We start from the raw sequence: 115,343 nt of genomic DNA on the forward strand, positions 1-115,343 counted from the left end.
ACGCCTGTTGCGCGGGCGCAGCCCAGAGCAATCGGGCTGGTAGCAACCCAAGCAGGAAAAGGAGAATAACGCGATAGCGCATGGACGGTACAACCCCGAAGTCAAAACACACAGCCTAAGCGGTATCTTCCTTGCGCGACTGATGTGGCTCAATAAGAATTGTCGGATTGGCCGTAAATTTGTAAAGAAATATAAATCCCACGCATTAGTCCATGAGATGCGACGACTGCAAATAGTTCAACAATAGCACCGTTTTACCGTCACGGATCTCACCCGTTTTGATCATTTCCAGCGCCTGTGTAAACGGCAGTTCCAGAACTTCAATGTCTTCATCTTCCACACCGCCACCAGCGTTTGCTCGCTGGCTGTCACTGTATTGTGCAATGAAGAAGTGGATTATTTCCGTCACGCCGCCCGGCGACATGTATAACTCAAACAGTTTGCGCACTTCGCCCACTTCAAAGCCGGTCTCTTCAATGGCCTCTTTGCGAATGCACGCTTCCGGTTCGTCGTTATCCAACAGCCCGGCGCAGGTTTCAATCAGTTGACCATCTTCATTACCGTTGACCCAGGTGGCGACGCGGAACTGGCGAATTAAGACCACCGTTTTCTTCTCCGGGTTATACAGCAGGATTGTGGCACCGTTACCGCGATCGTAAACCTCGCGTTTATGACGAATCACCTCCCCAGTGCTACGGGTCAGGTCATAGGTGATATTGCGCAGGATGAAGTAGTTATCGGAGAGGACTTTATCTTTGATGAGGGTAATTTTTTGCGACATACCGGCTCCACAGCAAGAAGTGAGAAATAATACTACGCCGTGAAACCGGGTTTGTCTTGGAACAATGTAGGCCTGATAAGCAAAGCGCCATCAGGCATTCATGCGGCACATTGCCGGATAACAACGCTAACGCGTCTTATCCGGCCTGGACGCCGATTAGTGAGATTTGACTGATTTTACGCCCAGCCAGTCGACGATCCCCTGGGCGGCGTGCCGCCCCTCCGCCATGGCCGTCACCACCAGATCCGCACCGCGTACCGCGTCGCCACCGGCAAAGATTTTCGGGTTACTGGTTTGGTAACGGTATGCGCTTTCAACATCGGCGGCAATGCGCCCCCAGTTATCGACCTTAACGCCATGCGACTCCAGCCACGGCATGCCGTGTGGATGAAAACCAAACGCCATGATCACCGCATCTGCGGGCATCACAAACTCACTCCCGGCGATGGGAACCGGGCGACGACGCCCCTGCGCATCAGGTTCGCCAAGTTGGGTACGTAAGAAACGCACGCCGCTGACTCGCCCATCGGCATGCAACACCAGCTCAACCGGCTGGACGTTAAACTCGAAGTTTGCCCCCTCTTCCCGGGCGTTCTTCACCTCTTTTTTCGAACCCGGCATGTTGGCTTCATCACGACGATAGGCGCAGGTCACCTGGCTTGCACCGTGGCGCAGCGCGGTACGTACACAGTCCATGGCCGTATCGCCTCCGCCCAGAACCACCACGTTCAGTCCGGCGGTATCGATAAACGGTTCTTCAGGCAACTCATCCAGCCCCATCACCTGCTTGGTGTTGGCAATCAGGAACGGCAGCGCATCATATACGCCTGGCGCGTCTTCATTTGGCAGGTCCGCCTTCATGGAACGATAGGTTCCCACCCCCACGAACACGGCATCGTAATCCTCCAGCAACTTTTCAAGTGCGACGTCTTTACCCACTTCACAGTTAAGTTCGAAATGAATCCCCATAGCGCTGAAGATTTCACGGCGACGCGTCAGCAGCGATTTGTCCAGTTTGAAGGCCGGAATACCGAACGTCAGCAAACCGCCAATTTCAGGATGGCGATCGTAAACGGTGGCACTGATACCGCTACGCGCCAGCACATCCGCGCAGGCCAGACCCGCCGGACCCGCGCCGATAATGGCAACACGCTTGTCCACTTTCTGCACATGGCTTAAGTCCGGTCGCCATCCTTTACTCAGCGCCCGATCGGAGATGTAACGCTCAATATTACCGATAGTGACTGCGCCATGCTCACTACGCACCGTGCATGCCCCTTCGCAGAGTCGATCCTGCGGGCATACACGCCCGGTCACCTCCGGCAAGCAGTTGGTTTGATGTGAAAGCTCAACCGCGGCATCGATGTTTCCGGCTTTGACCAGCTCAATCCACTGCGGAATGTGGTTATGCAACGGACAGGTCCATTCACAAATACTGTGGTCGCCGCATTTCAGGCAGCGAGAGGCTTCCCGCTCCGCCTGCGCCGTACGAAACGGCAGATAGATCTCTTCAAAGCTGGTTTTCCGGGCATCAATCGCCAGTTTATCCGGTTCACCACGCGCAGGCGTTGCCTGCATTTGCTCACGTTTGGTGATGACATGTGGAACAAAATCGGTAGTGCTGGCGTGCCATGGCTGGCTTTCCAGACTTGCGGTACGCAGCCTGCGCGCTTTTGACAGACCGGTAAGCGAGTTTTCCGTCACCAACTGTAACGCCTGCGCCGGGCAGTTCTCTACGCAGGCGGGCCCCTGTTCACGCCCCTGGCACAGATCGCATTTGTGCGCGGTGGCTTTCACCTTCCCTTTGGCGACGGGAGTGAGTACGATCTGCATCGTGCCGAAAGGACAGGCAACGACGCACGATTTACAGCCAATGCACTTTTGCGGGTTCACCTGAACGCTGTCGTTATCATGGTTAATTGCCCCATTTGGGCAACTTCTGGCGCAGGGTGCATCTTCGCAGTGGTGACAGGTCACCGCGCTGCGCTGCTGCTGATGTTTAATGACGGTAATTCGGGGCTGAAAATGCCGTTGGCTCAGGACATGCTGTTCGCCATTGTGAGCCATGACGCAGGCGACCTCACAGGCATGGCATCCCAGGCACTGCTGGCTATTGACCATAATAAAACGATTCATGGCTTCCTTCTTTTTTGGTTGCAAAAACCTTATTCTTTATAAGAGTGTTATTAACCGACACGGAAGGAAGCGGCAATGTTCATTTGCCCAGGAAGCACAACTATTTATGCAGAACCTGTGGCAGATCAATTTATTTCATCGCATATGAAATTGTGTTTCAGTTACCATCCAGTTTCATGGCGTTTTATTAACCTTTATCAAATACACCGCATCGTTCACGCTGTTTTCAGGCGCGACGTGTATTGTGTGAGGATGCACAAGTGACGGTAAAGCGTCCGGTCTCGGCCAGTCTGGCTAAAGCTTTTTTCTACATAGTGCTGCTGTCAATTCTCTCAACAGGTATTGCGCTGCTCACGCTGACCAGCAGCTTGCGAGATGCCGAAGCCATCAACGTTGCTGGCTCATTGCGCATGCAAAGCTACCGTCTGGGTTACGATCTGCAAAGCCAGAGCCCGCAGCTTAACGCCCACCGCCAGCTTTTCCAGCAGGCGCTAAACGCACCGGCATTACAGAATCTGAATGCGTGGTATGTGCCACAAGCGGTAAAAAGCCGCTATGGACGTCTGCATGCTAACTGGCTGGAAATGAATGCCCGCCTGATCGACGGCGATTTAAAATGGTACCAGGCCAATATCAACAACTACGTCGATCAAATCGATCTCTTCGTGCTGGCGTTGCAACATTATGCCGAGCGTAAAGTCATGCTGGTATTTGGCATCTCGCTGGCGGGCGGGATCGGCATATTCACCCTCGTCTTCTTTACCCTGCGGCGCATTCGCCAGCAGGTGGTGCGTCCGCTGAATAAACTGGTGATGGCCAGTCAGCAAATTGAACACGGTCAGTTTAATATCCCACCGCTGGATACCGGTTTGCCCAATGAGCTGGGGTTGCTGGGCAAAACGTTTAGCCAGATGTCGAGTGAATTACACAAGCTGTATCGCTCGCTGGAAGCGTCTGTTGCCGAGAAAACTCACGATCTCCATGAAGCCAATCGCCGTCTGGAGGTGTTGTATCAGTGCTCCCAGGCGTTAAATACCAGCCAGATTGACGTGCACTGCTTCCGCCATATTTTACAGATCGTCCGCGAACATGACGCCGCGTATTTCCTTGAGCTCACCGTCGGTGATAACTGGCGGATTAGCGAAGGGACTAAAAGCCTGGAGCTGCCGATGCAGATCCTGCCGGTCACTATGCAGGAAACCGTCTACGGCGAACTGCACTGGCAAAGTCCAAACGTCAATGCTTCTATTCCACTGCTTAACAGCGTTTCCTCAATGCTGGGACGCGGGTTGTACTTCAACCAGGCACAAAAACATTTTCAGCAACTGTTGTTAATGGAGGAGCGAGCGACGATTGCACGCGAACTGCACGACTCGCTGGCACAGGTGCTCTCTTATTTACGCATTCAGTTGACGCTGCTGAAGCGGTCAATTCCGGAAGATAACGCCCCAGCGCAAAGCATCATGGCGGATTTCTCCCAGGCGCTGAACGATGCCTACCGTCAGCTACGCGAACTGCTCACCACCTTCCGTCTGACCTTACAACAGGCAGACTTACCCTCCGCCCTGCATGAAATGCTGGAAACGCTGCAAAATCAAACCTCAGCTAAACTCACACTCGACTGTCGGTTACCCACGCTGGCGTTGGATGCGCAAATGCAAGTGCACCTGTTGCAGATCATCCGCGAAGCGGTGCTGAACGCCATTAAGCATGCCAGTGCGAGCGAAATTGCCGTCAGTTGCGTAACGGCTCCGGACGGCAACCACACGGTTTATATCCGCGATAACGGCATCGGCATTGGCGAGCCGCATGAGCCTACAGGGCACTATGGACTAAATATTATGCGTGAGCGGGCGGAAAGACTAAGCGGCACGTTGACCTTCTCTCAACCTTCCGGAGGAGGAACATTGGTAAGCATCAGTTTCCGTTCGGCTGAATCAGACAGTGATCTAACGTAAAGAACCGCAAAGCGCCGTCGGATCTGGATCCAGGCCTGACGGCGTTGGCACGAAAGGTATGCTGTAAACGGGCATGATAATTTACATTATCTTCTTTTTTTCTCCACGTTTGACCCGTACCTTGCCGCTAAAGTGAAGCAAGCCATACCCATAACGATACGCAGAAACACGAGGTCCTCTTTTAATGGCGAATTTTTTCATCGATCGCCCCATTTTTGCCTGGGTGTTAGCTATCCTGTTGTGCCTGACAGGAGCCCTGGCTATTTTTTCACTGCCCGTTGAGCAATATCCCGATCTGGCGCCGCCAAACGTACGGGTCACCGCCAACTATCCTGGCGCCTCGGCTCAGACTCTGGAAAACACCGTCACCCAGGTGATCGAGCAGAACATGACCGGTCTCGATAACCTGATGTACATGTCGTCACAGAGCAGCGGGACAGGTCAGGCATCAGTTACGCTGAGCTTTGTCGCCGGAACCGATCCTGACGAGGCCGTCCAGCAGGTGCAAAACCAGCTGCAATCGGCAATGCGTAAACTGCCGCAGGCGGTACAGGATCAGGGGGTCACGGTGCGTAAGACCGGGGACACCAATATTCTGACAATCGCCTTTGTCTCCACCGATGGCTCAATGGATAAGCAGGACATCGCCGACTATGTCGCCAGTAACATTCAGGATCCGCTCAGCCGTATTAACGGCGTGGGGGATATTGACGCTTACGGCTCACAGTACTCCATGCGTATCTGGCTTGACCCGGCCAAACTGAACAGTTTCCAGATGACCGCTAAAGATGTGACCGACGCTATCGAGTCACAAAATGCGCAGATTGCGGTCGGACAACTTGGCGGTACGCCTTCGGTGGACAAGCAGGCGCTGAACGCGACGATCAACGCCCAGTCGCTACTGCAGACTCCGGATGAATTCCGCGCCATTACTCTACGCGTCAACCAGGATGGATCAGAAGTTAAACTGGGTGATGTGGCGACGGTCGAAATGGGGGCCGAGAAGTACGACTACCTCAGCCGGTTTAACGGCAACCCGGCTTCCGGTCTGGGCGTGAAACTGGCTTCAGGCGCCAATGAAATGGCGACGGCGGAACTGGTGCTCAACCGCCTTGACGAACTGTCACAGTATTTTCCACATGGGCTGGAATATAAGGTGGCATATGAAACCACCTCCTTTGTCAAAGCCTCAATCATTGACGTGGTAAAAACCCTGCTGGAAGCGATCGCGCTGGTATTCCTCGTGATGTACCTGTTCCTGCAAAACTTCCGCGCCACGCTGATTCCCACCATCGCCGTTCCCGTCGTCCTGATGGGTACCTTCTCCGTGCTTTACGCCTTTGGCTATAGCGTTAACACCTTGACGATGTTTGCGATGGTGCTGGCGATCGGCCTGCTGGTCGATGACGCCATTGTGGTAGTGGAAAACGTCGAGCGTATTATGAGTGAGGAAGGGCTCACACCGCGGGAAGCGACACGGAAATCGATGGGGCAAATCCAGGGCGCGCTGGTTGGTATTGCCATGGTGCTGTCGGCGGTGTTTATCCCGATGGCCTTCTTCGGCGGCACTACCGGAGCTATTTACCGCCAGTTCTCGATTACTATCGTCTCCGCAATGGTGCTGTCTGTTCTGGTGGCGATGATCCTCACTCCTGCTCTGTGCGCCACCCTGCTCAAACCGCTGCATAAGGGCGAGCATCACGGACAAACCGGTTTCTTCGGCTGGTTTAACCGAATGTTTAATCGCAACGCCGAGCGCTACGAAAAAGGCGTTGCCAGGATCCTGCACCGCAGCCTGCGCTGGATACTGATCTACGGCCTGCTGCTCGGCGGAATGGTTTTCCTGTTCCTGCGCCTGCCAACCTCCTTCCTGCCGCTGGAAGACCGCGGCATGTTTACCACCTCGGTACAGCTGCCCAGCGGCTCCACACAGCAGCAAACATTGAAAGTGGTTGAGGAAGTAGAGAAGTATTACTTCACCCATGAGAAAGACAACATTATGTCGGTCTTTTCCACGGTCGGTTCAGGCCCTGGCGGGAACGGTCAAAACGTGGCGCGTATGTTTGTCCGTTTAAAAGACTGGGATGAGCGCGACACCACTACCGGAACCTCTTTCGCCATCATTGAACGTGCGACCAAAGCCTTTAATAAGATTAAAGAAGCCCGCGTCTTCGCCAGTAGCCCTCCGGCTATCAGTGGCCTCGGAAGCTCTGCCGGTTTCGATATGGAGCTGCAGGATCACGCTGGTGCGGGGCATGACGCGTTAATGGCCGCGCGCGACAAGCTGATTGAGCTGGCCGGGAAGGATTCTTCCCTGACCCGCGTTCGTCATAACGGTCTGGACGACAGCCCGCAGTTGCAAATTGATATCGATCAGCGCAAAGCCCAGGCACTGGGCGTTTCCATCGACGACATCAACGATACATTGCAAACGGCCTGGGGTTCCAGCTACGTCAATGACTTTATGGACCGCGGTCGCGTGAAGAAGGTTTACGTGCAGGCGGCAGCAAAATATCGCATGCTCCCTGACGACATCAATTTGTGGTACGTCCGTAATAACAACGGCGGCATGGTGCCTTTCTCGGCCTTTGCCACGTCGCGCTGGGAAACCGGTTCACCGCGTCTGGAACGCTACAACGGCTACTCCGCGGTCGAGATTGTCGGAGAAGCCGCGCCTGGCGTCAGTACCGGTACAGCGATGGACATAATGGAATCGCTGGTGCGCCAGTTGCCGACCGGATTCGGCCTCGAATGGACTGCGATGTCTTATCAGGAACGGCTGTCGGGTTCTCAGGCCCCCGCCCTGTACGCCATTTCTCTGCTGGTGGTATTCCTGTGTCTGGCGGCCCTGTATGAAAGCTGGTCAGTTCCCTTCTCCGTCATGCTGGTTGTGCCGCTGGGGGTCATTGGTGCTCTGCTGGCGACCTGGATGCGCGGTCTGGAAAACGACGTGTACTTCCAGGTCGGGTTACTTACCGTTATCGGGCTATCGGCGAAGAACGCAATCTTGATTGTTGAATTCGCCAATGAGATGAACGAGAAAGGACACGATCTGCTCGATGCCACGCTCCACGCCTGTCGCCAGCGCTTGCGTCCGATTCTGATGACCTCGCTGGCGTTTATCTTTGGGGTTCTGCCGATGACCATCAGCAGTGGCGCAGGTTCTGGCGGTCAACATGCGGTGGGGACAGGCGTAATGGGTGGAATGATTTCAGCCACTATCCTGGCGATTTACTTCGTGCCCCTGTTCTTTGTGCTGGTACGCAGACGCTTCCCGTTGAAACCGCGCCCGGAATAATCGGGCACAAAAAAGGCGACTTACGTTGAGTCGCCTTTTTTTATCCTTTACAGGATATGAATTTCTTCCAGAAAATTATTTACGAAGCATCACTTCGATAAAGTCTTTCCAGTTCCCCAGTTCACGTTCAATCATAACAACCTCTCTTATTATTATGAGCATTCTACAAAATCATCATCATCAAAAGAAGAACATTTAACCGATGGTTGTGATTACATCCTCCCGTGTTTGGGGTTTATGTGATCACTATGCGCCATACCCATAAATTTTATGTGACTTACTGCAATATTTTGAAATATTCATACATCATCTACTACTTTTGCAATTCTGATGGAAAAACAGGCTGATGCAAACAGGCAGATTCTGATTTTTAGTTATACGGTATTTTTGGAGCTTTCAGGAATCATTATTCACTGTTGTTCAACAATGTTATATTTTTCTATAACGATTGAATGACAATATGTATTATTCATTGCCACATAATAAAAGAATAAATATTCAAATTACGTCAATAAGGATTCAAATGATCACCCTCTACGGCATTAAGAATTGCGACACGATTAAAAAAGCCAGACGCTGGTTGGAAGCACAAGGTATTGACTATCGCTTTCATGATTATCGCGTCGACGGTCTTGACAATACGCTATTACAGTCCTTTATCAGCGAATTAGGTTGGGAAGCGCTGCTCAATACACGTGGAACCACCTGGCGTAAACTCGATGAATCCACGCGCAGTCAAATCACCGATGCGGCTTCCGCCGCCGCATTGATGATTGAAATGCCAGCAATTATCAAACGCCCATTGCTCTGCGCGCCGGGTAAGCCTATGCTGCTTGGTTTCAGTGAATCCAGTTATACTCTGTTTTTTAATGAGGTGTAGTCTATGTCGTGCCCGGTTATTGAGCTGACACAGCAGCTTATTCGCCGTCCTTCCCTGAGCCCGGATGATGCCGGGTGCCAGGCGTTAATGATTGAACGCCTGCGCGCGGTAGGTTTTACCGTTGAGCGTATGGATTTTGGTGACACACAGAATTTTTGGGCATGGCGCGGTAAAGGTGAGACCCTGGCATTTGCCGGTCACACCGACGTAGTGCCCGCCGGCGATGTCGATCGTTGGATCAATCCACCGTTCGAACCGACCATTCGCGATGGCATGCTGTTCGGGCGTGGCGCTGCCGATATGAAAGGCTCACTGGCAGCGATGGTCGTGGCCGCAGAGCGTTTTGTCGCCCAGCATCCAAACCATCAGGGTCGTCTGGCATTTTTGATAACGTCCGACGAAGAAGCCAGCGCCAAAAACGGCACCGTAAAGGTGGTTGAAGCACTGATGGCGCGTAATGAGCGACTGGATTATTGTCTGGTTGGCGAGCCGTCCAGCACGGAAATCGTTGGCGACGTGGTCAAGAATGGACGTCGTGGTTCACTGACCTGCAACCTGACCATTCATGGCGTGCAGGGGCACGTAGCCTATCCGCATCTGGCCGATAACCCGGTACACCGCGCGGCGCCAATGCTCAACGAACTGGTGGCGATTGAGTGGGACCAGGGTAACGAGTTTTTCCCGGCGACCAGCATGCAGATTGCCAATATTCAGGCAGGTACCGGCAGCAACAACGTTATCCCCGGAGAACTGTTTATCCAGTTCAACTTCCGTTTCAGCACTGAGCTGACCGATGAGATGATTAAAGCACGGGTTCACGCGCTGCTGGAGAAACATCAGTTGCGCTATACCGTCGACTGGTGGCTTTCCGGTCAGCCGTTCCTGACTGAACGCGGTAAACTGGTGGATGCAGTAGTGAACGCCATTGAGCACTATAATGAAATTAAACCGCAGTTACTGACTACAGGCGGGACGTCCGACGGGCGCTTTATTGCCCGCATGGGGGCACAGGTAGTCGAACTTGGGCCGGTCAACGCCACTATTCATAAAATAAATGAATGTGTTAATGCCGCCGACCTGCAGCTGCTTGCCCGTATGTATCAACGTATCATGGAGCAACTCGTCGCCTGATGAGTGTTCCTGCAAGAGGAAAAATACATGGACTGGCTAGCAAAATATTGGTGGATTCTGGTGTTGGTGTTTCTGGTAGGCGTGCTGCTTAACGTTATCAAAGATCTCAAGCGCGTCGATCCAAAGAAATATCTGGCCAACAAACCGGAGCTTCCCCCGCATCGTGACTTTAACGATAAATGGGATGACGACGACGATTGGCCGAACAAGGATCAACCGAAGAAATAATTTCCAGGCCGATAAGTCACGTAGGCCCGGTAAGCGTTAGCGCCACCGGGCGTTAAGTGCCGGATGGCAACGCTTCGCGTTTTATCCGGCCTACGGTTATCAATCAGATCATCTCAATCACATCATCATCGTGAGGCTTACCACCGCTCAGCGCTTCATCAAAATAGTGCTTCGGTACGGTAAAACGCAGATGATCGAGCGCAAACTGCATGCTGCGTTCATCAATGGCGTGCCCCAGGTTTTCGACGATATCCAGCGTCACATCCCCACCCGCAGCAATTAATGCCTCCTGCGCGGCAACGGCATGGGAGAGCTCTATCACCCGGTCTTCACCACCGTGAATCAAATGCACCGTCGTTGCGGTAGTTGCAACCTCCGGTAAGGTGGCATAGCGACCATTGAAGGCAATGACCCGCGACGCCAGCCCCGGCTCGGCTTTGATGCTCTCAAGCGACATAATCGAACCCTGAGAAAAACCAATCAGCGCGGTGGCCTGCGGTGAAACGCCGCTTTGTTTCTGCCAGTAGCGCACGGTTTCGATAAACACCGGCATAATCGCGTCGATACGCGCCTGGCGGTTCTCTTCCGTTACGCCCTGTACCGAAAACCACTGACGTCCGGAAGTCGTACCGTAAGGCTCTGCCCCGCCAATGCTGACGATTAACGCATCGGGAAACAGCGGCGCAAACCAGGAGCCAATTTCACCCATGGCAACCGGGTTATCGCCGACGCCATGAAACAGCAGCAGTAGCTGTTGAGCGGGTTTATCGGGACTTTGAACAACAAAATGGTCATGTTTCATGGCGATCTCCTTAACTGATGAGAATCATTCTACGCCGCTTAACCGCAATGACCATGCCAGGAAATTGAAGATGTTAGTGAAAAAATTGCCATTGCATAATGCGATTATGTAGCCGCTGTTCACGTTCAGCATCCAGCTGATTTAACGCTTGTGCCGCTTCGGCGCGCTGAACGACCAGCAGCGCTTTACGACCTGAGATCTTCAGCTGTTGGCATAATTCGGCGTCGCTGCGTTTAGCCTGTATACGTCCGCGCAATGCCGGAAGAGGTAATTCACTGTGCTCAAGCAGACGATTCAGACAGCCTAGCGACGTCAATAATGGCCGATGCGCGAAGGCAAACCCAGCCAGCTCAGCCCAGTCATCCTCATTAAGCGTAGTCTCTTTCAGCGGGACCAGCGGAATGCTCTCACCGTTCCATCGCGCAAGGATTTCCGCGTCACGCCGCAAATGCTGGTGCTCCCGCTCGGCAAGGCGCTTTCCCGCTTCGCTGATCGGCAGCAACGCCATGGCGGTATAACAGCCGCTGCTGGCTTCCCGGTGATTCCCCATTCGCACCAGCACAAAACCGCAGCGCTGCCAGAAACGCCATAGTTCAGCCGTATACCCAAAACTGACCGACAGATAGTCACACGATGTGGAATAGTGGTGGGCCAGCACAATCAGCTGTTGCCCAATACCTTCTCTTTGGCGCGCAGGATGAACCGCAATTCGACTGACTCGTCTCCCGACGAGCGTCGCCGCCAACGGGTCACCACCGTGCGCCGCCAGCGACTGCGCAACCAAATTCCCCCTCGGTCGACGATATCCGGCCCAGACGGCCTGGCTTAATTCTGCGGATAGTCCCCCTTCATCGACCAGCCAGGCAGCACCCGCAACTGAGTCAGCGGTTGATGCCTGAAGAAAATGCTGACCAGGCGCGTCCATCATTCGCCGCAGGTCTAATGGCGAGGTGCGATAATGCGCTCCGGAAAGCAACTGGTATACCGCTAACGGCAGCGCCGGGCCAGCATCCCAGGACTGTTGCTCAAATGCCGAGAAGTGAAGCTCCCCCAATGGGGCATGCGTGAACGTTTCATCATCAAACACCAGCGCATCGCTGACAATTTGCTCCAGCGGACATCCCTGCGCCCAGCGCACGGGTTGTTGCAACTCATAGCGTCGAAGATTAGGGAAGCGGGCGCAGAATTTCAGCAAGAAGCCTCTACCCGTTCCCTCGTAGCCTTGTACTGTAGTGGTTAACAGCGTACGAGGAAAACGCGCCACCAGTTGGTGTAGCAGCGGCGCGGGGATCGCGGCGGCTTCATCCACAATCAGCCAGTCTGCGGTTTCAGAACTGCTTAATAGTGCATCCGGCGCCATAAAGCGGTAACGCTCTGCGGCAAATTGTGCCAGCACATCCGTTGCAGCTTTGGCAGGTGCGGTCACAACCGCAGTGCCGTTAATCCGCGCTATGAGTTGCCCTGCCAGAGCGGATTTGCCCCGACCTCGTGCGGCCGTCACCGCAACCACACCGGGAGGCATAGCCAGCAAATGATTTAATATCATCGCCTGTTCTGGTTGGGGTTCGCCAGTTGCCGCAAGCCAGGCTGCGCGAGCAGGAAAGTGCGGACAGGAAACCGGCTGATGCTGCTGCCAGTGCAGAGCCTGTCTATCGCGGGAAATCACCCGTTTGACGTGCTCAACAAAGTGCGGTGTGGGAATGGGCTCAGCACAATCGCTCCAGCGTAGTGAATCCACGTCCGGATGCGTGTGCCAGGAATGCCAGGGTGGGGTCAGCAAAACCAGCCAACTGCCGGCAAGCAGTGTACCGCTTAAGGCGGCAAACGCCGCAGCGTCAAATCCCTGCCCGGCGTCGAAAACTGCATGACGAAACTCGCGCCCCAGTAACGTTTGCAGCGCCTGTGGCGTACAGTTCGGTTCAGCAGGGGCATTCGCCCCTACCCACAACCAGTCGCCGGGTAATATGTCGCGTAGCGCTAACGCCTGCCCCTGACACCAGTTCTCCTCGCCGCTGATAATCAGCAAGCGACGGATCCCCTCACGAGCCATCTGTTCGGTTAACGCCCTCAGCGCCGTGTTATCGGACATCCCTGCCTCTGTATCTTAAATACCTTTACCAAAGGTATTACATTGTCCCGGATCGCCGCTATCAAAACCGCGTTTGAACCAGGTAAAACGCTGTTCAGAGGTTCCGTGAGTAAAGCTGTCCGGTACGACGCGTCCTTGTCCCTGCTGTTGCAGGCGATCGTCACCAATGGCCTGTGCGGCGTTTAGTGCCTCTTCCAGGTCACCAGACTCCAGCACGCCCTGCTGCTGCATGCTGTGGCCCCAGACACCGGCAAAGCAGTCCGCCTGCAGTTCCATACGAACGGAAAGACGGTTCACCTCAGCTTGTGAGGCGTTCTGCTGCATCTGGCGAACCTTCGGTTCAATACCCAGCAGTTTCTGCACGTGGTGACCCACTTCATGGGCGATAACATAGCCCTGCGCAAAATCACCATCAGCGCCCAGCTTGTTTTTCATGTCATCATAGAATGAAAGGTCGATATATACCGTACCATCTGCCGGACAATAAAACGGTCCCATCACGGACTGGCCCGCGCCGCAGCCGGTGCGCGTCGCACCCCGGTACATCACCAGCTTCGGCTGTTGGTAGGTGCGGCCCATTTTTTCAAACTGCTGTCCCCAGGTATCTTCTGTTGTAGCCAGAATCACCGAGGTAAATTTTGCCGCTTCATCATCGTTTGGGTTGATGGAGCGTGATGATTGTTGTTGGGAGACCGGCTGGCCGGTCATTAATCCGGTAAGATCCACGCCATAATAACCCGCCACCAGCACCACAATCAGCAGGATGATACCGCCTTTACCACTGGGCAGACGAAAACCAGGCCCACCCATAGAGGGGCCGCCGCCAGAGCTGTTTCGTCTGTCTTCCACGTTGTCACTTTCACGACGCCCTTGCCAGCGCATAATCACCTCAACTTTTTATTCATTATGATGATGATCGTAGGCGGTTCGGAACAGGATTACCATAAGAAATAGTAATCAAATCAGGTGGGGTTAATGAGCCGGAGAGCGATCGCCGGCTCAGGGAAAGATTAGTCTAACTTCACACCCAGGCGATGCGCGACGGCTTCATAGGCTTCGATCAGGCCGCCCAGACTCTGGCGGAAGCGATCTTTGTCCATTTTATCCAGCGTTTCTTTGTCCCACAGGCGGCTACCGTCCGGTGAGAATTCATCACCCAGGACGACTTCACCTTTATACAAACCAAACTCAAGTTTGAAGTCGACCAGAATCAGACCAGCATCATCAAACATCTTTTTCAGCACGTCGTTAGCTTTGTAGGTCAGCTCTTTCATACGTGCCAGATTCTCTTTGCTCACCCAACCAAAAGTTTCGCAATAGGAATCGTTAATCATTGGATCGTGCATAGCATCGTTTTTCAGGAACAGATCAAACAGCGGCGGATTCAGTTCAATACCTTCCTCAACGCCTAAACGCTTAACCAGAGAGCCTGCCGCGCGGTTACGTACCACACATTCAACCGGTACCATATCCAGCTTTTTCACCAGACATTCGGTATCAGAAAGCAGTCGCTCCATCTGGGTAGGAATACCCGCTTCTTGCAGTTTAGTCATAATGAAATGGTTGAATTTGTTGTTCACCATGCCTTTACGGTCAAACTGTTCAATGCGCGCGCCATCCCCTGCTGACGTATCATTGCGGAATTCGAGCACCAACAGGTCCGGGTTTTCCGTGCTGTATACGGTCTTCGCTTTACCACGATACAACTCAGCTTGCTTTTGCATCTTTATTACTCCTGGGTGTGAATTAACGATAAATATTGCGTTTTTCTGCCGACGCACACGTTTGCGTATCATATCAGAAAAAAAGGGCTGGAGTTATCCAGCCCTTTATTTTTACTTACTGAACGCTGCCTGGAAGACAGCGACCAGCGCGTCGTTCTGGCTTTGCGTCAGGGTATGCCCCTTCGGATCGATAAACTGCAAGCTACTGCGGTTGTCTAAATCACCGACCTGCAGTTTATAGTCGCCGGATACCAGACCTGGGTCACTTGCGCCCAGCTCCTGCCAGCTGCTATCAGACAGAGGTTTGTAGGTCACCGCGATGCTACCCTGAGAACGGGTGCTGTCGGTTACCTTCATCCCCACTTTCTCAAGCGCTGCTGGCAAACGCTGCCACACCACGTTGAACGGCCCGCGTACCACCAGCATTGGTAAACCGGTGTCATCGGCTGCGCTCTGAACATCCATGGTGGCTGCAGAGCGGTTCTGCGCGGCATTCGCGGCGTCGGTGGCGTTCTTATCCAGACCAGCAGAGATAACGTTCATCATCTCAGCGCTGTAACGCTGCATTGATGCCGCATCGGCTACGGGTTTACCCGCCTGCTCGAGGTTAATCAGTTTCACCGTTACCGCTTGCTGATAGCCCTGCGGTTTAACCGAGATTTGATAACGTCCACGGTACTGCTCGTCTTCATCCAGACGGTTCCAGTCAACCCAATCGGTGGTCAGCGTCTGGCTGGCATCATCACGTTTGGTGATCGTGTAGTTTTTAGACTGAATGACGCTCACGACCTGCGGCCACAGCGTGTTGCCACGACCATTTTCCACCAGCAACGTTGAGGTATCGCCTGCGATTTGCGTGCGAGCGCCAGTGACTAACGCTAACGGCTGAGCCGGTGGACGAATATCCAGCGCTTTACCCACGGCACCACTGCCGTTGGTTACCGGGATATTATAGTCGCCCGACATAACCGGCAAAATCATCCCAGCTGGAGCATGAAGCTCAGCAAGCGGTGCGGCCTCCAGATAGGATTCATCACCGCTCACCTGGCGCTTATAGCGCGAGTCAGAGCTACAGGCCGCGAGCAACATAACAAGCGAAACACCCGCAACCTTGGCCAGGCGCGACTTTTGTACTGAGTAAGCCATCAAATCTCCCTAAACTTTACAGCAAACCGGCATGCTTAAGTGCCGCTTTGACGATTTCACGAGCATTGTCCGTGATTGGCGTCATCGGCAGACGTAGCGTATCGGTCGCCACAAGTCCCAATTCCTTACACGCCCATTTCACGGGAATAGGATTGGGTTCGACAAATAGTTTGTTGTGTAACGGCATCAGACGCTGGTTAATCACCCGCGCCTCGGCAAATTGCCCGGCTGCCGTCAGTTTGCACATTTCAGCCATATCACGTGCCGCAACGTTAGACGTTACGGAAATCACGCCATGACCACCGAGCTGCATAAAATCCAGTCCGGTCGCGTCATCACCGCTGAGCAGAATAAAGTCGTCCGAAACCAGCTCTTTGATCTGGTGAACGCGACTTAAGTTCCCCGTGGCCTCTTTAATAGCGATAATATTTTTAACTTTCGCCAGACGACCAACGGTTTCCGGCAGCATATCGCAGCCAGTACGGGACGGCACATTATACAGAATTTGCGGCAGGTCAGTATGCTCAGCGATGGCTTTGAAATGCTGGAACAAACCTTCCTGGGTTGGGCGGTTGTAGTAAGGCGTCACCGTCAGGCAGCCAACAACACCGCTGTCGTTGAAACGCTGCGTCAGACTAATGGCTTCCGCGGTCGCATTGGCGCCGGTTCCGGCAATAACCGGAATACGCCCGTCAGCCAGCTCCAGCGTCATCATCACCACATCGCCATGTTCATCATGACTCAGGGTGGCGGACTCACCGGTGGTGCCAACAGAAACGATCGCCGAGGTGCCGCTGGCGACATGATAATCAATCAGTTTTTTCAGGCTCGACCGGCAGACTTTACCTTTCTCATCCATCGGCGTAACAAGCGCGACAATACTTCCCGTGAACATGGGCCATCCTCTGTGCAAACAAGTGTATCAATGGTACGTTTGGTACGACAATAAAAGCAAGCGACCAGAGCCGTTCTGATTGTTGTATGCATGTTTTTTTTATGCTTTCCTTATGATTACCTCACCGCTCAAAGGAAGAACAGGTTTGACATCGTCATCGCAACACTATCTGGTCATTACTGCGCTGGGTGCCGACCGCCCAGGAATTGTGAACACCATCACACGTCATGTCAGCAGTTGCGGCTGTAATATCGAAGACAGCCGACTGGCTATGCTGGGTGATGAGTTCACGTTTATCATGTTGCTGTCGGGCACCTGGAATGCCATCACCCTGATTGAATCAACCCTGCCATTAAAAGGCGCAGAGCTGGATTTACTCATTGTGATGAAGCGCACGACCGCGCGCCCTCGTCCGGCGATGCCTGCTACGGTATGGGTGCAGGTCGATGTCCCTGATTCTCCCCATTTGATTGAACGCTTCACCGCACTGTTTGACAGCCACCAAATGAATATTGCGGAACTGGTTTCACGCACGCAACCGGCTGAGAATGGAAAGGCGGCGCAGTTGTTTATTCAAATTACCGCACATAGTCCTGCGTCACATGATTCGGCAAATATTGAAGATGCGTTTAAAGCACTCTGTACAGAACTCAATGCGCAAGGCAGTATTAACGTCGTCAATTACTCACAGCATGATGAACAGGATGGAGTTAAGTAATGAACCCACTGAAAGCCGGTGATATCGCACCGAAATTTAGCTTGCCGGATCAAGACGGAGAACAAGTAAATTTAACCGACTTCCAGGGACAGCGTGTTCTGGTTTATTTTTACCCGAAAGCCATGACACCCGGCTGTACCGTACAGGCCTGCGGCTTGCGCGATAACATGGATGAGTTAAAAAAAGCTGGTGTTGAAGTGCTGGGGATCAGCACCGACAAACCAGAGAAGCTTTCCCGATTCGCGGAGAAAGAAGTCCTGAATTTCACGCTCCTGTCCGATGAAGATCATCAGGTTTGCGAGCAGTTCGGCGTCTGGGGTGAGAAGTCATTTATGGGCAAAACCTACGATGGCATCCACCGCATCAGCTTCCTGATTGATGCCGAAGGCAAAATTGAGCACGTGTTCGATGACTTCAAAACCAGCAATCACCACGACGTGGTACTGAACTGGCTGAAAGAGAACACCTGATTTACGTTTTGCTGGAAAAAGCCTGATGGCGCTTCGCTTATCAGGCCTACGCAGCTTATTAATATTGCGAAACTTGTAGGCCGGGTGAGGCGTAGCCGCCACCCGGCATAAACGTGAATCTGTACTTTTTCAGACTGACATCCGCATAAGCGTTTATTCAAACGTCCCTTTTACGCAGGCTTTCTTCTCTCTGACCACGGCTTTTCCCTTCGCCCAAAGGTGATTAACCTCCAACGCATCGTTAAGCACCAGAATGTCCGCATCGCATCCCACCGCCAGGCGCCCCTTATGTTCGAGCCCCAAAAATTCTGCGACCGTACGCGTCAGCGGACAGAGCGCCTGTTCCAGCGGTATGGCATGAACTTTCACCAACTGGCGCACCGTTTCAGCCAGTGATTCAAACCCCGCGACACCGATACCGGTGAGATTACCTAACTCATCAAATTCCGGCTGGCTGCCGTTGCCATCCGAGCTAAGGGTAATGCGCGACAGTGGCACGTTCTGTCGCAGCGCCGTAGCGATAGCCGTGGCGGGGTCGACGGGCTCATCAATGCTGCTGGTAATGTCGATATAACCGCCTTTACGGGCATACTCCAGCGCCGCCTGGAACAACGGTTCCGCACGGTTAACGTGTGTCGGCAACAGTTTAGTAATCGGCACATCGCAGCAGTTGAGGATCTGGTACAACGGTTCCAGCATGCGTGGGCTATCGCCCATATGGAATACACTGATCCCCGGTTTGCGTCCTAACAATCCACCGACGCGCGACTGCGCCGCCATGTTTGCCAGCACCGAGGTATCTGGGGCTGAGGAACGATGGTCCGAAATCGCACATTTTACGCCAATGATTTTATCGATCAGCGCCACGTCGCGATCGATGCTGCCGGTGATGGTCGGGGAAGGCAGAGAATACGCCCCAGTAAGCATCCATGCACTGATGCCTTCAAACTCCAGCGCGCGGGTTTTTGCCAGCAGCGATTCCGGGTGACGGGTAATGCCATCGGTACCCAGCAAACCGACTACCGAAGTTACACCAGCTTCAACCAGGCGTGACAAGCGTACTTCCGGCGTGCGGGTATGCGGCCCTGCTTCCCCGCCGCCGCCAATCAGATGGACGTGTTGATCGATAAATCCTGAGCACACAATCGCGCCGTCAAGATTGATACACTCGCAACCGGGAAAGTCTTCAGGAGAAATTGACGGGGCGATGGCAACAATTTTACTGCCGGAGACCAGTATATCCTGTCGCCCTAAATCTTCCGGTGCGTACACGTGTCCCTGCTGGAACAACGTCAAATTAAGAATTGAACAGTTCATAACCTTCCTTGTCAGGCAATTACCTGCATAACCCAAATAGAGAGCAGCGCATTAATGACGCATACCGCAATAATCAGCGGGTAGTAACGGGGATGGACCCCCGCAGTTCCCAGGCAGCGTCCCACATTTTGCACCGGATTGCCCATCAGGTAGATTGCCGGTAGCAATACAGTCGCATCATGTCCCGAAAGCGTACCAGCAACAACCAGACTGGCACAAACGCCGACGCCGCCTCCCATACTCATCACCGCCGCCAGCAGCACGGTGGCAGATTCCCCCGGTAGCCCCCACAACGCCATCACCGGTTCGCACACCCGCCCGACAATCTCGAGCAATCCCGTCACCTTCAGCGCCTGAATAATCACAAACGCCATCACCACGTTAGGTAACAGGCTGGTTGTAGCAATTGTAAACCCGCGCCGCGCGCCATCGATAAACATATCCATGACGTTTTTACGTACCTGCGTTGTCATCTCAGACCTCCTGCTGCAGACGGCGATTTTCCAGCTGCGCAATCCACAAACGCAGCAGGTTCGCTCCCACAAATTTGAAGACAAGGATCACCGCCAGCGGCGTAATCACCGGAACGGTAACCACCGTAAACAGCGCAGCGCCAGAGGAAAAATAGTTGGTAATACACGCGCTGCCGCTGGTTTGCCAGCAGGCAAAAATGGCACGCTCCTGTTCAGTAATAATGCCCTCTTCCGCCATCTCTTTGGTCATCCCGGCCGCGGCATCGGTATTTTGCAAATTCGCAATTAGCGCCAGCGAACAAACTCCCGGAATACCGAGTAACGGGCGCAGGACCGGCGTCATCAGCTGTTGTGCCGCACGTAACCCCCCCAATCCTTCGGTGACGGAAATAATCCCGAGTGAAAGAATGACGGAAGGTGCCAGCTCAAGCGCGAATAAGAAGCCGTCTTTGGCTCCCATCCCTCCAGAGCCGCGAAAAGAGACCGCCGTATCGCCTGTGGCATTAATCTGCCCAAACGCGCCGTTGAGGACGGTGAAGTCAAAGACCCGCCACCATTCGGTACTTTTCGCAAACATGCCGGAAAAAAGGATAATCGTAATAAAAAAAGCGAGATAACCGCCCCATCCCACCTTTTGCTGCGTGTGTGTGTTGTGACCCATTTTGTTCTCCTGTTGGTCTTATTCCTTGCGTGACAGAAAGACATCACGCAGGTCAAGTTAAAGACAAATGCGGAGAAAAACGACAGCAGAAGAGATTATTCAGAAAGTGTGGATAGAGGTCAGACAAGTTCGGATCCGGCGACATGATATCGCCGGATCTTGCAGATTAGGGTTCGTCAACGACCTGACCATCCGGCCAGGCGTGCATTACCGCTTTGATTAACGTCGCCAGAGGGATCGCAAAGAATACGCCCCAGAATCCCCACAGACCGCCGAAAATCACCACGGAGAGAATAATCACCAGTGGATGCAGATTGACCGCCTCGGAGAACAGTACGGGAACCAGCAGATTGCCGTCCAGCGCCTGGATAATCAGGTACACGGCAAAACAGCTCCAGAACTCGGTGCCAAGCCCGAACTGAAACAGCGCCACGCCAACTACCGGAATCGTCACCACAAAAGCGCCGATATACGGGATCAGCACAGAGAACCCTACCAGCACCGCCAGCAGCAGCGAATAGTTGAGACCAAACAGCAGGAAGCCGAGCCAGGTCGCCACACCGACCACCACCATTTCCAGCACCTTTCCGCGGATATAGTTGGTGATTTGCTGGTTCATCTCTTTCCACACCTGCCCCGCCAGCCCACGATTACGCGGCAGCACCCGGCGCACGGCGTTCAGCATCTGTCCTTTATCTTTGATCAGGAAGAACACCATCAATGGGACGAGAACCAGATAGACCGCCAGGGTCAGCAATCCAACCAGTGAGGCTAACGAATATTTCACCACCGAATCGCCCATGGTGAGCATTCGCGAGCGCATATTTTCCGCCATCGCATCAATGATGCCTGCATCCATCAGCGCCGGATAACGTCGTGGCAAGGTGGCGGCAAAATCAGACAATTTATTAAGCATGCCGGGCATGTCGCGGATCAGATAGATCCCCTGCTGCCATGCAACGGGCATCACCACAAACGCCATCAGCAGCAAAATACCGACAAACACCACCAGCACAATCGATGTCGCCCAACGCCGTGAACACCCAATATGTTCCAGCCGCACAGTTGGCCATTCAAGCAGGTACGCCAGCACTATGGCGACCAGTAGCGGCGCCAGAAGACCGCTAAAAAAGAACAGGATGCCAAAACCGGCAACCAGAATAATCAGCAGGGCGATGGCTTCGGGGTCGCTAAAGCGGCGACGATACCATTGCATCAACATTTCGAGCATAAAACCCTTCCATGAACCCAATAGCGGGATTGCGATCCCGAATTGTATCGAAATGTCACAAAAAAGACTTCGCTTTTTATGGCTGATTACGCAAAGTGAAAAGACATTTTTCCTGGGTGTTCATCGTCAGGTTTCGCAGTTACACTCCGTAAGCTTGCGGAGTGTGAACGATACTTCACAGCATTGGTCAAATGGCTATCTCAAAAAAGAATACAGGACAGAGGTTATGTTCAGGCAGTTGAAAAAAAACCTGGTTGCTACCCTCATTGCCGCACTGACTATCGGTCAGGTTGCGCCCGCATTTGCTGATACTGCGGACACCCTGCCTGATATGGGAACGTCGGCAGGCAGTACGCTTTCCATAGGACAGGAAATGCAGATGGGCGATTATTACGTACGCCAACTGCGCGGCAGTGCGCCATTAATTAATGATCCATTGCTCACCCAATACATTAATGCGCTGGGGATGCGTCTGGTCTCGCACGCCGACTCGGTAAAAACACCCTTCACATTCTTTTTGATTAACAACGATGAAATCAACGCCTTTGCTTTCTTTGGCGGCAACGTTGTCTTGCACTCCGCACTGTTCCGCTATTCCGACAACGAAAGCCAGTTAGCATCGGTCATGGCGCACGAAATCTCCCACGTCACTCAGCGCCACCTGGCGCGTGCAATGGAAGATCAGAAACGCAGCGCGCCGCTAACGTGGGTAGGTGCGTTAGGTTCAATTTTATTAGCGATGGCTAGCCCGCAGGCGGGTATGGCGGCGCTGACCGGTACGCTGGCGGGAACACGTCAGGGGATGATTAGCTTTACGCAACAAAACGAACAGGAAGCAGATCGCATCGGTATTCAGGTGCTGCAACGCTCGGGATTCGATCCCCAGGCCATGCCGACGTTCCTCGAAAAACTGCTCGATCAGGCCCGTTACTCTTCGCGTCCGCCGGAAATTTTGCTGACTCACCCCCTGCCTGAAAGCCGCCTGTCGGATGCCCGTAACCGCGCCAACCAGATGCGTCCGGTGGTCGTCCAGTCGTCAGAAGATTTTTATCTGGCTAAGGCACGAACCTTGGGCATGTACAACTCTGGTCGTAACCAGTTGACCGATGACCTGCTGAGTAACTGGTCGAAAGGCAACGTACGTGAGCAACGTGCGGCGCAATATGGTCGGGCATTGCAGGCGATGGAAGCCAGCAAATATGACGAGGCGCGTAAAGCGCTGCAACCGCTGCTGGCAGCAGACGCGAACAATGCCTGGTATCTCGACCTGGCAACGGATATCGATCTCGGCCAGAAGAAAACCAGTGATGCCATTAACCGCCTGAAAAACGCCCGTGACCTGCGTAACAATCCGGTACTGCAGCTTAACCTGGCGAATGCGTATCTACAGGGCGGGCAAGCCAAAGAGGCGGCAACCATCCTGAATCGCTATACGTTTAACCATAAGGACGACCCTAACGGCTGGGATCTGTTAGCGCAAACGGAAGCCAACCTGAACAACCGCGATCAAGAACTGGCGGCGCGGGCGGAGGGATATGCCCTCGCTGGACGTCTGGATCAGGCGATTTCGATGCTCAGCAGCGCAAGCTCTCAGGTGAAACTGGGTAGCCAGCAGCAGGCCAGATACGATGCTCGTATCGACCAGCTACGCCAGCTGCAAGAACGCTTTAAACCCTACACGAAGATGTAATTATCGAACCCTTGCCGGATGGCGACGCTGTAGCGTCTTATCCGGCCTACGTCAGACGCGATATGTAGGCCGGATAAGGTCTTTTGGCCGCCATCCGGCAGTATTGTTATGCAAGGAGAAGTCATGTCAGACGCGATTAAAATCTACCATAACCCACGCTGCTCCAAGAGCCGTGAAACGCTGGAATTACTGAAGTCCAATGGCGTGGACCCGGAAGTGGTGCTGTATCTGGAAACCCCGGCTGACGCCGCGACCCTGCGTGAACTTCTGCAGATGCTGGGTATGTCCAGCGCGCGTGAGCTGATGCGCCAGAAAGAGGATCTCTATAAATCGCTTAACCTGGCGGACAAAAATCTGAGTGAAGATGCGCTGATTCAGGCAATGGTGGAAAACCCAAAACTGATGGAGCGCCCGATCGTAGTTGCCAAAGGTCAGGCTCGAATTGGACGTCCGCCGGAGCAGGTACTGGAAATCGTCGGTTAACCGAAACCTGCCGCAGTTATTTGGCTGCGGCGCTTACAGCTTCAGAATTTCTTTTACGAACGGAATGGTCAGCTTACGCTGGGCGGTGATCGATGCGTGATCAAGCTGATCCAACGTCATAAACAGCGTACGCATTTCCCGATCCAGACGCTTAAGCAGAAAGCGGCCCACATCTTCCGGCAGTTCAAATCCGCGAAGTCTGGCGCGTAATTGCAACGCCTGCAGCTTATCTTCATCGGAAAGTGGTTGCAGCTTGTAGATTTGCCCCCAGTCCAGACGCGAAGCGAGATCCGGCAATCCCAGATTCAGCTGTCTTGGTGGACGATCGCCGGTGATCAGCAGGCGTGTTTTCCCCGACTCCAGGATACGGTTGTAGAGATCAAAGATCGCCATTTCCCACAGCGAATCACCGGCCACACATTCGATGTTATCGATGCATACCAGCGATAAATGCTCCATCCCGTCGAGCACCTCGGGGACGAACCAGGTGCGTTTGTCGAGCGGCACGTAGCCTACCGCATCGCCGCGCGCGGACAGTTCCGCACAGGCTGCATGCAGCAAATGACTACGGCCAGCGCCTTCACGCGACCAGAGATAAATATACCCGCTATGTTCCTGACGCAGCACGTTTTGCAGTGCAGCCAGTAAAGAGGAGTTATCCCCCGGCCAGAAACTTGCGAAAGTTTCGTCGTCAGGAAGATAAAGTGGCAAAGAGAGCTGTGCCGGTGTGTTCAGAGATACCTCAACCCAGGATTTCATAAAATCGCGTTGAGTTTAACACAGAAATGCGTCGCGATAGAACCGGGCAGCATCGCCACCCGGTCAAAGGTTTACTGTTGCTCAGTGTCGGCATCTTTGGCGTCGAGCACCACTTCTTCTGGACGCAGCAGGCTGATAACTTTGAAAATCAGGCTCAGACAGACACCCACAATGGTCGCCAGCGCCATGCCTTTCAGCTCAGCAGCACCGATGTGAACTTTCGCGCCGCTGACGCCAATGATCAAAATGACCGAGGTCAGGATCAGGTTCTGTGCTTTGTTGTAGTCAACTTTTGACTCGATCAGCACGCGAATACCGGAAGCGCCAATCACGCCGTACAACAGCAGAGATACACCGCCCATGACCGGCAGTGGAATAATTTGGATCGCCGCAGCCAGTTTACCCACGCAGGAGAGCAGAATGGCGAAAATCGCCGCACCGCCAATAACCCAGGTACTGTAAACGCGGGTAATCGCCATGACGCCGATGTTCTCGCCGTACGTGGTGTTCGGCGTAGAACCGAAGAAGCCGGAGATCACCGTCGACAGGCCGTTAGCAAACATAGAACGATGCAGGCCAGGATCGCGAATCAAATCTTTTTTCACGATATTCGCCGTTACCACCAGGTGGCCGACGTGTTCAGCAATAACCACCAGCGCCGCAGGCAGAATAGTCAGAATAGCGACCCATTCAAAGCGCGGTGTGTAGAACGTCGGCAGAGCAAACCAGTGAGCCTGCGCTATCGGCGTGGTGTCCACGACCCCCATCACGAAGGAGAGCGCGTACCCGGCCAGCACCCCAATCAAAATCGGGATAATCGCCATAAAGCCACGGAACAGCACGGAACCAAATACCGTCACCGCCAGCGTCACCATTGAGATGATGATGGTTGTTGAGTCTGGCGCTTGTCCTTCCGCAGGCAGCAATCCCGCCATACCCGCAGCGACACCCGCCAGCTCCAGACCGATAACGGCAACGATTGCGCCCATCGCCGCAGGCGGGAACATTACATCCAGCCAGCCAGTACCGGCTTTCTTAACGATGAACGAAACCAGGCAGAACAGGATGCCACACATAATGAAACCGCCCAGCGCCACTTCATACCCTAGCGGCAGCAGCAGCAGAACTGGGGAAATGAACGCAAAGCTTGAACCGAGGTAAGCCGGAATTTTACCTTTACAAATAAAGAGATACAGTAAAGTACCAATACCGTTAAACAGCAGAACGGTAGCTGGGTTGATATGAAACAGGACTGGCACCAGTACCGTTGCGCCAAACATGGCGAACAGGTGCTGTAAACTAAGCGGGATTGTCTGTAAAAGCGGCGGTCTTTCACTCACCCCGATAGCACGGCGCGTCATAGTGTTTTCCTCTGAGTGTTGTTTGTTATTAGCGATTGGGTTGTTTTATTCAAAAAAAAGCCGACTCTTAAAGTCGGCTTCTTTTCACTTATTCGTTTACTTGGTACCAAAAATCTTATCGCCGGCATCGCCGAGCCCCGGAATAATGTATCCGTGCTCGTTCAGTCCCTGATCGATGGAGGCAGTGTACAGCTCAACATCCGGGTGCGCTTTTTCCAGCGCCGCGATACCTTCCGGCGCTGCAACCAGCACCAGGACTTTAATGCTGCTGCAGCCTGCTTTTTTCAGCAGGTCGATGGTAGCGATAACGGAACCGCCGGTTGCCAGCATCGGGTCAACGATCAGCGCCATACGCTCATCAATGTTAGAAACCAGCTTCTGGAAGTACGGAACCGGCTCCAGCGTCTCTTCATTACGGTACATACCGACCACGCTGATACGCGCGCTCGGAACGTTTTCCAGAACGCCTTCCATCATGCCCAGGCCCGCACGCAGGATTGGCACAACGGTGATTTTTTTACCTTTGATTTGGTCAACTTCAACCGGACCGTTCCAGCCTTCAATGGTCACCTTTTCGGTTTCCAGACCGGCGGTTGCTTCATAAGTCAGCAGGCTGCCAACTTCCGAGGCGAGTTCACGAAAGCGTTTAGTGCTGATGTCGTTTTCACGCATCAGTCCCAGCTTGTGTTTGACGAGTGGGTGTTTGACTTCCACGATCTTCATACTCTTCTCCTTTCCTCAGACGAGTGGCAACCACAAAAAAAATCGCCGGATTATACCGCTTTTCGTCTCTGGCGCAATACTGCATACGCTTGATATGGATCAACCAAAATCGTTTGCGTCTGGATGATGAGTATAAAACAACCCCCACAATAAGTGCGGGGGTTGTTATCAATGCTATGAATTTTATAGATTTTCAGCATTACTCTGGATGACGTTTTGATACCATGAAAAAGATTTCTTCGGCGAGCGTGCTAATGTCCCACTCCCGTCATTATTTTTATCAACATAGATAAAGCCGTAGCGTTTTTTCATCTCCCCCGTCCCGGCCGAGACTAAATCAATACAGCCCCACGGGGTATAGCCCATCAGATCCACGCCATCTTCCACCACCGCTTTTTTCATTTCGCGGATATGCGCGGCCATATAGTCAATACGATAGGAATCATCCACCGAACCGTCGGCCTGCTGCACGTCAATCGCCCCAAAGCCGTTTTCTACAATAAACAGCGGCAACTGATAATGATCCCAGAACCAGTTCAGCGAATAGCGCAGACCGACGGGATCAATCTGCCAGCCCCAGTCCGACTTCTGCACGTACGGGTTAGAAACCAGGCTTTTCGACTCGTCGTAATCCAGCTGAGGGTTGTCCGCCGTTGCCTGGGTCGCGAAAGACATATAATAGCTAAAGCCGATGTAATCAACGCAGCCCTCGGTCAGCGCCTGACGGTCTTCCTCGGTGATATCCAGTTCAAAGCCACGACGGGCAAAGTAATTGAGAAGATGCTGCGGGTATTTGCCGCGCACATGGACGTCAGTAAACCAGTAACGCCGGTGCATAGCGTTCATCGCCATCATCATGTCGTTCGGCGCACAGGTCAGCGGATAAATTGGGCACATCGCAATCATGCAGCCAATTTGCAGCGCCGGGTTAATTTCACGCGCGACCTTCACCGACAGCGCGCTTGCCACCAGCTCGTAGTGCGCAGCCTGAAACATGACCGGCTCGCGGTCTTCGCCGGGCTGGTATTTCAGGCCAGAGTTAGTAAAGGGCGCGAAGTCTTCGTGATAATTTGCCTGATTGTTAATCTCATTAAACGTCATCCAGTACTTCACTTTGTACTGGTAACGAGTGAAAACCACCCGGGCAAAACGGACAAAAAAGTCGATAAGCTTACGGTTGCGCCAGCCGCCATATTCCGTCACCAGATGGTAGGGCATCTCGAAGTGCGACAACGTAATCACCGGTTCAATGCCATATTTCAGACATTCGTCGAACAGATCATCATAGAACTGCAGGCCAGCTTCATTGGGTTGCGCTTCGTCACCTAAAGGGAAAATCCGCGTCCAGGCAATAGAAGTGCGAAAACATTTAAACCCCATTTCGGCAAACAGCTTGATATCGTCTTTATAGCGATGATAAAAATCGATGGCATCGTGGTTAGGGTAGTTTTTACCGGCAATCACACCGTCAGTAATTTCACGCGCCACACCATGCGCCCCCGCCGTCATGACATCGGCAACGCTAATTCCTTTACCGCCCTCCTGCCAGCCACCTTCCAGTTGATGAGCGGCGACAGCGCCACCCCACATGAAATCTGCTTTAAATCCTGACATCCCCTTCCCCTATCGTGATGAGTCTGCGCAAAACGCTCCAAATGAGGCCCGCAACAAAAAACAGAAACCGGTTTCAGTACGATACTGTGCATTCGGCTGGCAGGTTTCAAGCACAAGGCTGTACCCGGTTTCATTTTCGTGGCGCAGTTCAAACAAATAGATAAATGATTGTAAAATGCTGAAAAAACCAGCAGATAAAACTTGATGCAGAGCAGGCTCGCAAACGTTTGCTTTCCCTGTTAGAATTGCGCCGAATTTAACTTTTACTGCAAGTAAACATGTGGGGAAGCAGGCAGTGACCGATAAAACCTCTCTTAGCTACAAAGATGCCGGTGTTGATATTGATGCAGGTAATGCTCTGGTTGATCGAATCAAAGGCGTAGTAAAGAAAACGCGTCGTCCGGAAGTTATGGGTGGTCTGGGTGGCTTCGGTGCGCTGTGCGCATTGCCGCAAAAATATCGTGAACCGGTACTGGTTTCCGGCACTGATGGCGTTGGTACAAAACTGCGTCTGGCGATGGATCTGAAACGCCACGACACTATCGGCATTGACCTCGTCGCAATGTGCGTCAACGACCTCGTGGTTCAGGGCGCTGAGCCGCTGTTCTTCCTCGACTACTATGCAACCGGCAAACTGGATGTGGACACCGCAGCCAGCGTCATTAACGGGATTGCCGAAGGCTGCCTGCAGTCTGGCTGTGCGCTGGTCGGTGGGGAAACAGCTGAAATGCCGGGGATGTACCACGGCGAAGATTACGACGTGGCAGGTTTCTGTGTTGGCGTCGTCGAAAAATCAGAGATTATCGACGGTTCTAAAGTGGCTGACGGCGACGTACTGATTGCGCTCGGCTCCAGCGGTCCGCACTCCAACGGTTACTCTCTGGTGCGTAAAATCGTTGAAGTCAGCGGTTGTGACCCGGAAACCACCGAGCTTGAAGGTAAATCGCTGGCCGACCACTTGCTGGCTCCGACCCGCATTTACGTAAAATCCATTCTGGAACTGATCGAGAAGGTTGATGTGCACGCCATTGCCCACCTGACCGGCGGCGGCTTCTGGGAAAATATTCCACGCGTTCTGCCAGACAACACGCAGGCCGTGATCGACGAGTCTTCCTGGCAGTGGCCAGCCGTCTTCAACTGGCTGCAAACGGCGGGTAACGTCAGCCAGCATGAGATGTATCGCACCTTTAACTGCGGCGTAGGTATGGTTATCGCCCTGCCAGCTCCGGAAGTGGACAAAGCCCTGGCTTTGCTCAATGAGAAAGGTGAAAACGCATGGAAAATCGGTATCATCAAAGCTTCTGATTCCGAACAGCGTGTGGTCATTGAATGAAAAACATTGTGGTGCTCATTTCCGGTAACGGAAGCAATTTGCAGGCGATAATAGACGCCTGTGAACAGAAAAAAATCAATGGCACCATACGTGCAGTATTCAGTAACAAGGCCGATGCGTTCGGCCTTGAGCGCGCACGCGAAGCGAATATTCCGGCACACTCGCTGGAAGCCGCCCAGTTTGCCAGTCGCGAAGCCTTCGACCGCCAACTGATGCAAGAAATTGACGCCTGGGCGCCGGATGTAGTGGTGCTGGCCGGTTATATGCGCATCCTCAGCCCGGCGTTTGTCGCGCACTATTCTGAACGATTGCTGAATATCCACCCGTCTTTATTGCCAAAGTATCCCGGCCTGCATACGCACCGCCAGGTACTGGAAAACGGCGATGAAGAGCATGGTACCTCCGTCCACTTCGTCACTGATGAACTGGACGGCGGACCGGTTATTCTCCAGGCCAAGGTTCCGGTATTTGAAGGCGACAGCGAAGATGATGTCACGGCACGGGTTCAGGCCCAGGAACATACCATTTACCCACTGGTGGTAAGCTGGTTTATTGATGGTCGCCTGAAGATGCGTGATAACGCTGCATGGCTGGATGGCATCCGCCTACCGCCACAAGGCTACGCCGCCGACGAATAATAAAATTCAACCTGTAAGCCGCATGTCACCATCCGGCTTACAGGCATAACTACCTTTTCCGGTTAATACCACCGGTATTCATCTACGCTCCCCCTTTCTCTTTGCTATCAGACGGTTTATTGTCATATTTTTCTGGCACAGTTGGACATCTGAGAGCAATGCTCGCCATAATAAATCGGTAGTGTCCCGTGAATGAAACGGAGTAAAAGTGGTAATGGGTCAGGAAAAGCTATACATCGAGAAAGAACTCAGTTGGTTAGCGTTCAACGAACGCGTACTCCAGGAAGCTGCTGATAAGTCAAACCCGTTGATCGAACGGATGCGTTTCTTAGGCATCTATTCCAATAACCTCGACGAGTTTTATAAGGTTCGTTTTGCCGAACTGAAGCGCCGAATCATTATTAGCGAAGAACAGGGTTCAAACTCTCACTCCCGCCATCTGTTAGGCAAAATCCAGGCCCGCGTATTAAAAGCCGATCAGGAATTTGACGGTCTGTACAACGAGTTGCTGCTGGAGATGGCGCGCAATCAGATTTTCTTAATCAACGAACGCCAGCTATCGGCCAATCAGCAGAGCTGGTTGCGTCATTACTTCAAGCAATATCTTCGCCAGCACATCACGCCGATCCTGATTAACCGCGAGACGGATTTAGTCCAGTTTTTGAAAGATGACTACACCTATCTGGCGGTAGAGATTATCCGCGGCGATACAATCCGCTACGCGCTGCTGGAAATCCCTTCTGACAAGGTTCCCCGTTTTGTGAATCTGCCGCCGGAAACTCCGCGGCGTCGCAAACCGATGATCCTGCTGGACAACATTTTACGTTATTGCCTTGACGATATTTTCAAAGGGTTCTTTGATTACGACGCACTTAACGCCTATTCGATGAAAATGACCCGTGACGCCGAATACGATTTGGTGCACGAGATGGAATCGAGCCTGATGGAGCTGATGTCCTCCAGCCTGAAACAGCGTCTGACCGCAGAGCCTGTGCGTTTCGTCTATCAGCGCGACATGCCCAATGCGTTGGTCGAGGTGCTACGTGAAAAACTGACGATTTCTCGCTACGACTCGATTGTTCCCGGCGGCCGTTACCATAACTTCAAAGACTTTATTAACTTCCCCAACGTTGGCAAAGCCAACCTGGTGAATAAGCCGCTGCCGCGTCTGCGCCACATCTGGTTCGACAATGAGAAATTCCGTAACGGATTTGATGCAATCCGCGAGCGCGATGTGCTGCTGTATTACCCGTATCACACCTTTGAGCACGTTCTTGAACTGTTGCGCCAGGCGTCTTTCGACCCGAGCGTACTGGCAATAAAGATCAACATTTACCGTGTGGCAAAAGACTCGCGCATCATCGACGCGATGATCCATGCCGCGCATAACAGTAAAAAAGTCACCGTGGTAGTGGAATTACAGGCGCGCTTTGATGAAGAAGCCAACATTCATTGGGCCAAGCGTCTGACCGAAGCGGGCGTTCACGTCATCTTCTCCGCGCCGGGTCTGAAAATTCACGCCAAACTGTTCCTTATCTCGCGTAAAGAAGGTGATGAAGTCGTGCGCTATGCGCATATCGGGACGGGCAACTTCAACGAAAAAACGGCGCGGCTGTACACCGACTACTCGTTGCTTACCGCTGATTCACGCATCACCAACGAGGTTCGTCGAGTGTTCAACTTCATCGAAAACCCGTATCGTCCGGTGACGTTCGATTATCTGCTGGTTTCTCCGCAGAACTCACGCCGTCTGCTGTACGCGATGATCGACAAAGAGATCGCCAATGCGCAGCAAGGCCAGCCTTCCGGTATCACGCTAAAACTGAACAACCTGGTCGATAAAGGCCTGGTTGATCGTCTCTATGCGGCTTCAAGCTCAGGCGTACCGGTTAATTTGTTGATTCGCGGTATGTGCTCTCTGATCCCGAACCTGGAAGGCATCAGCGATAATATTCGCGTGATAAGCATTGTCGACCGCTACCTTGAACACGACCGGGTTTATATTTTCGAAAACGGTGGCGATAAGCAGGTATACCTCTCCTCTGCAGACTGGATGACCCGCAATATCGACTATCGTATCGAGGTCGCCACTCCGCTGCTGGACCCGCGCCTTAAGCAGCGCGTGCTGGATATTATCGATATCCTGTTCAGCGACACGGTGAAGGCTCGCTTCATCGATAAAGAACTCAGTAATCGCTACGTACCACGCGGAAACCGCCGTAAAGTTCAGTCACAATTGGCGATTTACGACTACATCAAATCACTCGAGCAACCTGACTAACGCTATGCCAATACACGACAAGACTCCACGACCGCAGGAATTTGCTGCGGTCGACCTTGGTTCAAACAGTTTCCATATGGTCATTGCCCGCGTGGTAGATGGCGCAATGCAGATTATCGGGCGGCTGAAACAGCGCGTTCATCTGGCGGATGGTCTCGGCGAAGATAACAAGCTGAGCGAAGAGGCAATGGAACGCGGATTAAGCTGCCTGTCGCTGTTCGCCGAACGCCTGCAGGGCTTTCCCCCGTCAAGCGTATGCATCGTGGGAACCCATACTTTGCGTCAGGCGCTGAATGCGACCGATTTTCTCAAGCGAGCGGAAAAAGTCATCCCCTACCCGATTGAGATTATCTCCGGTAACGAAGAAGCCCGACTGATTTTTATGGGCGTGGAGCACACTCAGCCGGAAAAAGGCCGCAAGCTGGTTATCGATATCGGCGGTGGCTCAACAGAACTGGTGATCGGCGAAGATTTCGAACCCAAGCTGGTCGAAAGCCGCCGTATGGGCTGCGTCAGTTTTGCCCAGATGTATTTCCCGGGCGGTGTTATCAGCCGGGAAAACTTCCAGCGTGCCCGCATGGCGGCAGCGCAAAAGCTTGAAACCTTAACGTGGCAGTTTCGCATTCAGGGCTGGAACGTCGCAATGGGCGCGTCAGGCACGATTAAAGCGGCACACGAAGTGCTGCTGGAGATGGGTGAAAAAGACGGTTTTATCACCCCCGAACGCCTGGACAAACTGACATCTGAAGTGCTGAAGCATGCGTCATTTGATGCGCTCAGCTTGCCGGGATTGTCAGAAGAACGAAAAGCAGTGTTTGTACCCGGACTCGCGATTCTGTGCGGCGTTTTTGACGCGTTGGCTATCCGCGAACTTCGCCTTTCTGATGGCGCACTACGCGAAGGCGTACTGTACGAGATGGAAGGACGTTTTCGCCACCAGGACGTTCGCAGTCGTACCGCCAGCAGTCTGGCGAACCAGTACAACATTGACAGTGAACAGGCCCGGCGCGTACTGGAAACAACGATGCAAATGTACGACCAGTGGCATACGCAACAGCCCAAACTGGCCAATCCTCAACTGGAAGCATTACTGCGCTGGGCAGCGATGCTGCATGAGGTTGGGCTGAACATCAACCACAGCGGCTTACATCGCCACTCTGCTTATATCTTACAAAACAGCGATTTACCGGGGTTTAATCAGGAACAACAACTGATGATGGCAACATTAGTTCGTTATCATCGCAAAGCGGTGAAACTGGATGATTTGCCCCGCTTTACACTGTTCAAGAAAAAACAGTTTCTGCCATTAATTCAACTGTTACGCCTCGGCGTGCTGCTGAATAATCAGCGTCAGGCGACCACCACGCCGCCAACCCTGACTCTGATAACCGACGACAACCACTGGACCTTACGTTTCCCGCATGACTGGTTTAGCCAAAATGCGCTGGTGCTGCTCGATCTGGAAAAAGAGCAGCAATACTGGGAGGGCGTAACCGGCTGGCGTCTCAAAATTGAAGAAGAAACCTCACCCGATATCGCCGCATAAACTCAGAACAGGTGCCAGCGCGTCTGGCGCCTGTTCTTCCAGCGTTTCATGCAATGGCTGTGGTTTACCAATCAAGTACCCCTGCATGTAGTCAATCCCCAGCGAAATTACCGCACTGCGTATTTCTTCACTTTCGACGTACTCTGCAACCACCAGCATTCTTTTCATCCGAGCCAGATGGCAAATAGAGGCCACGATCTGGTAGTCGAGGCTATTCGAAACGATACTGCGAATAAAGCTGCCATCAATTTTCAGGATATCGGCACTCACATTCTTCAGCCGCGCATAGCTGGCGTAACCCGTACCAAAATCATCAATCGCAATCTGACAGCCCAGTGATTGCAGCTGCAGTAACGTTGCCTGTGCCTGTTCCGCATTGGTTAAGGCGTTGCTTTCCGTGACTTCAAAAATCAACTGCCACGCTTCAACCTTGTACTTAACCAGTAGCTGCTTGATGTCATGCGGAAGTCGGGCGCGACATATCGACGTGGGTGACAAGTTAATGGCAAACCGACGGGCGGGCATTTTTTCCCGATTCTGTGCCATAAACTTCAGCGTATTTTCAATCACCCACATATCGATGCTGGATGACAAGCCAAACTCATGCGCGACCGGCAAGAAGCAATCAGGCGGGATGGTTTCACCGTCATCTCCCTCAAGGCGCAGCAGGATTTCATGATAAACGTCGCCGCGTACGCCAAAAATCGGCTGCGCCATCAGGAAAAAACGATTGTGCTCCAACGCCAGCTGTAGACGATTCATCATCGCAACCTTATCTTTCAGGTCACGTTGCAAGTGCATGACGCCTCGGCGCTGCAAGTTCTCTGGTGAATTCGTCGCCAGAGAAAGCTCGGCAATGGTGCTTAACTCTCCCAGTAACAGATAGATATGGTTAACAGGAGAACGGACATAGCAAAAACTGATCCCCACCTGCGGCTGTAATGGCATGCCATCCCAAATAAAACGGAACTGCTTGATATGCCTGTCCAGGGCTTCAATGCGCTCCTGATACGACTCAGTGTTAAAACGCAAAACTAAGTCATTACCCGATAACTGATAGACATGCTCATCCTGTGCCAACAGTGGCGTTATCCACTGTGAGAGTTTTTGCTTGTACTGGATACGCAGCATAATGCCGTAATTTTTTACCAGTAGCTCCATGCCCGGAACACGCAAAAAGCAGAGCACTGACCATGGCGTTTTTTTCAAATCCCGGTTCAATGCGCGCAAATTTGGCAGATGCACCATCGGATCAAAGAATGCCAGACGATGGTTGCGCCGGGTAACAAAGCGTTGGCGCGTTGCCAGTACGGCAATGAAGTTCACGATGAAGGAGAAAACAAGATAACTCGATGAGGTAATGGCAAGCTGGGTATCGTAGCCAGAATACCAGGGCATATAGCGCTGGTAATAATGAATTGCGGTAATAAGTACGACAGACCATATCAGCGAAATAAATCTGTAACCGTAACGCATTGCTCCCCAGAGCATGACAGGTAGCAACAACGACAGAGTATAATTTGTGCTGAATATTGAGCTTTGTTCATTTAACGGCATACACAGCAATGCCATAAGTACAGCCAATATAATCAGCCAGACCGCAACCTCAGTTTTGGTAACTTTGGTATCAAACTGCTGCTTTAATTGAGAAAAATAGCCTCTGACATGCAAAGGGTTGCGGATCGTGCGAATAATAAAGTAGCACAAAGGAACCCCAATCAGATTCCCGACCAGCATAGCCTGATAGTTGATCAACGTGCCAGTATTAAAGGGCATAACCCCCACCATGCCGGATTTACTCTCATAAACGCCCACAAACGCGGCAAACTGGAAGAGGATCAGAAACAGCGTCGCCGGGCAAAAGACCTGCCAAAACATGCGCTGAAACATCAGGTGGGAGTCACCGTGAGACACGTTGTTCCGCCGGGGTGCAAATACTTTATACCCTCCCCAACTCAGCACTATCGTTACAATAAAGTGCGAAATTATTGAGAGCGTTTCAAATAACCCAACCTGCGGATATTTGTAGCAGATAATGGAAATGATAATTCCCGGCAATGCCGCCCAGCCAAAAAATAGCATCAGGCTAATCATCAACGCCAAAGGCATGTAGAAAAGAATTACGGTCCCAGTACTAATATGGGCATAGGTATTGGCAGTGCTCAATATAGGCAACAGCAAAGATGGTATGATGAGAGGTAACGCCCACCATCTATCTCTCATACAAATATATTTTTTATTGAGTTTCATAGATGCTCAGTAGAATCCCGCACATCCTGCAGGGGGTATTCAGACAGGCATCCCACCTGACTCTAAAACGATGAAGTTAAATACATTACTATGTCTCATCGATTTTAGTTATCAGTAAAGGGTGACGTTTGATATATATCAAAAAAAAAGCCCCTCATTAATCAATTATTACTATTTTCATCGTTTCTTATCGTTAATTCATTATTAATGCAAATAATAATATTAATTTTCATAACATATGAGGATAAAACAACTGAAGCAATTTTACATAACGAAAAATTGACCATTGCCTCACAGTATGCCTTAATGTGAGTATCGCCCTCAGTTGGGTACACTACAAGGAACCTTTTGTGAGCCAGGTTACCAGCCTACGCAAACGACACCGATTTAATAGTCGCATGATCCGGATCGTACTGCTTATCAGCTTTCTCTTCTTCTTCGGACGCTTCGTCTACTCCGCTATAGGTGCGTGGCACCACCACCAGAACAAAAAAGACTCTCAGCAGATCACCCAGCCGCAACAGGCATCTCCTGCTCAAACCGACGCGCGCTGATCGCTCGCGCCTGTAATATCTCAGCATTAAGATTCCTTACCGGATGGCTAATCGCCTGACATTTAACCATCCGGTAAGGGATTTGAGTGATGAAACAATACGCAGCCTTACCCACCACACGCACGGAGTTATCCGATAATAGACCGTGTTATTCGCACAAATTCACAATCTTTTAATCTCACTTCACTGCACCATTCGCGCTCATTTTTACGTTCCGATTTACTGGGTATAAAAAAACACACTGTGTTCAAATAGACGCCAATTAATATCACCAGAAAATATCACAGGTGAAAGCATTAATATTATGTATGAAATTAAATGCTTATTTGAATCATTACCATTTTAAATTCTACAGGGTAATACCATGAGTGGTTTTTCATTATTTCCGAAAATAAGCAGCGGTCTTGAATGGATCGCTGGACACAGCGATGCGGTTATTCAATTCGGCTGGAATATCGTTGCCGCCGTAATTTTACTGTTTGTCGGTAAATTTGTCTCTCGCCTGATCTCCAGTGGTCTGGAAAAATTACTGTTAAAACGTAAAGTTGACCGAACCATTATCCAGTTCTTCACCGCGCTGGTACGTTACATTACCCTCGCCTTTGCCGTTGTTGCCGCATTGGGTCGCGTCGGTATCGAAACATCCTCCATTATTGCCGTCATTGGTGCCGCTGGGTTGGCCATTGGACTCGCGCTACAAGGATCGCTTTCCAACTTTGCCGCTGGCGTACTATTGGTCTCCCTGCGTCCATTCCGCGCCGGAGAAGTGGTACAAATTGGGGCAGTCACCGGAACGGTGGAAAAGGTACATATTTTCTCCACCACCCTGCTCACCGCCGACAGCAAAGAAGTGGTCATTCCAAACGGTAAGATCATCGCTGACAATATCATTAACTATTCCCGCCACCCTTTCCGCCGTATCGATCTGGTGATTGGCGTCGGCTATCAGAGCCGGATAGCTGACGTTAAGCGCGTGATTAACCATATTATCGATCAGGATACCCGCATCGATAAGCAACGTGGGGTAACCGTTCGTCTGGGCGAACTGGGCGCTTCAGCATTGAATTTTTACGTCCGCGTATGGGTACCCAACATCGAATACTGGAATACCTATTACGATCTGCTGGAAAACATTAAAGAAGCCCTGGACGCCAACCATATCTCCCTGCCGTATCCGCAGATGGATATTCGCGTTGAGAACGTAGCCCCCCAATCTCAACCCCAGCTACAGTTGGTTGATTAATTCGCAGCGCTTCGGTATGAGAGCAATAAAAAACCCTCTATAAAAAGAGGGTTTTTTTACATATTACCGGTTCAGAAACCGCTAACAGAAAGGGCTATTATTCCCACTCAATGGTAGCCGGTGGCTTACCGCTGATATCATAAACGACGCGGGAAATGCCGTTCACTTCGTTAATGATGCGGTTAGAGACACGGCCTAAGAAATCATACGGCAGGTGCGCCCAGTGCGCGGTCATAAAGTCGATGGTTTCTACTGCACGCAGGGAAACAACCCAGTCGTACTTACGGCCATCGCCCATGACGCCAACGGAACGTACCGGCAGGAACACGGTGAACGCCTGGCTGACTTTGTTGTACAGGTCAGCTTTGTGCAGTTCTTCAATGAAGATAGCATCCGCGCGACGCAGCAGGTCGCAGTACTCTTTCTTCACTTCGCCAAGCACACGTACACCCAGCCCCGGTCCCGGGAACGGGTGACGGTACAGCATGTCGTACGGCAGGCCCAGCTCCAGACCGATTTTACGCACTTCGTCTTTGAACAGCTCACGCAGCGGCTCAACCAGCCCCATCTTCATCTCTTTCGGCAAACCGCCCACGTTGTGGTGAGATTTGATAACGTGCGCTTTACCGGTGGCAGATGCCGCGGATTCGATCACGTCCGGGTAGATAGTTCCCTGTGCCAGCCACTTAACGTCTTCCAGCTTCAGCGCTTCTTCGTCGAACACTTCAACGAATACGCGGCCGATGATCTTACGTTTGGCTTCCGGGTCGTTCTCGCCTTTCAGCGCGTCGAGGAAACGCTGTTCGCCTTCAACGTGAACGATGTTCAGGCCGAAATGGTCACCAAACATATCCATTACCTGCTGGGCTTCGTTCAGGCGCAGCAGACCGTTGTCGACGAACACGCAGGTCAGGTTTTTACCGATCGCACGGTGCAGTAGCATCGCAGTCACAGAGGAGTCAACGCCACCGGACAGACCGAGGATAACTTTGTCATTGCCAACCTGCTCACGAATGCGGGCAACGGCGTCATCGATAATTTTTGCCGGCGTCCACAGCGCTTCACACTGGCAGATATCGCGCACAAAACGCTCCAGCATGCGCATGCCCTGACGGGTGTGGGTAACTTCCGGGTGGAACTGCACGCCATAGAAGCGTTTTTCTTCGTGCGCCATGATAGCAAACGGGCAGCTGTCGGTGCTGGCAACAGTCACGAAACCTTCCGGAATGGCAGTCACTTTGTCGCCGTGGCTCATCCACACATCCAGCAACGGTTTGCCGTCTGCGGTCAGGGAGTCTTCAATACCGCGGACAAGCGCGCTGTCGGTCTGAACTTCAACCTGCGCATAGCCGAATTCACGTTCGTTAGAACCTTCAACATGACCACCGAGCTGCATTGCCATGGTCTGCATGCCGTAGCACACGCCGAACACCGGCACGCCCGCATTGAAAACGTATTCCGGCGCACGCGGGCTGTTTTCTTCAGTGGTACTTTCCGGGCCACCGGAAAGAATAATACCGCTTGGGTTGAATTCGCGAATTTGTGCTTCCGTAACATCCCATGCCCACAGTTCACAGTAGACGCCCAGTTCACGTACGCGACGTGCAACCAGCTGAGTGTACTGCGAGCCAAAATCGAGGATGAGAATGCGATGTTTATGAATATTGTCTGTCATTGACGCTAATTCCGAGGCAAGTGAAACAAATTCGCCCGGCATATAGCCGGGCGCGGAAACTTATCAGGAGCCCATGCGGTAGTTAGGGGACTCTTTGGTGATGGTCACATCGTGAACGTGACTTTCCTGAATACCCGCACCGCTGATGCGTACAAACTCTGCTTTCGTTCGCAGCGCGTCGATAGTACCACAGCCGGTCAGCCCCATACAGGAGCGCAGGCCGCCCATCTGCTGGTGAATGATCTCTTTCAGGCGGCCTTTATAGGCTACGCGGCCTTCGATACCTTCCGGGACCAGTTTGTCAGCGGCGTTATCGCTCTGGAAGTAACGGTCAGAAGACCCTTTGGACATCGCGCCCAGAGAACCCATACCGCGGTAAGATTTGTAAGAACGGCCCTGGTACAGTTCGATTTCGCCCGGGGATTCTTCAGTACCCGCCAGCATGGAACCAACCATCACTGCGGCAGCACCAGCAGCAATCGCTTTAGCGATGTCGCCGGAGAAACGAATACCGCCATCGGCGATAACCGGAATACCGGTGCCTTCCAGCGCTTCAACGGCATCAGAAACGGCGGTGATCTGCGGAACACCGACGCCGGTCACGATACGGGTAGTACAGATGGAGCCAGGGCCAATACCCACTTTAACAGCGCTGCAGCCAGCTTCAGCCAACGCGCGAGCACCTGCGCCAGTCGCAACGTTACCGCCGATAATCTGCAGATCAGGATATTTAGCGCGAGTTTCACGAATACGCTGCAGTACGCCTTCAGAGTGGCCGTGAGAGGAGTCAATCAGCAGTACGTCAACGCCCGCGGCAACCAGCGCGTCAACACGCTCTTCGTTACCTGCGCCCGCGCCAACCGCAGCGCCCACGCGTAGACGACCATGCTCGTCTTTACAGGCGTTAGGTTTACGTTCAGCTTTCTGGAAATCTTTAACGGTGATCATACCGAGCAGATGGAAGCTGTCATCAACAACCAGCGCTTTCTCAACGCGTTTTTCGTGCATTTTGGCGAAAACGACATCGCGCGCTTCGCCTTCACGAACGGTCACCAGACGCTCTTTTGGCGTCATATATACGCTAACCGGCTGGTTCAGGTCAGTCACAAAACGCACGTCACGGCCGGTGATGATACCGACCAGTTCGTTATCTTCAGTCACCACCGGGTAGCCTGCAAAGCCGTTACGCTCGGTCAGTTCTTTCACTTCGCGCAGAGTAGTGGTTGGCAGTACGGTCTGTGGGTCAGTTACCACGCCAGATTCGTGTTTCTTCACGCGGCGAACTTCTTCAGCCTGGCGCTCGATGGACATGTTTTTGTGGATAAAACCGATGCCGCCTTCCTGGGCCAGGGCAATTGCCAGGCGCGCTTCCGTCACGGTGTCCATTGCTGCGGAGAGCATAGGAATGTTCAGGCGAATGGTTTTCGTCAACTGGGTGCTGAGGTCAGCAGTATTCGGCAGAACGGTAGAATGAGCGGGAACGAGGAGGACGTCGTCAAACGTCAGGGCTTCTTTTGCGATACGTAGCATGGGCAATATCTCACCTGGGAGGTTATTAAATATTGCCGCGGCATTATACAGAGCGTAACCGATTGCATCCACACTTTTTTGCAAAAAAACCTTGCGCTCCTCTGTGAGCATGTTACTTTCGACTGAATAACCTGCTGATTTAGAATTTGATCCCGCTCACATGTTATCCTCTCAGACCACCTCAATTTTTACCGTAAGCCGCCTGAATCAGACGGTTCGTTTGCTGCTTGAGCAGGAAATGGGGCAAGTGTGGATCAGCGGTGAAATCTCCAATTTCACTCAGCCGTCCTCGGGTCATTGGTACTTCACGCTCAAAGATGACACCGCTCAGGTTCGCTGCGCGATGTTTCGCAACAGCAACCGCCGGGTAACGTTCCGCCCGCAGCACGGGCAACAGGTGCTGGTGCGCGCCAACATTACATTGTATGAGCCGCGTGGGGACTACCAGATAATTGTTGAGAGCATGCAGCCTGCGGGTGAAGGTCTGTTGCAACAGAAGTATGAGCAACTGAAGGCCAAACTGCAGGCTGAAGGGCTGTTCGATCAGCAGTTCAAAAAAACGCTGCCATCACCGGCCCACTGCGTCGGGGTAATAACCTCGAAAACCGGGGCAGCGCTACACGATATTCTCCACGTATTGAAACGCCGCGACCCTTCCCTGCCCGTTATTATCTATCCAACCGCTGTCCAGGGCGACGATGCGCCGGGGCAGATTGTGCGCGCAATTGAGCTGGCAAACGCCCGTGGCGAGTGTGACGTATTAATCGTCGGGCGCGGCGGCGGCTCGCTGGAAGATTTGTGGAGCTTTAACGACGAGCGCGTAGCACGGGCGATATTTGCCAGCCGCATTCCGGTGGTGAGTGCCGTCGGCCATGAAACCGATGTGACCATTGCCGATTTTGTCGGCGACCTGCGCGCGCCAACGCCGTCGGCGGCTGCAGAAATTGTCAGCCGCAATCAGCTCGAACTGCTGCGTCAAATTCAGCATGGTCAGCAACGTCTGGAAATGGCGATGGATTACTATCTCGCCAACCGAACTCGCCGATTTACCCAGCTTAATCACCGCTTGCAACAGCAGCATCCGCAGCTGCGTCTGGCCCGCCAGCAGACCGTGCTGGAACGACTGCGTCAGAGAATGAACTTCGCACTTGAGAATAAAATTAAACAGGCCAATCAGCGTCAGCAGCGCATGCTGCAGCGGCTGAACCAGCAGAATCCGCAGCCGCGCATTCATCGCGCGCAGTCACGGGTGCAGCAACTGGAATATCGACTGGCGGAAAATATCCGCGCGCGGCTAAGCGAGCAGCGCGAGCGTTTCGGCAACGCGGTCACCCATCTGGAAGCCGTCAGCCCGCTGGCAACATTAGCGCGCGGCTATAGCGTCTCCACCGCACAGAATGGAGAGGTGCTGAAAAAAGTAAAACAGGTGAAAGCGGGCGATCTACTGACCACCCGACTGGAGGACGGCTGGATTACCAGCGAAGTTCACAACATTACCCCAACTAAAAAGCCACGCCGTTCGCAATAACGTTCTTACTTGCCTCGTTCTATGTGAGCATTTACGGCACAATACAGGCCCCATAGCCTATCCCGCCCGAATTCGACCCCGTCGGGGTTGTTGGGCAATTTGTGATGCCCCCTTCATTTAACGAAACCTCGCAATAGTTATACGTCGAAGGTGTACGGCTCACATAACGCAGTACAGACACAGGCCATCCGTTAGCTGTTGCTATCTGTTCGTCTCTCATTTTCTCCAGTAAACTTTTTTCCGGGAAATAGGCCACCCCACCACAGTTATTGCTCATATCATAGCCAGTACCAGTATCTCGAGAATAGACACCGGCCCATGATTCATAATTATCCGTCCTCTGGTCCGTTGCTCCAGGGGATTCCCTATACAGCAGCGGCCGGTGTAGCGTTATGCTATCAACACTTAGAGTGTCCGGCATATGACCCCACATAGCGGCGCTGTTGCTGTCCGGGCTGGTTATTACGGTAAATATCACGTCAAGCGTTGAGGTGGTTGCTAGCAACACATCATTGGTCGCGGTAACCGTTAGCGCCGTTTTTAACCCCAGGCTCGCATCCTGGCGCACCGTAAAGGTTGCCGTACCGTCAGCCCCAGTTACACCGCTAAACACGACGCTGGTTGTCGTCATTGATGTCGTTGACAACGAAGGAGACAGCGCCTGCAATGTTAAATCGTCTGCGCCATTCACTGTGTATGCAGTACCGTTCCGACTTTCCGCATCAGATCGACTCAGGGTAAACGGCTCATTTGGCATTGGATTACCAGCGCGGTCTTTCACCGTCACCGTCAGCGGAATAACTTCGCCTTTCTTCACTACAGCTGCTGCTTTCGCCACATCCATCACCGTCGAGGTCAGCGTGATTAAGCCAGGGATATTACGCGCGTCAACCAGACAAGCCTGCATCTCTTTCGTTGAGGAATTCGTCTGCTTGGATACCTGACCAGTATTCAGGTTCAGAGTGTGATAGGCATTTCCTGACTTTAAATCAGCCGGCCACCAGAGCTGATCGGATTTCACCGGCCAGCCATACTGCGCTTCCAGCGTACCATGAGGATAACGCTGATACAGCGCCTGTTGGTCGCTCATCATCGGCGTAAACGCAATACCGCATACGGATTTATCCGTCGAAAGCACCTGCCCAGGCGTCGGCGCGGCCCATTTTTCGTTATTGTACAGGAGATAACCTACCCCCGACGGTGCTTCTGCCTGCAAGTGGGGACGCTGATAAACAACGTTATCCGGTCCCGGCACCGTCTCCGGCATATGCCCCCAGTAATCTGCTGACGCCACATCAGGGCTGGTAATGACGGTAAAGGTGGTGTCTTTGCTGGCCTTCACCAGGCTGTCACTTGCCAGGCTGGCGGTAATAGTCGTTTTCAGCCCGGTGGTATTGTCCTGATTTAATGTTAACTGCAACATACCATCCTCACCGGTCGCTTCATACAAGCTACTGTTGCCAGTGAAGTTGGTCAGTACCGTCCCCAATGGCGAAGTGGGGGTGAGCGTCATGGTTGCCGCACTGGTGGATACCGATGTATTGCTGCGGGAGGATGAAAAGCCGCGCATCACCCTCACAACCGTATTCGCCTGCGGCCTGCCGGCTGCGTCCGTCACGGTTACGGTTACCGGTATCGCCTCGCCTTTTTTCGCCACAAAAGCCTGTTTTTCTTCATTCCACGCGCTGGAGTCAAGGGAGATGAACGACTCATGCGCCGTGGTCAGACACAATTGTGCAACATTACTTACGGTCGATGCTGAGTTCGTGTTGATAACACCCGTCTTCAGACTCATATATTGATACGCCAGCGAGGTTTGACTTTTTATCGCCATATCGCCCGCCCACCATGATTTCGACGTTATCATCGGGAGGCCTAAATCTGTCGCTAACGCGCCATTCGGATGACCTTGAGACAATGAGGTCAAATCAGCGGCTCGCGGCATCCGGTTCATTGCGCAGGCGCCACGTCCTTTCTCGATGTTTTTCACCGTATACCACTTTTCATTATTCTCTATAACGGCAGTCGTATCAGTGGCTGAATCCAGCTCATCCATAAGTCTGGGACGCATAAATTCAGTGCCGTTGCTGGCGGTGAAGGTTTCCGGCATATGGCCCCACATATTGGCTTTATTGCTGTCCGGGCTGGTGATTGTCGTAAACACCGCAGGTAGCGACGCAGTAACCGTTGTGCTGTTATATAGACCGGCGGTCAGCACGTTTTTGACGCCTGGCCCACTACTCTCAGCCAAATCGACAGCCAGCGTACCGTCTGCGCCCGTCACGCCGTAGTATGTTCCGTTGAAACTCCAGCTCTGCGACGCCTGCCCGCTCTGCGTCAGTTGCATCGTTGGCGTACTCCAGGTGGTATAAGTAGTGGTACGGGCTGTTCCTTTGTCACGTTTAAGGGTAAATGGGATATTCCCCACCGGGTTGCCAGCGGCATCGGTGGTGGTGATCAGCAGTGGAATGGTATCGCCCGTTTTTACCTTCACCGCCTGCGCAGTGGCATCCTGCGTCAGCGTTGACGTGAGCGTAATCAATACCGCCTGCGCCGTCTGCGTATCCGAACAAATCTGGTACTGTCTCCCGTTAGCGTCCGTCGCGGATAATGTCTGATGGCTGCCATCGTCCAGGTCAACTGCCGAATAACGTGAGAACGTTTCAGTCGAGAACGAGCTACTGTAGGTGCCGCTCCAGTAAGAACGGTCAATAGGCCAGCCCTGAACTGTTTTGATACTTCTGTCAGGATATTTACTGTACAGAGAATCCAGCGAACTGACCGTGGGATAGTAGCCTTTGGCGCAACTGTCCGGATTGCTCTTACCGCTATCAGGCCCATAGAACCCGGCCCAAACCTCGTTATCTTCCGTATAACTCATCACATTGAGGGTATTACTCAGCTCCGCGTACAGCAGCGGCCGGTGGTAGCTCGTACCGTCTGCCGCCGTCAGCGTGTCCGTCATATGCCCCCACAGCATCGCCTTGTCCGAGTCGGGGCTGGTGACCACCGTAAAGATGGTGTCGAGGCTGGCACTCACGCTGGCATTGCCGTACAGCGCCGCCGTTATCGCCACTTTAGTGCCATGCGTATCCGGGCGGGTCACATTGATGATTTTGCTGCCGTCCACGCCCGTCAGGCCGCCGATTTTCGTCGCCGTGTCGTTAACAGATTCGCCGTCAATGACCACCGGCGACACAATACCATCACCGCTGCCAGCGGCATGTTTAACATTCTGTCGGGTAAAACCATCACCACGGCTCATGACAAAAGGCGCTTGCGGCACAGGGTTTCCATTGGCGTCTTTCACCGTGACCTTCAGTTGTAGCGTCTCGCCTTTCTTCACTCTTACCGCATGTACGCTATTAACGTTGTTGTCATACCACTGCGACGCATCCACCGGTTCAATGGTGATGGACGCCGCCGCCGGGTTATCGCTGGTCAGGCAACTGACGTAATCCGAAACATCGCCCCCCGCCGTCACCTCACCACCCGACAACGATATCTGCTGCCAGCTGGACTGGCTGGCGTACGTGACGGACCAGTAGTCCAGCCCCACAGGCCATCCGGCAACCGTATGTATCTCGCCGTCATTGTTGGCATTGTACAAAGTGGTAAGCTGGTCGATACGCGGCAGACGATTAAGTGCACATCCCCCGGCGGCGGTATTTCCCAGCGCATCGGCATGTGTGAGGCGAGCCCAGGTTTCATTCGCTTCATCCTGGGTTCGGGTTGCCCCTGACTCTGCCGCCAGTTTCGGGCGTTCAAACGTGAGATTATCCACGGTTATGACGTCCGCCATATGCCCCCACATATGGGCTTTTGGCGTATCCGGGCTTGTCGGAACGGTAAACTTCACGCTACGCGAGATAGGCGAGTTTAGCAGTGAATCAATCGGTACTACGCTTAGCTGTGTGATTAACCCCACGCCGCGTGGCTGCGCAAGAATAATTTGCGCGTCACCGTTCGCATCCGTCATCCCCTCATACGTCATTGAAGATGTACCCGCGCCATAGGCAACGCTGTCAAATAGCAATTCCCCCTGACTTGGGTCAGTAAAGCCGGTGGTCATCCCGCTGCGATTTTTGCCGAGCCCCATGGTGACTGAAAACTTCACATTCGCTATCGTTGCTCCGTTCAACGCATTTTGTGAATGGACGTTCATTTTGATTTGATCGCCTGTTTTGGCGACGGGCAGGCGTAACGAGACATCGTCATTGAAATAGACACTCAGTTGAGCCACCATTTCATTGGCTGAACAGGTCAGATAGTGGGCTGAGCCACCGACCCCCTTGCTACCATCGTCCAGATTAAAGTACGCCATCTGCGTGGCATCATCGGCCATATAAGCATCAGACGCCGTCGGCCAGCCGTGTTCTGTCAGGATTTTATTATCAGGATGTGCGCTGTAGAGCGTTTCAAGAGAACCCGTGTCGGGGACCTGACCTGCGCCGCACTGATTCGTGGCAGAGATCAGAGAATCGAAGGTGGCCCATTCTTCGCTATTTTCACTTTGCTGACCGGTTTTATGACTTGTTTCGGACGCCAATAGCGGACGCTTGTAGAGATTACCCTTCTCCACAATACCCCGTTGCATATGGCCATACATATTCGCCCCGTCAACGTCCGGGCTGGTTATCACCGTAAAAATCACATTAAAGGGGAACGTGATGCTTGCGCCTTCATCATCCGCCATCACAATGCGGATCGGCGTTTCTACCCCTACCCCACTGTCATGACTTAACGACAAATGTACCTGACCGTTCGCGTCCGTTACCCCGGTATAGTGTTCCGGGGACGATGCACGCATATCATCACTACGGACAACGACCCGCAGATTATCCCACTCATCTTTATGCTCCCCTTTACGGTTAGAGGCGGGGTCGACAAACAGTTCAAGATAGCGATAAGGCAACGGTTTATTGGTATTCCGGTCAACCACGCTGGCTATCACATCAATCGTCTCACCGACTTCCGCCTTGTATGGCGCATCGGGAGAAAGCGTGATTTGTGGATACGCTAAAGGCAGCGCTTTATCCACGCAGCTCACCAGTAAAGCCGTACTGTTGCTTTCTCGTATCACCGCCCCGCTCCCCATACTGGTGGCGTAGTGATAAATATCGAGCTGATCTTTCGTGGACGACCAGTAGGTATCAATTGGCCAACCGGGATAGGCCGCCGCGGTGCTGTGGGCGGCCCGCAGCGCTACCAGCTGTTCGGCATCCGGCAAAATGGCACAGTGGTTATCCGCGCTATCCCAGGTAAACTGCGCCCAGCTTTCATTGCTGACAGCAAAAGTAGCACTAGTGCCACTGGTTTCCGCTGTCAGTTTTGGACGCGTGAAGGTATAGGTGACGCCATCGACGTTTGCCGTAGCGCTTTCTTCCATATGCCCCCACATCGCCGCTTTGTCGCTGTCCGGGCTGGTCAGGGTGGTGAAAATGACATCGACGCTGTCTTTTAGCGCCGTATTGTTTGCCTGCATCACCGTCAGGGTAGTTTTTACGCCGGGACCGTTTGCCTGGGTGACGGTCACTGTCGCTTTGCCGTCAGCGCCCGTAACACCGTGGTATTCCGTCGCCGTGGTGGTCAGTTCCGTATCACCAACGTGTACCGGTGCATTATTGTTGACGATGTTCTGGCGGTTAAGCGCATCGCTGCGGGTAATAATAAATGCGGTATTGCCCACCACGTTACCGGCGCAATCGCGGGTGGTAACGGTCAGCGTGATACTTTCCCCTGCTTTGACCTTGGCTGCTTTTAACGTGTCGTCCATCGGCACGGCGCTGAGTGACAGTGGCTCGCCCACGGCGGTAGCTACGTCAATCGCCACTTTTTGTTCGGTTAAAGCAACCGTATTGCTGTTCGGTGTTCCCGTCGACGTAATGAGGTAAAGCGCGGGTAGCGCACTGCTATCTTCCAGCTGCGGCCAGACCACGTAATGCCCGCCGGCCATATTCTGCGCACAGAACGTTTTATTGGCGACCGGCTGCGGGTTAAGCGGTTCATCCGGTGTGGCGGCATCTGCCCAGACTAAACTGATAGCGGGCGTCTGTTCGCTTTCCCAGCGCAGCGGCGGTATGGCGAACAGATCGCCCTCGGTATCGAGCGGATTAGCCAACTGCAGTGCGCTGGCTGAATCGTCAACGCTGAAGTCGCGGGGCATCGCGCTGAAGGCCACAGCGTGCGCTTCACCGGGAGAGAGCACAACGCTGCCCTGATAAACCGGAACGAACGCGCTGTCCGCCGTCGGCGGGGTGCCGTTTATCGCATCCGTAGCTGTGCGCAACTCCTGCCATGCCCCACTTTTTAGTGCAGAAAGTACCGGCACTGCACCCATTAACAGAGCTAACGCCAGTAAAGAGCGATAAACTTTATTCACCTGCCAGATCCCCCATCCTTGAGCAGTCACTACCCATTTATTCTGTGTTCGCGTTTCAACACACTTTGCTTAACCCCGAGCTAAACAAAGGGCGCGGAAAAACCGCTCCCTAAGGAAGCGGTCTTGCACGGTTTTATTTACGTTGGTAGTCGATAGACAAGCCATATCCCTGGACGCCATCGTTGCCGAGGGTAACGCCATCGGCATAATCGAAGGCAGCCTTCGCTTCGGCGTTGGTAAGCGGAATAACCAGATCGCTATTGTTGTAGGTAGCGTTGACAATCCCACCCACAGTACCCAACTGCAGACTGTTACCGGTGAATTTCCAGCGGTAGTTGTAATCACTGGTAACTTCTTCACCTGCATCGTAAGAGCGACTGGCGTTTTTATCTTTCCACAGCAGCACTTTATAGGTGGTGTTGGTTTTAAGTTTGGTGCTCGTGCCCAACAGATTGGTTGTTGTACCCGCCTCGTAGATGACGACGTGGACATTTTCATCGACCACCGGACCTTCCGGAATGTCATCATCGTCAGAACCACCGCCAGCGTTGGTCGACAGATCGTTTAGCAGCAATTCTGTGGCAACATTCGGATCGCCGGTAGTTGTGGTAGGCGTAATTTTAATACCGATGTAGCGATCGGCATCCGCAGCCTGAATTTCATAGGTGTCGCTGCCTTTTGTACCTATCTCTTGTGCATCGCCGCCATTCTGATCGCTATAGCTCATCCACTGCACAGTCGCTTTGGTCGCCGTGTTATCCGCATCCAGGTCACCTTCCGTATCGCCGATAGCCCAGTTGACCTTCACTTTGTCGCCAGCGTGAAACTGCCGGTCACCTTCAGTTGCCACGGTTCGACTACCACGGTCAATCGTCACCGTGACATGTGCTTTATCCGTTTCCGCCGTTTTATCTGCAGCCCGTGTAATCCACGGGATAGTCCCTTGAATAGTACCGGTACTTTCTGTCGCGCTTTGCCACTGACCGGCTTTCAGATTCCCATTAGCCGCGACTGCAGGCACAGCACAATACCCTGCCACAGCCAACGCCAGTGCGACCTTCGTCAGCCGCCGTTTTAATACTAATTGCATCAAGACTCTCCTTTTTCTTCAACATTCAGCGACTGGCTGGTCAGCCACTACGCTGACACTATTTCTGGCTATACACCACGCGTATGCCATAGCCCTGAATACCATCCTGCTCATGAGCAGCGAATTTTTGCGCAGCCTCTCTATTTGTTGCTGGCAACACCAGATCTTCATTGCGGGTATTGGCTTGTGCTCCGGTATTTCCCGTCACGCTTTGCCCGGTAAATTCCCATTGATAGTCATAAAGCGCCATTTCATCTTCTGCCAGTTGTTCTGACATCTGGAAAACGCCGTCTTTATTGGCATCACGCCACAGTACAAATCGATAGGTATTATTAACGACAGGATGCCTATCTTGTTTGCCGCTCAAATTAACGGGAGAAGATGTTTTCATTTGATAAATGAGCGCATTCAACGCATCAAACGCATCACCGGTAAACGTCACGTCAACATAGTTACTGTCGCCGTAGGCGTCTTCCTTCGCTTTCCAGCGAAACGTACCAGGAAGCGTACTGGAGAGCGTGACGGTTCCCGCCTTTTTGTCACGGCTGGCAATGAAGACGCAGGGCAATTCGGCGGTACAAGCGGTGGAAGAAAGCGACACCTTTTTGTCATTGCTGTCATAGAGTTCAGGCGCCATAGCCTCATCCACCAGCACTTTACCGTTACGATCGGTCGTATCCCCAAATGAATCGGTCAGCACCAGGTCCATCACAACACCATCGACGCCATCCGCCAAAGCGCTGGCCTCATGGCTATGATCGGTACGATCGGCGTCAGCGACGTTATCGACAATCAATTCGATTTTACGATCCTGCTGGACGGTAATTTCCACAGCACCCGAGTTTTGCTTATTCCCCTTTTCATCTTCCAGGGTCATGCGCACTTTCCAGGTATTTAACTCTGTACGCTGTGCTTCTGTATCCGCGTTGACCCACGCAGGGAGGACCAGATTCCAGCGATTATTATTCCCTTCAGTGAGGGCATCAGCTTTTACCACTGGCATCACTAATGTGCGATTGGCATTATTTTTTGCCTGCCAGGAGGCGGAGATGATTTTGTAGTGATGAGAGACAAGCGCATTGATCGTCCACTTACATTTCTCCAGTCCCACCGCAGACTCAGGCGTGTCTTCAATTACGCATTCAGGATGGACATTGGTCGCATCGGCTTTGAGCCATAATGCAACATCAAGGGGATCCTTTTCACGGTATTCAAGAACGATAAAATTATTACGCTCGACAAAATCGGTACGACTGCCCATTAAAGAGCGCTGAATTTTTACGTTTTCCGGATCAAGCTGAGCCGCCAGGGGCGTACCTAACTGATAAGTGACGGTTGCGTTGATGCTAAGGTCGGCATTATCTCCGGTACCGGCTTTGTAATCTGCACCTAACGTGACCATCGGCACAGGCATGTAATTGAGACCAACGGTTACCGCATGGGGATTTTTTTGTAAATTGTCGGTACCAAATAATGCCACTTCATCGCCATAGTACTGCTCGTAGACTAATTTCCCACCGATCTGTGGATAAAATGACAGCCAGCTTTCAGCCCGAATATCCCATCCCCGGGCAGGGCGCTCTTCATAAAACTCGAAATCCTCAGACTCTTTCCAGTCAGAAAGTGGATGGTAATAGTTGCCAGAGAGCTTCAGATAATCTGTCCATGCCTCAGTGCCCAAACCTAAGCGACGGTGCCCACGGCTAAAATCGTAGTCATAAAAAGCGTTGCCGCCGAGTAACCAATCCCCCACATTTTGACGCAAGCCAAAACCGATATTTCCAATGGTCCGGTCCTCTTTACGCTGCGCGGAGATTTGGGTAAAAATCAATGTATATTGGTTGTCGTATAAGGGAACAAAATAGTCGAGAGAGCTACCATCAAGATCGCCCCCTTCGCCAACAGATAAACTGGTCCGTACTTTTCCGTACGGTGACATTAACCCTTCTATATACGATTGCGTGGAGGAGGTAATTTGATTTTGCAAATAGCTTTGCGCCTGTGATTTCAACGCGTCAGGCGTCAGGTTTTCAAAGCCTTGTGTCGCAGAGTTAATAAAATAGTCGACACCTTTCTCTTTAATGGATTGATCTTCGTTATTATGCTGTTCTTTTAGTACCGACTCACTGCCGAGATCGGGCAACGTAGACTCACTTATGTTATTGGTTGCTGCAGGCGCAACAATATTGTCCCCGGCAATAACTGCGCCAGAAACGAATAGAACAAGCAAGATAACAAAGCGCGCCCTTCGGGCCATAACATGTTCCTGTATTAACAAAGTTGCTGTACAGCAGGAACATTATATTTATGATTCACGCTAATGAATGCCTTTATAACCTAAATATAATCCTAAAAAATCAGCCAGATTATCAAAGCAAAATAAAATATTTGTAATAATAATGATTAAAGCTGATTAGCATTCATAATAAATATTAATCAGCAAAAATTATTCATAATATAATTTATATTATGACATTATATTCCACGCGTTTCTTCGAAATAAGGCCATGGCCGTTCTGACAGAAATAATCCACCGCTCCGCAGGCTTTTAATACTTGCAGTGGCAGATGGCATTCCGGACAACGCGCTTCCAGTTGAATATCTTTGTGACAATGCTCGCAGTGCGCCACACCATTTTGCGGCTCCAGCTCTGCATGACAATCCGGGCAGGTAATCGACATATCGTGTCCTTATACAGAAAATGTATTGCTGCTTTTATTTTAACACCATGCGCTTAATGTGGCCCACGTAACTGCTGCTGCAATGTTAACAGGCACTCCACTTCTTCCAGCCTGCGCAGTGTCGTTTGGCTCACCTCCTGCGGACAACGTTCAAACAAACTTTGCGCTCCCAGAATTTGCTCAGCGAGACAATGGGCGTAAATCGTACCAGTAATGCTCCAGCGTTGTACCACCTCGCCGTCAATCACTTCCAGTACATCTTCTGTACCGCGTCGGTCATGGCTGATAATACGTCCGTCATGCAGATAAAGCCGCAGACCTTTTTGCCCACCAGCTGGCCCTGCATATTTGTTGAGCCAGATATCCAGTGGAATGCCGCTAATCTGCCCCTGAAGATGCGCCTCGCCTTCTGCCGTGGTCAGGTCACTCTGGGGGATATCACGTCCCAGACGGTCTTTAGCACTCACTAACCGCAGCACCATCTCATTATTCCCTCCCAGATACCGTACCGTTTCCCGCAGCATTGCTAACACGTGCGTACCGATATCCAGAATCACGCCATCCGGGTGGCGAAGTTCACGCGTGTCCGGTTCACCGGTGGCAAAGTTAAGCGCTATCGGCTCCCCTGCAGCGTTAAATCCACTTGGCTCCTGCAAAAAACCTTCGATTTTCACAATCTCGGCAAAAGTGCTGACCAACCCTCGTTTCACCGTTTCGATGCGCGCCATCCAGTGGTCGAGTGCCAGTACACGATCGGCGGCTCCTGGTTGAGCCAGCAGCATTTTCAGTTTTTCAATTTGGGAGAGCGTGGCGACAATAGGTTTTTCAACCACGATACGTGCGATGGGAGAGGCCAGGGCCTGTTCAAGCACCTCAAGGTGATGCAAGGATGCGGTCGTGATGAACAGGGTATCAAGAGGCTGAGTAAGCAGCTCTTCGAGCGACGTACAACGCGTCACGCCTGCTGGCTGTTTTGTGGGTTGAACATCAAACCCCACACAGCGTAATGAATCACCGAAGAGGCTACGTAATGCGGGCAAGTATGCCGTTTCAACGACTGCGCCCAGCCCAACAAACCCTAACAGCATGTTCTCACCTCAAAAGTTGAATTACCGGGGCATAACGTCTGCCCCGGCATCATCGAGGTGCTATCAGGCGCTAGTTGCCGGTTTAGTCTGTGTATTCTCCAGCATGCGACGAATCGGAACAATGAGAACGATCAGTACCGCGGCGCAGATAAGCAGCGCAATCGAGCAGCGCGCAAAGAGATCTGGCAGCATATCAAGCTGGTCGGCCTTCACATGACCACCAATCAGACCCGCGGCCAGGTTACCCAGCGCACTGGCGCAGAACCACAGACCCATCATCTGTCCACGCATTCTTTCCGGTGCCAACAGCGTCATGGTCGCCAGACCAATTGGGCTCAGACACAGCTCGCCGAGCGTAAGCATCAGGATACTGCCTACCAGCCAGAATGGAGAAACACCCGCGCCGCCATTTGCCAGCACGTCTTGCGCCGCGAGCATCATCACGCCAAAGCCCGCCGCTGCGCAGAGAATGCCGATGACAAACTTGGTGATACTGCTTGGGCGAATATTCATGCTCGCCAGTTTTGGCCACGCCCAGCTGAATACCGGGGCCAGCAGAATGATGAACAAAGCGTTAATCGACTGGAACCATACTGCCGGGATTTCAAAATCGCCGATCATACGGTTAGTGTAGTCGTTGGCGAACAGGTTGAACGAGGTAGGTTTCTGCTCAAAGGCAGACCAGAAGAACGCAGCGGAAACCAGCAGGATAAAGCAAACCAGCAGCCTGGCACGTTCTTTACGGTTCAGCCCCGCAAAGACGAACAGATAGATAAAGTAAAGCGCAACTGACGCGGCAATCACGTACACCAGCATGCTGGCAACCGCGACCGGGTTAATCACAATCACTCCCTGCGCAATCAGGGTAACAACAATTGCTACACCAACTGCCAGCGCCAGCAGCCACGCGCCCACACCATTACGTTTCACAACCGGGCTGTTCCAGGTCGAGTCCAGGCCCACTTCGCTATCGTAGCGTTTCATCGCCGGAACGGCAAAGATACGGAAGATGAGCAATGCCACCAACATTCCGATACCACCGATACCAAAACCCCAGTGCCAGCCGTGAGTTTTAATCAGCCAGCCGGAGATCAATGGCGCGATGAAGGAACCCAGGTTGATACCCATGTAGAACAGCGAGAAACCGCCGTCACGGCGCGCATCGCCTTTTTTATACAGCGTACCCACCATCACCGAGATACAGGTTTTGAACAGGCCAGAACCGAGCACAATGAACATCAGGCCAATAAAAAACAGGTTGTCACCCATGATGGCCGAGAGTGCAATCGACAGGTGACCAAGTGCTATCAGGATGGAGCCATACCATACCGCTTTTTGTTGACCAAGCCAGTTATCCGCCAGCCAGCCACCTGGCAGCGCAGCAAGATACATGGTACCGGCAAAGATACCGACAATCGCCGAGGCATTTTCACGCGCCAGTCCCATGCCGCCGTCATAAACGGTAGCCGCCATAAACAGGATCAGTAACGGACGAATGCCATAAAACGAAAAACGCTCCCACATCTCAGTAAAGAACAATGAGCCGAGCGGATAAGGATGACCGAAGAAAGTTCGGCTTTCTTTTTGATTAACAGAGGATTGCATAATTCTCCCGAAAGTTATGTCGTCGTGCGTGTAAACACCGCGATGTACGCCGACCAGTTACGTAGCTGGTCGATTTTTTACATGCGGCGAAGATTTATTTAACCATTTGATAACCTGGCAGTAGTTTTGTCTAGTACCAACCGGGGGACTTTAAGATGAAAACTCGACAATTGTCTACTTTCTTAGATTTAAACTTGGTAAAAAACGAATAGTGATTGACATTGCGCGGGCTGAGGTTGACGTTGGAATAACGAAAAAAAACCCGCGACAAGCGCGGGTTTTCATCTGCATCAGCAACGATTACTTGCTTTTTTTAATGTGTTTAATCAAACGCTTACGTTTACGCATTTGAGTCGGAGTCAGCGTATTGCGTTTGTTTGCAAACGGGTTTTCCCCTTCTTTGAACTGAATACGGATCGGCGTCCCCATTACGTCCAGAGATTTGCGGAAATAGTTCATCAGATAACGCTTGTAGGAATCCGGCAGGTCTTTGACCTGGTTGCCGTGAATCACCACGATTGGCGGGTTATAACCGCCCGCGTGGGCGTATTTCAGCTTCACACGACGACCACGCACCAGTGGCGGCTGATGATCTTCTACTGCCATGGTCATGATGCGCGTCAGCATCGCGGTGCTCACGCGACGGGTGGAGCTGTCATACGCTTCACGGACCGATTCAAACAGATTACCCACACCGCTGCCGTGCAGCGCAGAGATAAAGTGTACGCGTGCAAAATCAATAAAGCCCAGACGGAAGTCCAGCGTCTCTTTGACCTGCTCTTTTACTTCCTGCGTCAGACCATCCCACTTGTTCACAACGATAACAAGTGAGCGCCCACTGTTGAGGATAAAGCCCAGCAGCGACAGGTCCTGATCGGAAATCCCTTCGCGCGCGTCAATCACCAACATCACCACGTTGGCATCTTCAATCGCCTGCAGCGTTTTGATAACTGAGAATTTTTCTACCGCTTCGGTAATTTTGCCGCGCTTACGCACGCCCGCGGTATCGATAAGCACATATTCGCGCTCATCGCGCTGCATCGGAATATAAATACTGTCACGCGTGGTCCCTGGCATGTCGTAAACCACCACACGATCTTCGCCAAGAATACGGTTAGTAAGTGTGGACTTACCTACGTTCGGGCGACCCACGATCGCCAGTTTGATCGGCAAATCCTGCGGATTAAAATCATCTTCAGGCTCTTCTTCGCCATTTTCTTTGGCTTCCAGCTGCGCCCAGTATTCCGCGTCTTCGTCCACTTCTTCCTGCGGAGCAACGTCATCCATCCACGGCAGCAGAACATGCTCCAGCAGACTGAGAACGCCACGACCATGGGACGCCGCGATCGGATAAATTTCACCCAGACCCAGAGAGTAGAAATCAACAACCGCCTGGTCAGGATCGAGTCCGTCAGTTTTGTTGGCTACCAGGAACGTCGGTTTCTGGCGCGAGCGCAGATGTTTCGCAATAGCTGTATCCGCTGGCATCAGGCCAGCACGCGCGTCCACCATGAACAGCACAACGTCCGCTTCTTCGATAGCCAACAGCGACTGTTCCGCCATACGAGTTTCAACACCGTCTTCGGTGCCATCAATACCGCCGGTATCAATACAGATAAACTCGCGGCCTTCAATTTCCGCACGACCGTACTTACGGTCACGAGTCAGACCCGGGAAATCCGCAACCAGCGCATCTCGGGTGCGAGTTAGACGGTTAAATAACGTGGATTTGCCAACGTTAGGGCGCCCGACAAGCGCGACCACAGGTACCATGTTTAAAGCCTCATTTAAAAAATCATCAGACAACGGGCACATTTTTGCTCCGTTGTTAAAAACAGTAAAACGGCCCCTGCACCAGGAGCCGTTTTTCAAAGCGAGCGGCCGCGACGATTAACGCGTAATAGAGTACAGCGTACCGTCTTTCGCCTGGATCAGCAGTTTACCATCAGCAGAGACCGGCTCGGTCAGGAAACCTGAGCTGTCAACTTTCTGCTGGGCAACAAAACGGCCATCGTCAACGTTAATCCAGTGCAGGTAGCCTTCGCTATCACCGACGACCAGATTGCCGTTATACAATACCGGGGACGTCAGCAGACGGTGCAGCAGATCGCTTTGCGTCCACAGCGTCACGCCGCCATCGGTGGTCAGTGCCAGCACGCGGTCGTTCTGATCAACCAGGTAGATACGGTTACCGTCGACGATGAAATCATTCACCGAGCCCAGTTCGCGTTTCCACATGATCTGACCACTGCGCAGATCCAACGCCGTCAGGTTACCATTATAAGCCAGCGCGTAAACAACGCCATTGACGATAACCGGCGTGGTATCAACGTCGCTCAGACGATCGATTTCCGTTGGGCCTGTCGCCTGAGAGATACGCTGCTGCCAAATCATCTGGCCCTGCTGCATCAGCACAGCGCTTACGCGACCGTTATCACCGCCAACAATAGCTGCGCCAAAGGCGGTTGCCGGAGCGGATTCGCCACGTAGAGACAGAGAAGGCATGTCGAGGTTAACGGTCCATTTGATGGCGCCGTCGGCTTCGTTTAAGGCCTGCAACTGACCGTTGCTGGTGTGGATCAATACCACGCCATCGCTCACAACAGGACGAGACAGCGCTTCACCAGCGACTTTCGTCTGCCATGCGGTAGTACCGTCACTGGTGTTCAGCGCATAAACCTGTGCTTTTTCACTGCCGATATAAACATGACCGCCGGCCACGGTTACACCGCCAGAAAGCTGTGCAGATGCACGGGAGAACCAGCCATCTTTCTCACCCAGATTCACAGACCAGACTTCTTTGCCGTCGCCTGCGTTCAACGCTTTAACTACACCAGCGCGAGAGGCAGCATAGACAACGTTATCCGCCAGCGCAGGATGAAGATTGGAATAGAAATCACCAATACCGTTTCCTACAGAGGTGCTCCATTCCGTAGACGGAGTAAACTGGTTTTCAACCACCGGTAATGGGGACATCTTAACGACATCTTCTTCGCCACTAAACAGTGAACAGCCGCTCAATAGGGTAACGGAAAGCAGCCCTGGCAGAAGTAATTTACGCAATTGCATCGGGTCCCTCTCAGATGGACAAATTATTGATTTTCATCTGCATCATTTCGCTCAGAGCAGGAGAGGCATCGCTTTTCACACCCGCTTCCCATGCGCTACGCGCACCTTGTTTATCGCCTTTACTCAACAACGCTTCACCACGCAGATCGGCAACAATGGCCGCCCACCCTTCACCTTTAATGGTTTCGAGTGTTTTCAGCGCGATATCAGCCTGTTTAAGCTGAACCTGAACACGAGCCAGACGCAGGTTTATCACTGCTTTGAGATTTTCATCGCTGGTCGCAGCCAAGCCTTGTTGCAGTTGGCTTGCGGCTTTCTCAAGTTCATTTTGGTCAACAAACTGCTGCGCCAGTTCCAGTGAAGCCAGCGCGCCATAGGTATTTTTATTCTCTGCAGCAAATTTCTCAGCGGCAGGAATGCTGTCCGGTTTACCCGCGCTAACCGCAGTCACCGTATTTTGATACGCCAGAGAAGCAGAGCGTGCGGACTCCGTCTGATGGCTGGTCCAGTAACGCCAACCAACCAGCGCGCCAACCCCTAAAATGATCCCAACAGCCAGCGCCTTGCCGTTTTCAGCAAAGAAGCGTTTTACCGCATCAACCTGGTCGTGTTCGTTCTCGTAAATTTCCACGCTGTCCTTCTCCTTAGCCCAGTAAAGTGCGCAAATGCGCGGCAACGCTATCCTGCGCTACTGCCGTTTGCTCACCAGAGCGCAAATCCTTCACTACAACAGTACCGTCAGCCACTTCGGACTCGCCCAGTACCAGTGCAACGCGGGCGCCCCACTTATCGGCACGGGCAAACTGTTTCTTAAAGTTGCCGCCACCGTGGTTTGTCATCAGTTTCACACCAGGAACTTCATCGCGCAGACGTTCTGCAAGCGTCATTGCTGCCGACTGCGTGTCCGCCCCTGAAGCGACCAGGTATATATCGACAACAGGATCTGCGTTAAATTCCGGATTAACTGCCTGAACTAACAAAACAAGTCGTTCCAGACCCATAGCAAAGCCCACGGCAGGCGTTGCACGACCGCCAAGTTGCTCTACCAGACCGTCGTAACGACCACCGGCACACACGGTACCCTGAGAGCCCAGGCTGCTGGTGACCCACTCAAATACGGTGCGGTTGTAGTAATCAAGACCACGAACCAGACGCTGATTGACGGTGTAGGCAATGCCTGCGGACTCCAGCAGTTTGCACAAACCCGCGAAGTGCTCGCGCGAGTCGTCATCCAGATAGTCGCCCAGTGCAGGCGCGTCGTTGAGCAGCGCCTGTACTTCCGGGTTTTTGGAGTCGAGAACGCGCAGCGGGTTGGTGTACATACGGCGCTTGCAGTCTTCGTCCAGTTTCTCTTTGTGCAGTTCCAGGTAGGCAACCAGCGCATCACGGTAGTTAGCGCGGGCTTCAAGCGAACCGATCGAGTTCAGCTCCAGGCTGACATGCTGAGAAATACCCAGCGCGCGCCACCAGCGAGCGGTCAGCATAATCAGTTCTGCATCGATGTCCGGGCCTTGCAGGCCAAACACTTCGACACCCAGCTGATGGAATTGACGATAGCGTCCTTTCTGCGGACGTTCGTGGCGGAACATCGGCCCGATATACCACAGACGCTGTTCCTGATTGTACAGGAGACCATGTTCGATGCCGGCGCGTACGCAGCCCGCAGTCCCTTCAGGACGCAACGTCAGGCTGTCGCCATTACGGTCCTCAAAGGTATACATCTCTTTTTCAACCACGTCGGTGACTTCACCGATCGCGCGTTTGAATAACGGGGTCTGCTCTACAATCGGCAAGCGGATTTCACTGTAACCGTAGCTGCCGAGCACGTTTTTAAGAGTGCCTTCAATGCGCTGCCAGATGGCGGTTTCGCCAGGCAGATAATCGTTCATGCCGCGAATGGCTTGAATGTTTTTTGCCACGTTTATTCTCTTTATGAATATAAAAATGAACCCTCAGCGCTAACCCGAACAATGCGGGCGCCATGCGGGTTCAATCATACACGGGAAGCATGCCGCTTCCCATCACGTTGTTATTTTTCAAGCTGCTGCACGTCGATACGACGCGCTTCGTCCAGAATACTTGCTTTGGCACGAATGCGGGCTTCAAGCTGCGTAATCATGTCGTCGTTATCGAGTCTGTCCTTACGCACGCCGTCTTCATACAGGCCGCTTTTCTTGTTACCGCCCGTCACGCCCAGCGTAGAAACCAGCGCTTCACCAGGGCCGTTTACTACGCAGCCGATGATCGAAACGTCCATTGGCGTAATGATATCCTCCAGGCGTTGCTCCAGCGCGTTAACCGTACCGATAACGTCAAACTCCTGACGCGAACAGGTTGGGCAAGCGATGAAGTTGATCCCGCGCGCGCGAATGCGCAGCGATTTCAGGATATCGAAACCAACTTTGATCTCTTCCACCGGATCGGCCGCCAGAGAAACACGCAGCGTATCGCCGATCCCTTCAGATAACAGCAGGCCAAGGCCGATCGCGGACTTCACCGAACCACTACGCAGGCCACCAGCTTCGGTGATCCCCAGATGCAACGGTTGATCGATCTGTTTCGCCAGCAGGCGATAGGATTCTACGGCGAGGAAAACGTCAGACGCTTTAACACTAACTTTGAATTGATCGAAGTTCAGACGATCGAGGTGATCCACGTGGCGCATCGCGGATTCCAGCAGCGCCTGAGGCGTCGGTTCACCGTATTTTTCCTGCAGATCTTTTTCCAGCGATCCGGCGTTGACACCGATACGGATAGGAATATTTTTATCACGAGCGCAATCCACCACCATGCGAATACGCTCTTCACTGCCGATATTACCTGGGTTAATACGCAGGCAATCAACGCCGTATTCCGCCACCTTCAGTGCGATACGATAGTCGAAGTGTATATCGGCAACCAGCGGGACGTTAACCTGCTGTTTGATAAGCCTGAACGCTTCTGCGGCATCCATTGTCGGTACAGAGACACGAACAATGTCTGCGCCTACGCGTTCCAGCGCTTTAATCTGATTAACCGTCGCTTCCACGTCCGTGGTACGCGTATTAGTCATAGACTGTACGGCGATGGGCGCACCATCGCCGATCGGCACGTTCCCAACGTAAATGCGTGTCGATTTTCTACGTTGAATTGGAGCCTGGTTATGCATTAAAAAATCTCCCGCATTGCCGTCTGTTACTGAGCCGGTGATTGTTCGGCATTAACGGTCAGACGCGCAACCTGGTTAGTTCTGATAAAACGACTCAGATCGACAGGTTTACCCTGGAACTGAATCTGCACTGCCGCCGGAGCACCAATCTTCAGTTTGTACGGTGCCTGACCGGTCAAATTCAGATTGCCATCTTTACGCTGCATCCCGCTGAACAGTTTTTTACCGGTCGCATCGGTGACTTCCAGCCAGCAATCGGCGGTAAAGTTCATCACCAGCGCGTTAGGATCGGCTGCAGGTGTAGTCACACCTGCCTGATCGGTCGGCAGCGGTGCCGCGGTAGCTGGCGCTGTGGTTGCAGTATCGACGTTAGCCTGAGAAGGGGCAACGACGGCGTTTTGTTGCGCATCAGCAGCCGGGGCCTGAGCCGCTGCGGTATCTTGTTGCGCTGGCGCTGAATCCGTTACCGCGCCATTTTCAGCAGCCGACGTGGTATCCTGGCTTGCTGCAGCGCTGGTATCTAACGGTACATTCTGCGCACCCTCTTTACCGGCATTCAACTCAGCGGAGGATTGATCGGCCATGGTGGTGATCTCTTCCTGCTGCGCTTTATGGTTCTGCCACCACCAGGCGCCAGTCAGTCCGACAACGACAAACAGTACCAGCCAGGTAAAGGTCATTAACCAGCCGTCGCGTTTCTTACGACGCTTACCGAGCGAGAAGCTCTGCATCGGTGCGACTTTGGCAGGACGAATCGGAGCCTGTTTTTCCAGCCCTGGCAACAGTTCTTCTTCAGGAATATGCACCAGACGCGCATAAGAACGGATATACCCGCGCAGGAATGTTGAAGCAAGATCGGCTGGTGCCTTATCTTCTTCAATATCGCGTACCGTGGAGACCTTCAGGCAAAGTCGCTCCGCGACTGCCTGCTGGCTGAATCCGAGTTGTTCACGGGCATTGCGCAGACGAATGCCGGTGGATAGTGTTTCATTTTTGTCGTGCGTGGCTTCAGTATTCATTCGCTACAGCTGCGTAATATTTGGGTTCTGATGCCGGCGAGCCACAATGCTCACCCACACCGCGAAACATCTGGTCAGTTAACCTTCGTCAGACAGTATAAAACGGTCAGACTATCAATGACAAAACGGCGTAAACCTGAGGGCTAAACACTTGTTACGCCGTTACATACTGCCTTAAAGTCGACAAAAACGCACCGTTATTATTGACCTGACGACGACAACAAAAAACCTCATATGGCTTACGTTGCACTACGGTACAAGAATTATACCGTAGTGCGCCAACATCAAACGGTCTTAATGTCGATAGCGTCGCCCTGCATACGCTTACGCAAAGTACGCTTGGTACGGTCGATAACGTCGCCCGCCAACTGACCACAGGCTGCATCGATGTCATCGCCACGTGTTTTACGCACAATGGTGGTGAAACCATAGCTCATCAACACTTTGGAGAAACGATCGATACGGCTGTTAGAACTACGGCCATACGGCGCGCCCGGGAACGGGTTCCACGGGATCAGGTTGATCTTACACGGCGTATCTTTCAGCAGTTCTGCCAGCTGATGCGCGTGTTCGGTGCCATCATTGATGTGATCTAACATCACATACTCAATGGTCACACGGCCCTGGTTAGCGTTGGATTTCTCCAGATAACGACGAACCGCGCCAAGGAATGTTTCGATATTGTACTTTTTGTTGATCGGTACAATTTCGTCACGAATTTCATCGTTCGGCGCATGCAGAGAAATCGCCAGCGCGACGTCAATCATATCACCCAGCTTATCCAGCGCAGGGACAACGCCCGAGGTGGAGAGCGTGACGCGACGCTTGGACAACCCAAAACCGAAGTCATCCAGCATGATTTCCATCGCCGGCACTACGTTGGTCAGGTTGAGCAGCGGCTCACCCATCCCCATCATCACCACGTTGGTGATAGGACGCACGCCCGTTGCTTTGACCGCGCCGACGATTTTCGCCGCGCGCCAGACCTGGCCAATGATCTCCGATACCCGCAGGTTACGGTTAAAGCCCTGTTGCGCCGTAGAGCAGAATTTACACTCTAATGCGCAACCGACCTGTGAAGAAACACACAGGGTCGCACGATCGTCTTCCGGGATATACACCGTTTCAACGCGCTGATCGCCAACAGCGATAGCCCATTTGATCGTACCGTCAGAAGAACGCTGCTCTTCCACCACTTCCGGGGCGCGAATTTCAGCCACTTCTTTCAGCTTGTTACGCAGCACCTTATTGATGTCAGTCATGTCATCAAAGTTGTCGCTGCAATAGTGGTACATCCACTTCATGACCTGATCGGCACGAAACGGTTTTTCGCCCATCTCTTTGAAGAATTCGCGCATTTGCTGACGGTTCAGATCCAGCAGGTTAATTTTTCCATTTTTATTTGGAACCGCAGGAATGACGACTTCAGAGGTGTTAACTAGTTCAGACATAATTTTTTCCGGCCTCGTTGTTACACGTTGTGGCCCGTGGAGGGTTAAAAAGAAACGCCCCGGCAAGCGATCTGCTCTTCCGGGGCGTTGCATTGTACAAAGTCTGGCGCAGGGATGCCACGTTTGCACGAAGCATTAGCGAAAATAATATGTAAATCGCTAATTCATCTCCAAAGGATTTCGCGTCGCAGGAAGGCGGCAAGTTCGAGCATCCCCGGGAGCATAGAAAACTATGTGACCGGGGTAAACGAATGCAGCCAACGCATCTGCGACGTGAAAGACGCAGGAGATTAGCGAGTGCGCGGGCAAACCTCACCTTCACCAAAGAAATAGGCGATTTCGCGCGCCGCTGACTCAACGGAGTCGGAACCGTGAGTACCGTTCTCGGTGAAGCTGTCAGCATAGTCTGCACGCAGAGTACCGGCCAGCGCATTCGCTGGGTTGGTTGCGCCCAGCAGATCGCGATGACGCTGTACGGCATTTTCGCTTTCCAGAACAGAAACAACGATCGGACCAGAGGTCATGAATTCAACCAGACCGTCAAAGAACGGTTTGCCATCGTGCTCAGCATAGAAACCACGCGCCTGCTCAACGGTCAGGTGCAGCATTTTAGTCCCGACGATTTTGAACCCTGCTGCTTCAAAGCGCGCAAAGATGCTCCCAATAACGTTTTTTGCCACCGCGTTTGGTTTGATGATGGAAAAAGTACGTTCAATAGCCATGATAACCTCTGTAATGTGTTCTGTTGTTGTCTATATAGATGTACGACCTGGCGCGGATTATAAAGAGCATCCCGGCAATTGACTATTGATGAAGGTAACATTTCTTTAAAATAAGATGAATTTTAGCAACAAACAGTCACTAACTGGTCTACTGCATCGAAAATCTCACCGTCGCTACCTGGCCTGCATCATCCATCACCAGCAGTTGATAATCCCCTTTAGTCGCCAGCCGTAACGTAAGACGACGTCCGCGTTCATCCAGCCTTTCACCGTTAAGAAACCACCAGCGTTCACCGCTCCCACCGCTGGTTTGCACCGGTAATGAGGCTTGAGCAGAACCGGGTAAACGCTTCACAATCGCGCCATCACGAATGCCTGTCAACTGCAACGGCTGCGAAGCGTCTTGTCCCAGCGGCGGACATGTGGCAGAAACTGGCGGTAATCTCGCCCCACGACGTTCTGATTCCGGTAGCCATGGCTCCAGCGGCAACGGCCAAACGATTAACGTTTGCTCGTGCGCCTGCGGGCAATCCGCCGCCACACGTTTGCCTTCATCATCCAGCCAGACAGGAAAACGAATGCCATTAACCCCTTCCTGCTCGGGCAATAATAACGTTGGCGGCTGACTGCCATCCAGTAACCAGGTTGCCAGACGGCGACGGCAGTTGCTGTCACCGGGGGCAAGAGATTGCCCGCCCGGCCAGCACACCACACCACGACTCACGGATTCAGGGCGTGGATCTTCCGGCTGATTTGTCCCGCGAGAGAGCAAAAGATTGTTGACCTGATTGAGCAACGGCACGGCACTGGCGAAACCAAACTGCCCCACCACTGGCGTACCATCGGGCCTGCCGGTCCAGATACCGATCACATAACGCGCATTAACGCCAATCGCCCAGGCATCGCGATAGCCATAGCTGGTACCCGTTTTCCACGCCAGAGGGACCACTCTGCTCAGCGCGTTATCCGGCAGCGGTTGCGCTTCGTCAGCCATAATGCGGCGAATAATCCACGCCGCGCCCGCCGACATCAACGGACGTTCCAGTAGTGGGTCACCCGGCTGCAGACGCAGTTTTCCCGCTTTTCCCTGGCGGGCAAAGGCACTGTACGCTGCGGCCATATCTTCCAACCTTGCCCCCGCACCGCCCAAAATCAGCGACAGATTCGGCGTAGCCCCTGCGGGCAGATACAGCGGTAAGCCGACGTTACGTAACGATGCGGCAAAACGCTTCGGGCCATAGGCTTCGAGTACCTGCACGGCGGGTAAATTCAGCGAGCGCACCAGCGCTTCGCTCATGCTCACCGGGCCATGAAAACCACTGTCAAAATTCCCCGGTCGATAGTCCCCGGTTCGCCGCGGGACATCCTGCAATAACGAAGCGGGATGGATGAGTCCGTCATCCAGCGCCAGGCCATAAACAAACGGCTTCAGCACCGAGCCAGGCGAACGGATTGCATTCACCATATCCACATGACCAAAACGAGAGTCGTCATTCATATCTACCGACCCCACCCAGCCACGCACGCTCATATCGGTGTGATCGACCACGATCATCGCCAGCGAACTGCGCGCAGGTAAGCGCCCCTTCCAGTTTTGCGCCAGCTCTTCCAGTTGACGCTGCAATCCGGCATCAAGGGTAGTCACGATTTTATCGCTTCGGCTTTTTCCCAGCATCATGCGCGAGAATAACGGTGCTAACTGCGGCATTTGCCGGGGCGCCAGCCAGACCGGTTCTTCACGCGACTCCTGCACCTGTCTGGCAGGCCAAATGCCCTTGGTTGCCATACGTTCGAGCACTTTATTACGCGCCGCTTCAGCACGGTCCGGCCAGCGGTCCGGGCGCAGACGGCTCGGGGCCTGTGGCAGCACAGCCAGCAATGCGGCGTCAGAGTAGCTCAGTTGTGCTGGCGATTTGCCAAGATAGGCCCAGCTTGCTGCGCCCACGCCCTGCAACGTGCCGCCAAACGGCGCACGGTTAAGATACAGCGTCAGGATGTCGCGCTTGGACAGATGCCATTCCAGCTGCAAAGCGCGCCAGAGCTGGCGAAACTTACCGCCAAAGGTGCGCGGATGGGGGTCGAGTAAACGCGCCACCTGCATAGTGAGCGTACTGCCGCCAGAAACCACACGCCCAGAGGAGAGGTCTTGCCATGCCGCGCGCAGTACTGAAAATGGATTGACGCCGGGATGCTTCCAGAACCAGCGGTCTTCGTAGTTAATTAACGCCTCAAGGTAGCGGGGCGACACCTCATCAATCGTTACCGGATACCGCCAGATACCATCCGCATCGGCAAAGCGCCACAGCGGCGTACCATCATGCGCCACCACGACCCGCGCCGGATCGACTTCGTGCAGCGGCAGCGGCCAGATTTTATCTGCCGCCCAAACCGCCGCCACAAACAATAGTGCAACGGCTGCCAGCCAGAGCCAGCAGCCGCGTTTACCCAACCCGCGTATCATTTACGGTCTGACAATCAAAAGTCCCTCTGTCGCACCGGTCGCGCGCCACTGCGGAATATACATTGATTCCACCTGCGGGACAGGAACCCGGTAGGTCCCCGGCGTTACCGCCCGCGCCAGATACACCAGCGTAACCGGTTGTCCTTCGTTGACCGCCACCGCGGCAACAAAGCGATCGTCACGGAACTCAACGTGCTGGATATCTGCCTGCTGCATCTGATTGAGCAGATTCGCCACTTCGCTGCCGCTATCCTGCAGGCTGGCACTGCCGTTGGCCAGATTCTGGTTTTCCAGTTCCAGTCCTGCTGGCAGTAAATCGACCACCAGCGCATCCGGCATGTTCTGGCTGGCTTTTACCTCCAGCCAGACCAGCACCAGTTCGCCGCTACGCAGCGAATCCAGCGATTTGCTATTTCCGTCAATTCCCAGGATTTGCCGCTCAATACGCAAAACGTTGCTGGCAGGCGTCGGTGCGGTTTGTGGATAACCACTCACATCCAGACGCAACCACAGCGGTAGATTACCGGTATTGGTGACGCTCAGCGTAGACAGCGCATCGGCATCCAGATTGCGGGTTAGCGATTTATCCCCTGCTAATGGTTGTTCCGAGAGTGACGTTTGCGCCTGCCACGTACCAGGCAAATCCTGTAACGTACGCGCGGCAAGGAACAACGCATTATTTTCCTGCGTCGAGAGCCAGCGCTGTCCAAAGGCCTGTTCTGACAACGTGTTCAGCAGCGTATTCTGCACGTCAGGTTTGATCTTGTTCTCTTCGAGCAAGGCCAGCATCAACGCGTTATCCCGTAACGCACTGCCGTAATCCGCCATCCACTGTTGCGTATCGCGGCGCGGTGTATTCAGGGCCAGCGTCAACGCCTGTTCACTGCGATTGGCATCGCCCATATTTTTCAGCGCGATCCCCAGTTGTAACAGCGGTAAACCAGAGGCTGCTTGCGCACGACGCTCCCAGATCTCACGCAATGCGCCGAGCGGAGCTTTTTGCTGATGTGCCAGAACCAACGCGGCGTAGGCTTGTACGGCAAACCGGCTTGCTGAAGAGTCGTCGGTATAGCGAATCGACATCATGCCCGGATCCTGCAAATAGCGCAGTAGCCGCTCGTTGCCCCGGTTAATCACCTCTACCGGGACACTGTAGCCCTGTTCATTTGCCCGGACGAGGAAATCCATGACATACGCGGTCAGCCAGTACTCTTCCGACCCGTTTTTATCCCACAGCGCAAAACCGCCGTTATCACGCTGCATCTGCACTAAACGGGAAATCCCAATATCAACTGCCGCGCGACGTTTTTCATCGCTGTCGCCCACAATACCTAACGCCTTCAATCGCGCAGCGTTGGTGTATAAGGATGGGAACAACCCGCTCGCCGTTTGCTCCAGACAACCGTAAGGGTACGCTTTCAGTTCGCGGATATAGCGCGCCAGGTTTAGCGGCGGCTTACCGCTGAACAGCAGTTGCCCCTGCATCGTCACAGGGGAGAGATTGATCAGTTCTTCGCCCGTAAGCTGCCAGGTCGCGCCCGGCTGAAGTGCGACACCGTTATTAACGGTTTGCGCCGGGAACGCCGGACGCACGCCAATCTTCCACTGTTTATGCTGAACAGGCAGCGTTTCACCCGGTAAAGTCAGACCGCTAATTTCTGCCTGAATTTCGCCATCGCCAAACCCTTCCCGCGCGCGCACCGGAATAAACAGCGTAGTCCTTACGCCTGGCGCCAGATTTACCGGCGCGGGATCTTGCCCCATCAGCTCCAGTAAACCATTGGCCGCGAGCTTAATATTCAGCGTTTGCGGTTTGTCAGTCAGGTTAGTCACGTCCAGCGTCAGGCGCGAGGTATCGCCTCCCGCCAGAAAACGCGGCATATTCAGTTCAGCAATCACCGGCGCCGCAACAATCACTTTGCTTTCGCTGCTGCCAAAGTCATCCGTCGTCCAGGCCTGCGCCATTACCCGCAGCTCGCCGTTGAAATCACCAATAGGTAACGTCACCGTACCTTCGCCCTGCTCGTTAAGCGTGACCGGCAGCGCCTGTTGCGCCACGATATTGACGTGATTAACCGGTGGCTTACCGCCGCGTTTTAATTCATCGCCATCACCACCAAAGCGCAGCGCCGCCAGGCGTCCTTGCCCTTCGATCACCTGGCCGTAAATATCATAAATATCCGCGCCATAGCGTTTTTGCCCGAAAAACGCCTGCCACGGATCCGGCGTGGCGTAATCGGTAATGTTTAGCACCCCGCTATCAACTGCAGAGACCAGCACGTTAACCTGTTTTGGTACGTCGCCATTTTTGACGCTGGCTTTAATCTTGACGGTCAACGGCTGGTTTGGACGTATTTTCGCCGGGTTTTCCAGCGCCAGCGCCAGACGACGGTTTTCGTCACCTAACGGCAAATGCAGTAAACCGACCGCCCGTTTTGGCGTTGCCGAACGGGACTTGTCGCCAGGACGAACCACCAGCGCACTAAGATACAAATCGTGGCGATTCCAGGTTTTATCGATTGGGATGGAGATATCGAGACCATCCGCCGGTACGTCTATTTCTTGCCACCACAGCGGGCCTTCGCTGGATTCCACCATCGCATAACCTTTGCCAGCAGCGGGAGCGGCAACGTGCAGCTTCATGGTATCACCGGGACGATAGCTGGGTTTGTCCAGTTTCAGCGTCACGCGATCGGGACGCACAGCCCCACTGCCGTCGCTGTTATCCTGCCAGCTATAACCGGCCCAGAAGCGTACGCTGCTCACCGCATCATTCGGAGCTTTCACTTCCAGACGATAGGCGCCCCACTCAACCGGGAAGCTGACTTTACCGGTTTCATCGGCCTTAAGATCCAGAGTCTGCTCACCTTCAACCAGATCCTTTTGATCGAACTGTGATTGCCAGCCCTCGCCTTCAGACCAGTTCCAGTAATAATCTCGTCGCTCGCGGATCAAACGCACCTGCAAACCGGACACCGCTTTTTTCTTGCCTTGCGCATCGGCATACACAATGTCGAAAGCGGCGTTGCTGTTTTCATCAACGATAGGCTGATTCACGGTGGTATCGGTGCGGTAGTCATAGACGGCTTTCGCTGCAAACTGCGGACGAATGCCCGGCAGCGTATCCGCAGGCCAGATGGCTTGCTCAACCCGACGCGTCACCGGACGGCCCCCCGACTCCAGCAGACTGGCTTGCAAAACCACCTGTAACGGGGAATGCGTCTCCTGCCACTGGCTGTTGGTGGTCACTTCGCCGCGTCCGTGGTCATCCAGCGTGAGCTGAACTTCATCGAGGCTGCGGGAAAGGTTTTCTTCGGCAATATTACCAAACTGGAACCCCGGCAATGCCTGCACCGCTTCGCGCAGCGGGCGCAGGAAAAGCTGCCCTTGCAGAGCATTGCCGTTAGCGGGCGCGCCGTACAGGTAGTAGCCCACTACCGAAAACTTCACGTCATCAGTTGGTGCCACCGGGATCTTATTGGCGGAGAGATTGAGCGCCATTCGCTCCGGCATAAAGTCTTCGACGTGGAAATCCCACATCCGCGACTGGTTATCACCGGTATTAGCCCGAATATGCCACATGCCGGTTGGCGCGTTGGTGTCCAGCGGCCAGCTAAAGCGGTACAAGCCGTTTTCCGGTTGGCTAACTACCGAACGTAACACTTGTCCGTCGGGCTTCACGACCTCCAGCTTCACCGGCTGGTCGGGCAACGTTTTGCCATCGCTGTCACGCAGTAATCCGTTGAGGATCACCGTTTCGCCAGGACGATAGAGATCGCGTGGGCCAAACATAAAGAACTGCTTGCTGTATCCCGGCGCACCGGCAATATCAAATTCAGCCAGATCCAACGCCGGGAGCTTCAGATCCAGCAGCGTGGTTTGTCCGTCTTTGCGGGCCAGCAATAAAGCCGCGTCTTTATCAGTCTCCAGTTTGACATGACCCTGAACGTCGCTGGTAGCCTGCGCCAACGTCTGTCCTTTTTCATTGAGTAACGTGACCTCAATCCCCTGCTGCGCGGCGCCGTTTTCCAGACTCTGCGTAAAGACATCCAGTTGATTATGGTAACGGTGTACAGACACACCAATATCGCTGAGCGTGAACAGCGTAGCGGCATTACTGTAGTTGTATTGTCCAGCCTGATTCATCACCGCGATGTAAACACCTGCTTGCTGCAACGGCTTGATATCGCTCAGCGGCAACAGCAGCTTCTCACGGGTGTTGCGCGCAGGATTGAGGTCAAAGCGTCCGGTATACACCAGTTCCGCCATTTTCAGCAGATTGTCAGATTCCCAGTTAGTCAACGAATTGCGGTATTCCCACTGGCTGACAAACGCACCGAGCGACTCAGGCTTCACGCGGAAGAAGTTCACATCTACGCTATTAACGTTAAGGGCCATCACCGGCAGCCCTTCAATCACTTTTCCCGGCAGCAGCGAGCCGCGACTGGCAAACCCTAAGCTTGGCTGGACGTCGCGAGTAGTAATGTTTTTTTCATAATCAATAGCGAACGTCGCTTTATTCAGCGCCAGCAAATCACGCTCAATGGTAACGACCAGTTCCCGGTTAGGTTCCAGATGGCGTAAGCGTAGCTCTTTCAGATTTGGCGCCAGCTCCCAGGCACCATCCACTTTGCCGCTTTTTTTATCAACAACGTGCACGACGCGGGAAAAATCTTGATCCGGATCGAGGGGAATGGAGAAGGTCAACACGAGCGTTGCCGCACCGTCGAGCTGGACCTCTGAGGCATCCAGCAGCGTCAGCGACTTGCCCTGGCTTTGCTGCATCAGTTTTTGTAATTGAGCCTTATCTTTTGCTGGCGCTGTCTGTGGCGCAGGCTCATCAGGCTTCGCAGCCGTCGGTGATTTTTCGTTATTATTATCACACCCGACCAGTGCCAGCATCAGCATGCAGGCCGCTACGCGTAAATGTTTCATTTTTCATCCCTGGCCGTAGTGGCCCGTTAGCTACGTAGAACAACTATTATGCGTCAGATTTCCGGCGGTGGAAGTCAGTAACTGAACAACGTTGTCTTAATTTTAGTGATTAATGTGGATTCACCTGACAAATCAGCCTGTTTTACTTGTCGCTTTACGGTAAACATCCGACAATTTGCCAAAACCTGGTAAAAATGGAGATGCCTATGACCACCGCCTTCTTTGTCGCTGCCGACTGGCTTGCCGAACACATTGACGACCCGGAAATACAAATTCTTGATGCCCGGATGGCACCTCCAGGACAGGAAGATCGCGATGTTGGCGAGGAGTATCGTGCGGGCCATATTCCTGGCGCAGTCTTTTTTGATATTGAAGCGCTTTCAGATCATACCTCACCGCTACCGCATATGATGCCGCGCCCGGAAGCTTTTGCCGTTGCGATGCGTGAGCTGGGCGTTGATCAGGATAAGCATCTGGTTATCTACGATGACGGTAATCTGTTTTCCGCGCCACGCGCATGGTGGATGCTGCGGACATTTGGCGTCGAAAATGTCTCCATTCTGGCGGGCGGTCTGGCAGGCTGGAAGCGCGATGATCTAATGCTCAAAGAAGGCGATGAGGATTTACCTGAAGGTGAATTTAACGTGGCCTTTACGCCTGGCGCTGTTGTGCGTGTTACCGATGTACTGCTGGCCAGTCATGAAAAAACCGCACAGATTGTCGATGCGCGACCGGCTGCGCGTTTTAACGCAGAAGTTGACGAACCTCGTCCTGGCCTGAAGCGTGGTCATGTGCCCGGTGCGCTTAATGTACCGTGGACAGAATTGGTTCGTGACGGCGAGCTGAAAACTACCGACGAACTGGATGCTATTTTCTTCAGCCACGGCGTGAGCTTTGACCGCCCGATTATCGCCAGCTGTGGCTCCGGCGTAACGGCTGCCGTGGTGGTGCTGGCACTTGCCACGCTGGGCGTTTCTAACGTCGCATTGTATGACGGCGCATGGAGCGAGTGGGGTGCTCGCAACGATTTACCGGTAGAACCATCTGAGGCTAAATAAAATCTGATTTATTCATCTTTTTCGTCCACAAAAAAACCGCTCAAATGAGCGGTTTTTTTGTGCTGGTCCGGTTCGCGGCCTTTCCAGCAGGCTATGTCACCATAGCAATGCAAGCGTACATCAGTGGGCAAATAGTCCCTTTTAAGGGAGTGAATGTCAAGTTAATTAGCTGCGAAACTATTCACTATTTGAGGTATTATCTTTTCCGGCCCTTTTCGCCGCCTCGCAAGCGGGCACTGGTTTCAGGAAAGGATGTCCCATGGCCGTATATGCAAGCGTACATCAGTGCTTGCTATCACGGCATTATCGCCAGTGGTGCTGTCGTGATGCGGTCTTCGCATGGACCGCGCAATGAAGATACGATACTTCTGTATCGTGCTTGTTGTATCTGGTGCATTGTGTCTTCACGGTGATCAGAGTTACTCAGGTAATTCTGCACGCATGACGCTCAGCGCCCAGAGCAAGTAAGCCTGGTAGCCGCCTTTCGGGGCGGCTTTCCTTCACTCAGATAATCCGATTCTGTTTAAAGTCGCGCAGGAAACCGCCCCAGCGACGTTCATAGAACGGTGCGATGTGCTCAGTGATAAAGTGGCTCACGCCCTTCTCACCTTTCCTCACCTGGCAAATATCAATCGGTTCATCACCCGGTAACGTATCCGTTGCAACACTCCCCGTGGCATGAATAATCTCTTCAATATCGCCATCCGCTTCAATGCCAATCAGCAGGTTGGGTTGGGCATCCGGACTTTCTTTGATCGAGCAGAGAAACGCGCGTTTTACCGGCTTAATGGTTTTAAACAGCGTAGTCAGCGAGTCAATCATCTGCGCCGGAGGTTCAGCGACTTCAGAGAGGAGCAGCGATTCACCGCCTTCCAGTACTTCCTGGGTGCTGAGCGGATTCCCTTCTTCCCCCATCAGCAGGCTGATTTCACGCGGCATAAATTCTTTGCCGGTCGGCAGTTTCGCGTTGAGAAACAGCGTTTCGCCGAGCGTCATTTCAAACAATGTACGCACCGGCATGACGACAAATGCCTGCTCATCTTCAACCGCCTGCTGAAGAGCTTCCAGGGAGGTGAAGAACGGGATCACGGTCGTGCCGTCTTCTTTTTCCCAGTGCTGAAGATCGAGGGCGCTGTCTTCAACCACCGCCTCGCCTTCTGCGGCTGTACCCGGCACCCAGACGGTAGACTCCAGTAAAGTACGGAAAAATGCCGGACGATGCGCAGGCTCTGTCGCCGCTTGCTCCAGCAGGGTTTCTAATTCGTTTTTCGTTTCGGACATAGAGATCACAAATTATGTATATGGGTTGTAGGCCTGATAAGACGCACGGCGTCGCCATCAGGCAAAATACCGGGTGGCACTTCGCTTACCCGGCCTACAAAAACACCGTTCAGGCAATCAGCAGATTTGCAATCGTGCGCACACCCAGACCAGTTGCGCCCGCAGACCACTGCTCAACTGGCGCTTTGCGATAGGTTGCAGAGCAGTCGATGTGCAGCCAGCCTTGCTGATAGTTTTCCACGAAATGGGACAGGAAACCCGCCGCGGTGCTAGCACCCGCCGGATAGGCCGCACTGCCGGTATTATTCAGCTCGGCAAAGTTAGACGGCAGCTGGCTACGGTGGAACTCTGCCAACGGCAGACGCCAGAACGGCTCGTTTTCTTGCGCCGCGCTTGCCAGCAGACGGGCAGCCAGTTGATCGTCAAAGCTAAACAGCGCATGGTAATCGTTGCCCAGCGCAGTTTTCGCCGCGCCGGTCAGCGTGGCGGCATCAATGATCAATTCTGGTTTTTGCGCGCTGGCGTCAATCAGTCCATCGGCCAGTACCAGACGCCCTTCGGCATCGGTATTCATCACTTCAACTTTTTTACCGTTGCGATAGTGAATAATATCGCCGAGTTTAAAGGCGTTGCCGCTAATCAGGTTATCCGCGCAGCACAGATACAGCTTCACGCGCTTGTTCAGACCACGGGTGATGGCGAACGCCAGCGCGCCGGTCACCGTTGCCGCGCCGCCCATATCAGACTTCATCGAGTCCATAAATGCGCTTTGCTTGATGCTGTAACCGCCGGAGTCAAAAGTAATTCCCTTACCCACCAGGCAGGCATAAACCGGGGCTTCTTTATCGCCAGTTGGATTGTAATCCAGCGCCAGCAGTACCGGAGGACGTTCGGAGCCACGACCTACGGTATGCAATCCCATGTAGTTCTGCTCGCGCAGATCTTCGCCTTTAGTGATGCGGTAAGAGACGTTATCGCAGGCAACAGAGCACAGCAGGTCTACTGCGCGTTGCGCCAGCTGTTCCGGGCCCAGCTCTTCTGCCGGGGCGTTAATGGTATCGCGCACCCAGTCAATAATTTTCAGGCGGTTATCCAGCTCTTTGCGCTGCGCCTCATCCAGAGCGGCCCACTCAACTTTGCGGGTGCCTTTTGGCCCTTTGTAGCCCTGCCAGAACGCCCAGCTACGTTCAGTATCCCAGCCTTCACCATCCAGTTGGACATGTTTAATACCCAGGCCGTCAATTTTACGGGCGGCGCGCTGGATAAGGCCGAGGTCATCTTTTCCGTTCAGGTGCAGGGTAATGCCATCATTATTAATGCTGTATGTCGCCTTTTCACCCCAGCGGGCATCAGCGGGTTGCGTGGAAAGCGTAATTTTCATGGCTTCTGTCATTTTATTTATCCTTATTTTCGCGCATACAGGAAAACGGGCCACCCGTGGGCAGCCCGTTGACTTATTCGGCTTCGTCCAGCCAGACCAGCAAAATGGCCTCAAGGATTTTTTCGTTCGATGCCTGAGGATCATCATCGAACTCTTCCAGGTCACAGATCCACTGGTGCAGATCGGTGAAACGAACGGTCTTGGGGTCGAGATCGGGGAACGCGTCGTACAGCGCCTCGCCGATTTCACGGCTATCGGTCCACTTCAGTCCCATACTACCCTCTGTTAATGCTCACGTGCATGATTGATTGTGTAACGTGGGATTTCGACCACTAAATCGTCCTCGGTGACACGTGCCTGACAGCTTAAACGGCTCTCCGGCTCCAGTCCCCAGGCTTTATCCAGCATGTCGTCTTCTTCTTCTGTGCTTTCCGGCAAAGAATCAAAACCTTCACGTACGATGCAGTGGCAGGTTGTGCAGGCACAGGATTTTTCACAGGCGTGTTCAATCTCGATACCGTTACGCAGGGCAACGTCAAGAATGGTTTCGCCGGTCTCAGCTTCCAGAACTGCGCCATCGGGACAGAGATCCTGATGAGGCAAAATAACAATCTTTGGCATATTAAACCTCGTCCACGGAATGGCCTTTCAGCGCGCTACGGACGGACTTGTCCATGCGGCGAGCGGCGAATTCCTGGGTTTGTTTGTCTACGTTTTTAATGGCTTGTTCTATCGCGTCAACATCGTCACCCTGTGCAACCTCGCTCAAATGCGCGGCGGCGGTGTCGATAGCCTGACGTTCTGCGGCGCTTAACAGCGCGGCATCAGCGTTCAACGCACCGGATAAACTTTCCAGTACGCGTGCCGCTTCGACTTTCTGTTCTGCCAGCATACGGGCTTTAACGTCCTGCTCGGCAAAACTCATCGAATCCTGAATCATGGAGGCGATTTCACTGTCGGTCAGACCGTAGGACGGTTTAACCTGAATTGAGGACTCAACGCCGGTGGATTTTTCCATAGCGGTGACGCTCAGCAGGCCATCGGCGTCCACCTGGAAGGTCACGCGGATGTGTGCGCCGCCAGCTGGCAATGCCGGGATGCCGCGCAGCGCAAAACGCGCCAGTGAACGGCAGTCCTGCACCAGCTCACGCTCGCCTTGCATTACGTGAATGGACATCGCGGTTTGGCCATCTTTAAAGGTGGTAAAGTCCTGCGCGCGCGCCACCGGAATCGTGGTGTTACGTGGGATCACTTTCTCCACCAGACCGCCCATGGTTTCCAGTCCCAGGGACAGCGGGATAACGTCCAGCAGCAGCATTTCGCTGTCCGGTTTATTTCCGACCAGAATATCTGCCTGGATTGCCGCACCAATAGCGACCACTTTGTCCGGGTCAATAGAAGTCAGCGGCGTACGGCCAAAAAATTCACCGACGCGTTCACGCACCAATGGCACGCGAGTTGAACCACCGACCATCACCACTTCCAGCACATCCTGCGGCTCCACGCCCGCATCTTTCAGCGCGCGACGGCAGGCCAGCAGCGTACGCTTGACCAGTGCGGAAATGAGTTCATTAAAGGTTTCACGGGTGATTTCACCCTGCCATCCCGCCACGTTAACCGTTACAGAATCAGCGTCGCTAAGCGCGATTTTCGCTGCAATAGCAGCATCCAGCAGTTCGCGCTGTACGCGGTTATCGCTACGGTCGGCCACGCCAGCCTGCTCGCGAATATAATCGGCCAGCAGATGGTCAAAATCGTCGCCGCCGAGCGCGGAATCACCGCCGGTCGCCAGCACTTCAAACACGCCGCGGCTCAGACGCAGAATAGAAATATCAAAAGTACCGCCGCCAAGATCGTAGACAGCAATCACGCCTTCCTGACCGGAGTCCAGACCATAGGCAATCGCTGCTGCGGTCGGTTCGTTCAACAGACGCAATACGTGCAGGCCCGCCAGACGCGCGGCGTCTTTGGTCCCCTGACGCTGTGCATCGTCAAAGTAAGCCGGAACGGTGATTACCACGCCATCCAGTTCGCCGGACAGTGATTCGGTTGCCCGCGCGGCCAGCGCTTTCAGAATATCCGCGGAGACGCGCACCGGATTAAGCAATCCGGCAGCGGTTTCAATCATCGGCAAGCCGTTTTCGCTTGCCTGGAACGTATATGGCAGATGCGGGTAACGCGCCTGGATATCCGCCAGAGAGCGGCCCATCATGCGTTTTACCGAACTGACGGTGTTTGCCGTATCCAGCGCAGCATTGGCGCGGGCATCGTAACCGACAGAATAACCCTGCTGCTGATAGTGAACCACTGACGGCAACAGGTGGCGACCTTCATGGTCTGCCAACGTTTCGGCCTGGCCGCTGCGTACGGTCGCAACCAGGGAGTTGGTGGTGCCTAAATCGATACCTACCGCCAGACGACGCTGGTGCGGCGCGGCGCTCAGACCAGGCTCACTAATTTGTAATAAGGCCATTTTCGCTTCCGGAAATTAAAAATCGAGCAGTTTTTCTTCGAGTTGTTCTGCACTGCTTCGCAGTTTATCGAGAAAACGCAGCTTACGCACGGTATCTGCCGCTGCGTCCCACGTCTCGCTATCCAGCTGTTCCACCATCAGTTGATGACGAACGTTATACATTTCGCTGACGCGTTGCATAAACGCATCTAAACGTTGACTGTCTTTTGCCTGTTCAATTTCGTCCAGCTCTTCCCGCAGCTCCAGTTGTTCCATCAGAAACGCGGTATCGCGCACCGTGTGCTGCTCACTACGGATGTCAAAGCCGTGTAAAGACAATAAGTATTCGGCGCGCATCAAAGGATGACGCAGCGTTTGCCAGGCCTGGTTGATCGTGGCGGACTGCGAAACCGCAGCAAGTTGTTCCGCCTGAGAACCGCTGGCAAATTTATCAGGATGATACTGACGTTGTAGATCCTGAAAACGTAGGCTCAGCGCCTGAGTATCGAGCTGATAACGGGCCGGCAAGCCAAAGAGGGTGAAGTAGTCCATAACATTCTCAGGGCATCGATTCTCTGTTGTTCACGGGAGCAAAACCAGAGAGTCAGGTAAAACAAACCCCACGCGCAGGCGACCACGGTGGGGTTATCGGTAAGCGCGTTACACGTGGAAGCTTTCGCCGCATCCACATTCGTCTTTCACGTTCGGGTTAGTAAACTTAAACCCTTCGTTCAGACCTTCTTTGACGAAGTCTAACTGCGTACCGTCGAGGAATTGCAGGCTCTTACCGTCGACCACAACTTTAACGCCTTTGTCTTCAAACACGGTATCTTCAGCCGCCGGCTCGTCAACAAATTCCAGTACATAGGCCATACCTGAGCAGCCGGAGGTTCTCACGCCCAGACGCAGACCAAACCCTTTACCGCGGTTTGCCAGGAAGGTATTTACACGCGCTGCTGCACTGTCGCTTAAGGTAATCGACATAATAAAACCTCAACTCTTAATTATTTTGCTTCACGTTTGCTTTTGTAATCCGCAATCGCGGCTTTAATCGCGTCTTCAGCCAGAATAGAGCAGTGAATTTTCACCGGTGGCAGTTCAAGCTCGTCGGCGATATCGGTGTTTTTAATCGCCTGTGCTTCGTCCAGAGATTTCCCTTTTACCCATTCGGTAACCAGAGAGCTGGAAGCAATAGCGGAACCGCAGCCGTAAGTCTTGAAACGCGCGTCTTCAATGATACCTTCATTGTTGACTTTAATCTGCAACTTCATCACGTCGCCACAGGCTGGTGCACCCACCATGCCGCTGCCCACGTTCTCGTCGCTGTTGTCAAAAGAACCCACGTTACGTGGATTCTCATAATGATCGATTACTTTTTCGCTGTAAGCCATGCTGAATTCTCCTTATCGGTACCGATTAGTGATGTGACCATTCAATGCTGTTCAGATCCACGCCCTGTTTGTACATTTCCCACAGCGGAGAAAGGTCACGCAGGCGGCCGATGGAGTTGCGAACCAGATTAATGGCGTAGTCAATCTCTTCTTCGGTAGTGAAACGACCTAAAGAGAAACGAATTGAGCTGTGTGCCAGCTCGTCGGTCATCCCCAGCGCGCGCAGCACGTAGGATGGCTCCAGGCTTGCAGAAGTACATGCAGAACCGGAGGATACAGCCAGATCTTTCAGCGCCATAATCAGCGATTCGCCTTCAACATAGTTGAAGCTAACGTTGAGAATGTTCGGTGCGCCCTGCTCGAGATCGCCGTTAAGATACACTTCTTCCATATCTTTCACGCCGTCCCACAGACGGTTACGCAGACTGCGCAGGCGCGCCATCTCGGTTTCCATCTCTTCTTTAGCGATACGGTAAGCTTCACCCATGCCGACGATCTGGTGCACAGGCAGCGTACCGGAACGCATACCGCGCTCGTGACCGCCGCCGTGCATCTGCGCTTCAATACGAATACGCGGTTTACGACGCACGTACAGCGCACCGATACCTTTAGGACCATAGATTTTGTGGCCGGAAAAGGACATCAGATCAACTTTCAGTTGGCTCAGATCGATAGGCAGTTTGCCCACGCTCTGGGTCGCATCAACGTGATAGATGATGCCGCGCGCACGGCACATTTCGCCGATAGTCGCGATATCCTGCACCACGCCGATTTCGTTATTCACGTGCATGATGGACACGAGGATGGTGTCGTCACGCATTGCCGCTTCAAGTTCTTTCAGGTCAATAATGCCGTTACGCTGCGGGGCGAGGTAGGTGACTTCAAATCCTTCGCGCTCCAGCTGACGACAGGTATCCAGGACGGCTTTGTGTTCGGTTTTGCTGGTGATGATGTGCTTGCCTTTTTTCTGATAAAAGTTGGCTGCACCTTTAATCGCCAGGTTATCGGATTCAGTCGCACCGGAAGTAAAGACGATTTCACGCGGGTCAGCGCCCACGAGGTCAGCAATCTGGTTACGGGCGATATCTACCGCCTCTTCAGCCTGCCAGCCGAAACGGTGTGAACGAGACGCTGGGTTACCAAAGTTTCCGTCCAGGGTCAGACACTGCATCATTTTCTCGGCAACACGCGGGTCCACCGGCGTGGTTGCGGAGTAGTCGAGATAGATCGGTAATTTCATTGCTCTATAAACTCCGTACATCGCTTCAATGCAAGGAATCAGGCAACCGGCTGGATGTACGACCGAGTTAACGGGGTGTGTAACACCCCGGCCTGATTCTAAAATACTTTTATTATGCGCGTAACTTAACGTCGATCGCGTCTTGTGCACGATTAGTGCGTGGAGCGTCATGGGTGTGCTGGCGACCAGACACATCCAGGACTTCCTGATTATTCACCAGTTCGCCCAACGTAATGTTGTTGAGGAAACCGGTCAGACGATCGCTCAGATCGCGCCACAGCGCGTGGGTCAGGCATTTATCGCCGCCCTGACAACCGCCTTTGCCCTGGCAACGGGTCGCATCTACAGACTCGTCCACAGCGCTGATTACTTCACCTACTGCGATGCTGCCGGCATCTTTACCCAGCAGATACCCGCCGCCTGGTCCACGTACGCTGGAAACCAGACCGTTTTTACGCAAACGGGAAAACAGCTGCTCCAGATATGACAGGGAGATTCCCTGACGTTCAGAAATATCAGCCAACGGTACCGGGCCCGTTTCGGAGTTGAGCGCAACGTCCAACATTGCGGTCACGGCATAACGCCCTTTTGATGTCAGTCTCATGTCTTACTTAGCCTCAAACTCGCCCCTGCCCGGGGTTTTTTATTGTAAAATGGGGGTATTGCATAGCAGGGGCAAGTCTGACATTCCCGACTAAATCAGTCAACTATTTACTTGACTAATTTAGTCAGGTATTTAACCTTCAGTGCCATTTTTACTTGCCGGAGGCGTTACGTTTACTTGCCTTTATTCTGTTGCTCAATTGAAGCTAAAATTCCGCGCAAAATGTTCAGCTCCTGGCTCTCAGGACGCGCACGCGTAAACAGACGGCGCAGCTTGTTCATCACCTGTCCCGGATGCCCTTCACGGATAAACCCGGTCGACAGCAGCGTTTGTTCCAGATGACCGTAAAAACGCTCTAAATCATCGACCAGCGGATACTCAGCTTCTTCGTATTCTGCGGTCTTCTCGCTTTCCTGCGTTGCCAGCCAGGCCATGCGCACTTCATAAGAGATGACCTGCACCGCCATCGCCAGGTTCAGCGAACTGTATTCCGGGTTCGCGGCAATAGCGACGTGGTAATGGCACTTCTGCAGTTCTTCATTCGTCAGGCCAACACGTTCACGACCAAACACCAGCGCTACGGGCGAATTCGTCGCTTCAGAGACGCTTTTTAAACCGCATTCACGCGGATCCAACATCGGCCACGGTAGCGTACGGGAGCGCGCACTGGTGCCTACTACCAGGCTGCAACCTGCCAGCGCTTCATCGAGAGTATCGACAATCTGCGCGCTGCCAATTACATCACTGGCACCTGCCGCCAGAGCGATGGCCTGAGAGTCCGGTTTAACCAGTGGATTTACCAGCCACAGATTGGTTAAACCCATGGTTTTCATTGCGCGGGCTACAGAGCCCATGTTGCCAGTGTGAGAGGTTTCCACCAGCACGATTCGAATATTTTGCAGCATTGTATTTCTTCGGCTAAAGATTATTCGGGCATATTATCATAAAACGAAGACATATTCCGAACTCGCTGCTATACTCTGCGCCGTTTTCCCGTTCTTTAACATCCAGTGAGAGAGACCGATGCATCCGATGCTGACCATCGCCGTGCGCGCAGCGCGCAAGGCGGGTAATGTAATTGCCAAACACTACGAAACCCCAGACTCTGTAGAAACCAGCCAGAAAGGCAGCAATGATTTCGTGACTAACGTCGATAAAGCCGCCGAAGCGATTATTATCGAAACTATTCGCAAATCTTACCCACAGCACACCATCATCACCGAAGAAAGCGGTGAGCACGCAGGTGAAGATCAGGATGTTCAATGGGTTATCGATCCACTGGATGGCACTACCAACTTCGTAAAACGTCTGCCGCACTTCGCGGTATCTATCGCAGTACGCATTAAAGGCCGTACTGAAGTCGCCGTTGTTTACGATCCAATGCGTAACGAACTGTTCACCGCCACTCGCGGCCAGGGCGCACAGCTGAACGGCTATCGTCTGCGTGGCAGCACCGCCCGCGATCTGGACGGCACCATCATCGCCACCGGTTTCCCGTTCAAAGCGAAGCAGCACGCCGCTTCTTACATGAAAATTCTTGGCAAAATGTTTACCGAGTGCGCTGACTTCCGCCGCACAGGTTCTGCTGCGCTGGATCTGGCTTACGTTGCCGCTGCGCGCGTCGACGGTTACTTCGAAATCGGTCTGAAACCATGGGATTTCGCAGCAGGTGAGCTGATTGCACGTGAAGCTGGCGCACTGGTTTGCGACTTCACCGGTGGTCATAACTACCTGGCAACCGGCAACATCGTTGCAGGTAACCCGCGCGTTGTTAAAGCCATGCTGGCTAACATGCGTGACGAACTGAGTGATGCGCTGAAGCGTTAATCTGCTGTGGTGCCGGATGCGACGCTTTCGCGTCTTATCCGGCCTACAAGTCATACCATTCCGCTCACTAATCTAAAATGGTCTTATCCCGCGCCCTACCGGCACCGCGCTCATCCACATCACTACCGCAGCAACAATAAGCACCGCACCACCGGCTAATGCCAGCGTCGTCCAGCCAATCTGTCGCCACAGCACCGGCGCTTTATGCCCGCTAATTTTCACCGCCAATGAGCGAAAGCTATGTACCAGCAAAGCCAATGACGTAATCGTCAAAGAGGTTCCTGCCGCCATCGCCAACGCCGACGCCATACCCCAGCTAAAGACGCCAACCACTTTACTGAACAGCAGCACCATAATTGCGCCAGAGCAGGGACGCATGCCCATAGAGAGAATAATCATCAACCGGGCGCGCCAGTCATCGCCGCTTTGCAGTTGTTCCGGGTTGGGCAAATGCTGATGCCCGCAGCCGCAGCCCTCGTGATGCACATGGTGCGGCGTAAAGGCGGTGAATTTCGGGCGCATCAGCAGCTGGCGCAATTTCTTCAGCGCACGGACACACAATAAAACGCCCAACATGCCAACCAGCGCATAACTTCCTTTCTCCAGCCAGAAACTGCTCATATGCAGCTGTCGGGCAGGCAGTTGCAGCACCGTGAGGACTACAACCACCAGTCCTATTGCCACCAGCCCCTGCAATAGGGAAGACGCCAGCGTCAGCCCAATGCTCGACTTGAGCTTCGACGGATGCGTCGCAAGCCAGGTCGTGATGACGATTTTGCCGTGCCCCGGCCCCAATGCGTGCAATACCCCATATATAAAGCTAAACAACAGCAGAGATCCGCCCGCACGTGTGGGGTTCGCGGCAACCGCTTTCAGCAACCCGCTCATCTGCTGGTTAACGTCGCGCTGCCAGACGACACTGTGCATCATTACCTGAGGCCAGGCTTGCCACAACCACAGCCCCCCGCCTGTCGCCAGCAACAAAAAGACCGCCAGCGGCCATAGCGTGAGCCAACGGCGTCTGGCTGCGCGTTGTTGATAAACTACTGACATTGCAGCGTCACCGTCTGTGCAAACTGTTTACCCAACTCCATATCCTCCGGCGGTGCGTCTTCTTTATCCAGCGACTGCGCAAAACTTAACATGTGTTCATTCGGCGTCGGCGTATGCATTGAAATATGGCATTGCTGGCTTATGGTCTGCGAAAGTCGGGCGTCGCTGTCTTTGTCATAGCTCATATCGACGTAGTAGGTCGGATCGAAGGTTGAAATAGTATATTTTTGACCGCTCAGTGGTTGAGCTTCGGCCAGCGGCAGAACGAACGTCAGCACCGCCTGGTGTTCTTCACGCGCCATGCCATATTCCGTCGGTCTGTTTTTAAACTTTACCTTTTTCCCATCGTGCCACACTTCGGTGAAATAGTGCTGCCCGAGAACGTTGGCCATCACTTCCGCCGCCAGTTTTTTCCAAATTTCATCACCAGGTTTAGCATCCCCCGCGTCGTAAAGCAGATCCGCCGACGTGATTTCATCCATCGTCCAGCGCATTTTTAGCGCGACGAACCGATCATTTTCGCTCACAACTTCGGTTTTCAGATGAATAAAGCTGTGGGGATGCGCACCTGCGCCAAAAGACAGGACAGCGAGAAACAACGTCATAATGATACGTTTAACGCCTTGCATGAGTTCTCCACGATAAAAATCAACACCGCCACAAATAATGATGCCGTATTTGGCGCAAGTGTGCCGAGGATACCATTGAACGAAAAAAAGTTGAGCACCCTTTTCCGGTATCGATTCAGTTCTCAATTTCGATAATTTCTTCTTCGGGAAATTCCACCCAAACACCTTTTCGGCGTCAAATCTTAAGTAAAATGATAATAAAATGTTAATTAATGGTTTCATTTTGATGTTTTATTAACACTTAATTTGAACGCTTGAATCTAAAACCATGCAAATTTAACTAACTGTTAACCATTTTGTTTCCATAAATTCACAATAGTGGGCGCATATCACATTCTCCAAACTTATGATTCATTCCCTCTTCCATTCGTTGTTAACTTCACGCCGTGACATGTCCTGCCCCCTACGAAAGGTACAACTATGAAATTCAAACTCGCATTACTCAGTGCAACCCTGGTTTCTGCATGCATGTTGTCCGGCACGTCCTTTGCGGCGGAAAAATATGAAATTGCTGTGGTTGCAAAGGTCACCGGTATTCCCTGGTTTAACCGCATGGAAACCGGCGTTAACGAAGCAGCAAAAAAACTGGATGTGAACGCTTACCAGACCGGTCCATCTACGCCGGATCCTGCACAGCAGGTCAAAGTGATTGAGGATCTGATCGCCAAAAACGTCAACGCAATCATCGTGGTACCGAACGATGCCAAGGTTCTTGAGCCAGTACTGAAAAAAGCGCGCGATAAAGGCATTGTGGTCCTGACGCACGAATCCCCGGACGAGCAAATCGGTCAGTGGGATATCGAAACCATCGATAGTGAAAAATACGCACAAGCCAACGTCGATGAGTTAGCGAAAAATATGGGCGGCAAAGGCGGGTATGCAATCTATGTTGGTTCGCTGACGGTCCCACTGCATAACGCGTGGGCGGATTATGCAATTAAGTACCAGAAAGAAAAATATCCGGAAATGTTCGAGGTCACTTCCCGCCTGCCGGTCGCGGAAAGCATTGATAAATCCTACGCCACAACGCTGGATCTGATGAAAACCTATCCGCAGATGAAGGGCATTATCGGCTTCGGCTCACTGGGTCCAATTGGTGCGGGTCAGGCTGTGCAGAAAAAACGCGCCAAAGATAAGATCGCCGTTGTCGGGATCGCCATGCCAGCGCAGGCTGCGCCTTACCTGATGCGTGGAGATATCAAAAAAGCGCTGCTGTGGGATCCAAAAGATGCGGGCTATGCGCTGGTAACGGTTGCCGATCAGCTGTTGCAGGGCAAAGAAGTCAATGCAGATCTGAGTATCGACGGTTTAGGGAAAGCCGATATCGACACGGAGAAGAAAGTGATCCGCTTTAACAAGATCCTCGAAGTCACCAAAGACAACGCACAATCACTTGGTTTCTAAGGCTTTAGCCAACACCAGGGAACCTTAACGCCGACCGTCTGGTCGGCGCTATCAACCAAACTAACACTCAGCGTCCGTCAGGGCGCTCGCAGGGGTATTGTCCATGGCAGACACCACCGCATTTATCACTCTTGAGAATATCAGCAAACAATTCCCGGGCGTGCTGGCGCTGGATAACGTGAATCTGACGCTGAGAAAAGGCGAAGTTCACTGTCTGGCGGGTCAAAACGGCTGTGGTAAAAGTACCATTATTAAAGTGATCTCCGGGGTTTATCACCCGGAAAAAGGCGCGCAGATTTTACTCGACGGAAAATTGTTCCATCACCTGACGCCGCAGCTCTCTTCCCATTATGGCATTCAGGTTATTTATCAGGACCTGTCGCTGTTCCCCAACTTTAGCGTCGCAGAAAATATCGCGGTCAACCGCTATCTGCCGGGCGGTGATATCTGGGTGCGTCGTGGTGCTATGAAACAGCAGGCGCTGGCAGCCATGAAACGTATCGGGGTGAATATCGATCCCGATAAAAAAGTAGAAAAACTCTCGATTGCCGACCGACAGCTGGTCGCTATTTGCCGGGCAATTGCCGCAGATGCGCGTCTGGTGATTATGGACGAGCCCACCGCCTCGCTAACCCGCCAGGAGGTCAATGGCCTGCTGAAGGTGGTTAACGAACTGAAAGCAGCCGGCATTTGCGTGGTGTTTGTCAGCCATCGTCTGGATGAAGTGATGGAAGTGGCAGACCGTATCAGCGTCATGCGCGACGGCAAACTGGTGGGCACATATCCTGCCAGCGAACTGGACAGTCACGAGCTGGCTTTCCTGATGACCGGACAACGCTTCCACTACAGCCCGCTGCCGGAGAAATCATTCGACGATCGAGAACCCCTGCTGGAGCTGCGCAACCTCAGCCGCAGAGGCAAATACCAGAACATTAATCTGTCGCTACATGGCGGCGAGATTGTCTCGATTGTCGGCCTGTTGGGCGCCGGGCGTACCGAACTTTGCCTCAGTTTGTTCGGCATGACCCAGCCGGAAAGCGGCGAGATGCGTATTAACGGTCAGCCGGTCACGCTTCGTAATAACCACGACGCCATTAAGCATGGGATCGGCTACGTCTCAGAAGATCGCCTGACGCAGGGGCTGATCATGGAGCAGTCGATTTACGACAACACCATCGTCACGGTGTTTGATCAACTGCACACCGGTAGCGGCTTGCTCGATCATCGTAAAGCGCAAAAGCTGGTCGCCGATTTAATCCGCGAACTGAATATCAAAGTGTCCGATCCGCACCTGCCGGTCAAAACCCTTTCCGGCGGGAATGCCCAGCGTATCGCCATTGCCAAATGGGTGGCGACCAATCCCCGCATCCTGATCCTCGACTCGCCTACCGTCGGCGTGGATATCGCCAACAAAGAGGGCATTTACCAGATAGCCCGCGATTTGGCGGAACAAGGTATGGCGGTGCTGATGATTTGCGATGAAATTCCGGAAGCATATTACAACAGCCACCGCGTGCTGGTGATGCGTCGCGGCAGACTGGTGGCGGAATTTAATCCTCATCACTGCCGTGAAGAGGAGATTGCTGAAGTGGTCGAGGTAATCAATGAATAAGATGCATCTGTCCCGTTTAATCGGGCAACATGAATTCTGGCTGGGCCTGCTGGTCGTGGCGCTGGCGGTTGGGCTAAGTGTCAGCACCGATGAGTTCCTCTCGCTCGGCAATCTGACAGATGTGGCCACCAGCTACGCGATTCTCGGCATTCTTGCCTGCGGGTTGTTTGTGGTGCTGATTTCCGGTGGGATCGATATCTCATTTCCGGCGATGACCGCGATTGCCCAGTATGCGATGGCCAGTTGGGTGATCGGCCACGGCGGCAACTTCGCTCTGGCGTTAACCATTGCGATTGCGGTGGGCCTGCTGCTTGGGCTCATTAATGGCTTCCTGGTCTACTGGCTGCGCGTTCCGGCAATCATCATTACCATCGCCACGCTGAACGTCTACTACGGTCTTCTGGTTTACGCCACCAAAGGTACCTGGCTGTACGGTTTCCCTGACTGGTTTATGAACGGCATTAACTGGTTCTCCTTCACCGCGGCAGATGGCTACGACTACGGCCTGACCCTGCCCCTGCTGTGCCTGGCGGCGGTGATCGTCTTTACCGCAGTGCTGATGAACTATACCCGTCTTGGCCGTCAGGTTTACGCCATGGGCGGCAACCGCGACGCGGCCTCACGTCTGGGGCTGAATCTGCTGAAGCTGCATTTCTACGTCTATGGCTATATGGGCATTCTGGCAGGTGTTGCCGCCGTGGTTCAGGCGCAAATCACCCAGTCAGTTGCACCCAATTCGCTGCTCGGCTTTGAGCTTACGGTGCTGGCGGCGGTCGTACTCGGCGGAACCAGCATGAGCGGCGGGCGCGGTACGTTGACCGGAACCCTGCTCGGCGTTGTCCTGCTCGCCTTCTTACAAAATGGTCTGACGCTACTCAGCGTCTCCTCTTACTGGCACACCGTATTCAGCGGCGCCATTATCCTGGTCAGCATCAGTGCCACGGCCTGGAACGAAAAACGCAAACTGGCAAGGGAGCTTTGAGATGAAAACAATCGCCAGATTTTTACCCGGTGATGCCATCATTCGTCTGCAATGCGTCATTATTGTGGTCGTCGCCCTGGTTTTCTCAGCCCTGCTCGGCAGCCGTTTTTTTAGCGTCGCTAACTTCCAGTCGATAGGCTCACAGTTACCGATCCTCGGTATGCTGGCCCTCGGGATGGGTATGACCATGCTGACCGGCGGCATTAACCTGTCAATTATTGCCGGGGCGAACGCCTGCTCGCTGGTAATGGCAGCGATTATCGTTACCCATCCGGATAACCCGCTGTTTCTGGTGCTGGCGCTGCTGGCAGGCGCAGCCGTGGCGGTGGCTATCGGTACGCTCAACGGCGCGCTGATTGCCTGGGTCGGCGTCTCACCGATTCTCGCCACCCTCGGCACGATGACACTTATCTCCGGGCTGAATATTCTGCTCTCCAACGGGACGGTGATTTCGGGTTTCCCGACCGCCATTCAGTACCTTGGCAACGCCACGATTGCGGGTATTCCGGTGGCGCTGTTGCTCTTTTTCCTGGTGGCAATCCTGCTATGGGTACTGCTGGAGCACACCACGCTGGGGCGCAGTCTTTATCTCGTCGGCTCCAATGAACAGGCTACCCGCTACAGTGGTGTGAATACCGTACGGGTACAAATTTCCGTGTACGTGATTTCAGCCCTGCTCGGCTGGGTCGCCGCCATTCTGATGATGGCGAAATTCAACTCGGCAAAAGCCGGATACGGTGAGTCCTACCTGCTGGTCACCATCCTTGCCTCCGTACTCGGCGGCATCAATCCGGATGGCGGCTTCGGACGCATTATCGGCCTGGTACTGGCGCTGATTGTGCTGCAAATGCTGGAAAGCGGCCTTAACTTGCTGGGGGTCAGCAGCTATCTGACGATGGCGCTGTGGGGCGCGGTGCTGATCCTCTTTATCGCATTACAGAATCGTAAAGCCTGATTTCAGGAGAAAAAATTATGGCAAGTTACTTTATTGGTGTGGATGTCGGAACCGGTAGCGCCCGTGCTGGCGTGTTTGATCTCAACGGCAGAATGGTCGGTCAGGCCAGTCGGGCCATCGAGATTTACCGTCCGCAGGCCGATTTCGTTGAGCAGTCTTCCGATAACATCTGGCAGGCGGTGTGTAACGCGGTTCGCGATGCGATTAACCAGTCGGATATCAACCCTATCCAGGTGAAAGGTCTGGGCTTTGACGCGACCTGTTCACTGGTGGTGTTGGATAAAGAAGGTAAACCGCTGACCATTAGTCCGTCCGGGCGCAGCGAACAGAATATCATTGTGTGGATGGATCACCGCGCCATTACTCAGGCTGAGCGCATTAACGCCCTGCATCATCGGGTGCTGGACTACGTTGGCGGTATTATCTCCCCGGAAATGCAAACGCCCAAACTGCTGTGGTTGAAGCAACATATGCCCAACACCTGGGCCAATGCGGGATACTACTTTGACCTGCCCGATTTCCTGACCTGGCGCGCAACGGGCGATGACACGCGCTCACTGTGCTCGACGGTGTGTAAATGGACCTATATGGGCCATGAAGACAAATGGGATGACAGCTATTTCCGCCAGATTGGGCTGGAAGACTTGCTGGAACATGATGCCGCCAAAATTGGCCGTTACGTGAAAACTATGGGCGAACCGCTTGGTCATGGTCTTTCTGCGCGCGCCGCCAGCGAAATGGGGCTGATTCCGGGGACCGCTGTCAGCGTCTCGATCATCGATGCCCACGCCGGTACGCTCGGCACGCTCGGCGCGAGCGGTGTCTCTGGCGAGGTGGCGGATTTTGACCGCCGCGTCGCGCTGATTGGCGGCACCTCTACCGGACACATGGCGATTTCCAAAGAGCCGCGTTTTATCGGCGGCGTTTGGGGTCCTTACTACTCAGCAGTGCTGCCAGAATACTGGCTTAACGAAGGTGGACAGTCGGCAACCGGGGCGTTAATCGACCACGTTATTCAGTCGCATCCTTGTTACGAAACCTTGTTGACCCAGGCGAAATCTCAAGGGCAGACCATTTATGAAGTGCTGAATGCGCTGCTGCGTAAAATGGCCGGTGAGCCGGAAGATATCGCATTTTTAACCCGTGACATGCACATCCTGCCCTATTTCCACGGCAACCGTTCACCTCGCGCCAACCCAACGCTCACAGGCGCTATCACCGGACTGAAGCTGTCGCGCACGCCGGAAGATATGGCGTTACAGTACCTCGCGACCATCCAGTCCATTGCGCTGGGAACCCGTCATATCATTGAAACGATGAATCAAAGCGGCTACACCATCGATACCATTATGGCCAGCGGCGGCGGGACGAAAAACCCGATCTTCGTTCAGGAGCATGCCAACGCCACCGGCTGTGCGATGCTGCTGCCTGAAGAGAGCGAAGCCATGCTGCTGGGTGGCGCCATGATGGGAACTATCGCCGCGGGCGTGTTCGATACCTTCCCGGAAGCAATGTCAGCGATGAGCCGGATTGGTAAAACGGTTACCCCGCAGACTAATCGCATTAAGCAGTACTACGATCGCAAATATCGGGTATTCCACGAGATGTATCAGGATCATATGAAATACCGCCAGTTGATGCAGGAGGACGCATGAGTAACTCCTGGTCTCAGGCCAGCGGCGTATTCCAGCTCTATAGCGATGCCCTGGCGGGTCTGGGGCAGCATCTGACTGAACCTGTCTGGCAGTCGCTGATGGCGGAGCTGCGCGGTTGTCAGGGCAAAATCGTCGTCACCGGCGTCGGTACCTCTGGCATTGCAGCGCGTAAAGTCGCGCATATGCTTGCCTGCGTGGAACGTCCAGCGATTTACCTCAACGCGACAGATGCAGCGCATGGCGATCTCGGTTTTTTACGCGCCGACGACCTGGTGATTATGCTGTCACGCGGGGGTAATTCGGACGAGCTCACCCGGCTGCTGCCCGGACTGGCTGCGAGGAATGTGCCCATACTGAGCGTGACTGAAAACGCGGATTCGGCCATCGCTAAAGCATCGAAGCTAGTGATTTCCACTGGCGTTCAGCGAGAGGCCGACCCGCTGAACATGTTAGCCACCACCTCCATTTTACTGGTGCTGGCTATCTTTGACGCCGCCTGCGCCTGTCTGATGAGCGAGAGCGGCTACTCAAAGGAAACGCTGCTGGCGGTACATCCGGGCGGCGATGTAGGATTAACGCTGAGTCGAGAGAAGTAACGCCAGACAGCTGTTACGGAGGTAATGAATCTGTTGCCTCCGTCGTATTGCTACGTTCACTTTAGGTTTTTCACTTCTCTGAGATAGCATTTTCATACCTCCCTCCGCCAGCATTCCCCCCTCTGGCATTTTTTATATCTCAACAAAAAGATAAAACAGTGAAAAAACGGATTAACGCGCTGCGTTCCACTCCCGCTATCTGTTCCGCACGTTAAAAATTCTGTGACGCTCTCCAGCATTCCTGGTGGAAAGCATTCCATTCCTCAAATCTATGAGCAAACTTTAGCTATTCTTATCAAACATACTTACGGGAGACCCTACAGATGATGTCAACGCTTGCTCCGCCATCTGTACTTTCCGCTCCCCAGCGCCGTTGCCAGGTTCTGCTGACGCTTTTCCTGCCAGGGCAAATCGCGACTACACAAACCTTCAGCAGCCTCAATGGTGTCGATGATGCCACGGTTCAGGAAGATATTATTGGCGCAGGGCTCGAAATCCAGCGCTATCACCGGCTCACGATAGCCACCGCGCAGAATGGTGGCTATGCGATCGAAGGAACCCCGCTAAATCAGCGTCTGTGTCTGTTGCAGTGGCTGCGTCGTGGCCTGCGGATTTGCCCTACTTTTATCGCTCAGCATTTCACGCCCACTTTAAAAATTGCTCTTAAACAACAAGGTATCGCACGTACGCTGTATGACGACACCAATCTGCATGCGCTCATCAATCTGTGCTCCCGGCGCTTACAGAAGCCGTTTGAGTGTCGTGACATCCAGTTCCTGCGCTTGTATTTACAATATTGCCTGCTGCAACATCACGCAGGGATCACCCCAGAGTTTAATCCACTCCAGCAACGGTGGGCACAATCCTGCGCGGAGTATCCGCTCGCCGAGGAAATTGGCCGCCACTGGCAGCGCCACGTCATGCAAAGTGCGCCGCTGGGCGAATCGCTGTTTATGGCGTTGTTATTCTCAATGATCCGCATCCCCGACCCGATCCGCGATAATCACCAGCAGGATCGCCGCCTGCGCCTTGCTATTGCGCGGCTGGTGTTGCGTTTTCGCGAGTATGGCAACGTGCGCTTCAGCGACGAGCAAGGGCTGAATGACCAGTTGTATATCCACCTGGCCCAGGCATTGAACCGCAGCGTGTTTGCCATCGGCATTGATAACACGCTACCGGAGGAGTTCAGCCGACTTTATCCCCGGCTGGTTCGAACTACCCGCGAGGCGATTCACGGCTTTGAAGCGGAATACGATGTCCAGTTTTCAGAAGAAGAGATCGGCCTGGTCGCCGTTATTTTCGGCGCCTGGCTGATGCAGGAGAAGGATTTGCACGAAAAACAGATTATCCTGCTGACCGGTAGTAACGAACAACTTGAAGCGCATATAGAGCAACAGCTGCGCGAACTGACGCTGCTGCCGCTCAACGTAAAGCATATGCCGATGCAGGACTTTCAAAAAGAGGGAGCGCCGCGTGGCGTAACGCTGATTATTACACCGTACACCACGCCGCTACCGCTGTTTTCTCCCCCGCTGATTCATGCGGATCTGGCGCTTACGTCTCACCAGCAGCAGCAAATCCGCAAAATCCTTGAATCATAACGTCGCAGGCTGCGCCACCACTTTCGGGCGCAGAACGATAGCTGGTAGCGCCACCAGCGCCATCACCCAGAATACGCCGCTGCCCAGGTTCTGGTATAGATAGCCGGCGAAAACGGTCATGATGGCGATACTGCCGCCCATCGCCACCGCAGAATATACCGCCTGCAGACGAATCACTTCACTGCCCTGTCGCGCAGCAATGTAACGCATCGCCGCCAGGTGGCAGACGGTAAACGTTCCGCAATGCAGGATTTGCACCACAATCAGCCATGGCAGCTCTGTGCTCCAGCCCATCAGACCCCAACGCGCCACGCCGCAAACGGCGGAAAGCAGCAGAAGATCGCGAGCGCTAAAGCGGCGGAACAGCTTGTGGCTGAGCGCAAAAATAATCACTTCCGCCACCACGCCTAATGACCATAAATAGCCCACCGCCGAAGCGGAATACCCGGCAGACTGCCAGTAAATGGCGCTGAAACCGTAATAAGCTGCATGCGCGCCCTGCAGCAGACTCACGCAGGCCAGAAAGCGCCAGCTTTGGGTTATTAGCGCGCGCCAGGCGGGCCATCCTGCGCTCTCCTGCTGACGGTTTTCACCCGCTGGCTGCACGCTCGGGCGAATCATCATGCCCAGCAGCATTGAGGCGGCGCCAAGCGATAACAGGACCAGGATCACCCGATAGTCGAACAGGCTCACCAGTTTGCCGGTCAACGCAGAGCCGATCACAAAGGCCACGGATCCCCACAGTCGCACCCGACCGTAATCCATGGTTATCTGTTTTTGCCAGGTGTTGGCCAGCGCATCCGTCAGCGGTACCAGCGGTGAGAAAAACAGGTTAAAGCCGACCATCACCACCATCAGCCACGCCACGTTAGTCCCCGCCCAGAAGGCCAGCGCAAACACCAACGTCAATAAGGCCAGAATACGTAACGCTGAGATCAGCCGAGAGGGATCGCTCACACGCGGCGCAATCAGCAAGCTACCGAGAAAACGGGCAATCAGCCCCGCACCCAGCAGTAAACCGATGGTTTCCGGCGTCAGCCCTAACCCTTCGAGCCAGACGCTCCAGAAAGGCAGAAAGATACCGTAGCTAAAAAAGTAGGTGAAATAACCGAGCGCCAGCCAGCGCGTGGAATGCAAAGCCATGAATCCCTCCCGTTTGGAGGCGATAGTCTGGCGACAAACGCAGGCTGGCGCAAGAGAGCATTAACAGGCAGATAACATGATTTTTGCCCTATTCGACGCTAATTTGCATCGCAAAATGGCAGCGTTCTCCCTGCGCTAAAACCTGCAATCCCGGCTGCCCCTGCATGTTGTGGGCATTCACCGGATGCGTTTGCGGCTCCAGGCACAGGAACTCCTCACCCGACATTCTGAACAGCATCAACCACGGAGTTTGCGCTAAAATCGTGACTTTCATCACATCTCGCTGAATAACGGCCCGCCCGCTCCAGCCAGAATATCCGACATTCAGCCAGCTATCCTCACCGTATTGCGCATGCTTGAAATCCGCCACTGCAGGGATATCGCGTTGCCATTCCAGCGGCAGATGCTGTTCCCCCTCCGGCCAGTAACCGCCGGCGGTGAACTGCGCCGTGCTGCGCTTATCAAAGGCGAAAAACGGATGGAACCCACAACCGTAAATCATTGGCTGCTCACCGCAATGGGTGAGCGTCAACGAGGCGTGCAGGCTTGAGGTTTCCAGTTGATAGCAAAGCCGCGCCGTATAGTCGTAGCCGCAGGGGTGCCAACTGCGCAACTGCAGCAAACAGCCGCTTTGGGTAGCGGTAATAATCTGCCAGCGTTGCAGCCAGCCGTCACCGTGCAGGAAGAAAGTATCGTCTGCGCCATGTTGAGGTAAAACCACCTCTTCACCGCGCAGCATAAAACGATTTCCCGCCACCCGATTCGCGACCGGCAGCATCGGGAACAGGCCGCAATCACCAGGCTGCTGACCATGACCTTCGCGTAAAATGGCCTGTTGATGTTGTAACGAAACCAGGCTTAATAGAGAACCGCCCTGCGGATCGACGCACATCCGCAGATGTGCGTTTTGTAGCGTCAGCAGACCATCCATTAGCGGGCGCTTCGCGGTTGGGTTGATGCACCAACTTTTGTATGCTGCGCCGCCAGCTGTTCTTCCAGCGCTTCCAGCGTCACGCCTTTGGTTTCCGGTACATTACGCAGAACATAGATGAAACCCATCGCGCAAATCACACCGTACAGCAGGAAGCTTCCCGACGCGCCCAGACTCGCATTGAGCAGCGGGAAGGTATAGGTCAGCAGGAAACAAGCAATCCACAGCGCCAGCGTCCCAAGCGACATTGCCAGCCCGCGCACGCGGTTGGGAAAAATTTCTGATAGCAGCACCCAGGTCACCGGCGCCAGCGTCAGAGCATAAATCGCGATTGCCGCCAGCACCAGAACCAGAACCGGCCAGCCCATAATGCCCAACCCGTACGCCCCGGCAATCAGTACGTAGATAACCGTCAATCCTGACGCGCCGAACAGCATCAGTTTACGACGGCCAATTTTGTCCACTAACGGCAGAGCGGCAAGGGTAAAGACCAGATTGATGATCCCTGTCGCCACGATCGATTTTAACGTACCGTTGATGTCGAATCCGGCAGAGGCGAAGATCTCCTGCGCATAGTTGAAAATAACGTTGATCCCACACCACTGCTGGAACACTGCCAGCACCATGCCAATAATCACGATCGGTTTGATCTGCGGTTGTAACAGCGTTGACCACGCGACCTTGTGATTATCTTTTTGCAGCGTATGTTCAATCTCTTTCAGCGTTTGCCCGGCATATTCCGCCGAACCAATGCGCTGCAGCATGGCACGCGCACGATCGGCTTTGCCCGCTTTCACCAGCCAGCGCGGCGATTCAGGTACAAAGAACATCAGCACCAGGAAAATTACCGCAGGCACTAATTCAGCACCAAACATCCAGCGCCAGCCTGTCTGACCGTTCCAGCTTTCAACAATTGCCTGCTGCGTAGCGCCTGTGGCAACAGGTTCGGCAATCATCAGGTTGATAAGCTGCGCCGCCAGCACGCCAATGACGATGGTGAGCTGGTTAACGGCAACAAAGCGACCTCGCTTTTCAGCGGGGCTGACCTCGGCGATATACAGCGGACTTAGCGCAGACGCCAGACCAATCCCCACGCCGCCCACAATGCGATAGACAATAAACATGTCGAAATTGCTGGCGACGGCAGTTCCCCAGGCAGAAGCGCTAAACAGGATAGCTGAGAGAATCAGCGGCATTTTTCGGCCAAATTTATCGGCGCACCAGCCGGAAATCAGTGCGCCAAAGATACAACCAACCAGCGCGGAACTCATCGCCCAGCCGGATTGCGCCGGATCGGTAATCGAGAAATATGCTTCATAGAAGGGTTTTGCCCCGCCGATCACCACCCAGTCATAGCCAAACAGTAAACCTCCGCAGGCCGCAACCAGGCAGATAGTCCAGACATAACCAATCTTTAAATGTGTCTGCGCGTTATTCATTATGATTCCTCTTTCAGGGAAACGCAGGGTACAGTAGGTTTCGGGTGAGGTTATCCCCCACCCGTTTCGGGTATTACTGGAAAAGCCTTACGTTAATGGCGTGACGCAGCAGTAATGCCTTGTCATGTGCCGGATTGAGTTGCAGGAGTTCATCAAGTTCACGCTGACAGGCGGCGCTATTTCCTAGCCCCAGATGCCCGAGCGCATTGATAAACAGGCAGTGTTGCTGGTGTTTTGCTTGTGCTGAGGTATCCAGCACCACCAGGTCGGGTAGCGATACGGCAAAGAAATCGACATCCGGCACGTTGTCGTGATGCGACTCAACCCATTGCAGGAAGCTATTGAACAGAGCGTCCGCCTCTGCATCATCGCCAAGTTTTCTCTGCGCCATACCCTGCCAGAAGAGATAGTCCACTGGCTGGTCGTTATAGTAACGTCCGGCATCCAGTGAGCTTCCGCCGCGCGTCGCACGGGAGAAGTAGCGCTGAGATTCTTCGAAATGGCCTTGCAGCTGCGCGCAATACCCCAGCAAATACCAGATGTCGTTATCCGTTTGCCCTGGCAAACGGCCTTCTCCGAGGTTTTGCGGATAGTGCAGCGCCTGTTGCAGTTGCGTAATAGCAGTTTGCGGGTCGCCGGACTGCACGGCAGCCAGCGCACGATGTAATTGATTAAGCAGATATTGCCCGGTGGCTTTACCTTCACCGCCTTCCCATGGATGGAACACCCGCTCACGTAATACTGCGGCGGCATCATCATAGCGCCCCAACCCATTCCACAAGCTGAGCAGTTCCACCGTCAGATCATCACGCAGGAAGACAATCTCTTTACTGGCTTCCAGCCGCTGCAGGCGCTGTTCAGCCGGTTGTGCCATCAGCTTGTTGAGATAGTCGAGTTCAAACAGGAAGCGGGCATTTTGCGGCTCCAGCGCCACGGCTTGCGACAGATACTGTTTCGCCTGCTGCGCATCTTGCAGTTTGTTCCAGGCGTAAATCCCCAGTAAACGATGCGCCGGAGCGAAATCCGCTTCCTGCGCAAGCGTGAACTGCCAGCAGGAAACCGCCTCGGCATAACGCCGTTTGCTGTACCAGAAACAGCCGAGTAAATAGCGGGCAAAAGCGCTTTGCTCAAGAGTTTGCAGCATCTGCACTTCATCCAGCGTATTGGGGAAACGCACGCGGTTTTGCAGACACTCACGAGCACGTTCAATGAAGGGTTGTGGATTATCGCTCAGCGAGGCGCGCCACAGCATCGGCAGCGTTTCCTGGCTGTCAAGCAGTTCCAGCACGCCACGGGCAGCATCCTTTTGCCCCAAAGAAGTCAGCCAGCCTGCCAGTTCACACGCGTTGGTCCCGCGACGCCCGGTAATCGAGATCAGCGCAAGCGCTGTCGCTTCGTCCTGGCAGATTGCCCAGCGTGCATAATGCAGGGTATAGCTCAGCGGATAATCCACCAGCTGTTGGCGAATGTAGTCCAGCGCTTGTGCATTGCGATCAAGCTTTGCCAGCGCCAGCGCTTTCAGCCCCATCGCCAGGTTATTACTACCGTTAAAGCGCAGGCTCTGCTCCACCTTTTCCAATGCGCCAGCGTAGTCCTGACGCTTCATCGCCAAACGCGCTAACGACCAGAAAGCCGCATCCCGGCAGTTGCCGCTCCAACTGGCCTTATAATAATTATCCCACGCGCTGTCATCATCGCCCTGACGTTCCTGTGCGGCGGCCAGCAGCATACTCGCCTCGCCATCACGCGGATTTTTATTGAGCTTATGCGCCCGCTCCAGCGCCTTGCCGGCACATTGTGCCGCCAGCGCCCAGTCCGCGCGGTTTAGCGCCAGCGTCCCCTGGGCCACATTATTGCGGTAGTCCAGCGGATCAACGTCCAGCGCGCGGCGATAATAATCTTCGGCATAGCGGCTGGCATGGTTGTACTGCTCCAGATGCTGACCAATAAAATAGAGTTCATCGGTATTAGAAAGCGCTTCTGGCAGCGCTGGCGCGACGGCCGCCGATGGCAGTGGTAACTCTTGCTCGATGTGCTCTTCGTACTGCAAAAGCGTAATGCCATCGGCGCCAGTGACAGTCATCGTTACCCGCGCATGGTTATCGTCAGACACATCAGCCAGCCAGCTTTGTCCGGGCTCCAGGGTCAGCGTATGCTCATAGAACGGTTGTCCATCGGCAGAAAGCGTAATCTGCACGTCGTGCAGCGGCGCAATCGCATAAACGCCCACAGAAAGCTGGCTACGCTCACGTACCAGACGAAGCGCCAACTGCGTACTGGCGTTTTGCACCATGCCCAGTTCGCTGTAGGGCAGGAAGTTTTGCACGAAGACTTTCTCTTCGTACGGCGCAAGCCAGGTGAAATCCGGCTGGTTGTCGGTAAAGACCCCAGTCATCAGTTCAATATAAGGACCGTTGTCATCGGTAAGGTTACGATCCCAGGCAACGCCAAAGTCGCCATAGCCCCAGGTCCACTGTTTTTTCCCTGGCGAAACGTGGTGGTCAGCCACATGTAGCAGACCGCCTCGCTCACCGTGATGCCATGCGCCAACAAAATCATAATCTGATTTTTCAGCCATGTAGGAGGTCGGTACCGGCACGTTTTTGTAGCGCGAGATATCCACGCCAGCCGAGTAGTCCACTTTATAGTATGTACCGGTGGCGATAGGAAACGCAGAAACATCACGCTTACCGTGGTCAAATACTGCGGTCACATCCGGCGGAAACACGCTCTGGTGATCGTCGCCGCCCTTCACCGCTGGATTCGCCCACCATAAAAAATGGCGCGGCGTAGCGTTACCGTTAAACACCTTCCCGGTTATCTCGATCAGGGCGCGATCCGGATACAGCGTAAATCCGGTCATCACCTGTAAACCGCGCATAGGTTCTACCTCACCCATCCATACGGTATATTCGCCGTGTTCACCCTGTTGCTGCGTAAAATCGACTGGCATAAAAGTGGTTGGGCGATGATGCTGCGGCCAGTTAAATTCAATGCCACCAGAGATCCACGGCCCAAGCAAACCAACCAGAGCGGGCTTCACCACTTCGTTGTAGTAGACAAAATCGCGCTGCTGAACTTTGTCATACGCTCGATGAATACGCCCGCCTAACTCCGGCAACAGCATGACGCGAATGAAGTCATTCTCCATCCACACCGCCTGATAGTCGCGCATTTCACGTTTGCCGGTCAGCGTATCAATCACGCCATACGGATACACCGCGCCAGAAGATCCCTGGTAAACCCGCTTTTCCAGAAACATTGGGTTGGCATCTTCTTCACCCGCCGTCCACGTTGGGAGGGTGATCGTTTCTTGCCAGACTTTAACTGAACCGTACATGCCGCTCTCCACTCAATAAGAAAAAGTAAAAATTCAACTTGATGCTATTCTGCGGCAGTTAAGTGGCGCTAAAATGCGCAATGCTCACGCAATATAGTTAAGGGAGTTAAGTGAATGCAGCGTTCGGGGTTCAACAACGCCAGGGTTCGTCAGGCGAATAAGCAGATCTTTTTGTCGCACCTGTGGCGGGAAAAGCAGCTCAGCAAGTCACAGCTGGCGCAGCTCACCAGCCTGTCGATCCCGGCGGTCAGCAATATCCTCGAAGAGCTAATGGATGAGGGGAGAATCAGTCATTCGCGAAAAACCTTAAGCCAGCGCGGTTTGAGCAGCGGCAGCTATCATTTGCCAGAAAAAGGCGCATGGACGCTATGTATCAACGTCACCCCTACCAGTATCACCAGCCAACTGGCGGACGCACGGCTGGTTGCCATCGGCGACTGGCGTCATGAGGTCATTAAGCCGGAAACCCCCAAAGCGCTGCTGTCAGCCCTTGCTGCACACTGGCGGGAATACCGTCGACAATTTCCCGAGGTCACGATTAATCTGGCGCTCGGCGTTCACGGCCAGGTTGATCCGATCACCGGCGCATCAAAAACCATGCCCCAGGCCCCGTGGAAAACACCGGTGGAAATAAAATATCTGCTGGAAGAGATGCTCGGCGTACAGGTCCGCCTGGACAATGACTGCGTGATGCTGGCGCTGGCCGAAAAATGGCAAAACCCAGCGGCTAACGGTGATTTTTGCGTGATTAACGTTGATTACGGTATCGGCTCATCGTTTGTGATTAACGACAATATCTGGCGCGGTAGTCTGTATGGCAGCGGCCAGATTGGACACACCATCGTTCATCCCGATGGAATTGCCTGTGACTGCGGTCGCTATGGCTGTCTGGAAACGGTGGCATCATTGAGCGCGTTGAAAAAACAGGCCCGCGTGTGGATGAAATCGCAGCCGACGTCCCTTTACGATCCGGAAACACTCACCACCGACCAGCTTATTACTGCCTGGCAGAACGGTGATGTTCGTATTCAGGCCTGGGCCGAGCATGCCGCCAGCGCCATTGGGCTTAGTTTATATAACTTTCTGAATATACTGAATATTAATCAGATATGGTTGTACGGTCGTAGCTGTGCTTTTGGCGATAGCTGGCTCAATACCTTGGTGCAGCAAACTGGGTTTAACCCGTTTGATCACGGTGATAACCCGCGCGCCAGAGCGACTCAGATAAGCTTCGGCCAGCTCAATCGTGCCCAGCAACTCATGGGAATTGGCTATCTGTATGTCGAGTCACAGCTCAGCGAGTTGTAACCATTACATCGTCAGACTCACGGCCAAACGTTCATGTACCGTGGCGATAAAATCGGTCAGTGCCGGTTTGAGCGATCCTTTTTTCCACGCCATCAGCAACGCGATGGTTGGGACATCACCAATAATTGGCCGAAAAACCACCTGTCCGGTATTAAAATTATTCATATAACCGGGTATCAAAGTCACCCCCAACCCCATGCCGACCAGGTTCATGGTCACCAGAATGTTGGTTGCCACTTGCACAATGTTAGGCTGGCTTTTTTGCTGCTGAAACCAGTTTTTGACAATCATCGCTAACGCGCCGGAATAGGCCGGATCGGTGCTGACAAAATTCACGCCGTGTAGTTGTTCTGCGGAGATTGCCTGCTCATCAGCTAACGGATGATTCACCGGTAACACAACTACCAACGGCTCATGAATCAGCTCCAGATAGTCCAGATCCGGGCTGTACACCGGATGGCGCATTAAGCCAACGTCCAGCTCTCCGCTGAGGATCTTCTCTTCCTGCTCGGTGGTGATCAGACTCACCAGTTCAATGTGCGTATCCGGTTGCTTCAAACGAAACAAAGGCAGCACCTTCGGCAACAGATTGACCTCTGCAGAAGGGACAAAGCCAATGGAGAAATGATTATCTTCCTGCACCGTTCTACGGGCACGAACTTTGGCGTTTTCCGCCTGTTCGAGGATCGCCAGCGCATCCTGTAAAAAGCACTCACCGGCCGCCGTCAGCGCAACTTTTCGTTTATCCCGCACCAGCAACGGAACGCCCACGCAAGTTTCCAGATCGCGGATCTGGCTGCTTAACGACGGCTGAGAGGTATGCAGCTTTTCTGCCGCTCGGGTGAAATTCAGCGCCTGCGCCACCGCTACGAAATAGCGTAAGTGCCTCAGTTCCATGCCCTTCTCCTTGTTATCGAAAAAATGTCTCAACTGGTAGAAATTTACTATTTCACAGATTGATAACTAACCAGCAACATCCTTAAGGTACAAAAAAAGAAGGTCAATACATCTTAGCTTTCAGGATTAAAAAATATGACCACACCCTCAAATTTAGACATCTACCAACTGATCGACACGCAAAACGGTCGCGTAACCCCACGAATTTATACCGACCCTGAAATTTACCAACTGGAGCTGGAACGCATCTTCGGACGCTGCTGGTTATTTCTCGCCCACGAAAGCCAAATCCCCAAACCCGGTGATTTTTTTAACACCTACATGGGCGAGGATGCGGTTGTGGTGGTTCGCCAGAAAGACGGCAGCATCAAAGCGTTTCTCAACCAGTGTCGCCACCGCGCGATGCGCGTCAGCTACGCCGACTGCGGCAATACCCGCGCCTTCACCTGTCCGTATCACGGCTGGTCGTACGGCATTAACGGCGAGCTGATCGACGTGCCGCTGGAGCCGCGCGCTTATCCGCAAGGTTTATGCAAATCGCATTGGGGACTGAATGAAGTGCCTGGCGTAGAGAGCTACAAGGGACTGATTTTCGGCAACTGGGATACCTCCGCACCAACGCTTCGCGATTATCTCGGTGACATCGCCTGGTATCTCGACGGCGTGCTCGACCGCCGTGAAGGCGGCACCGAAATCGTCGGTGGCGTACAAAAGTGGACCATCGATTGTAACTGGAAATTCCCCGCCGAACAGTTTGCCAGCGACCAGTATCACGCGCTGTTCAGCCATGCCTCTGCGGTGCAGGTGCTGGGAGCGAAAGACGACGGTAGCGATAAGCGCCTCGGCGATGGTCAGACCGCCCGCCCGGTGTGGGAAACCGCCAAAGACGCGCTACAGTTCGGTCAGGACGGGCACGGCAGCGGATTTTTCTTTACTGAGAATCCTGATGCCAACGTCTGGGTCGATGGTGAGGTCTCCAGCTACTACCGCGACACCTACGCGGAAGCCGAACAACGCTTGGGCAAGGTTCGCGCCCTGCGTCTGGCCGGTCACAACAACATTTTCCCCACGCTTTCCTGGCTCAACGGTACCGCCACGCTGCGCGTCTGGCACCCGCGTGGGCCGGACCAGGTTGAGGTGTGGGCGTTCTGTATTACCGACAAAGCCGCCTCTGATGAAGTGAAAGCCGCGTTTGAAAACAGCGCCACACGGGCTTTTGGCCCCGCCGGGTTCCTGGAGCAGGACGACTCGGAAAACTGGTGTGAAATTCAAAAACTGCTGAAAGGTCATCGCGCACGCAACACGAAATTGTGTCTGGAAATGGGGCTTGGCCAGGAGAAACGTCGTGAAGACGGCATTCCGGGGATCACCAACTACATCTTTTCTGAAACCGCCGCGCGTGGCATGTACCAACGCTGGGCCGATTTGCTCAGCAGCGAAAGCTGGCAGGAAGTGCACGAGAAAACCGCCGCCTACCAGCAGGAGGTGATGAAATGAGCACTTTAGTTTCTCTCGAACTGCATCATCGCATCAGCCAGTTTCTGTATGAAGAAGCGCGTATGCTCGACGACTGGCAGTTTCGCGACTGGCTGGCGCAGCTGGATGACGACATTCGCTACACCATGCGTACCACGGTCAACGCCCAGACGCGCGACCGCCGCAAAGGCGTGCAGCCACCAACCACCTGGATTTTCAACGACAACAAAGACCAGCTTGAGCGCCGCATCGCGCGGCTGGAAACCGGCATGGCCTGGGCGGAAGAACCGCCGTCGCGTACCCGTCATCTGATTAGTAACTTACAAATCAGCGAAACCGACGTGCCCGACGTGTTCGCCGTGCGCCTCAACTATCTGCTGTATCGCGCGCAAAAAGAGCGGGACGAGACGTTTTACGTCGGCACGCGCGTGGACAAAGTCCGTCGTTTGCCCGGCGATGAGTGGCGCTTACTGGCGCGTGAGATCGTGCTGGATCAAGCGGTGATCACCTCCCATAACCTGAGTGTACTGTTCTGATGAGCCGTGTATTTGCCTGCCCTGTAGGGGATTTGCCGGAGGGTGAAGCGCTCCGGCTTGATACCTCGCCCGTCATCGCGCTGTTCAATGTTGGCGGCGAGTTCTATGCCATTAACGATCGCTGTAGCCACGGTAACGCCTCGATGTCGGAAGGTTATCTGGAAGAAGACGCTACGGTGGAATGCCCACTGCATGCCGCCAGCTTCTGCCTGAAAACCGGCAAGGCGTTGTGTTTACCCGCCACCGATCCGCTAACCACCTACGCAGTATATGTGGACGGTAGCGATGTGTTTGTTGATATTCCGGAGGACGCCAGATGAGCGATTTACGCGATAACGTGGTCTTTATCACTGGCGGCGGCTCCGGCCTTGGCCTGGCGCTGGTCGAGCGTTTCATCGAAGAAGGTGCGCAGGTCGCCACGCTGGAACTGTCGCCAGCTAAAGTTGCCAGTCTGCGTCAGCGCTTTGGCGAACATGTACTGGCAATCGAAGGCAACGTCACCTGCTACGCCGACTATCAGCGCGCGGTGGATCAAATCCTCACAGCGTTTGGCAAGCTGGACTGTTTTATCGGTAATGCGGGCATATGGGATCACAACGCCTCGCTGGTCAATACGCCTGCAGACGTACTGGAGAGCGGCTTTCATGAGCTGTTTAACGTCAACGTGCTGGGTTATCTGCTGGGGGCGAAAGCCTGTGCCCCGGCACTTATCGCCAGCGAAGGCAGCATCATCTTTACCTTGTCCAATGCGTCATGGTATCCCGGCGGCGGCGGCCCTCTGTATACCGCCTCTAAACATGCGGCTACCGGGCTGATTCGCCAGTTGGCCTACGAGCTGGCGCCAAAGGTACGTGTTAACGGTGTCGGTCCGTGCGGTATGGCGACAGATCTACGCGGCCCGCAGGCGTTGGGACAAAACGATACATCGATTATGCAGTCGCTGACACCAGAAAAAATCGCCGCTATTTTGCCGCTACAGTTTTTCCCTGAGCCTGCGGATTTTACCGGTCCGTATGTGATGCTGGCGTCAAAACGCAACAACCGCACATTAAGTGGCGTAATGATCAATGCCGACGCCGGTCTGGGTATTCGCGGTATTCGTCACGTTGCCGCCGGACTGGATCTCTGAGGAGGCGTTATGAACCAAAAAACTATCGCTATCGTCGGCGGCGGCCAGGCTGCTGCTATGGCTGCTGCCGCACTGCGCCAGCAGGGATTTGACGGCGAATTACACCTGTTTTCCGATGAGCAGCATCTGCCCTATGAACGTCCACCGCTCTCCAAAGCGATGCTGCTGGACGACAATCCGCAACTTCAGCCGATACTCCCCGCTGACTGGTGGCGGGAACACAACGTACAGCTGCATCTGGGTGTTACTGTACAGACGCTCGGCCGCCAAACGCATCAGTTGGTGCTGGCTGATGGGCAGAGTTATCCGTGGGATCGGCTACTGATTGCGACGGGCGCTGCGGCACGCCCCCTTCCGCTGTTAGATAAGCTGGGCGATCGATGCTTTACTCTGCGTCATACCGCTGATGCCGAGCGCCTGCGCGACACTTTGTTGCCGGGTAAGTCGATTGTCATTGTCGGTGCGGGCACCATTGGTCTGGAACTGGCGGCCAGCGCGACTCAACGAGGCTGTCAGGTGACAGTGGTGGAGCTGGCACCAACGGTCATGGGCCGTAACGCGCCTGCTCCGGTGCGCGACTACCTGCTTGCCCGCCACCAGCAGGCGGGCGTGCGGGTGTTACTTAACAGCGCCATTGAACACGCCGAAGCGGGAGAGTGTCTCTCGCTGATGCTGCAAAACGGCGAGACGCTGCTGGCCGATGTGATGGTTTACGGCATCGGTATCGTGGCGAATGATGCGCTGGCCCGCGAAGCGGGGCTGGAGACGGCGAACGGCATTATCGTTGATAGCGCCAGCACCACCTCCGATCCGGACATTTTCGCCGCCGGTGACGTAGCGATAACGCGCAAGCCCGACGGTTCGTTAGTACGCATGGAAAGCTGGGAAAACGCCAATTTTCAGGCACAGATTGCCGCCGCCGCAATGCTAAATCTGCCGTTGCCGGAGAAGACACCTGGCTGGTTCTGGACCGACCAATTTAATGACAACCTACAATTTGTTGGCGAAATGCAGGGAGAAAGCTGGTTCATACGCGGCAATTCAGATGCGCATAAAGCAATATGGTTTAACCTGCAGGATGGCGTGATTGTCGGCGCAGTAACGTTGAATCAGGGACGAGAAATACGTTTATTGAGAAAATGGATTCAGGCAAAGAAAAAGCCACCAATGGCGGCTTTAGTCGATGAAACAATCTTGCTTAAGTCAATATAACTGCCGGATGGCACTTCGTTTATCCGGCCTACATGTGAGTTACCTGTAGGCCGGATAAGGTGTTTACACCGCCATCCAGCAATCAGTATGGCTTACGCGTAAACCGGGAAGCGTGCGCAGATATCCAGAACTTTACCTTTGACGCGCTCGATTACGGCTTCGTCATTGATGTTGTCCAGCACATCACACATCCAGCCAGCCAGCTCTTTCGCTTCCGCTTCTTTGAAGCCACGGCGAGTGATTGCCGGAGAACCGATACGGATACCGGAAGTCACAAACGGGCTCTTCGGATCGTTCGGTACGCTGTTTTTGTTAACGGTGATGTTAGCGCGGCCCAGCGCGGCATCAGCTTCTTTACCGGTCAGGTTTTTATCAACCAGATCCAGCAGGAACAGGTGGTTTTCAGTACCGCCAGAAACCACTTTGTAGCCACGGTTCAGGAACACTTCCACCATCGCTTTGGCGTTTTTAGCAACCTGCTGCTGGTAAACCTTGAACTCAGGCTCCATCGCTTCTTTCAGCGCCACGGCTTTCGCTGCGATCACGTGCATCAGCGGGCCGCCCTGCGCGCTTGGGAACACAGCAGAGTTCAGTTTTTTGTACAGCTCTTCGTCACCGCCTTTCGCCAGGATCAGGCCACCGCGTGGACCCGCCAGGGTTTTGTGGGTGGTGGTGGTCACAACGTGTGCGTGTGGAACCGGGTTCGGATAAACGCCTGCGGCAATCAGACCCGCAACGTGCGCCATATCGACGAACAGGTATGCGCCGATGCTGTCAGCGATTTCACGCATTTTTGCCCAGTCAACAACGCCGGAGTAAGCAGAGAAGCCACCGATGATCATCTTCGGTTTGTGCTCTTTGGCCTGCTTCGCCATGTCTTCGTAGTCAATTTTGCCGGACTCATCAATACCGTAAGGGATGATGTTGTACAGTTTGCCGGAGAAGTTAACCGGGGAGCCGTGAGTCAGGTGGCCGCCTTGTGCCAGGTTCATACCCAGAACGGTATCACCCGGTTGCAGCAGAGCGGTGTAAACAGCGAAGTTAGCCTGAGAACCAGAGTGCGGCTGTACGTTAGCGTAGTCAGCGCCAAACAGCTCTTTTGCACGATCGATAGCCAGTTGCTCAACGATATCAACGTACTCGCAACCGCCGTAGTAGCGTTTGCCCGGATAACCTTCAGCATATTTGTTGGTCAGCTGAGAACCCTGCGCCTGCATAACACGCGGGCTGGTGTAGTTTTCGGAGGCGATCAGTTCGATGTGCTCTTCCTGACGTACTTTTTCCTGCTCCATAGCCTGCCACAGTTCGGCATCATAATCGGCAATGTTCATTTCACGCTTTAACATCCGCATCTCCTGACTCAGCTAACAATAGAATTTCGGCCTAAAAAGGCAGTCCCGTTGGACGACGGCCAACAGTATAACCGAATCATTCTTCGATAACAGGTCTTGACAAAGGATTTTACGCAAACGATTACCTTCACGGCACGCAAGGCTTTGGAGAACAAAGGTCTGCTGAATTTCAACGGATTTCTTTTCAGGTTTGTGATGCAGATTTTTCACGATGTAACCTTTACAACGCAAAGTTACAAAGAACCATTTACAATGCAGGGGTATTTTTTATAAGATGCATTTGACATACATCATTAAAGTCTCAGATAAAGGAAGACCGTATGCTTGACGCACAAACCATCGCTACAGTGAAAGCCACCATTCCCCTGCTGGTTGAAACAGGTCCGAAGCTGACCGCACATTTCTATGATCGCATGTTTACGCATAACCCAGAGCTGAAAGAAATTTTCAACATGAGTAACCAGCGTAATGGCGATCAGCGCGAGGCTCTGTTTAACGCGATTGCCGCGTATGCCAGCAATATCGAAAACCTGGCGGCGCTGTTGCCAGCGGTTGAGAAAATCGCGCAAAAGCATACCAGTTTCCAGATTAAACCAGAGCAGTACAACATCGTGGGTGGTCATTTGCTGGCAACGCTGGACGAAATGTTCAGCCCAGGCCAGGAAGTTCTGGATGCGTGGGGTAAAGCGTATGGCGTACTGGCGAACGTTTTCATCAACCGTGAAGCGCAAATCTATAGCGAAAATGCCAATAAAAATGGCGGCTGGGAAGGTACCCGTCCTTTCCGCATCGTGGCAAAAACCCCACGCAGTGCACTGATCACCAGCTTTGAGTTTGAACCTGTCGATGGTGGCGCAGTAGCTGAATATCATCCGGGACAATACCTGGGCGTCTGGCTGAAGCCGGAAGGTTTCCCGCATCAGGAAATTCGTCAGTACTCACTGACCCGTAAGCCTGATGGCAAAGGCTATCGTATTGCCGTTAAGCGTGAAGACGGTGGTCAGGTTTCCACCTGGCTGCACAACCATGCGAATGTTGGCGACGTTGTTCACCTGGCCGCACCTGCGGGCGATTTCTTTATGGACGTCGCGACCGACACCCCGGTATCTCTGATCTCCGCGGGCGTGGGACAAACCCCAATGCTGGCGATGCTGGACACGTTGGCGAAAGCGAAGCATACGGCGCAGGTTAACTGGTTCCACGCGGCAGAAAATGGCGATGTACATGCCTTCGCTGATGAAGTAAATGAACTCGGCAAAACGCTGCCACGCTTTAGTGCGCACACCTGGTATCGTGAGCCAACCGAAACCGATCGCGCGAAAGGTGCGTTTGATAGCGTAGGTCTGATGGATTTGAACAAGCTGGAAAGCGCAATCAGCGATCCGGCGATGCAGTTTTATCTGTGCGGTCCGGTTGGTTTCATGCAGTTCGCCGCGAAGCAGCTGGTCGGCCTGGGCGTGAAAAACGAGAACATTCATTACGAATGCTTCGGTCCGCATAAAGTCTTGTAATGTATTACGCGAGTAGGCCGGATAAGGCGTTTACGCCGCCATCCGGCAATCACTCGGCCTGATGCGCTACGCTTGTCAGGCCGACAAATTAACGGCGCGGCTTAGATTGCCGCGTCGTCTTCTTCACCGGTACGAATACGAATAACGCGAGCCACGTCGAAGACAAAAATCTTACCGTCGCCGATCTTGCCGGTCTGGGCAGTACGGATAATGGTGTCGACGCAGGTATCGACGATGTCGTCGGTAACCACAATTTCAATTTTTACCTTCGGCAGAAAATCCACCATATATTCCGCGCCACGGTACAGCTCGGTATGGCCTTTCTGACGGCCAAAGCCTTTCACTTCCGTTACCGTCATCCCGGTGATACCGACTTCTGCCAGCGCTTCGCGGACGTCGTCCAGCTTGAAGGGTTTAATAATCGCATCAATCTTTTTCATGCTATTCCTTGAAAAGGTCGCCTGTCTTTTGATCGAATAAAGCTAACATAATCCGCAGATTTATTCTTTGAAATCGTTTGCATCCAGCTCGTGTCGAGAAAGCAACTTATAGAATTCGGTGCGGTTGCGCCCCGCCATTCTTGCCGCGTGAGTCACATTGCCCTTGGTGATTTGCAGCAGCTTACGCAGATAGTTGAGCTCAAACTGGTTACGCGCCTCAACAAATGTCGGCAGCGCGGTGTTTTCCCCTTCCAGCGCCTGCTCCACCAGCGCGTCGCTGATCACTGGCGAAGAGGTCAACGCCACGCACTGCTCAATTACGTTGACCAGCTGACGCACATTGCCCGGCCAGCTGGCGGTCATTAACCGCTTCATGGCATCGGTTGAAAAGGCGCGTACGAACGGTTTGTGCCGTTCAGCAGACTGGCGCAGCAGATGGTTCGCCAGCAGCGGAATATCTTCCGTACGCTCGGCCAGCGCAGGGATCTTGAGGCTCACCACGTTGAGGCGATAGTACAAATCCTCGCGAAATTCGCCCCGAGCCATCGCTTTGGGTAAATCGCGGTGGGTCGCAGAAACGATCCGCACATCAATGTCGATATCGCGGTTACTGCCCAACGGTCTGACTTTTCGTTCCTGCAATACGCGCAGCAGTTTCACCTGTAACGGTGCAGGCATATCGCCAATCTCATCGAGAAAAAGCGTGCCGCCTTCCGCGGCCTGAAACAGCCCTTCACGATTACTCACCGCGCCGGTAAAAGCGCCGCGCGCATGACCAAACAGTTCAGACTCCAGCAGTTGTTCCGGCAACGCGCCACAGTTAATGGCAATAAAGGGCTTGTGGCTGCGCGGGCTGGCGTTGTGAATAGCCTGGGCGAAAACTTCTTTCCCGGTTCCGCTTTGGCCGTTGATCAAGACACTAACATCCGACTGCGCCACCATTCGCGCCTGTTCCAGCAGACGTAGCATCAGCGGGCTACGGGTGACAATGGACTCACGCCAACTGTCATCAGTAGCAGGCGCAGACTGTTCCAGCGCCCCGTCAATCGCGTGATATAACGCGTCCTTGTCGACTGGCTTAGTGAGAAAACTGAAGACCCCTTGCTGGGTCGCCGCAACGGCGTCCGGGATGGAGCCGTGAGCGGTCAGGATAATCACCGGCATGCCCGGCTGCACTTTCTGGATTTCAGTAAACAGCTGCATGCCATCCATTTCATCCATGCGCAGATCGCTGATAACCAGATCCACTTTTTCACGGTTCAGTACCCGTAACCCTTCCTGCCCACTTTCCGCGGTCACGACGCTGTAGCCTTCGCTGGTCAGCCGCATTCCAAGTAATTTCAACAGGCCCGGATCGTCATCCACCAACAGCAGATGTGCGGGCTTACGGCTTATCATGGCGTAACCTCATCGGCAGACGGCGCTGCGCCTTCTTCGTTATCAGGCGTAGTGAGTTTATCGTTCCCGTGCGGCGCATCAGGATTGTAGTTACCGGCGGGTTTGCGCGTTGAAAGCTGGCGCTCAATATCGGTCAGATTCTCCAGCTTGCGGGTCGTGAGATCGAGCTGGGACTGCAAATGTTGTTGCTGTTGACGCAGCGTATCGAGATCGCTGTCTGACGACTGCTGGAGCTTACTGTAGCGCAGGCGCTCTTCGGCAAGCTGTAACTGCAACATTTGATTACGGAACCAGGCCTGATAAAGCGGTCGAACCTGACTCGGAATTTGTGGGCTTAACGCGTCGAGATGCGTAACTGCCTCTCGCCGTTCAGGCGGGGTAATGCGGGCGTTATCAAGCAGGATCCCGCGTTTGAAAGCGCCCTGCCAGGTATCCGTGAGCTGAGCACTGGCTTCACTGCGCGCCTGTACCGGCATCATGCGATCGGCACAGTCCATCGCCCGCAGCCAGTACAGCGGGTTGGTTTCTGTGGACTGGCCAGACAGCGACCAGATATCCGTACAGTCGGTTGCAAGGTAGTCCGCCAGTTGATTAGGCGGAATTTTCTCCTGCGAAGGATCGCCGATAATATGATTCACCGCGTTCGGGACGCAACCAACCAGTGCCAGGCACGGCAGGCTTGCGAGGATGACGCGATGAAGAAAATGTCGTTTAAGCATTCGGGCAACAACGTATGGCATACTCACCAGACTTAGGTTTATTTTAGTGATTTTTCGCAGCAGCTAGCGGCAGTTCTATGCGAAAACAAACGTTTTGCGCATGGTCATCAACCAGATACAGTTTGCCCCGCATACGGCGAATGCAATCTCTGGCAATGCTTAGCCCCAACCCGCTTCCTTTTACCGCCCCTTTTCGCTGATGGCTACCCTGGAAAAAAGGCTCGAAGATCATGGTCTGTTCTGCTTCAGGGATCGGTGTGCCGGTATTCATTACATCGATGTATACCGTTGATCCATGCAAACTGCTGCGGATCCAAATGTTACCGGATTCAGCGCCGTAGTGCACCGCATTGGAATAAAGATTGTCCAGCACGCTCATCAACAGCATCGGTTCTGCCAGGCAGGCGTTCACCGCAAGCGCAACATCAGTATGTATCATTTTGGCGCGAGCGGGCAGGCTATGCGCAGAAACAACGCTTTCCACCAGCGGCGCGATTTCCACACTTTCAAGCTCAGCCTCATCATCCGCGAACTTGCGGTTGTAATCGAGAAGTTGCTCAATCAGTTTTTGCAAGTTGCGGCTGCTGTCATCGAGGATGCCGACCACCTCTTTTTGCTCCGGTGTTAACGGGCCCACTACCTGATCGGCCAGCAATTCGGTACCTTCACGCATACTCGCCAGCGGTGTTTTCAGCTCATGAGAAAGATGGCGTAAAAACTGATGCCGTTGCGACTCAAGCCAGGAGAGGCGTTCACTTAACCAGATAATACGCTGCCCCACGGATCGCAGCTCGCGGGGCCCAGTTAATAATACGCTATCGCCCAACGAGCGCCCTTCTCCCAGACGGTTGATCATCCGTTCGATGCCCTTCACCGGACCGATAATCATACGGGTAAACAACAGCACCATCGCCAGGCTAAGGAGAAACAGCACCAGTGCCTGCCAGCCAAAAAACTGCCCGCGTTCGGCTATTTCCTGCTGTAACTGCTGGCCACGAGAAAAGACGACGGTACGCGTCGCTTGCACCATCTCGGTATTGGCATTGGCGAACGCTTCCAGCCGTGCAGCCGACACACTGTCAGGGCCGCTGTTTTTACACTGCAACTGCGCGAGATCGTTAAGATCCTGACGCAACGCCTGGTAGAGCTTGGTATCTGGCAACACCCCCGCATGCGCATCCAGCATATCGCTGTAGCGTTTACGCTGACTTTGGTAGACCTTGGCCAACGTTGAGTCATCAAGCACACAGTATTGCCTATAGCTGCGCTCCATCTCCAGCGCAGCATTGGTCATCGCTTCACTGCGTCTGGCGTCAATCAGCGTGGTGCGGTTCGTCAGCGCAGCCTGCGCGCTCAGGGCATTCAGACTTTGCCACGCCTGCCAGGCCAAAACTAACAACGGCAACAGGATCAGCAAAAATGCCAACATCACCAATTGACGTAAAGATCGGGGGAAAACTGACCAGCGCTTCAAGGCGTTACTCTCAATGGACAGGAATAGGTTGATGCTAACTGAGGGGAACGCCAGATACAACAAAGCCGGGATTAACCCGGCTTTGTTGCGGAATAAGGCGGTGCCTAACTCGACGTTTCGCCCGGAGGTTGATATGAGCTTCGCTAATATCAGATGTTGGACGGCAGGCACCTTGTTGTGCGTCATTCGAAGTTTATGTAGCACGTCCCGAAGGGGCTGACATAAGAAGGTGAATGAGCCACTGGTTAATATTATGCAGCATCTGTGCCAATATTCAAAACACTTTATTAACACAATGATAAATATAGAAAATATGATTATTTATATGAGAAATGATATTGTCCATTTTTCACCCACACCGTCGCCAATCAGCAACACCTGTAACACTTAAAAATAAATTCGTTTTAAATCAAATAATTAAATGTCTCTTTTTGGCGACAATGTAACCTTATCTATGTCGGCATTTCCCGACACTTTACTTTTAGGTGCAAGCGCTGAGTTTATTGCCGGTTAGCGGCGT

At 53.4% G+C, this 115,343-nt stretch carries 93 protein-coding genes (1 of these 93 running past the window's edge); 33 read left to right on the forward strand and 60 right to left on the reverse strand.

All coding sequences use genetic code 11. The annotated features are described in order from the left end of the window. The 3 genes from G4551_RS16990 to aegA form a co-directional block, all read right to left on the reverse strand. Positions 1 to 82: the start of a DUF1176 domain-containing protein gene (locus G4551_RS16990; protein WP_003838515.1), read on the reverse strand. 962 nt of this gene lie to the left of the window's left edge; the window shows 82 of its 1,044 coding nt (coding positions 1-82); the start codon lies at positions 80 to 82; its stop codon lies off the left edge, out of view. Positions 83 to 205: 123 nt separating this feature from the next. Further along, a complete protein-coding gene (gene nudK, locus G4551_RS16995) occupies positions 206 to 781 on the reverse strand; it encodes a GDP-mannose pyrophosphatase NudK (protein WP_003838513.1) in 576 nt (191 codons plus the stop codon). Between the two features lie 156 nt (positions 782 to 937). Then, positions 938 to 2,917: a formate-dependent uric acid utilization protein AegA gene (gene aegA, locus G4551_RS17000; RefSeq protein WP_003838512.1), complete on the reverse strand. Its 1,980-nt coding sequence runs from the start codon at positions 2,915 to 2,917 to the stop codon at positions 938 to 940. A gap of 260 nt (positions 2,918 to 3,177) precedes the next feature. Between aegA and narQ the strand changes: the two genes are divergently transcribed. Both narQ and acrD read left to right on the forward strand, forming a co-directional pair. Continuing rightward, a complete protein-coding gene (gene narQ / locus G4551_RS17005) occupies positions 3,178 to 4,875 on the forward strand; it encodes a nitrate/nitrite two-component system sensor histidine kinase NarQ (RefSeq protein WP_003838510.1) in 1,698 nt (565 codons plus the stop codon). 184 nt (positions 4,876 to 5,059) lie between these two features. After that, the gene (gene acrD / locus G4551_RS17010; RefSeq protein WP_003838507.1) at positions 5,060 to 8,173 is read left to right on the forward strand and encodes a multidrug efflux RND transporter permease AcrD; all 3,114 of its coding nucleotides are present in this window, start codon (positions 5,060 to 5,062) and stop codon (positions 8,171 to 8,173) included. A gap of 75 nt (positions 8,174 to 8,248) precedes the next feature. On the opposite strand, the gene ypfM is transcribed toward acrD, so the two are convergent. Continuing rightward, on the reverse strand, positions 8,249 to 8,308 hold the full coding sequence (gene ypfM / locus G4551_RS17015; protein ID WP_001386977.1) for a protein YpfM: 60 nt from the start codon (positions 8,306 to 8,308) through the stop codon (positions 8,249 to 8,251). A gap of 388 nt (positions 8,309 to 8,696) precedes the next feature. Between ypfM and G4551_RS17020 the strand changes: the two genes are divergently transcribed. Genes G4551_RS17020 through G4551_RS17030 form a run of 3 tightly spaced genes read left to right on the forward strand, consistent with a single transcriptional unit; the run spans position 8,697 to position 10,412 of the window. Beyond that, complete coding sequence (locus tag G4551_RS17020; protein ID WP_003835078.1) at positions 8,697 to 9,053, forward strand: ArsC family reductase; 357 nt, start codon at positions 8,697 to 8,699, stop codon at positions 9,051 to 9,053. 3 nt (positions 9,054 to 9,056) lie between these two features. After that, positions 9,057 to 10,184, forward strand: a complete 1,128-nt coding sequence (dapE, locus tag G4551_RS17025; protein WP_003037976.1) for a succinyl-diaminopimelate desuccinylase — start codon at positions 9,057 to 9,059, stop codon at positions 10,182 to 10,184. 27 nt (positions 10,185 to 10,211) lie between these two features. Further along, on the forward strand, positions 10,212 to 10,412 hold the full coding sequence (locus G4551_RS17030) for a membrane protein (protein WP_003037974.1): 201 nt from the start codon (positions 10,212 to 10,214) through the stop codon (positions 10,410 to 10,412). A gap of 103 nt (positions 10,413 to 10,515) precedes the next feature. Here the strand turns inward: G4551_RS17030 and ypfH are convergent, their stop codons facing one another. From ypfH to dapA, 6 genes are all read right to left on the reverse strand, one after another. Continuing rightward, on the reverse strand, positions 10,516 to 11,214 hold the full coding sequence (gene ypfH, locus G4551_RS17035; RefSeq protein WP_003037972.1) for an esterase: 699 nt from the start codon (positions 11,212 to 11,214) through the stop codon (positions 10,516 to 10,518). A 73-nt stretch (positions 11,215 to 11,287) separates the two neighbouring features. Beyond that, entirely contained in the window at positions 11,288 to 13,303 is a 2,016-nt protein-coding gene (locus G4551_RS17040) for a tRNA(Met) cytidine acetyltransferase TmcA (RefSeq protein WP_003838502.1), read from the reverse strand. Between the two features lie 15 nt (positions 13,304 to 13,318). Beyond that, positions 13,319 to 14,185: a KPN_02809 family neutral zinc metallopeptidase gene (gene ypfJ, locus G4551_RS17045; RefSeq protein WP_003838501.1), complete on the reverse strand. Its 867-nt coding sequence runs from the start codon at positions 14,183 to 14,185 to the stop codon at positions 13,319 to 13,321. Between the two features lie 128 nt (positions 14,186 to 14,313). Then, positions 14,314 to 15,027 carry a phosphoribosylaminoimidazolesuccinocarboxamide synthase gene (gene purC / locus G4551_RS17050; RefSeq protein ID WP_003037964.1) on the reverse strand — a complete coding sequence of 238 codons (714 nt, stop codon included), beginning with the start codon at positions 15,025 to 15,027 and terminating at the stop codon, positions 14,314 to 14,316. Positions 15,028 to 15,138: 111 nt separating this feature from the next. Next, on the reverse strand, positions 15,139 to 16,173 hold the full coding sequence (gene bamC, locus G4551_RS17055; protein ID WP_003037961.1) for an outer membrane protein assembly factor BamC: 1,035 nt from the start codon (positions 16,171 to 16,173) through the stop codon (positions 15,139 to 15,141). A 16-nt stretch (positions 16,174 to 16,189) separates the two neighbouring features. After that, a complete protein-coding gene (gene dapA, locus G4551_RS17060; protein WP_003838498.1) occupies positions 16,190 to 17,068 on the reverse strand; it encodes a 4-hydroxy-tetrahydrodipicolinate synthase in 879 nt (292 codons plus the stop codon). Between the two features lie 145 nt (positions 17,069 to 17,213). On the opposite strand from dapA, the gene G4551_RS17065 reads away from it, so the two are divergent. Both G4551_RS17065 and bcp read left to right on the forward strand, forming a co-directional pair. Beyond that, a complete protein-coding gene (locus G4551_RS17065) occupies positions 17,214 to 17,786 on the forward strand; it encodes a glycine cleavage system transcriptional repressor (protein WP_003037954.1) in 573 nt (190 codons plus the stop codon). Continuing rightward, a complete protein-coding gene (gene bcp / locus G4551_RS17070; protein ID WP_003838495.1) occupies positions 17,786 to 18,256 on the forward strand; it encodes a thioredoxin-dependent thiol peroxidase in 471 nt (156 codons plus the stop codon). Before G4551_RS17065 ends, bcp begins: the two co-directional genes overlap by 1 nt. A gap of 153 nt (positions 18,257 to 18,409) precedes the next feature. Here bcp and iadA read toward each other — a convergent pair whose 3' ends face one another. The 4 genes from iadA to G4551_RS17090 form a co-directional block, all read right to left on the reverse strand. Further along, positions 18,410 to 19,573, reverse strand: coding sequence for a beta-aspartyl-peptidase (iadA, locus tag G4551_RS17075; protein WP_003838493.1), 1,164 nt, complete (start codon positions 19,571 to 19,573; stop codon positions 18,410 to 18,412). Positions 19,574 to 19,584: 11 nt separating this feature from the next. Beyond that, the gene (locus G4551_RS17080) at positions 19,585 to 20,046 is read right to left on the reverse strand and encodes a YjiG family protein (RefSeq protein ID WP_003037948.1); all 462 of its coding nucleotides are present in this window, start codon (positions 20,044 to 20,046) and stop codon (positions 19,585 to 19,587) included. Position 20,047: 1 nt separating this feature from the next. Then, entirely contained in the window at positions 20,048 to 20,707 is a 660-nt protein-coding gene (locus G4551_RS17085; protein WP_003037944.1) for a nucleoside recognition domain-containing protein, read from the reverse strand. A gap of 166 nt (positions 20,708 to 20,873) precedes the next feature. After that, on the reverse strand, positions 20,874 to 21,938 hold the full coding sequence (locus tag G4551_RS17090) for an AI-2E family transporter (protein WP_003037941.1): 1,065 nt from the start codon (positions 21,936 to 21,938) through the stop codon (positions 20,874 to 20,876). 226 nt (positions 21,939 to 22,164) lie between these two features. Between G4551_RS17090 and bepA the strand changes: the two genes are divergently transcribed. Both bepA and arsC read left to right on the forward strand, forming a co-directional pair. After that, positions 22,165 to 23,628 (forward strand): beta-barrel assembly-enhancing protease, encoded by a 1,464-nt coding sequence (bepA, locus tag G4551_RS17095; protein WP_003838490.1) that lies wholly within the window; start codon positions 22,165 to 22,167, stop codon positions 23,626 to 23,628. 123 nt (positions 23,629 to 23,751) lie between these two features. Further along, positions 23,752 to 24,111 (forward strand): arsenate reductase (glutaredoxin), encoded by a 360-nt coding sequence (gene arsC, locus G4551_RS17100; protein ID WP_003037937.1) that lies wholly within the window; start codon positions 23,752 to 23,754, stop codon positions 24,109 to 24,111. A gap of 33 nt (positions 24,112 to 24,144) precedes the next feature. Here arsC and G4551_RS17105 read toward each other — a convergent pair whose 3' ends face one another. The 4 genes from G4551_RS17105 to G4551_RS17120 form a co-directional block, all read right to left on the reverse strand. Continuing rightward, positions 24,145 to 24,846 carry a DnaA inactivator Hda gene (locus G4551_RS17105; protein ID WP_211924219.1) on the reverse strand — a complete coding sequence of 234 codons (702 nt, stop codon included), beginning with the start codon at positions 24,844 to 24,846 and terminating at the stop codon, positions 24,145 to 24,147. Between the two features lie 95 nt (positions 24,847 to 24,941). Continuing rightward, positions 24,942 to 26,231: a uracil permease gene (uraA, locus tag G4551_RS17110; RefSeq protein ID WP_003037932.1), complete on the reverse strand. Its 1,290-nt coding sequence runs from the start codon at positions 26,229 to 26,231 to the stop codon at positions 24,942 to 24,944. Between the two features lie 96 nt (positions 26,232 to 26,327). Continuing rightward, positions 26,328 to 26,954 (reverse strand): uracil phosphoribosyltransferase, encoded by a 627-nt coding sequence (gene upp, locus G4551_RS17115; RefSeq protein ID WP_003037929.1) that lies wholly within the window; start codon positions 26,952 to 26,954, stop codon positions 26,328 to 26,330. 183 nt (positions 26,955 to 27,137) lie between these two features. Next, positions 27,138 to 28,568: a 6-phospho-beta-glucosidase gene (locus tag G4551_RS17120; RefSeq protein WP_003838487.1), complete on the reverse strand. Its 1,431-nt coding sequence runs from the start codon at positions 28,566 to 28,568 to the stop codon at positions 27,138 to 27,140. 295 nt (positions 28,569 to 28,863) lie between these two features. On the opposite strand from G4551_RS17120, the gene purM reads away from it, so the two are divergent. From purM to ppx, 4 genes are all read left to right on the forward strand, one after another. Beyond that, the gene (gene purM / locus G4551_RS17125; RefSeq protein WP_003838485.1) at positions 28,864 to 29,901 is read left to right on the forward strand and encodes a phosphoribosylformylglycinamidine cyclo-ligase; all 1,038 of its coding nucleotides are present in this window, start codon (positions 28,864 to 28,866) and stop codon (positions 29,899 to 29,901) included. Then, positions 29,898 to 30,539, forward strand: coding sequence for a phosphoribosylglycinamide formyltransferase (gene purN, locus G4551_RS17130; protein WP_003838482.1), 642 nt, complete (start codon positions 29,898 to 29,900; stop codon positions 30,537 to 30,539). Before purM ends, purN begins: the two co-directional genes overlap by 4 nt. Positions 30,540 to 30,753: 214 nt before the next feature. Next, positions 30,754 to 32,820 (forward strand): polyphosphate kinase 1, encoded by a 2,067-nt coding sequence (gene ppk1, locus G4551_RS17135; protein ID WP_003037917.1) that lies wholly within the window; start codon positions 30,754 to 30,756, stop codon positions 32,818 to 32,820. Positions 32,821 to 32,824: 4 nt separating this feature from the next. After that, positions 32,825 to 34,366 (forward strand): exopolyphosphatase, encoded by a 1,542-nt coding sequence (gene ppx / locus G4551_RS17140; RefSeq protein ID WP_003037914.1) that lies wholly within the window; start codon positions 32,825 to 32,827, stop codon positions 34,364 to 34,366. On the opposite strand, the gene G4551_RS17145 is transcribed toward ppx, so the two are convergent. Then, a complete protein-coding gene (locus G4551_RS17145) occupies positions 34,346 to 36,616 on the reverse strand; it encodes a sensor domain-containing phosphodiesterase (RefSeq protein WP_032941153.1) in 2,271 nt (756 codons plus the stop codon). The two genes, ppx and G4551_RS17145, sit on opposite strands and share 21 nt — an antisense overlap. 350 nt (positions 36,617 to 36,966) lie before the next feature. Between G4551_RS17145 and G4551_RS17150 the strand changes: the two genes are divergently transcribed. Both G4551_RS17150 and mscS read left to right on the forward strand, forming a co-directional pair. Continuing rightward, positions 36,967 to 37,170, forward strand: coding sequence for a YfgG family protein (locus tag G4551_RS17150; RefSeq protein ID WP_049002457.1), 204 nt, complete (start codon positions 36,967 to 36,969; stop codon positions 37,168 to 37,170). A gap of 364 nt (positions 37,171 to 37,534) precedes the next feature. Then, a complete protein-coding gene (mscS, locus tag G4551_RS17155) occupies positions 37,535 to 38,413 on the forward strand; it encodes a small-conductance mechanosensitive channel MscS (protein WP_003838477.1) in 879 nt (292 codons plus the stop codon). A gap of 97 nt (positions 38,414 to 38,510) precedes the next feature. Here mscS and guaA read toward each other — a convergent pair whose 3' ends face one another. Both guaA and guaB read right to left on the reverse strand, forming a co-directional pair. Next, positions 38,511 to 40,088, reverse strand: a complete 1,578-nt coding sequence (guaA, locus tag G4551_RS17160) for a glutamine-hydrolyzing GMP synthase (RefSeq protein ID WP_003037760.1) — start codon at positions 40,086 to 40,088, stop codon at positions 38,511 to 38,513. Between the two features lie 63 nt (positions 40,089 to 40,151). Beyond that, positions 40,152 to 41,618: an IMP dehydrogenase gene (gene guaB / locus G4551_RS17165; protein WP_003037756.1), complete on the reverse strand. Its 1,467-nt coding sequence runs from the start codon at positions 41,616 to 41,618 to the stop codon at positions 40,152 to 40,154. 160 nt (positions 41,619 to 41,778) lie between these two features. Between guaB and xseA the strand changes: the two genes are divergently transcribed. After that, on the forward strand, positions 41,779 to 43,146 hold the full coding sequence (gene xseA, locus G4551_RS17170; protein ID WP_003838475.1) for an exodeoxyribonuclease VII large subunit: 1,368 nt from the start codon (positions 41,779 to 41,781) through the stop codon (positions 43,144 to 43,146). A 31-nt stretch (positions 43,147 to 43,177) separates the two neighbouring features. Here xseA and G4551_RS17175 read toward each other — a convergent pair whose 3' ends face one another. The 16 genes from G4551_RS17175 to G4551_RS17250 form a co-directional block, all read right to left on the reverse strand. Next, positions 43,178 to 49,528 (reverse strand): adhesion domain-containing protein, encoded by a 6,351-nt coding sequence (locus G4551_RS17175; protein WP_003838471.1) that lies wholly within the window; start codon positions 49,526 to 49,528, stop codon positions 43,178 to 43,180. Positions 49,529 to 49,661: 133 nt separating this feature from the next. Beyond that, on the reverse strand, positions 49,662 to 50,618 hold the full coding sequence (locus tag G4551_RS17180; protein WP_003838469.1) for a SinI family autotransporter-associated protein: 957 nt from the start codon (positions 50,616 to 50,618) through the stop codon (positions 49,662 to 49,664). 58 nt (positions 50,619 to 50,676) lie between these two features. Further along, entirely contained in the window at positions 50,677 to 52,875 is a 2,199-nt protein-coding gene (sinH, locus tag G4551_RS17185) for an intimin-like inverse autotransporter SinH (RefSeq protein ID WP_003838467.1), read from the reverse strand. 205 nt (positions 52,876 to 53,080) lie between these two features. After that, positions 53,081 to 53,299, reverse strand: a complete 219-nt coding sequence (locus G4551_RS17190) for a zinc ribbon domain-containing protein (RefSeq protein WP_003838464.1) — start codon at positions 53,297 to 53,299, stop codon at positions 53,081 to 53,083. Between the two features lie 53 nt (positions 53,300 to 53,352). Further along, positions 53,353 to 54,387 (reverse strand): Gfo/Idh/MocA family oxidoreductase, encoded by a 1,035-nt coding sequence (locus G4551_RS17195; protein WP_003838460.1) that lies wholly within the window; start codon positions 54,385 to 54,387, stop codon positions 53,353 to 53,355. Between the two features lie 63 nt (positions 54,388 to 54,450). Then, positions 54,451 to 55,992, reverse strand: a complete 1,542-nt coding sequence (locus G4551_RS17200; protein WP_003037736.1) for a peptide MFS transporter — start codon at positions 55,990 to 55,992, stop codon at positions 54,451 to 54,453. A 300-nt stretch (positions 55,993 to 56,292) separates the two neighbouring features. After that, on the reverse strand, positions 56,293 to 57,765 hold the full coding sequence (gene der / locus G4551_RS17205) for a ribosome biogenesis GTPase Der (protein ID WP_003838456.1): 1,473 nt from the start codon (positions 57,763 to 57,765) through the stop codon (positions 56,293 to 56,295). A gap of 117 nt (positions 57,766 to 57,882) precedes the next feature. Then, a complete protein-coding gene (gene bamB / locus G4551_RS17210; protein WP_003838454.1) occupies positions 57,883 to 59,061 on the reverse strand; it encodes an outer membrane protein assembly factor BamB in 1,179 nt (392 codons plus the stop codon). Between the two features lie 10 nt (positions 59,062 to 59,071). After that, entirely contained in the window at positions 59,072 to 59,692 is a 621-nt protein-coding gene (locus G4551_RS17215) for a YfgM family protein (RefSeq protein WP_003838453.1), read from the reverse strand. 13 nt (positions 59,693 to 59,705) lie between these two features. Beyond that, positions 59,706 to 60,980, reverse strand: a complete 1,275-nt coding sequence (gene hisS / locus G4551_RS17220) for a histidine--tRNA ligase (RefSeq protein WP_003835173.1) — start codon at positions 60,978 to 60,980, stop codon at positions 59,706 to 59,708. Between the two features lie 110 nt (positions 60,981 to 61,090). Beyond that, the gene (gene ispG, locus G4551_RS17225; RefSeq protein WP_003838451.1) at positions 61,091 to 62,209 is read right to left on the reverse strand and encodes a flavodoxin-dependent (E)-4-hydroxy-3-methylbut-2-enyl-diphosphate synthase; all 1,119 of its coding nucleotides are present in this window, start codon (positions 62,207 to 62,209) and stop codon (positions 61,091 to 61,093) included. A 26-nt stretch (positions 62,210 to 62,235) separates the two neighbouring features. Next, the gene (gene rodZ / locus G4551_RS17230) at positions 62,236 to 63,228 is read right to left on the reverse strand and encodes a cytoskeleton protein RodZ (RefSeq protein ID WP_003838449.1); all 993 of its coding nucleotides are present in this window, start codon (positions 63,226 to 63,228) and stop codon (positions 62,236 to 62,238) included. Positions 63,229 to 63,512: 284 nt separating this feature from the next. After that, positions 63,513 to 64,679, reverse strand: a complete 1,167-nt coding sequence (gene rlmN / locus G4551_RS17235; protein WP_003037713.1) for a dual-specificity RNA methyltransferase RlmN — start codon at positions 64,677 to 64,679, stop codon at positions 63,513 to 63,515. Between the two features lie 290 nt (positions 64,680 to 64,969). Further along, positions 64,970 to 65,401 carry a nucleoside-diphosphate kinase gene (ndk, locus tag G4551_RS17240; protein ID WP_003037710.1) on the reverse strand — a complete coding sequence of 144 codons (432 nt, stop codon included), beginning with the start codon at positions 65,399 to 65,401 and terminating at the stop codon, positions 64,970 to 64,972. Positions 65,402 to 65,549: 148 nt separating this feature from the next. Continuing rightward, positions 65,550 to 67,862 carry a peptidoglycan glycosyltransferase PbpC gene (gene pbpC / locus G4551_RS17245; RefSeq protein WP_003838446.1) on the reverse strand — a complete coding sequence of 771 codons (2,313 nt, stop codon included), beginning with the start codon at positions 67,860 to 67,862 and terminating at the stop codon, positions 65,550 to 65,552. Next, positions 67,863 to 72,797, reverse strand: coding sequence for an alpha-2-macroglobulin family protein (locus G4551_RS17250; RefSeq protein WP_003838444.1), 4,935 nt, complete (start codon positions 72,795 to 72,797; stop codon positions 67,863 to 67,865). A gap of 206 nt (positions 72,798 to 73,003) precedes the next feature. On the opposite strand from G4551_RS17250, the gene sseA reads away from it, so the two are divergent. Continuing rightward, positions 73,004 to 73,855, forward strand: a complete 852-nt coding sequence (gene sseA, locus G4551_RS17255) for a 3-mercaptopyruvate sulfurtransferase (protein ID WP_003037701.1) — start codon at positions 73,004 to 73,006, stop codon at positions 73,853 to 73,855. 351 nt (positions 73,856 to 74,206) lie between these two features. Next, positions 74,207 to 74,323 (forward strand): small toxic inner membrane protein TimP, encoded by a 117-nt coding sequence (gene timP, locus G4551_RS23955; RefSeq protein WP_242670821.1) that lies wholly within the window; start codon positions 74,207 to 74,209, stop codon positions 74,321 to 74,323. A gap of 36 nt (positions 74,324 to 74,359) precedes the next feature. Here the strand turns inward: timP and sseB are convergent, their stop codons facing one another. The 11 genes from sseB to trmJ form a co-directional block, all read right to left on the reverse strand. After that, entirely contained in the window at positions 74,360 to 75,136 is a 777-nt protein-coding gene (sseB, locus tag G4551_RS17260) for an enhanced serine sensitivity protein SseB (RefSeq protein WP_003838442.1), read from the reverse strand. Positions 75,137 to 75,245: 109 nt separating this feature from the next. Next, positions 75,246 to 76,529 carry an aminopeptidase PepB gene (gene pepB, locus G4551_RS17265; RefSeq protein ID WP_003037696.1) on the reverse strand — a complete coding sequence of 428 codons (1,284 nt, stop codon included), beginning with the start codon at positions 76,527 to 76,529 and terminating at the stop codon, positions 75,246 to 75,248. A gap of 61 nt (positions 76,530 to 76,590) precedes the next feature. Beyond that, on the reverse strand, positions 76,591 to 76,791 hold the full coding sequence (iscX, locus tag G4551_RS17270) for a Fe-S cluster assembly protein IscX (protein ID WP_003037694.1): 201 nt from the start codon (positions 76,789 to 76,791) through the stop codon (positions 76,591 to 76,593). An 11-nt stretch (positions 76,792 to 76,802) separates the two neighbouring features. After that, positions 76,803 to 77,138 (reverse strand): ISC system 2Fe-2S type ferredoxin, encoded by a 336-nt coding sequence (fdx, locus tag G4551_RS17275; RefSeq protein WP_003037690.1) that lies wholly within the window; start codon positions 77,136 to 77,138, stop codon positions 76,803 to 76,805. A 1-nt stretch (position 77,139) separates the two neighbouring features. Continuing rightward, positions 77,140 to 78,990 carry a Fe-S protein assembly chaperone HscA gene (hscA, locus tag G4551_RS17280; protein ID WP_003838439.1) on the reverse strand — a complete coding sequence of 617 codons (1,851 nt, stop codon included), beginning with the start codon at positions 78,988 to 78,990 and terminating at the stop codon, positions 77,140 to 77,142. Between the two features lie 15 nt (positions 78,991 to 79,005). After that, the gene (hscB, locus tag G4551_RS17285) at positions 79,006 to 79,521 is read right to left on the reverse strand and encodes a co-chaperone HscB (RefSeq protein WP_003838436.1); all 516 of its coding nucleotides are present in this window, start codon (positions 79,519 to 79,521) and stop codon (positions 79,006 to 79,008) included. Between the two features lie 108 nt (positions 79,522 to 79,629). Further along, positions 79,630 to 79,953, reverse strand: a complete 324-nt coding sequence (gene iscA, locus G4551_RS17290; RefSeq protein WP_003037681.1) for an iron-sulfur cluster assembly protein IscA — start codon at positions 79,951 to 79,953, stop codon at positions 79,630 to 79,632. A gap of 20 nt (positions 79,954 to 79,973) precedes the next feature. Then, complete coding sequence (gene iscU / locus G4551_RS17295) at positions 79,974 to 80,360, reverse strand: Fe-S cluster assembly scaffold IscU (RefSeq protein ID WP_002913991.1); 387 nt, start codon at positions 80,358 to 80,360, stop codon at positions 79,974 to 79,976. A gap of 25 nt (positions 80,361 to 80,385) precedes the next feature. Then, positions 80,386 to 81,600 carry a cysteine desulfurase gene (iscS, locus tag G4551_RS17300; RefSeq protein ID WP_003838433.1) on the reverse strand — a complete coding sequence of 405 codons (1,215 nt, stop codon included), beginning with the start codon at positions 81,598 to 81,600 and terminating at the stop codon, positions 80,386 to 80,388. Positions 81,601 to 81,712: 112 nt separating this feature from the next. Next, on the reverse strand, positions 81,713 to 82,204 hold the full coding sequence (iscR, locus tag G4551_RS17305) for a Fe-S cluster assembly transcriptional regulator IscR (RefSeq protein ID WP_003037674.1): 492 nt from the start codon (positions 82,202 to 82,204) through the stop codon (positions 81,713 to 81,715). Positions 82,205 to 82,377: 173 nt separating this feature from the next. Beyond that, the gene (gene trmJ / locus G4551_RS17310; protein WP_003838431.1) at positions 82,378 to 83,109 is read right to left on the reverse strand and encodes a tRNA (cytosine(32)/uridine(32)-2'-O)-methyltransferase TrmJ; all 732 of its coding nucleotides are present in this window, start codon (positions 83,107 to 83,109) and stop codon (positions 82,378 to 82,380) included. A 118-nt stretch (positions 83,110 to 83,227) separates the two neighbouring features. On the opposite strand from trmJ, the gene suhB reads away from it, so the two are divergent. Next, complete coding sequence (suhB, locus tag G4551_RS17315; RefSeq protein WP_003037670.1) at positions 83,228 to 84,031, forward strand: inositol-1-monophosphatase; 804 nt, start codon at positions 83,228 to 83,230, stop codon at positions 84,029 to 84,031. A gap of 72 nt (positions 84,032 to 84,103) precedes the next feature. Here suhB and G4551_RS17320 read toward each other — a convergent pair whose 3' ends face one another. Both G4551_RS17320 and G4551_RS17325 read right to left on the reverse strand, forming a co-directional pair. Beyond that, the gene (locus G4551_RS17320; protein WP_003838430.1) at positions 84,104 to 85,084 is read right to left on the reverse strand and encodes a nickel/cobalt transporter; all 981 of its coding nucleotides are present in this window, start codon (positions 85,082 to 85,084) and stop codon (positions 84,104 to 84,106) included. After that, positions 85,075 to 85,713: a DUF1007 family protein gene (locus G4551_RS17325; protein WP_003838429.1), complete on the reverse strand. Its 639-nt coding sequence runs from the start codon at positions 85,711 to 85,713 to the stop codon at positions 85,075 to 85,077. The genes G4551_RS17320 and G4551_RS17325 overlap by 10 nt, the downstream gene beginning before the upstream one ends. 420 nt (positions 85,714 to 86,133) lie before the next feature. Here G4551_RS17325 and G4551_RS17330 point away from each other — a divergent pair, with 420 nt between their 5' ends. The 7 genes from G4551_RS17330 (at position 86,134) to csiE (ending at position 94,518) form a co-directional block, all read left to right on the forward strand. Beyond that, entirely contained in the window at positions 86,134 to 87,117 is a 984-nt protein-coding gene (locus G4551_RS17330; protein WP_003037665.1) for an autoinducer 2 ABC transporter substrate-binding protein, read from the forward strand. A gap of 103 nt (positions 87,118 to 87,220) precedes the next feature. Continuing rightward, positions 87,221 to 88,729, forward strand: coding sequence for a sugar ABC transporter ATP-binding protein (locus tag G4551_RS17335; protein WP_003838428.1), 1,509 nt, complete (start codon positions 87,221 to 87,223; stop codon positions 88,727 to 88,729). Further along, positions 88,722 to 89,711, forward strand: a complete 990-nt coding sequence (locus G4551_RS17340) for an ABC transporter permease (RefSeq protein WP_003037661.1) — start codon at positions 88,722 to 88,724, stop codon at positions 89,709 to 89,711. Before G4551_RS17335 ends, G4551_RS17340 begins: the two co-directional genes overlap by 8 nt. 1 nt (position 89,712) lies before the next feature. Next, positions 89,713 to 90,666, forward strand: coding sequence for an ABC transporter permease (locus tag G4551_RS17345; protein WP_003037658.1), 954 nt, complete (start codon positions 89,713 to 89,715; stop codon positions 90,664 to 90,666). 17 nt (positions 90,667 to 90,683) lie between these two features. Beyond that, positions 90,684 to 92,321 carry an FGGY-family carbohydrate kinase gene (locus tag G4551_RS17350; protein WP_003838426.1) on the forward strand — a complete coding sequence of 546 codons (1,638 nt, stop codon included), beginning with the start codon at positions 90,684 to 90,686 and terminating at the stop codon, positions 92,319 to 92,321. Beyond that, a complete protein-coding gene (locus G4551_RS17355; RefSeq protein ID WP_003838425.1) occupies positions 92,318 to 92,917 on the forward strand; it encodes a KpsF/GutQ family sugar-phosphate isomerase in 600 nt (199 codons plus the stop codon). The genes G4551_RS17350 and G4551_RS17355 overlap by 4 nt, the downstream gene beginning before the upstream one ends. Before the next feature lie 323 nt (positions 92,918 to 93,240). Continuing rightward, entirely contained in the window at positions 93,241 to 94,518 is a 1,278-nt protein-coding gene (gene csiE, locus G4551_RS17360; RefSeq protein ID WP_003037652.1) for a stationary phase inducible protein CsiE, read from the forward strand. Here csiE and G4551_RS17365 read toward each other — a convergent pair. The 4 genes from G4551_RS17365 to G4551_RS17380 form a co-directional block, all read right to left on the reverse strand. Next, positions 94,513 to 95,661: a 3-phenylpropionate MFS transporter gene (locus G4551_RS17365; protein WP_003037650.1), complete on the reverse strand. Its 1,149-nt coding sequence runs from the start codon at positions 95,659 to 95,661 to the stop codon at positions 94,513 to 94,515. The genes csiE and G4551_RS17365 overlap by 6 nt on opposite strands. Before the next feature lie 88 nt (positions 95,662 to 95,749). Next, positions 95,750 to 96,592, reverse strand: coding sequence for an aldose 1-epimerase (locus G4551_RS17370; RefSeq protein WP_003838422.1), 843 nt, complete (start codon positions 96,590 to 96,592; stop codon positions 95,750 to 95,752). Next, positions 96,592 to 98,031, reverse strand: coding sequence for a sugar porter family MFS transporter (locus G4551_RS17375; RefSeq protein ID WP_003838420.1), 1,440 nt, complete (start codon positions 98,029 to 98,031; stop codon positions 96,592 to 96,594). Before G4551_RS17375 ends, G4551_RS17370 begins: the two co-directional genes overlap by 1 nt. A gap of 73 nt (positions 98,032 to 98,104) precedes the next feature. Continuing rightward, the gene (locus tag G4551_RS17380) at positions 98,105 to 101,371 is read right to left on the reverse strand and encodes a DUF5107 domain-containing protein (RefSeq protein WP_003838417.1); all 3,267 of its coding nucleotides are present in this window, start codon (positions 101,369 to 101,371) and stop codon (positions 98,105 to 98,107) included. A gap of 114 nt (positions 101,372 to 101,485) precedes the next feature. Here G4551_RS17380 and G4551_RS17385 point away from each other — a divergent pair, with 114 nt between their 5' ends. Beyond that, the gene (locus G4551_RS17385) at positions 101,486 to 102,679 is read left to right on the forward strand and encodes an ROK family transcriptional regulator (protein WP_003037640.1); all 1,194 of its coding nucleotides are present in this window, start codon (positions 101,486 to 101,488) and stop codon (positions 102,677 to 102,679) included. A gap of 3 nt (positions 102,680 to 102,682) precedes the next feature. Here the strand turns inward: G4551_RS17385 and hcaR are convergent, their stop codons facing one another. Beyond that, the gene (gene hcaR / locus G4551_RS17390; RefSeq protein WP_003838415.1) at positions 102,683 to 103,576 is read right to left on the reverse strand and encodes a DNA-binding transcriptional regulator HcaR; all 894 of its coding nucleotides are present in this window, start codon (positions 103,574 to 103,576) and stop codon (positions 102,683 to 102,685) included. 135 nt (positions 103,577 to 103,711) lie between these two features. Here hcaR and hcaE point away from each other — a divergent pair, with 135 nt between their 5' ends. From hcaE to hcaD, 5 genes are read left to right on the forward strand one after another with little or no spacing between them, the layout of a single operon-like run. Further along, on the forward strand, positions 103,712 to 105,073 hold the full coding sequence (hcaE, locus tag G4551_RS17395; RefSeq protein WP_003838413.1) for a 3-phenylpropionate/cinnamic acid dioxygenase subunit alpha: 1,362 nt from the start codon (positions 103,712 to 103,714) through the stop codon (positions 105,071 to 105,073). Further along, on the forward strand, positions 105,070 to 105,588 hold the full coding sequence (gene hcaF, locus G4551_RS17400) for a 3-phenylpropionate/cinnamic acid dioxygenase subunit beta (protein ID WP_003838410.1): 519 nt from the start codon (positions 105,070 to 105,072) through the stop codon (positions 105,586 to 105,588). The genes hcaE and hcaF overlap by 4 nt, the downstream gene beginning before the upstream one ends. Next, positions 105,588 to 105,908, forward strand: a complete 321-nt coding sequence (gene hcaC, locus G4551_RS17405; protein ID WP_003838408.1) for a 3-phenylpropionate/cinnamic acid dioxygenase ferredoxin subunit — start codon at positions 105,588 to 105,590, stop codon at positions 105,906 to 105,908. The genes hcaF and hcaC overlap by 1 nt, the downstream gene beginning before the upstream one ends. Then, a complete protein-coding gene (gene hcaB / locus G4551_RS17410) occupies positions 105,905 to 106,717 on the forward strand; it encodes a 3-phenylpropionate-dihydrodiol/cinnamic acid-dihydrodiol dehydrogenase (protein WP_003838406.1) in 813 nt (270 codons plus the stop codon). Before hcaC ends, hcaB begins: the two co-directional genes overlap by 4 nt. A 9-nt stretch (positions 106,718 to 106,726) precedes the next feature. Further along, complete coding sequence (gene hcaD, locus G4551_RS17415; protein WP_003838404.1) at positions 106,727 to 107,929, forward strand: phenylpropionate dioxygenase ferredoxin reductase subunit; 1,203 nt, start codon at positions 106,727 to 106,729, stop codon at positions 107,927 to 107,929. 92 nt (positions 107,930 to 108,021) lie between these two features. On the opposite strand, the gene glyA is transcribed toward hcaD, so the two are convergent. Then, the gene (gene glyA, locus G4551_RS17420; RefSeq protein ID WP_003037627.1) at positions 108,022 to 109,275 is read right to left on the reverse strand and encodes a serine hydroxymethyltransferase; all 1,254 of its coding nucleotides are present in this window, start codon (positions 109,273 to 109,275) and stop codon (positions 108,022 to 108,024) included. Between the two features lie 326 nt (positions 109,276 to 109,601). Here glyA and hmpA point away from each other — a divergent pair, with 326 nt between their 5' ends. After that, complete coding sequence (hmpA, locus tag G4551_RS17425; RefSeq protein WP_003838400.1) at positions 109,602 to 110,792, forward strand: NO-inducible flavohemoprotein; 1,191 nt, start codon at positions 109,602 to 109,604, stop codon at positions 110,790 to 110,792. Between the two features lie 101 nt (positions 110,793 to 110,893). Here the strand turns inward: hmpA and glnB are convergent, their stop codons facing one another. The 4 genes from glnB to qseE are packed head-to-tail and all read right to left on the reverse strand — an operon-like array spanning position 110,894 to position 114,823. Further along, positions 110,894 to 111,232 (reverse strand): nitrogen regulatory protein P-II, encoded by a 339-nt coding sequence (gene glnB, locus G4551_RS17430; RefSeq protein WP_002914032.1) that lies wholly within the window; start codon positions 111,230 to 111,232, stop codon positions 110,894 to 110,896. A gap of 60 nt (positions 111,233 to 111,292) precedes the next feature. Beyond that, positions 111,293 to 112,627: a two-component system response regulator GlrR gene (gene glrR, locus G4551_RS17435; RefSeq protein WP_304502307.1), complete on the reverse strand. Its 1,335-nt coding sequence runs from the start codon at positions 112,625 to 112,627 to the stop codon at positions 111,293 to 111,295. Continuing rightward, complete coding sequence (qseG, locus tag G4551_RS17440; protein WP_003838395.1) at positions 112,627 to 113,370, reverse strand: two-component system QseEF-associated lipoprotein QseG; 744 nt, start codon at positions 113,368 to 113,370, stop codon at positions 112,627 to 112,629. The genes glrR and qseG overlap by 1 nt, the downstream gene beginning before the upstream one ends. 22 nt (positions 113,371 to 113,392) lie before the next feature. Continuing rightward, positions 113,393 to 114,823, reverse strand: a complete 1,431-nt coding sequence (qseE, locus tag G4551_RS17445; RefSeq protein WP_003838394.1) for a two component system sensor histidine kinase QseE/GlrK — start codon at positions 114,821 to 114,823, stop codon at positions 113,393 to 113,395. Positions 114,824 to 115,343: the final 520 nt, after the last annotated feature.

It is taken from the genome of Citrobacter freundii ATCC 8090 = MTCC 1658 = NBRC 12681 (genome assembly GCF_011064845.1).
GTDB classification, from domain to species: domain Bacteria; phylum Pseudomonadota; class Gammaproteobacteria; order Enterobacterales; family Enterobacteriaceae; genus Citrobacter; species Citrobacter freundii.

What these genes read in the sequence shown, in the direction of transcription:
- nudK (WP_003838513.1), bottom strand. Translation starts at nt 781, where the DNA reads ATGTCGCAAAAAATTACCCTCATCAAAGATAAAGTCCTCTCCGATAAC.
- aegA (WP_003838512.1), bottom strand. Translation starts at nt 2,917, where the DNA reads ATGAATCGTTTTATTATGGTCAATAGCCAGCAGTGCCTGGGATGCCAT.
- acrD (WP_003838507.1), top strand. Translation starts at nt 5,060, where the DNA reads ATGGCGAATTTTTTCATCGATCGCCCCATTTTTGCCTGGGTGTTAGCT.
- G4551_RS17020 (WP_003835078.1), top strand. Translation starts at nt 8,697, where the DNA reads ATGATCACCCTCTACGGCATTAAGAATTGCGACACGATTAAAAAAGCC.
- dapE (WP_003037976.1), top strand. Translation starts at nt 9,057, where the DNA reads ATGTCGTGCCCGGTTATTGAGCTGACACAGCAGCTTATTCGCCGTCCT.
- G4551_RS17030 (WP_003037974.1), top strand. Translation starts at nt 10,212, where the DNA reads ATGGACTGGCTAGCAAAATATTGGTGGATTCTGGTGTTGGTGTTTCTG.
- ypfH (WP_003037972.1), bottom strand. Translation starts at nt 11,214, where the DNA reads ATGAAACATGACCATTTTGTTGTTCAAAGTCCCGATAAACCCGCTCAA.
- G4551_RS17040 (WP_003838502.1), bottom strand. Translation starts at nt 13,303, where the DNA reads ATGTCCGATAACACGGCGCTGAGGGCGTTAACCGAACAGATGGCTCGT.
- ypfJ (WP_003838501.1), bottom strand. Translation starts at nt 14,185, where the DNA reads ATGCGCTGGCAAGGGCGTCGTGAAAGTGACAACGTGGAAGACAGACGA.
- purC (WP_003037964.1), bottom strand. Translation starts at nt 15,027, where the DNA reads ATGCAAAAGCAAGCTGAGTTGTATCGTGGTAAAGCGAAGACCGTATAC.
- bamC (WP_003037961.1), bottom strand. Translation starts at nt 16,173, where the DNA reads ATGGCTTACTCAGTACAAAAGTCGCGCCTGGCCAAGGTTGCGGGTGTT.
- dapA (WP_003838498.1), bottom strand. Translation starts at nt 17,068, where the DNA reads ATGTTCACGGGAAGTATTGTCGCGCTTGTTACGCCGATGGATGAGAAA.
- bcp (WP_003838495.1), top strand. Translation starts at nt 17,786, where the DNA reads ATGAACCCACTGAAAGCCGGTGATATCGCACCGAAATTTAGCTTGCCG.
- iadA (WP_003838493.1), bottom strand. Translation starts at nt 19,573, where the DNA reads ATGAACTGTTCAATTCTTAATTTGACGTTGTTCCAGCAGGGACACGTG.
- G4551_RS17080 (WP_003037948.1), bottom strand. Translation starts at nt 20,046, where the DNA reads ATGACAACGCAGGTACGTAAAAACGTCATGGATATGTTTATCGATGGC.
- G4551_RS17085 (WP_003037944.1), bottom strand. Translation starts at nt 20,707, where the DNA reads ATGGGTCACAACACACACACGCAGCAAAAGGTGGGATGGGGCGGTTAT.
- G4551_RS17090 (WP_003037941.1), bottom strand. Translation starts at nt 21,938, where the DNA reads ATGCTCGAAATGTTGATGCAATGGTATCGTCGCCGCTTTAGCGACCCC.
- bepA (WP_003838490.1), top strand. Translation starts at nt 22,165, where the DNA reads ATGTTCAGGCAGTTGAAAAAAAACCTGGTTGCTACCCTCATTGCCGCA.
- arsC (WP_003037937.1), top strand. Translation starts at nt 23,752, where the DNA reads ATGTCAGACGCGATTAAAATCTACCATAACCCACGCTGCTCCAAGAGC.
- uraA (WP_003037932.1), bottom strand. Translation starts at nt 26,231, where the DNA reads ATGACGCGCCGTGCTATCGGGGTGAGTGAAAGACCGCCGCTTTTACAG.
- upp (WP_003037929.1), bottom strand. Translation starts at nt 26,954, where the DNA reads ATGAAGATCGTGGAAGTCAAACACCCACTCGTCAAACACAAGCTGGGA.
- G4551_RS17120 (WP_003838487.1), bottom strand. Translation starts at nt 28,568, where the DNA reads ATGTCAGGATTTAAAGCAGATTTCATGTGGGGTGGCGCTGTCGCCGCT.
- purN (WP_003838482.1), top strand. Translation starts at nt 29,898, where the DNA reads ATGAAAAACATTGTGGTGCTCATTTCCGGTAACGGAAGCAATTTGCAG.
- ppk1 (WP_003037917.1), top strand. Translation starts at nt 30,754, where the DNA reads ATGGGTCAGGAAAAGCTATACATCGAGAAAGAACTCAGTTGGTTAGCG.
- ppx (WP_003037914.1), top strand. Translation starts at nt 32,825, where the DNA reads ATGCCAATACACGACAAGACTCCACGACCGCAGGAATTTGCTGCGGTC.
- G4551_RS17145 (WP_032941153.1), bottom strand. Translation starts at nt 36,616, where the DNA reads ATGAAACTCAATAAAAAATATATTTGTATGAGAGATAGATGGTGGGCG.
- mscS (WP_003838477.1), top strand. Translation starts at nt 37,535, where the DNA reads ATGAGTGGTTTTTCATTATTTCCGAAAATAAGCAGCGGTCTTGAATGG.
- guaA (WP_003037760.1), bottom strand. Translation starts at nt 40,088, where the DNA reads ATGACAGACAATATTCATAAACATCGCATTCTCATCCTCGATTTTGGC.
- guaB (WP_003037756.1), bottom strand. Translation starts at nt 41,618, where the DNA reads ATGCTACGTATCGCAAAAGAAGCCCTGACGTTTGACGACGTCCTCCTC.
- xseA (WP_003838475.1), top strand. Translation starts at nt 41,779, where the DNA reads ATGTTATCCTCTCAGACCACCTCAATTTTTACCGTAAGCCGCCTGAAT.
- G4551_RS17180 (WP_003838469.1), bottom strand. Translation starts at nt 50,618, where the DNA reads ATGCAATTAGTATTAAAACGGCGGCTGACGAAGGTCGCACTGGCGTTG.
- sinH (WP_003838467.1), bottom strand. Translation starts at nt 52,875, where the DNA reads ATGGCCCGAAGGGCGCGCTTTGTTATCTTGCTTGTTCTATTCGTTTCT.
- G4551_RS17190 (WP_003838464.1), bottom strand. Translation starts at nt 53,299, where the DNA reads ATGTCGATTACCTGCCCGGATTGTCATGCAGAGCTGGAGCCGCAAAAT.
- G4551_RS17195 (WP_003838460.1), bottom strand. Translation starts at nt 54,387, where the DNA reads ATGCTGTTAGGGTTTGTTGGGCTGGGCGCAGTCGTTGAAACGGCATAC.
- G4551_RS17200 (WP_003037736.1), bottom strand. Translation starts at nt 55,992, where the DNA reads ATGCAATCCTCTGTTAATCAAAAAGAAAGCCGAACTTTCTTCGGTCAT.
- der (WP_003838456.1), bottom strand. Translation starts at nt 57,765, where the DNA reads ATGGTACCTGTGGTCGCGCTTGTCGGGCGCCCTAACGTTGGCAAATCC.
- bamB (WP_003838454.1), bottom strand. Translation starts at nt 59,061, where the DNA reads ATGCAATTGCGTAAATTACTTCTGCCAGGGCTGCTTTCCGTTACCCTA.
- ispG (WP_003838451.1), bottom strand. Translation starts at nt 62,209, where the DNA reads ATGCATAACCAGGCTCCAATTCAACGTAGAAAATCGACACGCATTTAC.
- rodZ (WP_003838449.1), bottom strand. Translation starts at nt 63,228, where the DNA reads ATGAATACTGAAGCCACGCACGACAAAAATGAAACACTATCCACCGGC.
- rlmN (WP_003037713.1), bottom strand. Translation starts at nt 64,679, where the DNA reads ATGTCTGAACTAGTTAACACCTCTGAAGTCGTCATTCCTGCGGTTCCA.
- ndk (WP_003037710.1), bottom strand. Translation starts at nt 65,401, where the DNA reads ATGGCTATTGAACGTACTTTTTCCATCATCAAACCAAACGCGGTGGCA.
- pbpC (WP_003838446.1), bottom strand. Translation starts at nt 67,862, where the DNA reads ATGATACGCGGGTTGGGTAAACGCGGCTGCTGGCTCTGGCTGGCAGCC.
- G4551_RS17250 (WP_003838444.1), bottom strand. Translation starts at nt 72,797, where the DNA reads ATGAAACATTTACGCGTAGCGGCCTGCATGCTGATGCTGGCACTGGTC.
- sseA (WP_003037701.1), top strand. Translation starts at nt 73,004, where the DNA reads ATGACCACCGCCTTCTTTGTCGCTGCCGACTGGCTTGCCGAACACATT.
- timP (WP_242670821.1), top strand. Translation starts at nt 74,207, where the DNA reads ATGAAGATACGATACTTCTGTATCGTGCTTGTTGTATCTGGTGCATTG.
- sseB (WP_003838442.1), bottom strand. Translation starts at nt 75,136, where the DNA reads ATGTCCGAAACGAAAAACGAATTAGAAACCCTGCTGGAGCAAGCGGCG.
- pepB (WP_003037696.1), bottom strand. Translation starts at nt 76,529, where the DNA reads ATGACAGAAGCCATGAAAATTACGCTTTCCACGCAACCCGCTGATGCC.
- iscX (WP_003037694.1), bottom strand. Translation starts at nt 76,791, where the DNA reads ATGGGACTGAAGTGGACCGATAGCCGTGAAATCGGCGAGGCGCTGTAC.
- fdx (WP_003037690.1), bottom strand. Translation starts at nt 77,138, where the DNA reads ATGCCAAAGATTGTTATTTTGCCTCATCAGGATCTCTGTCCCGATGGC.
- hscA (WP_003838439.1), bottom strand. Translation starts at nt 78,990, where the DNA reads ATGGCCTTATTACAAATTAGTGAGCCTGGTCTGAGCGCCGCGCCGCAC.
- hscB (WP_003838436.1), bottom strand. Translation starts at nt 79,521, where the DNA reads ATGGACTACTTCACCCTCTTTGGCTTGCCGGCCCGTTATCAGCTCGAT.
- iscA (WP_003037681.1), bottom strand. Translation starts at nt 79,953, where the DNA reads ATGTCGATTACCTTAAGCGACAGTGCAGCAGCGCGTGTAAATACCTTC.
- iscU (WP_002913991.1), bottom strand. Translation starts at nt 80,360, where the DNA reads ATGGCTTACAGCGAAAAAGTAATCGATCATTATGAGAATCCACGTAAC.
- iscS (WP_003838433.1), bottom strand. Translation starts at nt 81,600, where the DNA reads ATGAAATTACCGATCTATCTCGACTACTCCGCAACCACGCCGGTGGAC.
- iscR (WP_003037674.1), bottom strand. Translation starts at nt 82,204, where the DNA reads ATGAGACTGACATCAAAAGGGCGTTATGCCGTGACCGCAATGTTGGAC.
- trmJ (WP_003838431.1), bottom strand. Translation starts at nt 83,109, where the DNA reads ATGCTGCAAAATATTCGAATCGTGCTGGTGGAAACCTCTCACACTGGC.
- suhB (WP_003037670.1), top strand. Translation starts at nt 83,228, where the DNA reads ATGCATCCGATGCTGACCATCGCCGTGCGCGCAGCGCGCAAGGCGGGT.
- G4551_RS17320 (WP_003838430.1), bottom strand. Translation starts at nt 85,084, where the DNA reads ATGTCAGTAGTTTATCAACAACGCGCAGCCAGACGCCGTTGGCTCACG.
- G4551_RS17325 (WP_003838429.1), bottom strand. Translation starts at nt 85,713, where the DNA reads ATGCAAGGCGTTAAACGTATCATTATGACGTTGTTTCTCGCTGTCCTG.
- G4551_RS17330 (WP_003037665.1), top strand. Translation starts at nt 86,134, where the DNA reads ATGAAATTCAAACTCGCATTACTCAGTGCAACCCTGGTTTCTGCATGC.
- G4551_RS17335 (WP_003838428.1), top strand. Translation starts at nt 87,221, where the DNA reads ATGGCAGACACCACCGCATTTATCACTCTTGAGAATATCAGCAAACAA.
- G4551_RS17340 (WP_003037661.1), top strand. Translation starts at nt 88,722, where the DNA reads ATGAATAAGATGCATCTGTCCCGTTTAATCGGGCAACATGAATTCTGG.
- G4551_RS17345 (WP_003037658.1), top strand. Translation starts at nt 89,713, where the DNA reads ATGAAAACAATCGCCAGATTTTTACCCGGTGATGCCATCATTCGTCTG.
- G4551_RS17350 (WP_003838426.1), top strand. Translation starts at nt 90,684, where the DNA reads ATGGCAAGTTACTTTATTGGTGTGGATGTCGGAACCGGTAGCGCCCGT.
- G4551_RS17355 (WP_003838425.1), top strand. Translation starts at nt 92,318, where the DNA reads ATGAGTAACTCCTGGTCTCAGGCCAGCGGCGTATTCCAGCTCTATAGC.
- csiE (WP_003037652.1), top strand. Translation starts at nt 93,241, where the DNA reads ATGATGTCAACGCTTGCTCCGCCATCTGTACTTTCCGCTCCCCAGCGC.
- G4551_RS17365 (WP_003037650.1), bottom strand. Translation starts at nt 95,661, where the DNA reads ATGGCTTTGCATTCCACGCGCTGGCTGGCGCTCGGTTATTTCACCTAC.
- G4551_RS17370 (WP_003838422.1), bottom strand. Translation starts at nt 96,592, where the DNA reads ATGGATGGTCTGCTGACGCTACAAAACGCACATCTGCGGATGTGCGTC.
- G4551_RS17375 (WP_003838420.1), bottom strand. Translation starts at nt 98,031, where the DNA reads ATGAATAACGCGCAGACACATTTAAAGATTGGTTATGTCTGGACTATC.
- G4551_RS17380 (WP_003838417.1), bottom strand. Translation starts at nt 101,371, where the DNA reads ATGTACGGTTCAGTTAAAGTCTGGCAAGAAACGATCACCCTCCCAACG.
- G4551_RS17385 (WP_003037640.1), top strand. Translation starts at nt 101,486, where the DNA reads ATGCAGCGTTCGGGGTTCAACAACGCCAGGGTTCGTCAGGCGAATAAG.
- hcaR (WP_003838415.1), bottom strand. Translation starts at nt 103,576, where the DNA reads ATGGAACTGAGGCACTTACGCTATTTCGTAGCGGTGGCGCAGGCGCTG.
- hcaE (WP_003838413.1), top strand. Translation starts at nt 103,712, where the DNA reads ATGACCACACCCTCAAATTTAGACATCTACCAACTGATCGACACGCAA.
- hcaF (WP_003838410.1), top strand. Translation starts at nt 105,070, where the DNA reads ATGAGCACTTTAGTTTCTCTCGAACTGCATCATCGCATCAGCCAGTTT.
- hcaC (WP_003838408.1), top strand. Translation starts at nt 105,588, where the DNA reads ATGAGCCGTGTATTTGCCTGCCCTGTAGGGGATTTGCCGGAGGGTGAA.
- hcaB (WP_003838406.1), top strand. Translation starts at nt 105,905, where the DNA reads ATGAGCGATTTACGCGATAACGTGGTCTTTATCACTGGCGGCGGCTCC.
- hcaD (WP_003838404.1), top strand. Translation starts at nt 106,727, where the DNA reads ATGAACCAAAAAACTATCGCTATCGTCGGCGGCGGCCAGGCTGCTGCT.
- glyA (WP_003037627.1), bottom strand. Translation starts at nt 109,275, where the DNA reads ATGTTAAAGCGTGAAATGAACATTGCCGATTATGATGCCGAACTGTGG.
- hmpA (WP_003838400.1), top strand. Translation starts at nt 109,602, where the DNA reads ATGCTTGACGCACAAACCATCGCTACAGTGAAAGCCACCATTCCCCTG.
- glnB (WP_002914032.1), bottom strand. Translation starts at nt 111,232, where the DNA reads ATGAAAAAGATTGATGCGATTATTAAACCCTTCAAGCTGGACGACGTC.
- qseG (WP_003838395.1), bottom strand. Translation starts at nt 113,370, where the DNA reads ATGCCATACGTTGTTGCCCGAATGCTTAAACGACATTTTCTTCATCGC.